Origin of the sequence: Nocardia pseudobrasiliensis NBRC 108224 (assembly GCF_001613105.1) — a bacterium.
Classification (GTDB): Bacteria; Actinomycetota; Actinomycetes; order Mycobacteriales; family Mycobacteriaceae; genus Nocardia; species Nocardia pseudobrasiliensis.
In genome coordinates, this window is sequence record NZ_BDBS01000032.1 from 57,672 (window position 1) to 165,928 (window position 108,257).

Genomic DNA, 108,257 nt, shown 5'->3' on the forward strand with positions numbered 1-108,257 from the left:
GCCTGGGTCAGGCCCACCGGGTCGTTCTGTCCCGTCGGCGAGATCGCGGCCAGCACGGTGATGAGCATCATGACGATGCCGCCCGATCCGATCATGGTCTTCATCGGCCCGAGCGCGGCATGCGATTCGATGGTCCGCACCAGCGAGTCGTAATCGACCCGGTCACTCGCCCAGGCTCGAAAGATCACACCGTTGTCGTTCATCGGTCGTCGCCTCACGTCCGTCACCGGGGTCCGCCGCAAAAGGCCAATAACCGAATATTAACTGTAACGATGAGTATCAGCTACTTGGACGAGTGATCGGTCAGGCCGGGCCGGAGGCGCTCAGCCGCTCGGCCGCCTCGTCCATCTCCGCCGAATTCGCGATCACCACGGCATTCCCCCCGAGCCGCTTGGCGCGATACATCGCGATATCCGAACACCGCAGCAGGCGGCGGATCGTCTTCTCCGCGCCCTGTTCGTGCAGTTGCTCGATATCGCAGACGCCGACGCCGACACTGGCCGTGATCCGCACCGGCAGATCGTGCATGGTCTCGATCCCGCGGCGCAGGCGCTCGGCGATCACCCGCACCTCGTCGCCGTGCACATGACCGACCACCACGAATTCCTCGCCGCCGTTGCGCGCGATGACCGAACCGGGCGGGGCGGCGACGCGCAACCGATCCGCCGTACCGGCAAGCACCTCGTCGCCGAACAGATGGCCGAAGGTGTCGTTGACGTTCTTGAAGCGATCCAGATCCAGTGTGATGACATATGCGCCACGGGAATTGCGCGTGGCCCCGGATCCCGCGAAGCGCGACAGGTAGTAGTCCAGCCCGCGCCGGTTCAACAGCATGGTCAGCGGATCCGACAGCGCGTCGCGGCGTAACAGCCAGTGACAGAAGTGCACCGGCGGCAGCACCACCACGGTCGCGGCCACCATGATGAGCACGACCGCGACGGCCAGCGGAATATCACCGGCCACCGCGGCGCTCTGCGGCGGACCGCCCAGCACCATCCGAATCGACAGCACCACGATCGCCAGCAGCGACCAGCACACATGCAGTGCCAGTACGCGCGGGCCGTGGAAGACGGTGACGTATCCCCCGATCACCACCAGCAGAATCGCCCCGAGCGCGCCGTAGAGCCGGTTCTGCTCGGGCAGGCAGTTGGCGGGCGAGGCCAGATCGGCCAGCGCCACCCAGATCAGCGATTCGGTCTGACTGGGCCAGGTGAAGAACCACCAGCGCACCGCCCACGCCGCGGCCAGCAGCGAGACCAGTCCGGTCACCACCGCGCCGACCACACCGGTCGAACCCGAGCGCGACATGGCGCTGAGGATCGTGATCACCAGCAGCACCGCCCCGCCCGCGCCGACCGCGAGCCGCATCGGCACGAGCGCGTGATGGGATTCGAAAGTGTCCAGCAGCCAGCGGTAGTCGACCCGGTCACGCCACCAGGCTCGGACTATCGAACGACTGCTGCTCATCTGGTACCGCCCTGTGTCGGGAAACAACGGGCAAGCTGGCGAACGAACGCTCGGAAATACCTGTGAAAGTCTAGCCGCAGCGACCGCGACCGAAACGAAGCGTGATGCATATACCGCATCGATCCAGAAAACGGGGCAGAATCAGCCTCGGCTCGAGTCACGGAAGGGGCATGAGAGTTATGAAACGATCGCTGTCCGCGCTTGCCGGAGCCTGTGCCGCAACCGCCCTGCTGGCGGCCGTGGCAACGCCCGCCGGGGCGGATCCCAACGCAGTCAATCCGATACCGGTGCTCAACGGGACCACCGGCCTGCCGCGCCTGCCGGGCGCCACCCAGGCGGTGTTCCAACTCACCGGCATGGCCAGCCCGAACCGGACCGACGGCAACAATGTCCTCGGCACCGATCTGGGCATCATGTGGGACGACGGCCGCGGCCAGATGCTGACCGCCTACGGCGATACCGCCGGGCTCGGCGCGCCGAATCTGCTCACCGGCAGCTTCTGGGCGTGGCGGTCGAATGTCCTGTACCGCAGCCCCGCCGGAATGCATCCCGGCGACGGCATCCGCTACACCAGCTTCGTCGACAATCCGTTGGCCAGCCCGAAGATCCCGGGTATCGAGATCAGCTTCATCCCCACCGCGGGCGTATCGGTGAACGGCGTGCAGTACATGAGCATGATGTCGGTGCGCGAATGGGGCGCGGACGGCCACTGGGACACCAACTACTCGACGCTGGCCGTCTCCGGCGACGACGGCCAGAGCTGGGCCCAGCTGCCCACCACCCGCCGCGGCAACGACGGTGGCTTCCAGAACTTCCAGCAGGCGGCCTTCGTCAAGGCGAACGGCTACGTCTACCGCTTCGGCACCCCGGCCGGGCGCGACAATCCGGGGTTCGTGGCGCGAGCCAAGGAGGCCGATGTGGCCAACTGGGACGCCTACGAGTTCTGGGACGGCGGGGCATGGAAACCCAAGGACGCCAACCTCGCCAAGCCGATCGTCGGCGGCGTCGGTGAGCTGTCGGTCGGGTGGAACGACTATCTGGGCCAGTATGTGATGCTCACCACCGACCCGTTCAATTCGGTCGTCATGCGCACAGCGCCCGCGCCCGAGGGTCCGTGGACTCCGCCGCGTGTCCTGGTCGACGCCCGCGACCTGCCCACCGCCTACGCCCCGATGGTCTATCCGTATCAGACCGGACGGGATCTGTATTTCGCACTGGGCGTGCACAACCAGTACAACGTCGTCCTGATGCGCTCGCCGCTCTAATCGGGCCGGGAACGCATGGGGCCCCGTGCGGTTGCCGGGTCGGGGGTCTGGCAACTGCACGGAGCCGATCTGATTATCGGCGGCCCGCTCGGGGCGTTACACGGGTTCGGGGAGAATCGAGTGCGGGCACAGCGACCTGAGAGCTCGGATCCACCGGAGCTCGGACGACTCGAGGAGATGAGTATGCAGCTGGGAATGATCGGGCTCGGCCGGATGGGCGCCAACATCGTGCGGCGTATCGTCCGCGACGGGCACACCGCGGTCGGATATTCGCGCCACGAGGAGCAGATCAAGGAGTTCGCAACCGAACTCGGCGACAACTTCACCGGCGCCACCGACTACAAGGAGTTCGTCGCCCTGCTGGAGGCGCCGCGCGTCGTGTGGGTGATGATCCCCGCGGGCGCGACCGGCGCCGTCATCGACGAGGTGGCCGAACTGCTCGAGCCCGGCGACATCATCATCGACGGCGGCAACAGCCGCTACCACGAGGACATCAAGCGCGCGAAGGCGCTGCAGCCCAAGGGCATTCACTACCTCGACATCGGCACCTCGGGCGGCGTGTGGGGTCTCGAGCGCGGCTACTGCCTGATGATCGGCGGCGAGGCCGAGCAGGTGGCGCATCTCGAGCCGCTGCTGAAGTCCATCGCGCCGGGCGTCGAGGCCGCCGAGCGCACCCCGGGCCGCACCGGCGAACCCTCCCCGTCGGAGCAGGGTTATCTGCACTGCGGTCCCGCGGGCGCCGGACACTTCGTGAAGATGGTGCACAACGGCATCGAGTACGGCGCGATGGCCGCCTACGCCGAGGGGATGAACATTCTCGCCAAGGCCAATATCGGCAAGGTGCTCGCGGAGTCGCATTCGGCCGAGGAGACGCCGATGGAGAATCCGGAGTACTACCAGTACGACATCAATGTGCCGGAGGTGACCGAGGTCTGGCGGCGCGGTTCGGTGGTCGCGTCGTGGCTGCTGGATCTGACCGCGGCCGCGCTGCACGCCGATCCGGAGCTGTCGACCTTCGGCGGCCGGGTCTCCGATTCCGGTGAGGGCCGCTGGACCATCCACGCCGCGGTCGACGAGGGCGTGCCCGCGCCGGTACTGTCCGCGGCGCTGTACCAGCGCTTCTCCTCGCGCGGCGAGGCGCTGTACGCCGACAAGGTGCTCTCGGCCATGCGCAAGGCGTTCGGCGGGCACAACGAGCTGCCGGGTAAGTAGGAAACGGCGAAGGGCGGTGGGATTTCCCGCCGCCCTTCGCTTTTCAGCGCGTCAGGCCAGATGCAGAGCCTGCAGGCCGAGTTTCAATACCGCCAGCGGACCGTAGAACAGCAGGTACGCGGCGCCGGTCAGGAAAGCCATATCTCTCTCTTCTCAGTCGAACGATCTATCGATCCAGTCGATGGTCTGCATGCCGAAAAGGTCTGTGCCCCAGCCGTACAGATCGGTCAGCATGCGTCCCATGCTGCAGTCGGTGGGCTGGTAACTCACCTCGGTCCCCTGCGATCGGTAGGTATCGGCCAGTTCGCGGGAGTCGCGGGCGGGCACCAGCGACATGAACGAGTCGTCGGCCGCGCAGGAGGTGATCATGACCTTCGCCTTGGGCGTACCCGACCTGCCGAGCACATTGTCCTCGAACACCGCCTGGAAGGCGGGCTCGTCGGCCGGGTTCAGTCCCGAACTGAACAGCAGGTTCAGCGGAATCATCGGCATACCGAAGTAGGCCGGGGTCTGGCACTGCGTGCGGAAGGCATTGGCGACGGCCAGTCCGGCCGGATTCAGCTTCTCGTCCAATTTCATTTCCGGATACCAGGGTTCGAGTCCCAGCAGCGTCGCGAAGACGAAACCGGAGCCGACCGATCCATCGGCCACCCGCATGAAGTTGCGCGGATTGACGACCATGCCCTCGAGCATCGCCGACTTCACATTCAGTTCGGGCGCGTACCGCGGCTGCAGTTCCGCCGACATGGCCGCGCCCACACCGCCGCCCGCGATGCCGAACAGGCCGATCTGCGCATTCGGATCCAGTCCCGCCTCACGATGATTCAGCGCCGCGCGCACACCGTCGAGCTGGGCGTGGGCGGCGAACTTCCCGGCGAATACGCCGTGCGGGCGGCGATCGCCGTCGTTGCCGACATCGGAGATCATCACCGCGTAGCCCTTGTCGAACATCAACGCCAGCGGGCCCAGCGCCGACCAGGACGAGCCGTCGAGCGGATCACCGCCGGTCCACTGGGTGCTCGGATGACACGACCAGCCGACGCTGTCGTTGGCCTCCTGATACGAGATGACCCGGCGATCGGAGTTGGCGCGACCGTCCTTGGGAATCATCAGGATTCCGGTGCTGATCACCGGGGTGACGCCGTCGAGTGCGGTGGTGACGTACATGAGTTTGTACGCCTCGACCGAATTCGGCTTCACGCCGAGGAACATCACGTCCACGGGTTTGGCCTTCAGTACCGTGCCGGGCTGTTCGGCCCCGGTCAGCGGCGGCTCCTGATAGAACGGATCGTCGAACATCAAGGCCCGGAAGGCTTCCTCCGGCGTGGCCGCGGGCGAGTCCTGGATCGTGCCGACCACGAAGCCGTTGAAAACTCGGTCCAGGCCGGGGGTGCTGTTCGGGATCTCGGGCGAATCCGGTTGGGCCACGGCGATTCCCGTGGCGCACAGGCTCAGTGCCAGGGCGGTGATCGCCGTGGCGAACAGGGTGCGAGGCAACGTCAGTCTCCTTGTCCGGCGGGCTCGACGCGCAGCTCACCGGCGGCCGAGGTCAGCAGCTGCGGAATGTTCATGAACGGGCGATGCGATTCCAGCTGGATCTCGTACGGCGTGCGCATCGTGGCTTCCACCGCGGGCCAGTTGTTCTCGACCTGGAACCGGTACTTGGGCAGCAGTTCGGTGGCGATGTAGTCCCAGCGCTCGTCGAAGACCGACCAATTCCAGCTCGGCAGCGGCAGGACCAGCCGCATGGGCTGACCGTTGTTCGCGATGAACGGGATTCGCACCGGCCGGAACTCACGCGGCGGCACCACACCCGCGATGGACGGCGATCCGGCCGCACCGCTGAGATAGGTGATCGCCTCGCCGATACTGCCCTTGTACGCGCGGGTCTCGTCCCACTGCGCGGCGACCGCCCAGAGCTGTTCGCGGCGCAGCAGCGTGGCATTGCCCTCGGCGATGCGGCCCTCGTCGCCGGAGGCGACATCGCGCCAGGCGGCCATGATGTCGCCGCCGAACAGTCCCGCCGCCTCGAATTCCTCGAGTGCGGGCAGACCGCCGGTGACGTAGGCGTCGTGCATGGGCATCAGATCCGAGAAGATGTTCTTCTGCATCACCAGGATCATCCCCAGGATCCACTGCAGATCCTCGGGCGCGATGCGCGGTCCGGCCTCGGCGAGGGCGCGCAATCCCTCGGGCAGCAGCGCGACCGCCTGCGGGCCCGCGGTCTGTTCCACCGCGCCGAGCACGGTGCGCGCGGCCTCGGAGATGCCCGGCAGATCGTAGATATTGCTCACCAGATCGAAATCGACCATACCGCCGCCGAAGTCGGCGCCGACCTGGCCACCCATTCCGGCCCACTGCAGTTCGCGATGGTCCAGCTGCAGATTCTCGTAGTAGCGGTAGGACTTGACGAGGTTCTCGCGATTGGCCTGTACGCCGGTGCGTGGGTTCCAGGAGGGCAGGTCGATTCCGGCCTTGTTGCTCACATCGACCAGCCAGTACTGATAGAGCAGGGCGGCGTACCGGGTGGGAGCGACGCCCCGGGCACGGGCCTGAGCCAGCAGGCCGCCGAGTTCGGCCTCGTCGTAGGGCAGCTCGGGATTCACCCCGCCCGGCCCCTGCGCCGCGTCGCGGTTGACCAGGGGCAGATCCAGATAGCGATCCACCTCGTCCGCGGCGAGGGCGGTGCCAGTGGTTCCGAGTCCGATGGTGACCAGTGCCGCGAGAGCCAGTCCCGCGCCACGCACAAGCGCGCCGATGCGCATGGTGTAGAGCCTTCCGCTTGGCGGTTGACGATCGAACAAGCCGGGCCGAGCCAATTAGCTATCCAATAGCTTCCTACGGACTCGAATAATATCCCTGAGATTGACCTTCGATCGACCTGTCGTTTACGAGGACATTACCAACCGCAGGTAGGTGGCAGTCCAATCCGATCATGAGCGGATCTGTCCGGCACGGCCGATCGGATCGAGCGAGCAAATAGCCTGGTGATAGCGGTGTTTGCTCATTCGTCGAAGATGACGCGGCATCGAACTTCATGTGTCATTCGATGATTCATTTCACAATCGGGTGACAAACAATGCCGGGATCTCTACTCACCGGCACAGGCGGTACGGTCGGGAGCCATGCGCATCGTTTCGGGGATCCTGCTCGCCGTCACCGCGGTCGCCCTGTCGGCCTGCTCGGGTAGCGGCGGCGGTGGCGGCAATTCCACCACCGTCGCGAACCCGTCCACGACGACGAGCGCCGGAGCGACCCCGGCGAGTACCACGACCGCCGGTCGAATCGACTGCGCGGCAGGCTATCTCGCCCAGTTCACGCCCCGCCAGAAGCTGGCGCAGCTGCTGACCGTCGGCATCACCGGCGCGACCGACGCCGAGAACGCGGTGCGCACCGAGCAGATCGGCGGCATCTTCGTGGGCAGCTGGACCGATCCGGGGCTGTTGGCGGACAAGCAGATCGACCGGGTCAAGGCCGCCGCGCGCACCCCGCTCATGGTGACCATCGACGAGGAGGGCGGCCGAGTCTCGCGGCTGCGCAATGTGATCGGGGCGGCCCCCTCGGCCCGGGTCGCCGCGCAGACCGTCTCCGACGACGAGTTCTACAAGCAGAGCGTGGCCCGCGGCACGGCCATGAAGGAGCTCGGCATCACCGTCGACTTCGCCCCGGACGCCGATGTGAGCGATCAGCCCGACGACAGTGTGATCGGCGACCGCTCCTTCTCCGATGATCCGGAGGTGGTCACCCGCTACGCGGGCGCGTTCATCCGCGGGATGCACGACGCGGGTCTGGGCGCGGTCATGAAGCATTTCCCCGGCCACGGTTCGGGTTCGGGCGATTCACATACCGGCGCGGTCCGCACGCCGCCGCTGGACCAGTTGCAGCAGAAGGATCTCGTACCGTTCCGCAATCTGATCGGATCGGGCGCGGGGGTGATGGTCGGACACCTCGACGTGCCCGGACTGACCACCCCCAACACCCCGGCCAGTATCAGCCCGCAGGTGATGGCCCTACTGCGACACGGCGACGGCTACGGCGCGGCCGCCTTCGACGGGCCGATCTTCACCGACGATCTGTCCGGCATGGCCGCCATCACCAACCGGATGGGTATCGAGGACGCGGTGGCCGCGGCGCTCGAGGCCGGGGCCGACAACGCCCTGTGGATTTCGAGCACCGCGGTCCCGCAGGTACTCGACCGGCTCGAGCAGGAGGTGCGCGAGGGGCGGTTGTCGATGCGGCAGGTCGACCAGTCGGTGTTGCGGATGGCTCGCTTCAAGGGCATCCCGCTGAACTGCTGAGCATCCGCGAATCACCGGCAATTACCCTCCGGAGAACTTACCTTGGAGTAAGATAGGGGTTTCGACATGGTCTAGGAGAGTGGATGGCAGGCGGAACGAAGCGGCTTCCCCGGGCGGTTCGTGAGCAGCAGATGCTGGACGCCGCCGTCGAGGTGTTCTCGCGCAAGGGTTATCACGACACCTCGATGGACGCCATCGCCGCCGAGGCCAAGATCTCCAAGCCGATGCTCTATCTGTACTACGGATCCAAGGACGAACTGTTCCGCGCGTGCATCGCGCGCGAGGCCGTCCGATTCATCGAGGCCGTCGCGGTAGCCGGCAACCCCAGCCTCACCCCGCACGAGCAGTTGCGGGCGGGCTTGGAGGCGTTCCTGTCCTATGTCGACAACAATCGGCTGTCCTGGCAGGTGCTCTATCGGCAGGCCCTCGGACAGCAGCCGTTCGCCTCGGAGATCAGCAACAGCCGCGAGCGGATCATCGAGCTGACCGCCAAACTGCTCGAGTCCAGCGCCAAATACGCCGAACCCGGAACGAATTTCGACATCGTCTCCGTCGCGGTGATCGGCGCGGGCGAGGCCATCGCCGACCGCATCGCCAGCGGTGAGGTGAATGTGGCCGAGGCCGTGGATCTGCTGGACAACCTGGCCTGGCGCGGTCTGGCGGGTAAGAAGAAGGCCGAGTAGCGAAACGCGAAAAGCCGCAGGTCATCCGGGTCGGCCGCGGATCGGATCCCCCATGCGATCCGATCCGCGGCCGCCGAAAGACGTGCGGCTCAGCGCAATGTGGCGGTCAGGTGCGGATAACCCTTCTTCGGGTTCTTGAGCGCCAGATCCCAGCCGCCCTGTACCTGATCGGCGTACACATTGACCGTCGACGGTAGCAGGATGGGCTTGCCGAACTTCACCGAGTAGGTGGTCCGTGCGGGCACCCGGCCCTCGATCACACCCAGAATCGTTGCGGCCGACCACATGCCGTGCGCGATCGAACGAGGGAAGCCGAAGGCCTTCGCGCTCAGCGCGGACATGTGGATCGGATTGCGATCGCCCGAGGCCGCGGCGTAGCGGTGGATCTGGGCCTGGCCGACCTTCAGCGTGCGCAGCGGCGGCGGGGGTACCTCGTCCGGTTTGGCCTCCGGCTTCGGACCGCCCGACAGCGACGTCTTCTGCTGATGCAGGAACGTCGTCACCTGCCGCCACACCAGTTCCCGGCCGACATTGATCTCACTGATCGCGTCGACCAGCAGACCCTTGGGATGTTCGCGCAGATTCTCCACATGCGCCTTGAAATCCAGCGGCTCGCTGATCGAGATCTCGCGGGTGCGCTCGATCACGTTCTCCGCGTGCACCGCGCCCACCGCGACGAACGGGAAGTCGCGCGCGACGACCAGTTGCATCACCAGCGGGAAGGTGAGGACGAACGGATAGGTCAGGGGCAGCGAATCACCGAAGCGCAGGCCGGTCGCGTGGCAGTAGGCGGCCAGATTGTCGGCATCGACCTTCAGACCGTTCAATTCGATCGCCCGGTCCGGGATCTGGGATTTACGCGCCGAAACCAGCGGCAGCGGAACGGCTCCCAGCGCGGCCTTCAGATAGAGATTGCCGGTCTTGGGCGGCTCGTGCAGCGAGATGGTCTGGGTCATCATGCTCCGATCAGGGCCTGGCCGCAGACGCGAATCACGTTGCCGCTCACCGCGTTCGAGGCCGGGCTGGCGAAGTAGGCGATGGTCTCGGCGACGTCCACGGTCTGCCCGCCCTGGTACAGCGAGCTGAGCAGCCGACCCGCCTCGCGGGTGCCGAGCGGGATGGCGGCGGTCATGGCCGTCTCGATGAAGCCGGGGGCCACCGCGTTGATGGTGATGCCCTTCTCGCCCAGTTTGGGAGCCTCGGCGTTGACCATGCCGATGACGCCGGCCTTGGAGGCGCCGTAGTTGGTCTGGCCGCGGTTGCCCGCGATGCCCGCGATCGAGGACACGTCGATGACGCGGCCGCCCTGCTTGAGCGCGCCCTTGGCGACCAGGCCCTCGGTAATCCGGTGCGGCGCGGCCAGATTCACGTTCAGCACCGAGTTCCAGCGCGCGTCGTCCATATTGGCGAGCAGCTTGTCGCGAGTGATACCGGCGTTGTGCACGATGATATCGATGCCGCCGAAGCGCTCGGTGGCGAATTCGGCCAGCTTGTCCGCGGCGTCGGGGGCGGTGACGTCGACCGCGAGGGCGACGCCGCCGACCTTGTTGGCGGTCGCGGCCAAAGCCTCACCGGCGGCGGGGATATCGGCCACGATGACCTTCGCGCCGTCGCGGGCGAAGACCTCGGCGATGGTCGCGCCGATACCGCGCGCGGCGCCGGTCACCACGGCGACCTTGCCGTCGAGCGGCTTGTCCCAGTTGATGTCGGCGGCGGCGTTGTCGTCCTTGCCGACCCGGAACACCTGGCCGTCGACGAACGCCGACTTACCCGACAGGATGAAGCGCAGGGTCGACTCCAGACCCGTTGCGGTCGAGGCGGCCTCGGGGTGCAGGTACACCAGATTCGAGGTGGCTCCGCGCAGCAGCTCCTTGCCGACGCTGCGGGTGAAGCCCTCGAGCGCGCGCTGCGCGATCTGGGCCTCGACGCTCGACGCCAGCTCGGGGGTGGTGCCGACGACGAGCACACGGCCGGAGGCGGCGATGCTGCGCATGGCGGGCTGGAAGAACTGGAACAGCTGCTCGAGTTCCTCGATCGAATTGAGACCGGTGGCGTCGAACACCAGTGCGCCGAATTTCACGCCCTGGCTGATGGAGTCGGCGAAGGTGTAGTCCGACAGCAGGTTTCGCGCGGCGTCGGCGACGCGGCCCTTACCGCCCAGCAGCACCGGGCCGGGCAGGGCGGGCTCACCCGGAGTGTACCGGCGCAGCGTCTCCGGTTTCGGCAGGCCCAACTTGCCGGCCAGGAAATTACCGGGGGCCGAGTGAACGAACGATCCGTAGAGGTTGGGAGCGCCCTTGCTCTTGCTGGCTGCCACTGTTCCTACCTTTTCCTTCGTGTCGAATGTGGTCGGCATGCAAATCCGGCTTGCCCCGAGCGTCTTTTCGCACATCTACGGGGTACGGTGTCGACAATGAACTTACTCCAGAGTAAGTTTAATGTAAACCGACGTCGAGACATGTGGAGACTCGAGTGACCAGCAAAGCCCGTTCGACGAAGGCCGCGTCCGCGAGCGGCGGGGCCAAGAACACCAAGCAGACCCGTCCCGTCGCTGTCATCGGCGGTAACCGGATTCCGTTCGCTCGCTCGGACGGCCGCTACGCCCACGCCTCCAACCAGGACATGTTCACCGCCGCGCTCAACGGTCTGGTGAGCCGGTTCGGCCTGCAGGGCGAGCGGCTCGGCATGGTCGTCGGCGGCGCGGTGCTAAAGCGCGTCGGCGAGCACGGCATGATCCGCGAGAGCGTGTTGGGCAGCGAGCTGTCGCCCTACACCCCCGCGCACGATCTGCAGCTGGCCTGCGGCACCGGCCTGCAGTCGCTGGTCACCGTCGGCGACGCGATCGCACTGGGCCGCATCGAGGCCGGCATCGGCGGCGGCACCGACACCACCTCCGACGCGCCCATCGGCGTGAGCGAGGCCGCCCGCGAGTGGATGCTCGACGCCAATCGCGCCAAGAAGAACAGCGATTACGTGAAGCTGGTCGGCAGGCTGCGCCCGAGCATGGTCGGCATCGAGATCCCGCGCAACGCCGAGCCGCGCACCGGACTGTCGATGGGTGAGCACGCCGCCATCACCGCCAAGGAGTTCGGGATCGCCCGCGAGGCGCAGGACGAGCTGGCCTACCTGTCGCACAAGAATATGGCCGCCGCCTACGATCGTGGCTTCTTCGACGATCTGATCACCCCGTTCCTCGGCCTGACCCGCGACGACAACCTGCGCCCGGGTTCCACGCTGGAGAAGTTGGCCACGCTCAAGCCGGTTTTCGGCGTCAAACTGGGCGACGCGACCATGACCGCGGGCAACTCGACCCCGCTCACCGACGGCGCGTCGGCGACGCTGCTGGCGAGTGAGGAGTGGGCGGCCTCGCGCAATCTGAAGCCGCTGGCCTACCTGGTCGACAGCGAGGTCGCCGCGGTCGATTACGTATGGGGTCCGGACGGGCTGCTGATGGCCCCGACCTACGCCGTGCCGCGGCTGCTGGCGCGCAACGGACTCACGCTGCAGGACTTCGACTTCTACGAGATCCACGAGGCCTTCGCCTCGGTGGTGCTCGCGACCCTGCAGTCGTGGGAGTCGGATCAGTACTGCAAGGAGCGCCTCGGCCTGGACGGCGCGCTCGGCTCGATCGATCGCGGCAAGCTCAATGTCAACGGCTCCTCGCTGGCGGCGGGTCACCCGTTCGCCGCGACCGGCGGGCGCATCGTCGCCCAGGCCGCGAAGCAGTTGGCGGAGAAGGGTTCCGGGCGCGCGCTGATCTCGATCTGCGCCGCCGGCGGCCAGGGCGTCGTGGCGATCCTGGAGCGCTGACCGCCTCGCGCGCCGCTATCCGGCCGGTCTCGGATAGCGGCGCGCGATCTGCCGACCGGCCAGATCGAAGGTGCGCCGGGCCAGGCCGGAGATGCTCGTCCCGTCATAGCCCGCGATGGCCGTGCGCAGCGTGTCGTGCAGCGGTTCGGTCCAATGTTCGGCGATACCGCCCGCCCCGGCCAGGACACCCGCCACCGATCCGGCCGTCGCGCCGTTGGAATCGGTATCCCAGCCGCCCTGCACCGTCAGGCCCACGGTCCGGGTGAAATCACCCGCGCCCCAGAGCAATCCGGCGGTGATCAGCGCGGCGTTGCCGACCGCGTGCGACCGGTCGTAATGCGCGTGGCGCGCGTGAATCGCCGTGATCGCCCGCTCCCAGCCGATACCGCGCCGATGATCGGCCCGCACCAGCGCGATGGCCTCGGCCAGGCGCGAGCCGGCCGGAATCGCCTGCTGCGCCTCGTGCAGCGCCGCGGCCGCGGAGTCGGCGATGAAGGCCGAGGCGATCAGCGCGGCCGCCCAGCGCGCGGCCCAGACGCCGTTTCCGGTATGCGAGACCTCGGCGTCGCGGGCCGCCAGATCGGCCGCCCGCAACGGATCACCCGGGCACACATAGCCATAGGCGTCGGCACGAATCAGCGCGCCGATCCATTCCCGATAGGGATTGCGATAGCGCGCGGTGACCGGCGGGGAGAAGCCGTCGATGAGATTGCGATAGGCCACCCGCTCGGCGGTGTAGGTCTGCAGGAACGGCAGTAGTTCCAGCCACTGCCCCGCCACATCGTCGGCGGTGAAACTCCAGCCCTGCTGTTCGAGTAGATGCAGGCCGAGCACGGTGTAGTCCAGATCGTCGCCACGCGGGCAGCCGTCCACGCGACCGAATGTGGATTCGGGCCAGTTGCCCTGTAATTCGCAGCCCTCCGGCATCGGGCTGAGCACCGGCACATAATCGGCCAGCGGGTAGGCGTCGGCGCGCTCGAGGTAGGCGCGGATGCGCGCGGGCGTCCACACCGGACCGTTCTCGAACGGTTTGCCCAGCGTGGCGCCGACACAGCGACCGAGCCAGCCGCCGAGGATGCGGTCGTAGAGGTGGTCCGGGACGGCGGCCGAATCGCCGCGGGCGGGCGGTTCGTCGACCTCGCCGCCCTCCTCGACATACGGCCAGGCCGGATCGTGGGGCGCGGCCTCCACGCGGTCGAGCATCCGCCAGCAGGCCGCGGGATTGGGGATCGGGGTGTGGGTGAGGTCGTGTATCTCCTCGGCGAATTCGTCGACGAGATACCCGGATTCGCGACGCTGCCGCCACTCGAAGTACAGCAGGGCGCGCGGATCCGCCTCGGGGTGGCCGAAGACGGCCGGCTCAATGGGTTCCATGATCTTCACAGGTGGGAATGAATACGTTCGCAAGATGGGATACCCAATGGGTCAGCGGACCGAACTCGTCGGGGACAGCCGCAGCGTGGACAGGGCCGCCGACACCACCTCCGACAGCAGCGGCAGCGATTCGTCGCGCTGCGGCGCGCGGGCCCACCACCGCCCCTCATGGGTGTGCCGGCCGAAGCCGGTGGGCAGGATGACATTGCTGCGATGCGAACCGATATCCACACCGTGTCTTTCCAACTGGACGGTATATTCCAGGGCCGGATAGCCGTCGAAGACCGCGATGAATGTGCGCCGCGGCGGGCGCTCTCGAACGAGTACCGGACCGGGAATTCCGCGTACGGTCAGCTCGCCCAACAGTAAGGCTCCCAACGGTTCCGGAGTGTTCACCGCGGCGATCGCGTCGACGAGAGGTAACACGACGAATCCGGGCGATGTGACATGGACCCTGGGCAATCCGAACACGCTACGATATGCGCATGCCCAATCCTGCGGTGTGACAAGTTCTTCCAACCGCACGATAAACCTCGCTCGGCATCTCTTGCGTACCGGCTCTGTGCCCCGACGCCGGTGTGGTCTAGACAGTCAATCCTGTAATCGCAAGCCATGACACCGATTTCGGTGAATCGTTAGCGAATTATCAAGGACCAGCTAGTGGAGTGCGCGCTTACCGACCGGCCGTCACTGTACTTGCATCGGCGTGGTGAACAAATAGCGAGAGCTATTTGCATGAAATCCGCGGAAATAACCGCGGCGCATCCGGTTGCCCGTTTTCGACGGGCGCGCCGGGTACGCTCGGATCGTAGCCGAACGGGATACCTGGGAGGTTCGTCATGGCGTGCGATCTGATGCTCATTGCCTACGACGGGTCCGAGAACGCGAAGCGCGCGGTCGAGTACGCCGGACGATTTCTGTCCGCGACCAAGGCGGTGGTGCTGACCGCGTGGGAGCCGATGGTGCGCCAGGCCGCGCGGGTCTCCGGATTGTCGGGGGTGATGCAACCGGAGTGGATCGCCGACGAGGAGATCGAGGACATCGCCTACGTCGACGCCAAGCACATCAATGCCGAGGGCGTGCGGCTGGCCAAGCTCGCGGGGCTCAATGCCGAGGCCCGGACCGCGGAATGCACCTCGACGATCTGGAACGCGATCGTGGATGTGGCCGACGAGCTCGATGTAGACATCATCGTGGCAGGAACCCGCGGCGCCACCGGAATTCGCGCGCTGCTGCACTCCAGCGTCGCCGAGGCGGTGCTCAAGCACTGTCATCGCCCGATCCTGCTGGTGCCGCCCGGGAAGAATCCCGTGGGCCACGAGCACTAACCGGCGGCCCGCAGCGCGCGCAGGGCGCTCAGCTCGGCCTCGGTCGGGGCGTCGGTGACGACCGGCTCCTCGGCCACGCGCAGCTCCCAGCCGGTGGCGGCCCGCACCTGCTCGACGGTGACGCCCGGATGCACCGCGGTCAGGATCAGTTCGCCGCGCTCATCGGGGCGCAGCAGTCCGAGATCGGTGACGACCAGGGTCGGGCCCTTGCCGCGCAGGCCGTAGCGTGCCCGCTCACCCTCTCCGGCGCCGTGTCCGAGCGAGGTCACGAATTCCACGCGTTCCACGAAGGCCCGCGCCGAATGCCGGACGACCACGAACACCTCACCGCACGAGGCGGCGATCTCCGGCGCGCCGCCCGCACCGGGCAGGCGCACCTTCGGATCGGCGTAGTCGCCGACCACGGTGGTGTTGATATTGCCGAACCTATCGATCTGCGCGGCGCCGAGGAAGCCGATATCGATACGCCCCGGCTGCAACCAGTAGTTGAAGATCTCGGGGACGCTCACCACCGCGTCGGCGGTTTCGGCGAGGATGCCGTCGCCGATCGAGGCGGGCAGGCGATCCGGTTTGGAGCCCAGCGTGCCGGATTCGTAGATCAGCACCAGCCCCGGCGCATGCGTGGTGCGGGCGAGATTGGCCGCGGTGGAAGGCAATCCGATGCCCACGAAGCAGCGCTGCCCGTCGCGCAGCGCCCGCGCGGCGGCGACGCTCATCATCTCGTCGGTGGTGTAGCTCATGGGTGGCTCCCGGTCGTCGAATCGTGCACGCGCTCAGCGAGCCAGCCGGTGAACGCGTCCCGGTCGCGGCTGATGGCGTCCCAGGCCGCGTAGTAGGCGTTGTCGCGATCGGAATAGCCCTGTGCGTAGGACGGATGCGCACCGCCGGGCACCTCGGCGACCGCGGTGACCACCCACGCGGGCAGCACGATCGCGCCCGGGAGCGGGGTCAGCTCGTCGACGATCTCCTCGACGGTCACCAGGCTGCGCCGCGCGGCGAGTACGGCCTCCTTCTGCACACCGAGCAGTCCCCACAGCTGCACATTGCCCGCCCGATCGGCCCGCTGGGCATGGACGATCGTGACATCGGGATTCAGCGCCGGGACCGCGGTCAGCCGCTCGCCGGTGAACGGGCACTCGATGGGTTTGATGGTGTCGGTGACCGCGGGCAGATCGGTGCCGGTGTAGCCGCGCAGCACCGCGAACGGCAGTCCCGACGCGCCCGCCACATAGCGGTTGGCCATCCCCGCGTGGCTGTGCTCCTCGATCTCGAGCGGTGCGGGCCAGGAGTTCTCGACCGCATCGCGGAAGCGGTGCAGGGATCCGACGCCGGGATTGCCACCCCACGAGAACACCAGTTTGCGCGCGCAACCCGCGCCGATCATCTGGTCGTAGACGATATCGGGCGTCATGCGCACCAGGGTCAGCTCGCGCCGCCGCTGCCGGATGATCTCCTGCCCGGCGGCCGTCGGGATCAGATGCGTGAAGCCCTCCAGCGCGACCGTATCCCCGTCGTGGACGAGCTGTTCCACCGCGGCGGCAAGGGAAACGATCTCGGTCATATTCGGCATCATAGAGAAGGAAACCGAATCCCGTTGCGGCTCAGCGTTGTTGCAGCCAACGCCAGGAATCGTCGGGATTCGCGCGGGCGGGGGCCAGATTCGGGCCGAGAACGTCGGGTTCGGGCGTGGACATCGCGAGGCGGCGGAAGGCGTCCGCGGGCGGGGACAGGGCGTCGCCGCGGCGGCTCAGCACGGCCGTCTCCACCACCGGGACGTAGCGGGCCAGCGGCAGTGTCGCCACCGCGGGGCCGCACAGCGAGCGCACCGACGCCGGGGCCAGAGTCAGGCCGTGCCCGGCCGCGGTCATCGCGACCGCGGTGGACATCTGGGCGACGATCCGGATCGCCGGGGCGATGCCGCCGAGACGGCAGGCCTCGGTCAGATGCTGATGCAGGCCGCCCCACGCGCCGGGCGCGGGGGCGAAGAACTGTTCATCGGCCAGATCCGCGAGATCGACGCGACCGTCCTGGCGGCGCGCCAGGGCCATCGGCAGTACCGCCACCAGTGGTTCGCGATGGATGACCGCGATATCGAGGCGGTGTTCGTGGCCCGGATCGACGGCGACCGGGGGGAGCTGGACGATGCCGATCTCGCTGCGGCGCAAGCGCACCGAATCGAGCACGCTCGCACCCAGCTCCTCGGTGTAGTCCAGTTCGACCTGCGGCCGCTCCCGGCGGTAGCGGGCGAGTAGTTCGGGCAGTACGCCCCAGCCGGTGCCCGCGTCGAACGACAGGGTCAGCCGCCCGGCCCGGCCCGCGCCGATATGTCGCACCGATTCGGTGACCTCGGCGATATCGGCCAGAATTCGCCGGGCCTTGACGAGCAGCTCGCGCCCGGCCTCGGTCGGATCCACGCCGCGGCGGTGCCGGACGAACAGCCGCACATCCAGTTCGGCCTCGAGCTTCCTGATCTGCGCGGTCAGCGGCGGCTGGGTGACATGCAACCGATCGGCGGCCCGCGTCACCGACCCCTCCTCGGCGACGGCGACGAAATAGACGAGCTGGCGCAGATCCATACCTGATCGTATGGCTGAGCCATATATTTCGTATTGGACATATACCTGGCAGTACGCGACTGTGAGACGGAACACAGATCGAAAGAGGTGAGCCGGTGCCCGAATTCACCTACGACGCACCCTGGCAGCGCATCGTCTTCGGCACGGGTTCGGTACGCCGTCAGCTGCGCTCGGAGATCGAACGCCTCGGCGTCGAACGGCTGCTCGTGCTGACAAGTCCGGCCCGGCAACGGATTTCGGCTGGGCTGCTGTGCTCGCTGTCGGATCTGGTCGCCGACGTCTTCACCGGCGTGCGCCCGCACATTCCGGTCGCGGTGGCCGAGGTGGCCGGTGATCGAGCCCGGGTCGCCCGCGCCGACGCCGTGCTGAGCCTCGGCGGCGGCTCCACCACCGGCACCGCGAAGGCCGTCGCGCTGGCCACCGGCCTGCCGATCATCGCCGTACCGACAACCTACGCCGGTTCGGAGGTGACGCCGGTGTGGGGACTGACCGAGAACGGCCACAAACGCACCGGGACCGATCCGGCCGTTCTGCCGCGCGTGGTCGTCTACGATCCGGACCTGCTGCGCTCGATGCCCGAAAGTATCGCCGCGGCAAGCGGTTTCAATGCCATGGCACATTGCGTCGAGGCCTTCTGGGCGCCGGGCCGGGGCAGCAGCGTCAGCGTGATCGCCGAGGAGAGCGTGCACGCGCTCGGCGCGGGCCTGCGCACCCTCGCCGAGGCCGGGGCCGATGCGGCCGCACCCGATCTGCTCTACGGCGCCTACCTGGCCGGATCGGCCTTCGCCACCGCGGGATCCGGCATGCACCACAAGCTCTGCCATGTGCTGGGCGGCGCGTACGATCTGCCGCACGCCCAGACCCACGCGGTCATGCTGCCGTATGTATTGGCATTCAACGCCCCGGGCGCGCCGGAGGCGGTCGATCGCATCGGCCGCGCCCTCGACAGCGCCGATCCCGTCGCGGCCCTGTGCGATCTGGCCAAGATCCTGGGCATCCCCACGAATCTGCGCGAAATCGGGCTCGCCGAAACCGATCTCGACGAGGCGGCCGCACTGACCGCGGCCGTGGTACCCGACGACAATCCCGTCCCCGCCGACCGCACCGCATTGCGCGCACTGCTCGCCGCGGCCTGGTCCGGCGCCGCCACCCCGGAGCACCCATGACCGACCGGCACACCCGCGAACGGCTCGTCACCGCCGAGGTCGAGGCGAGTTTCGCCGACGCGCCCCCGCGCCTGCGCGAGGTGATGAGCAGCCTGGTCCGGCATCTGCACGCCTTCGCCGGGGAGGTCCGCCTCACCGAGGAGGAATGGCAGCGCGGTATCGACTTCCTCACCCGCGCCGGACATATCACCACCGCCACGCGCCAGGAATTCATCCTGCTCTCCGATGTGCTCGGCCTGTCCATGCTGACCATCGGCATCAACGCGCCCGAGGACGAGAAGGCTACCGAGTCAACGGTTTTCGGCCCGTTCTTCGTCGACGACGCGCCGCGGATCCCGCAGGGCGGCGATATCGCGCAGGGGGCCAAGGGCGCGCCCTGCCATGTCAGCGGCACGGTCCGAAACACCTCCGGCGCGGCGGTTCCCGGCGCGCGCATCGATGTCTGGGAGGCCGACGAGGACGGCTTCTACGATGTGCAGTACGAGGGCGATCGGCGGGCCGGGCGCGGCTGGCTGACCGTGAACGACGACGGGTCCTATCACTTCTGGTCGGTGCTGCCCTCGCCGTATCCGATACCGCACGACGGTCCGGTCGGCGAACTGCTCGAGGCCGCACATCGCAGTCCGATGCGCCCGGCGCACTTGCACTTTCGCGTCACCGCGCCCGGCTACGCCACGCTGGTGACACACATCTTCGTATCCGGTGATCCACATCTGAGCAGCGATGCGGTCTTCGGCGTCAAGGACAGCCTGATCGTCGATGCGACCGAACATCCCGCCGGCCGCGCACCCGACGGCTCCGACCGCGACCGGCCCTACTACAGCATGACCTTCGATATCGTTCTCGCCCAGGAGATTCGGCCATGACCGCCCCTCGAGATATCGAGACCGACATCCTCATCATCGGCAGCGGACCCGCCGGCGGGGCGGCGGCGCTCGCCCTGGCCACACTGGGCGTCGACCATCTGGTGCTGACCAAATACCGCTATACGGCCAATACCCCGCGCGCGCACATCACCAATCAGCGCACCATGGAGATCTTCCGCGACCTCGGCATCGAGGACGATGTGCTGGCCCGCGCCACCCCGCACGAGCTGATGGGTCAGACCGTGTTCTGCACCAGTCTCACCGGCGACGAACTCGGCCGGGTGCGGGCGTGGGGCACCCATCCGGCCCGCGAGGCCGATTACACCCTGGCCAGCCCCAGCAGTAATTGCGATATTCCGCAGAACTACCTGGAGCCCATCGTCATTCAGCACGCGGCCTCGCGCGGCTCCCGAATCCGTTTCGACACCGAATATCTCGGCCTGACCCAGGACGACGACGGCGTCGAGGTGCGGGTGCGCGATCGGCTCGGCGGCAACGAATTCACCGTGCGGGCAAAGTATGTCATCGGCGCGGACGGCGGCCGCAGCGCCGTGGCCGCGGATATCGGGCTGCCGTTCGAGGGCGCGATGGATATCGCGGGCAGTATGAACATCGTCTTCCACGCCGACCTGTCGCATCTGGTCGAACATCGGCCCAGCGTGCTGTATTGGGTGCTGCGGCCGGGCGCGGATGTGGGTGGTATCGGCCTCGGACTGGTTCGCATGGTGCGGCCGTGGAACGAATGGCTCATCGTGTGGGGTTACGACATCAACGAACCGCCGCCCGATATCGACGACGAGGCGGCCACCCGGATCGCGCATCAGCTGATCGGCGACGACACCGTGCCGGTCACCATCCGCTCGACCTCGCTGTGGGGCAACAATCGGATGTATGCCACGGCCTATCGCGCCGGGCGGGTGTTCTGCGCGGGCGATGCGGTGCACCGGCATCCGCCGTCCAACGGGCTGGGCTCCAATACCTCCATCCAGGACTCCTACAACCTCGCGTGGAAACTCGCCTATGTGCTGAAAGGCGTTGCGGGCGAAGCACTGCTGGACACCTACAGCGCCGAGCGGATGCCGGTCGGGCGGCAGGTGGTGCTGCGGGCGAATCGGAGCATCGAGGAGTTCGGCGCGATCTTCGACGCCCTGGGCGTCGACGGCGGCAGCGATCCGGAGATCATGCGCGCGGCCATCGACGAGCGCCGCGACGATACCGAGGCCGGCGCCCGCAAACGCCGCGACCTGCGCGCCGCCCTCGAACTCAAGGATTACGAATTCAACGCCCACGGCGTGGAGCTCGGCCAGCGCTACCGCTCCGGGGCGGTACTCGGCGACGGCACCGACGAACCCGGCTATACCCGCGATCCGGAGCTGTATTACCACCCGACCACCTATCCGGGCGCACGGCTGCCGCATGCGTGGCTGGGTACCGGAACCGGCCATCGGGTCAGCACGCACGATCTGTGCGGGCACGGCCGCTTCGCGGTGCTCACCGGCATCTCCGGGCAGGCGTGGGCGGAGGCGGCGGTGGCCGTCGCCGACAAGTTGGGCATCGAGATCGCGGCCCACATCATCGGACCGGGTCGCGAGCACACCGATCTCTACGACGACTGGGCGCGGGTGCGCGAGATCGAGGAGGACGGCTGCGTGCTGGTCCGTCCCGATATGCATGTGGCCTGGCGCTCGCACGGCCTGGTCGCCGAGCCGGCCCGGAAATTGCTGGAGGCGCTGAGCGCGGTGCTGTCGGTCGAGGTGTGACCGCGAGAGCCGCCGACTATGGTCGGGGCATGGACGGCTTTCTGCTCGCACAGCCCGGCGGCGTGCTGCGGACCACGGGCGTCCGCGACACCTTCGATCAGCCGCGGGCCGCGGGCGCGGCGCTGCGGGCGGGGGCGGAGCTCGTGGTCGGCGCGCTGGCCTTCGATCCGCGCGATCCGGCCGCGCTGTGCGTACCGGAACACGCCGAGCACACCGCCGGAGCATGGCGGCCGGCCGCGGTGCCGCCGCTGCCGTCGGTCCGGGTGATCGCCGAGATCCCCAGTCCCGCCGAACATATCGCGCGGGTGACCAAACTGGTCGAACAGCTCTCGGATCCGGGGCAGCCGCTGCGCAAGGTGGTCGCCGCCCGATCGCTGCTGGCCGAGGCCGACGCCGAATTGGAACCGGATGTGGTGGCCGCGCATCTGCTGATCCGCCATCCGCGGGCCAATATCTTCGCCGTGGATCTGACCCCGGCCGGGCGCACCGGCGCGACGCTGGTCGGCGCGACGCCGGAGGTGCTGGTGGCCCGGCACGGCGACATCGTCACCCTGCGTCCGCTGGCCGGATCCATGCCGCGCCATCCCGATCCCGAGATCGATGCGCGGCGTTCGCGAGAGCTGTTGGCCAGCGGTAAGAATCGCGCCGAACACGCCTTCGTCATCGACTGGATCCGCGAGCGCCTGGCCACGGTGTGCGCCGAACTGTCGGTCCCGCCCGAACCGGAGCTGACCGATACCGCCGATGTGTGGCATCTGGCCACCCCCATCCGCGGTCGCCTGCGCGATCCGGCGGTCACCGCACTGGATCTCGCGGTCCTGCTGCATCCCACCCCCGCGGTCTGCGGCACCCCGACCGATCTGGCCCTCGAGACCATCACCGAACTCGAGGAGGAGCGCGGCTTCTACGGCGGCGCGGTCGGCTGGTGCGACGCGCGCGGCGACGGCGAATGGATGGTCGCGATCCGCTGCGCCGAACTGTCCGCCGACGGGCGCACCCTGCGGGCCTTCGGCGGGGGCGGCATCGTCGCGGCCTCGGATCCGCAGACCGAACTCGACGAGACGACCGCCAAGCTGCGCACCCTGCTGGGCGGGCTGCACTGCCCGGTGCCCGAGCGCATGTTGTAGGTTGGCTCGGAATACGACCCGTGTCGATGTATGGGAGTCCCGCGATGAAGTTTGCCGTTCCTGGGGTAGCGAGCGCCGTCGCCGGGGCTGTGTTGGGCGCCGTCGCGGTGTTCGTGATCACGATAGCGGCGCAGCAGAATTCGCGGCCCGAGGTGGATCGCAGCGGCAACGCCTCGTCGTCGCTGCTCAACAACGTTGAGTACGGCGCTCGCTGATCCGCCCGCACGCGCCGATCCCACCGCGCCCCTAGGCCGGCGCTGGCTCGTCGGGACGATCGGCGCGGCATTTCTGCTCACCTTTCTGCAGGCGCCCGGGCATACGGTTGCCGACACCAAATACGATCTGGCCCAGAACCCGCTGGGATTTCTCCAGCGTGCGGCCCATCTGTGGAGCAGTCAGGCGCCGATGGGCCAGGTGCAGAACCAGGCCTACGGCTACTTCTTTCCGCACGGCGCGTTCTTCTCCCTCGGACATGTTCTCGGCCTGCCCGCCTGGGTGACGCAGCGGATCTGGTGGGCGCTGCTGATCCTGGCCGGATTCTGGGGCATCGTCCGACTGTGTGAGGCGCTGGGCATCGGCTCGCGCGGCTCGCGGGTCGTGGCGGCCTTGGCGTTCGCGCTCTCGCCGCGCGTGCTGACCACACTCGGGTCGATCTCGTCGGAGACGCTGCCGATGATGCTCGCGCCCTGGGTGCTGCTGGCCCCGGCCGCGCTGGGCCGGATGCGATTGTGCAAGCGCGGGGCCGCCTCGCCCGCGGGCAGTGCGCTCGCGCTGGCGCTGATGGGCGCGGTGAACGCGGTGGCGACCGCGGCCGCGTTCCTGCCCGCGGCGCTGTGGTGGATCTCCTATCGGCCGAATCGCATGTGGTGGCGGTTCACCCGGGCGTGGATTCCGCTGCTGGTACTGGCCACCTTCTGGTGGGTGGTGCCGCTGCTGGTGCTGGGCAAGGTGAGCCCGCCGTTCCTGGACTACATCGAATCCTCCGGCGTGACCACGCAGTGGGCGTCGCTGGGCGAGGTGCTGCGCGGCACCGACAGTTGGACGCCGTTCGTCTCGCCCGAGCGGATCGCGGGCGCGGTCCTGGTCACCCAGCCCGCCGCGGTGCTGGCGACCGGATTGCTGGCCGCGGCCGGAATGGCCGGGCTGGCACTGCGATCGATGCCGTATCGGGGACGGTTCGCGCTGATCCTGATCGCCGGGCTGGTGGGAATCTGCGCGGGCTATGCCGGACAGCTGGGCGGGCCGTTCGCGGATTCGGTGCGGATCTTCCTGGATTCCGGCGGCGCGCCCCTGCGCAATGTGCACAAACTCGAGCCGCTGATCCGGCTGCCGCTGGTGGTCGGGCTCGCCCATCTGCTGCGCCGGGTCCCGCTGCCCGCCTCGGTGCGGATGCCGGTGTGGCGCAGCGCCTTCGCCCATCCCGAACGCAACCCGATGGTGGCCGTGACCGCGCTGATCCTGGCCGCGCTCACCCTGTCCACCTCGCTGGCCTGGACCAATCGCTTGGCCCCGCGCGGCGCGTACGACCATGTGCCCGGCTACTGGCAGCAGACCGCGGACTGGTTGGCGCACAATGCCGCCGACACCCGCGCGCTGGTCGTGCCCGGCGCACCCTTCGGCAGTCAGATCTGGGGACTGACCCGCGACGAACCGCTGCAGGCCCTGGCCACGACGCCGTGGGCGGTGCGCGACGCCGTCCCGCTCACCCCGCCCGGCGCGATCCGGGCCATGGATTCGGTGCAGCGGCTCATCGCCGATGGACGGCCCTCGACCGCGCTGGCCCCGACATTGATCGATCAGGGCATCGGAATTCTGGTGCTGCGCAATGATCTCGACCCGGACACCTCGCGCTCGACGCGGCCCATGCTCGCCCATCAGACCGTCGCGGGCTCGCCCGGATTGAGCAGGGTCGCCGAATTCGGCAACGAGATCGAAGTGGGTCACGGCGACGGACTGGTCACCGACGGCGATCTGCGCCCGGCCTATCCGGCGATCGAGATCTACCGCGTCACCGCGCCCCGGCCGGGCACACCGGCCGAGGTCCGCGGGGGTTCGGGCGCGCCCGATGCCTTCCCGGGCGCGTATACGACTCCGCTGAATTCGGTGCCGGTGGTGCGCGGCGGACCCGAGGTATTGGAACGGCTGCGACGCGACAACCCGAACAGGCCCGCGCTGCTGGCCGCCGACGCCGGGCGGGCCGGATTATCGGGCGAATCGGTGACGGTGACCGATACCCCGATGGACCGGGAGACCGATTTCGGCAAGGTGGACAATCACAATTCGGCCCTGCGTGCGCCGACCGACGCGCGACGCACCCACAATCTCGTACCCGACTACGCGGTACCGGGCGAGCGATCGGTGGAGGGCGAATGGTCGGGTGCGGTGGTGACCGCGTCCAGTTCGGCCGCCGACGCCACCCAGCTCGGCGGTTCGGCGCCGGGCAGTTCCACCGCGGCCATGGTGGACGGCGATCCCTCCACCGCCTGGCTGAGCAACAGCGCCGAAAGCGCCGTGGGCCAATGGGTTCGGCTCCAACTCGAGCGGCCGGTGCGCACCGGCGTACTGCATGTCACCACCAGTCCGGCCGCGATCGGAGATCCGGTGAAATGGCTCGAGGTGCGCACCGCCAATGGCACGGTCGCCGCGCGCATCTCCGAACCCGGTGCGCCGGTGTCGATTTCGCTGCCGCCCGGGCGTACCGACTGGCTCACCGTCACCGCCACCCGCACCGAGAACGGCACGGGCGGCGGGCAGTTCGGCATCAGCGAACTCTCGCTCGAGGACTATGCCGACCGCGAGGCCCCGGTATCGGTGGATATCCGCCACCGCACGGTACTGCCGCCGATCGCCGCGGGCACTCCGGTGCGCGGCTGGGATCTGGGACAGGAGTTCCCCGGGCGCAGTGGCTGTTTCGACTCCGAGGACCGGGTGCGCTGCAGTAAGGGTCTGGGACTTCCGCCCGAGGAGCCCGGTTCGTTCGAGCGCACGCTGCAGGTGCCCGAGCCGATGGCGGTCCAGCCACGACTGACCGTTCGCACCCGACAGGGCCCGGCGCTCGAGACGCTGCTCACCGATCACGACCGGCCGATCGCCCGGGGCAAGGCCGATGTCGGCGATCTGCGCGGTTCGGCCTTCGCGGCCACCGACGGCGACGATCGCACCAGTTGGATCGCGCCGGAGGATATGGTGCGAAATCCGGCCGGGCCCAAGCCGACTCTCACCATCGAGCTGCCGCGTCCGGAACTGGTGACCGGTGTGGAGGTGACCCCATCACGGGGCGCGCTGCCCGCCCGGCCCACCTCGGTCGCGGTGAATCTCGGCGACGGACCGCAGGTACACGAGATCGATCCCGACGCCGAACCTGGCACACCGGCGCGCCTGGAGTTGCAGCCGCGGGTCACCGATCGCATCGAGCTCAGTATCAACAGCTGGAAGACCGTATTGGACCGCACCGCACTGGGTTTCACCCTGGCGCAGCCGCCGGGCCTTGCGGAGATCACGGTGCTCGGTCCGGACTATCCGCCGCCCGCGCCGCTGGATCGACCGGTGACAGTCGACTGCGCGCACGGGCCAACACTGGCCGTGGCCGGTCGGATCGTGCACACCTCGATCACCGCGACGGCCGACCAATTGCGCTCCGGCGCACCGGTTCCCGCCCGGATCTGCGAGGAGGACGCGGACGCGGTGAGCCTTCCCGCGGGGCGGGTCGACGTCACTGCCACTCCCACCGAACTGTTCTCCGTCGACGAACTGCGTCTCGACCGTACCGACGCCGCGCCGCAAGCGATTTCGGCACCGCCGGGCACCCGCCTGCTGGTACTGCCGCTGAGCACCAATGTCGGTTGGCGCGCCCACACCGCCGACGGGCGCACCCTGGCCCCGATCGTGGTCGACGGCTGGGAGCAGGGCTGGCTCCTGCCCGCCGACGCCCACGGTCCGGTCACCGTCGAATTCCCGATCGATCGCTGGTACCGGCTGGCCATCTTCGGCGGACTGCTGCTGCTACTGCCCCTGATCGCTCTGGCCGTGCCCTGGCGGCGGCGCGCCGAAGTGCCGGTGCGACAACCCGATTCGCCGCCTGATCCCTGGCATGCCCGAATCGCGGGAATGGCCGGGCTGACCGCGGCCGCGCTGCTCATCTCCGGTCCGGTCGGGGCCGGGCTGGCCGTCGCGGGATTGCTCGCGAATCAGTTCCTGCCGCGGGTGATGCCCAGGGTGCTGGTGCTGCTCGCCGGGCTCGGTTCCGCCGTGGCGGCCGCGGCCCTGTCCACCGGACCGTGGCGTTCGCCGGACGGGTATATGGGCGGTTCGCTGTGGGTGCAGTTCCCGGCGCTGGTCGCGGTCGTCGCCGTGGGACTCGCGGCGCTCAGCCGAGACGACGCCGAACCCAGTGCCGCACCGGCTCCTCCACGAGCGCGTAACTGGCTGCGGCGAGCGGGACGGTGAAGGCGATCGTCAACAGCAGCACATGGACGAAATGTCCACTGAACGGGATGATTCCGAAGACCGGGAACACCATCCACAGCACCGCCAGATGCCAGATGAAGATGCCGTAGGACCAGCGACCCAGCGTCGCGGCGATCCGGCTCTCCAACAGGCGATGCCGTCCGTCGCCGAGCACCAGCGGCGCGAGCAGTCCGAAACCGATGAGCGCGCCCAGGCCCATTTTCAGCACATACTGCCAGGGCGCGCCGCGGACCAGCCCCGCCGGACCGGCCAGATCGGTTGCCGACAATCCGAAGGCGACCGCGGCGAGAATCCACATGGCCCAACGGTTTCCGGCGATGCGCCGCCAGCGCGGCGACTCGTCCTCCACCAGTTCGGCCAGCAGCATGCCCGCGGCGAACCACGGCAGATACCCCGGCAGCCAGTTGTCGGCGTGTATGGCGTCCGGGGTGGGTACGGGCAGCAGATTCCAGCCCAGGCTGAATACGCCCAGCGCCACCACGCTCGCGATCCGCCAGCGCGGCCGATGTATCCACATCAGTGCACAGGCGAGTGCGGGCAGCGCCAGATAGAAGGCCACCTCCACCGACAGACTCCACATCTGGGTGAGCCCGTCGGTCAGCGTCAGCGGCACGAATACCTGCAGCAGCGTCAGATTCGCCAGCCACACCCGCCGCCCGGCCGAATGCGCCGCCGAGGGAAGCAGTATCAGCACCGCGCACACCACCACCCAGTACGCGGGCAGAATGCGCGCGGCGCGATGCAGTAGATAACGCCGGGCGGGCGGGGCCGAACCGTGTCCGCGCGCGGCCGCCGCGTGCGGCCGCCACAGCAGGAATCCGGACAGGCCGAAGAAGACGGCCACGGCCATATCGAATCGTCCCCACACCCGGCCCAGCACCGGGACGCCGGACGCGCCGGTTTGAAAGGCCACGTGGGTGAGCACCACACCGAGCGCGGCCAGCGCGCGCATCCCCTCCAGCGCGGGGACGAACGCGCGCGACGGCACCCGCGCGGGTGCGATCTGCTCGGTCACGGTGGTGGTCATCGCGGTCCAGTGTGCCGGGTGCCGCGGTGTCGCGAATTACCGACCGGTTTGCCGAAGTTTCGGGCCTCAGCTCGGCATGGTCAGGTGCACGACTGTTAGTGTCGGGGCTCACGAACGCCGTGTGGTACGGAGTTCGAACCGGAACGGCCTGTTCGACGACGAGGAGAGTTGCATGGCACTCGGTGCCGGTACCAAGAGGACGGTTGCCTGCGTGCTCGTAGGGCTCGGCACGCTGCTGATCGTCGCGGCAGTGTTGACACCCACGTATGCGGTGAGTCAGCTGGCCAAGACTCCCCTCGATCTCGAGATCACCACGATCGCGACCAATAATCCGAACGCGCCGAGTGAGGTGCTGGATTCCAAGTCGCTGACCTCGGGAACCGGTCCGGCCAAGGTCGATCAGAACGTGTCGCTGATCTCGCAGCGCTTCCTTACGGTCGAGGATCCGTCCAACAAGACCGAGATGACCGTGCAGGCCGGTTCGACCCTGCGGCGCATCGATAAGCAGGGCGACACCGGCCTGCTCACCGCGACCATCGACCGGGTCACCATCGACCGCAAGACCGGTCAGCCGGTCGACACCGATCCGAACGGATCCATCGCGGCCGCGGTGAACAGCAAGGGTGAGAGCGTCGCGGATCCGGTGCAGCACACGGGCCTGCAGTACCGGTTCCCGATCGGGACCGAGAAGAAGGACTACCCGTACTTCGACATCAACGCGCGCAAGTCCTTCGATATGAAGTTCGTCGAGGAGACCGAGATCAACGATCTGAAGGTCTACCACTTCCAGCAGCAGGTCCCCCCGACCGATCTGGCCAAGGTCGTGAACGCGCCGACCAACAAGCTCACCTTCCCCGCCGCCAAATGGGGCGTCGAAGGTGAGGGCGATGTGACGATGGATCGCTTCTACACCGATATTCGCGATGTGTGGGTCGAGCCGGATACCGGCACGGTCATCAAGGGCGCGGAGCAGATTCATCTGTACTACGCGCGCGAGGCCGCCAAGCCCGAGGTGACCGCGCTGAAGTCGAACCTGGTCTTCGACCCGAAGACGGTCGACTCGCAGATCGCCGAGGCCAAGAAGTACACCGACGAGCTGTCGCTCTACAGCCGGATCCTGCCGATGGTGCTGGGCGTCATCGGCGCCGTCGCGCTGATCGTGGGTCTGGTGCTGGGCCTGTTCGGCGGGGGCGAGGACAAGCCGGGCCGGGTGGTGCGCAAGCGGACCCCCGCCGACGCGGGCGCCGACGATCAGCCCACTCAGCAGATCAATCTGGGCAAGCGGCCCTAGCGAATTCGCTGCCGAGGCTCCCCGGAGGTCGACTCCGGGGAGCCTTTGTTTTCACCACCGACGGCCAGCAGCACCAGCGCGATGATGGTCACGGTGACCGCCGCGGCCACGACGGTCGCGAGCGTGATCAGCGCGGGCAGCGTGCCGACCAGCGTCAGCGCGAGCGCGACCTCGACCGCGAGTCCGATCCAGGTGACGACCGCCGGTGCGGTGCGATCCACCGCGATCGCCGACAACAGCGCCCCCTGCAGCAGCGCCAGCAACGCCCCGTCGAGGGCGAACAACCACAGCAGTCCCTCGATCGGCGCGTAGTCCCGTCCCGCGAAAAGCGATGCCAGCGGCGCGAATACGGCCGCTCCCACCACGGCCACCACCCCCACGGCCGACAAAACCCCCAGCGCGTCACGCACGGCCCGCGCCGAATGCTGCGGCTGCGCCATCCGCGGATACAGCACCACCCCCACCGCCTGCGGCAACCAGAACGCGATCTTGGTGGCAATGGCCCCCAACGCATACCGACTGGCATCCGCATCCGCCAGAACCACCCGAGCCACCAGCAGATCCGCCGAAGACAACGCCATCAACGCCGCCTGCACCTGCGCCGCGCGCAACACCGCCCACACCCCACCGGCCTTGGCCGAGATGAACACCCGATCGGGGACAACAACTTCCGCCGCGGAAGCTTCCGATTCGGGGGCCGCACTTCCTGCCGAAAGAGTTTCCCATTCGGGGGCCGCACTTCCCGCCGAGGAAGTTTCCGATTCGGAGCGCTCGACTTTCGCCGAGGTCGGTCGCGGTTCGGGCGGTGCGCCCCACGCAGAGGTATTTCCCGTGCGGTTCGGCGGGATCGGTTCGGCGGAGGTGGCGTGGTAGGCGAAGGCTGTCGCGAGGGCCAGGCCCGCGGCGGCGGACCAGAGGGCGGGGGCCGCACCCGCACCCGCGGCGAGGGCGATCAAGGCGGGGGCGGCGCGTAGGACGCCATTGGCGCCGAGAATTGTTGCGAGGGCGCGGAAGCGGTGGGCGCCCTGGAGGATGCCCTGTTCGGTGGAGAGCACGACCAGGCCGGGGGCCGAGATCAGGGCGCCCGCCGCGGCGGCGACGCTGACGTGCAGGGTGGTGGCGACCAGCGGGATCAGCGCCGCGGCGGCCGAGGCGACGATCAGGGCGCAGCGCCGGCCGAGGGCGCGGGCCGCGGCGACCGAGGCGCCGTGCACGATCTGGCGGGCCACCACATTCTGCAGGGCCATGGCCGGGACCGCGCACAGGGTCTGCGCGGCGAGCAGGCTCGCGAATTCGCTGTAGCCCGCGACGCCCAGCCAGCGTCCGGCGAGCAGTTGCAGCAGGTATCCGGCCACATTGGCGATCATGGCCCCCGCCGTCACCAGGGTCAGATCCGCGACCACGGGTAGACGACGTAAGGCAGGCACCCCGCCATGCTGCCACCTCGGCGCCGGGGGCACGTAGGGTGGCTGAGCGTGACCGAGACTGGCCGGAACGTCGGCGGGCTGCGGGACCGGATCGTACCGGCCGCCTGGAGCCTCGCCCTGGCTCTGCTCGTGACCGGTCCGCTGCTCGGTCCGGGCTGTCTGCTGCTGCGCGATGCGGTCAGCACGCCGCGGTCCTATCCGACCGATGCGGCGCTGGGGCTCGGCGACGCCGCCCCGCGCGCGGTACCGCAGGACGGCCTGTTGGCCGCGATCTCGCCGCTGCTCGACGGCGGTATCGCCGTGAAAGTGATTCTGGTGGCGGCACTGTGGGCCGCCGGTTGGGGCGCGGCCGCCCTGGCCCGTCGCCTGCTGGGCGTATCCCTCGGCCCCCAATTGGTCGCCGCCACCCTGGCGATCTGGAATCCCTATGTGGCCGAACGTCTCCTACAGGGCCATTGGAGCCTGCTCACCGGCTACGCCGCCCTGCCGTGGACCGCCTTGGCGGCCCGGCGAATTCGATCGTCCGGGATGGCCCACGGCGCGGATCGGGACGCATCCGAGATCACGAGCCGACCCGAATCGTTGCGTGGCTGGGCGACCCTGGCGAGTCTGATGGCCGTGGCCGGGCTGACACCGACGGGAGCGCTGCTGGCCGGACTGGTCACCCTCGTACTCGTCGGGAAGCGCCATATTGTCTGGACGCTGCCACTCTGGTTCGCGGCCTCCGCGCCCTGGCTGATCGCCACGGTCTTGTCCGGCGGCGGGGCCGAACCGTCGGATCCGGCCGGGATCACGGCCTTCGCCGCCCGGGCCGAACCCGGACTCGGGACGCTCGGCAGCCTGGCCGGGCTCGGGGGAATCTGGAATGCCGATGCCGTACCAGGTTCGCGGACAACGCTTTTCGCACTCGCGGCGACGGTGGTCCTGCTGGCGATCGTGGCGACCGGAATTCGGGGCGTGGCCGCGCCGGGTGATCCGGCGACACGACGCGCGCGCCGGATGCTGCTGGTCATCGCCGTCGCGGCCATCGCACTGCCCGCACTGGGCGCCACCGGCTGGGGATTGCAGATCGGCGAATGGCTGGTGACCCGGGTCCCGGGTGCGGGACTGCTGCGCGATACCCAGAAATACGTGGCCCTGGCCGTACCCGCCTACACCCTCTGCGCGGCGGCGGGCTGCCGTGCCATTGCCGCGACGATCCGCACGCGCGCCGCCGAGGTCGACGCATTACCGCTGATCGCAACGCTTTTCGTCGCCCTGCCGGTGGTGACGCTGCCGGATCTGGCCTGGGGCGTCGGCGCTGCGCTGCGGCCGGTGCACTACCCGCCCGCCTGGCAGCGCGTCGCCGCCGCGGTCGACGGGCCCGGCGATATCGCCGTGCTCCCGGCGGGCATGTTCCGCAAATTCCCCTTCAGCGGCCGGGTTCCGGTTCTCGACCCCGCGCCGCGCATGCTACCGCGCGATGTCCTGCAGACCGGCGAACTTCCGGTACGCGGGCGCATCGTCGCGGGCGAGGGCAGCCGCGCCCGCGAAGTGGAACAAATCCTGCTGCACGGTGGCAAACCGGCCGACCTCGCCGCGCGCGGCGTCGGCTGGGTGCTGGTGGAACATACGACCCCGGGCCCGCTCGGCGATTCCGCGAATACCCTGGCACACCTGAGTTCCCGCTATACCGACGGCGATCTCACGCTGTATCGAGTATCCGATCCGGCCGACGTCCGCGCCCCCGGCCACGCCGTCCACCGATACCTCGCCATCGCGGCGCATCTGCTCTGGGCCCTGCTGCTGCTCGCCGGACCGCTGGCACGACTGCTGACCCGGCGCGCCGAAACCCGCTCCGCGGAGGTCGAATCCGCGACAGGATGACCGGTATGCCGATGACGCTGCGCTCGATCGTCCTGGACACCACCGATACCCGTGTATCGGCCGAGTTCTACCGCAACCTGCTCGGCTGGGACTACATCCCCGAGGACGAACCGATCACCGACGCGAATCCGGAATGGCTCGCGCTGCGTAATCCCTACGGCGGACCTCGCCTGTCGTTCCAGCGGGTCGACAGGCTGCCCCGTTCGACCTGGCCGAAAACCGAAGTACCGCAACAACTTCACCTGGATCTCATCGTCCCGGACCGCGCGGCACTGGCGAACGCGCACGAGCGCATCCTCACCCTGGGCGCACCCACGCTGCTCGACCGCACCGATCATCCCGACGAACCGCTGCGCGCCTACGCCGACCCCTCCGGACATCCGTTCTGCATCGTGGCCATCCGCGACTACCCGGCCGAACAGGCCGGTCCCGCGCTGCGAGCGGTCGTCCTCGACACCACCGACCCCCGCGGTCTGGCCGAGTTCTACCGGAAGCTCACCGGCTACGACTACGCCCCGGGCGACGAACCGCCCGCCGCCGACGAGCCCGATCCGCCGACGTGGCGACGCCTGCTCGGCCCCGGCGGAATCCGCCTGGCATTCCAGCCCGTTCCGGAACTCCAGCGCTCGACCTGGCCGGAACCCGAAGTGCCGCAACAGCTTCATCTGGACTTCCAACTGCCGGACGTCGAACAGCTACGCGCGCACGACGATCGGGTACTCGGCCTCGGCGCGATCCTGCTGCTCGACGAATTCGACGATCCGGTGGAACCGCTGTACGCCTACGCCGATCCGGCCGGACATCCGTTCTGCCTGTTCGTCATGCCACCCGATCGGTGACCGCGCGGCCGAGCACCAGGCCCGCGACGAATTCGCCGCGGCCGGCGGCGGCCAGTACCTCGTACACCCCGCCCGCCGTCTGCTCCCAGGAGAATTCGCGCGCCCGGATCCGGGCCTTCTCCCCCATCACCGCCCGCTCGCCGCCGTCGACGAGCAGTTCACCGACGGCCTCGGTGAGTTGGGCGACATCATCGACCAGCGTGCCGGTCACCCCGTCCACGATCGAATCGGTCAGCCCGCGCGAACTGCGATAGCCGACGGTCGGGACGCCGTGCTGGGCGGCCTCGATCACGGCCAGCCCCCATCCCTCCTTGCGGGACGGCAGCACATGCACCCAGGCGCGGGCGAGTAATTCGTGTTTGCGGCATTCGTCGACATGGCCGTGGAAGGTGACCGCGGCATCGATATCCAGTTCGCGCGCACGGGTTTTCAGATTGTCGGCCCACCAGCCGTCGCCGATCACATCCAGGCGGAGCCCGGGCGCTCGATGCCGCAGCCCGGCGACCACCGCCAGCGCGTCCTCGATCTGCTTGTGCGGCACCAGCCGCGACAGCACCACGATGCTGGGATGCGCGGTCCGGGTCGCCGCGGATCCGGTCGGGGCCTGCGCGGGAACGGGTTCGGCGCCGTTGCGCACCACGGCGATGCGCTGGCGGTCCACGCCGAGGGTCGCCAATTCCTCCGCCGAGGGCAGCGACACCGTCAGATATTGATTGCGCCGATGCACCCGCGGGGACAACCGCGATTCGATCCACCACCCGATCCGGCCCATCAATCGACCGGCCACCGGCCACTGTTCGCGATGTCCGTGATGGACCAGCACGATCGCCGGGGCCCGGGTGGCCGCGCGGGCGAAGAAGGGGATGCCGTTCTGGGTGTCGACGACCGCGTCGGGCCGGATACCGCGCAGCGGACCGAATCCGAGCCGCCCCAGCGCGATGGCCGCCAGCGCCCGCGGATAGACGGTGAAGCGCCCGCCCGCACGGCTGATGTCGATACCGTCGACGCGCTCGCGCCGCGGCGCACCCGGATAGTGCGCGGTCCGCAGGGTCACCTTGATGCCGCGCGCGGCCAACCGCGCGCCGACCTGTTCCAGATAGCGTTCCGAACCGCCCCCCTGCGGATGTCCGGTATCGCGCCAGCAGAGCAACAGCACCTCACGCACTCTGCCGGGTTCGGACACGGCACAACTCCAGATGATCTAGGGACAAGTGGGTCCACCCTACAGCTTGGGCCGACGGGCTCCCGACGGACCGCTGTGCGAGACTGATTCGCCATGCTTCGAGACCTTCCGCCGACAGTCTTCGCACGTCGGGCCACCCTGCGCCGATCACTGCGACTGCTGGGCAGTTTCCGTTTCGAGCAAACCGATCCGGGTCTGTTCTACGGCGGGATCGCCGCCGACACCCTGGATCTGGTCGCCGATTTCCATCGCGATCTGACCGGTCGCGATCTGTCGGGCACGACGGTGCTGGACGTGGGCGGCGGGCCCGGATACTTCGCCGATCGGTTCGCCGAGGCGGGCGCGCGCTACATTCCGGTCGAGCCGGATCCGACCGAAATGCACGCCGCGGGCCTCCGGGTGCCGGGCGCGGTGCGCGGCTCCGGGATGGCGCTGCCGTTTCGCGACGGCGCGGTCGATATCTGCCTCTCCTCCAATGTGGCCGAACATGTGCCGCGGCCGTGGCATATGGCCGAGGAGATGCTGCGGGTGACCAAACCCGGTGGGCTGATGGTGTTTTCCTACACCGTGTGGCTGGGTCCGTTCGGCGGACACGAAACCGGGCCGTGGCATTATCTGGGCGGCGAATACGCGGCGCGACGCTATCGCCGCCGCACCGGCCGGGAACCCAAGAATCGTTTCGGCACATCGCTGTTCGTGGTCACCGCGGCGGCGGGCCTGCGCTGGGCGGAACGCCTCGGATCACGCGGCCGGGTGCTGGCCGCCTTCCCCCGATATCACCCCCGCTGGGCGTGGTGGCTGGTGCGCGTGCCCGGACTTCGTGAATTGCTGGTCAGCAACCTCGTCGTAGTGGTCGCCAAGCGGTGACGCTAGCGCTCGAGTCGGCCGCGCCGCCAGGAGCGGCGGCCGCTGTGCGCGGGTTGTTCGCTCCAGGGTGGTTCCTGCATTGCCAGTCCGACTGTTTCGAGGGGGGTCAGCCCCACTCTGTCGGCCAGGGCACGCACCGCAGCAACCGCTTCCGCGGCCTGTAGCGCGGCCGCGGCCTGTTCGAGGGTGAGCGTGCGGCCGGGCAGGAAGGACACCACCCATCCACCCATGCCGACACATCTCGCCTGATGTGGGGTCTGATCGCTGGTCATCAAGGACCGGCCGACCACTTGCACCGCCATGACTCGGACTCCCCTGCGATTGCATTTGAAAAATCGAGCGGGCAAAGCAGATTGCTATAAGCATGCTCCGACGAGCCTCAGAACGCAATAGTGCGTTCTGCGAAAAGCGAACCGGGAGGTAGGATTTCGCGCTTTTCGAATGCCGTGAATTAGCCGGTTTGCCGGATGTGCTCAGTTCTCCGGCATACGCACACGCAGGATGGCCTGGCGACCACGTTCGGACAGCAGGGGAGGATCGACGATGTCGACCGACCAACCCGGGGGCAGGACCGCTTGCAGGCGGCAGGCCGCGCGATGCAGTGGCGTGCTCGCTCCGGCATCGGACAACGCGGGGACAAGGGGGGCGTCGAACTGCAGATCGGTCATCCCAACCACCCATCTCTGTTATTCGGCCCGACGGGTCGCGGACGGACCAGAATCCGCGAGCAACGGCGTGGCAATCAGTGCACTCGAATGGCCTAACTACCTGAAATCGAACTGGTCAGTCATGAGATGTAGAACACCCAGAATAGGGCACAGAATAAACGACCGCCCGCACCGCGCGTGCAGCGGTGCGGGCGGTCGGTGTCAACCCCTATCCCAGGCGCTGTTTCAACGCCTCGAATTCGTCGCGCACACCCGAGGGCAGCTTGTCGCCGACGAACTCGAACCACTCCTCGATCAGCGGGATCTCCCTACGCCATTCGGCGGCGTCGACGTGCAGCGCCTCGTCGACATCGGTCGGGTTCACATCGAGGTTGTCCAGGTCCAGATGCGCGGCCGTGGGCACATTGCCGATCACGGTCGGCTCGGCGTCGGCCTTGCCCTCGATGCGGTTGATGATCCACTCCAGCACGCGGGAGTTCTCACCGAAGCCGGGCCACAGGAAGCGGCCGTCGGCGCCGCGGCGGAACCAGTTGACGTAGTAGATCTTCGGCAGCTTCGCGGCATCGGCGTTCTTGCCGATATTGATCCAGTGGCCCAGGTAGTCGCCGACGTGGTAGCCCATGAACGGCAGCATGGCCATCGGGTCGCGGCGCACGGTGCCGACCTTGCCCTCGGCCGCGGCGGTCTGTTCGGAGGACAGGGTGGCGCCCATGAACACGCCGTGCTGCCAGTCGAAGGATTCGGTCACCAGCGGCACGGTGGTCTTGCGGCGGCCGCCGAACAGGATCGCCGAGATCGGCACGCCCTGCGGGTCGTCCCATTCCGGAGCCAGCGTCGGGCACTGCGACATCGGCGTGCAGTAGCGCGAGTTCGGGTGGGCGGCAAGGGTTTCGGTCTCGCGGAAGAACCAGTCGTTGCCCTTCCAGTCGATCAGGTGATCGGGCTCGCCCTCGAGACCCTCCCACCACACATCGTTGTCGTCGGTGTGCGCGACATTGGTGAAGACGGTGTTGCCGGCCTCGATGGTGGCCATCGCGTTCGGGTTGGACTTGTGGTTGGTGCCCGGCGCGACGCCGAAGAAACCGAACTCCGGATTCACCGCGTAGAGACGGCCGTCCTTGCCGAAACGCATCCAGGCGATGTCGTCGCCCAGGGTCTCCGCGCGCCAGCCCGGCACGGTCGGCTGGATCATCGCGAGGTTGGTCTTACCGCAGGCGCTCGGGAACGCGGCCGCGACGTAGTAGTTCTTGTTCTCCGGGGAGATCAGCTTGAGGATCAGCATGTGCTCGGCCAGCCAGCCCTCGTCATGGGCCATGGCCGAGGCGATGCGCAGCGAGTAACACTTCTTGCCCAGCAGCGCGTTGCCGCCGTAACCCGAACCGTAGCTCCAGATCTCGCGATCCTCGGGGAAGTGGGTGATGTACTTGGTGTCGTTGCACGGCCACGGCACATCGGCCTGACCCGGCTCGAGCGGGGCGCCGACCGAATGCAGGGCCTTGACGAACGGCTTGTCCGAGCCGAGCTTCTCGAGCGCCGCATTACCCATCCGGGTCATCACGCGCATCGACACGACCACATATTCGGAGTCGGTGAGCTCCACGCCCAGCTTCGGATCCTCGGCCCCGAGCGGGCCCATGCAGAACGGGACCACATACAGCGTGCGGCCCTTCATCGAGCCGCGGTACAGCTCGGTCATGGTCTTGCGCATCTCGTCGGGCGCGACCCAGTTGTTGGTCGGGCCGGCGTCGGCCTCCTCGCGCGAGCAGATGAAGGTGCGCGATTCGACACGGGCCACATCGGACGGATCCGAGAGCGCCAGGAAGGAGTTGGGCTTCTTGGCGGCATTGAGCTGTTTGAAGGTTCCGGCCTCGACCAGCTGCTTGGTCAGCCGATCCCATTCCTCGTCGGAACCATCCGCCCAGACCACCTGGTCCGGCTGGGTGAGTTCTGCTACCTCCTGCACCCAGGCGAGCAGCCCTGCGTGCTCTGTCGGGGCGGTGCCATCGGATCCGCGAAGACCAGGAATGGTCACTGAGGTCATGAAAACTCTCCTGAATGGGGCGGCACAGGGGCGGGTCGAGTGGGCGAAGGCACAGCTCGCGACGCTGGGAGCCACCGTTGGCGGAGGGTACCCGCTCCGGCTTGCCGTGAAGCACGCCCCGGCTGGACGGCGTACAAGGACGAAGCGGACGCCCAGGTTCCTGTGTAAAGAGGTTAACGCGATGTGACCGCCGGTACGGAATGGGGTTGCTCACTCGATATCCGGTCCAAACCTGCCCCGGTCAAGCCCCCGAATGTGTTACTACCCCCCGTCGAGTACGGAAAGGTCGCGTTCACATGCCGCCAATTGCGCCGGGCGATGTGAATTCGATTGGCGCAATTGCGCCTCGAGTTCGGCGATGCGGTGATCGGCCTCGATCACCCGCACGGTGCTGGCCCGCACCACCTGATCGGTGAGCTGAGCCTCGGCCTCGACCAGCGCGGTGGCCACCCGCTGCTCGAGTTGGGCCTTCACATTGACCAGCGCGTCGGAAACCCACTGCCGCAGATGGGCTCGATCGGCCAGATGACCGCGCGCTCGGACCACCCAGTAGGCCACGCCGCCGCCCAGCGCCAGCGTCACCGGTACGGTCGCGTAGTCCAGCGCGGGCACCAGCGACAGCGGCGCGACGACCAGTCGGCCCAGACCGAACCCGCCCGAAGCGCCCAGCGCGATCATCAGATGATCCTCGACGCCGCGGTGGCGCGGTTCGGGATCCGGGCCCACCCGCGGCGGCGGATCCGTGCGCGGGACCAGTTGGATCGCGGCGGGCGCCGGGCCGGTGACGGCCTCGAGTTGACGGGTCAGTTCGATCAGGCGACGGCCGACCATCGCGTCGAGTTCGGTGGTGAGCGCGTCGACGGCATGCTGCAGATGCCCCGGATAGGTCTCGGCGGCACGCCGGGCCAGGCGGTCCAATTCGGCGCGGGCCGTTGTATTCAGGGTTCGGATGCGCGCGCCGACCTCGTGCAGCAGATCCATCCGGGCCAGATGCAGGCGGTTGCGCAGGGTCGCCATGGCCTGGGCGCGCCCGCCGTCGCGATTGGCCGTGAGCGTGGCCCGCTCCTCGCGGATCTGACGTACGGCCGCGCCGGAGCGCAGCGCCTCGGCCTGATCGCGAATGCGCTGGCGGGTATCGGCGAGGACCCGCTCGATCACCTCGGGCCTGGTCCCGGCGCCGGGGCCGCCGAGCGCGGCGATCAGGCGGGCGTGCAGCGTGCCGATGCCGGAGCGATCCAGCAGGGCCGCATCGCCGTTCCCGCGCGCGGCCACGGCCAGGCGCGCGGAGACCGGCACGATCTCCGGCTCGCCGCCGAGGACCGGGGCCAGCAGCGCGGCATCGCGTTCGGCGACGATCCGCCAATCCGCGTGGGCGTGAAATCCGCTCAGCGCGAAGACGATTCGCGAGCCGTTGGCATGCAGGCGGATGATCAGCTCCAGCGTGGCCGCGCCGAGGGTCGCACCCGCGTCGAGCAGGATCAGCACCGCACCGGGCGGCAGCGTCGCGACGGCCGGATCGGCGATCGGATCCGACAGCGGCAGATGCGGTTCGAATCGGGCCAGTTCCACGCGCAACTGGGCGGTGGTGGCATCGTCGGGGCCGATCAGGGTGACCGTCGCGCCCGGGGCCGGATGTTGCGGCGATGTGGGGGCGGCGGCCTGTAACAGCGCGCTGCCCTGCGGATTCCAGCGCGCGACGACGGCGAGCACCTGCGGCGACAGCGAATCAGAGTCCGGCACCGCGCATCCGTTCCCAGCGGCGGACATAGCCGTTGTGCACGCGGATCGCGGCCCGGCGGGCCGCGGCGGACATATCGCTCGAGACGACCGCGCGCCAGCGTTCGGCGCGTGCGAGCGCGTCATCGGCATCGACCGGTTCCGGCGACGGATAGCCCGCGGCCAGGTGCCGGACCTGCGGACAGGCCAGGCCCGCCTGGATGCCCAGTCCCAGCGCCTCGTCACCGGCCAGATAGTCCTCGATCGAATCGCGGGCGCGCGAGCCGGAGTTCGGGACCGCGCGGGCGGCCAGGCGGGCCAGTTCGTCGAGCAGTTCACCGCCGCGCTGGGCGACGATCCGCTGATAGTCGGTGTGCACGAGGGCGTGCAACGCGTCGATGCCGCTCGCGGCGTGCAGCAGTTGCAGCAGCGGACCCGGCCCCAGCGTCGGATCGTGGCGCAGCGCCGTGAGCGCGCAGGCGACGCCGTAGAGACTCCAGCGATCCAACAGCGCTTGCCGATCCGCGGTGTCGAGCCCGGCGGCGGGCGCGGTGAACAGTTCGGGCGAGAGGGTGAAGGCCGGGTCGGCGCGGTCCAGATGTCGGCGCAGGGTGCGCAGATCGTCCTCGCCCGGCATACCCGCGCGGGTGTGCTCCGCGAGCGCGGCCACCACCGGCAGTACCGGCAGGCCCAGTTCCCGGGCGCAGCGGTCGGCCGCGGCGACAGCGTCGACCCAGCGCGATCCGATCGCATCGGCCTTGTTCAATACGACCAGGGTTCGATCCCGCGCCAGCCCGGCCAGGATGCGGCGATCGGCCGCCTGCGGCGCGGCGGCGAGTATGTACACCACCAGATCGCCGTCCAGAACCGGATCGGCCCGGCCCGGCTCGTCCACCGGATCGGTCTCCTCGGCCGAGATCAGCGCCAGCGCCCGCAGCAGGGTGCTCTTACCGGCCCGGGACCGGCCGGTGACCTGGATGCGCAGCGGCCGGCGTCGGCGGGCGATCGCCTCGGCGAGGTCCGGATCGTCGCCGAGGCGCAGGGTGGCCAGGAGTTGATCGAGTCCCGGTGTGCGCCCGCCGTAATCGCTGACCGGAACCGAGGACACGATGCCTGTCGACACGGTTTGGCACCCCCTTCCGGCGGAAAATTCTGTCAGAAGAGATCGCATTTGTCGGTACCGGCGCCGAATACATTGTGTCGTCGCTCACATCGAGGTATTCGAGTATTCGAGCCGCCCTGGGGAATTCGCACGGAGACGCATCGGGTTGCACTGTGGGACAGCATAATTCGAAACCAGTTGGGCTTCCGGACAGCTGTCCGATCGCTTACCCTGTCCCGACCGGCGCACGCCGCCGGGATCGCAGGGTTGTGAAGGAGGTTGCGATGACCGTCATCGAAGACGTCATCGAGCAGATCGACACGGCGCGTCCGGCGCCGCCGTCGCGGGATCCGTTCCTGCGGCCGCCCGCCGACCTGGCCGCCTACGCTCCCGGAACGATTCTGCGCAGCCGTCCGGTCCGCCTGGCCCTGCTCGGCCTCGTTCCGCAGCGGGTCTCGGCCTGGCAGCTGCTGTATCGCAGCAATGATCTGCACGACCGCCCCGAGGCCGCGGTCACCACCGTGCTGCTGCCTGCGGGGGCCGATCCGAACGAGGAACGTCCGCTGCTGGCCTTCCAATCCGCCATCGACGCCGTCTCCGAACGCTGCGCTCCCTCCTACGCCCTGCGCGCGGGCGCGTTCGCACCCGGTTCCATCACGCAGTTGGAATGGATGCTGGTCGCGGGCGCGCTGCGGCGCGGGTGGGCGGTGAGCATCGCCGATCACGAAGGCCCACACGGCAATTTCGGGGCCCCGCGCGAACCCGGCTATCGCGCCCTGGACGGTATCCGCGCGGCGCTGCGCTTCGAACCGCTCGGCCTGCACGCCGACACCCCGGTCGCGGTGTGGGGTTATTCCGGCGGCGGTATGGCCAGCTCATGGCTGGTGGAGATGGCCCCGACCTACGCACCCGAACTCGATCTCGTCGGCGCGGTACTCGGCGCGCCGGTCGGCGACCCGGGTCAGGTCTTCCTCCGGCTCAACGGCGGGCGCTACGCCGGTTTCCCCGCGATCGTGATCGCGGCGCTGCGCCACGTCTATCCGGCCCTGGGCCGGGTGCTCGACGAGGAGCTGAGCGCGCGCGGGCTGCGGCTGGTCGAACAGGCCGCCCGGCTCACCCCGCTCGTGGCGCTGCTGCGGCTGGCGCACAACAATGTGGCCGATCATCTGAACCGGACGCTCGAGGAGATCCTCGACGAGCCCGAACTGCGGGCGATGTTCGACGATATGCGCCTGGGCGGCAGCGCGCCGCGCTGCCCGATCCTGGTCATCCAGCCGGTCCACGATCAGATCATCCACATCGACGGCATCGACGGCCAGGTCGATCGGTACCGTCGCGCGGGCGCGGCGGTGTCCTATATCCGGGACCGCTGCAGCGATCACTTCACCCTGCTGCCGCTGAGCACGCCGCTGAGTCTGGACTGGCTCGCCGACCGCATCGCGGGCCGTCCCGTGACGGACACCACGACGCGCACGGTGTGGTCGGTGGCGACCGCCGCGGCGAGCCGACGTGGTCTACTCGAAATGATCGGCACCGCAACGCGAGTCGTCCTGGGCCTGCCGCTGCGGCAGGAGTCCGAGCCGACGCTCGCCCCCGCCCGCACCCTGGCCGCCTGACCCCGCGACCCCCCCGGATGGCGCGGTCGATTGCTGCGCTAATCATCGAATACTGGACAATGGACGCCGTGAACGACGCCGCGAACCGCATCGACACAGCCGAGTCGGTCCCCGGGCCGCGGTCCACAGCGACCGGCTCTCGCCTGTACCCCCGGGTGACCAGCTTCCGGTCCCGCCGTGGCGCACTCACCCCTACCCAGCAGCAGGCATGGGAACGGACCTGGCCCCGGATCGGCCGCGACGTCGGTGACGAACTGCTCGACACCGACGCGTGGTTCGGCCGCCGGGCACCGCTGATCGTGGAGATCGGCTGTGGCACGGGTACCGCGACCGCGGCCATGGCCCAGGCCGAACCGGAGTTCGACCTCATCGGCATCGAGGTCTATCAACCCGGCCTGGCTCAGCTGGTACAGCGCATCGAACGCGAGGGCATCGATAACATCCGGCTGCTGCGCGGCGATGCCGTCGATGTCCTCGAACACATGATTGCCAAAGATTCGCTGACGGGTGTCCGCGTCTTCTTCCCTGATCCGTGGCCGAAGGCGCGCCACCACAAGCGGCGGCTGCTGCAGCCCGCCACGATGTCGCTGATCGCGAGTCGGCTCATGCCCGGCGGCGTGTTGCACGTGGCCACCGACCATGCCGACTACGCCGAGCACATCGCCGAGGTAGGCGCGGGAGAACCGCAGTTCATCGGCATGAACGAGGCGACGGGCGGCGATCCGGAGGCCTTCCGCGCCGACGCGCCGATCGGCTTCGAAAGGCCCGTAACGAAGTTCGAAGGCAAGGCGCATCGGGCCGGTAGCGCTATTACCGAGCTTATTTGGGGGAAGATCACTTTATGAGCGTGCGCGAAATGACTGCGGGGGTCATGGATGTTGCCGAAATAATGCACGGCACCGCCGCAGAGGGTCCGGGAGCGGTATCGGCGTTACCGCCCGGGAGCGATCTGCGGCGAGTCCTGCTGGTGTGGGACGCGCCCAATCTCGATATGGGCCTAGGCGCGATTCTCGGCGGCAGACCAACGGCCGCGTATCGGCCGCGGTTCGACGCGCTCGGACGCTGGCTGCTCGCGCGCACGGCGGAACTGTCGGTCGGCAGTACGCATCGGGTGGACGCCGAGGCGACCGTCTTCACCAATATCGCCCCGGGCACGGCCGATGTGGTCCGCCCGTGGGTCGAGGCGCTGCGCAATGTCGGCTACGCCGTATTCGCCAAGCCGAAGATCGACGAGGATTCCGACGTCGACAACGACATGCTGGCCCATATCGAGTTACGCCGCCGCGGTGCGGGTTTGGCCGGCATCATGGTGGCCTCGGCCGATGGCCAGGCCTTCCGCGAACCGCTCGAGGAGATCGCGGCGAGCGGAGTTCCGGTGCAGGTGCTGGGATTCCGTGAGCATGCCAGCTGGGCGGTGACGTCCGATATCCTCGAGTTCATCGATCTCGAGGACATCCCGGGTGTGTTCCGTGAACCGCTGCCCCGGGTCAGCCTCGACTCGCTGCCCGAAGAGGGAGCCTGGCTGCAGCCCTTCCGACCGCTGTCGGCCCTGCTCACCTCCCGCCCCGCTCAAGGAGTCGCTTAGTGTTCACCCGCTGGGGCGACCTGGTCTACAGATTCCGCTTCGCCGTGCTCGGCGCGGTGGTCGCCGCGCTGCTCGGCCTGGGCGGCTACGGATTCGGAGTCGAAAAGCACCTCAGCTCCAGCGGGTGGTTCGATCCGAACGCCGAGTCGTCACAGGCCGCGGTGCTGGTGGACGACACCTATGGACGCGATCACACCGGTGACGTGATCCTGCTGTACACCGCCCCGGACGGGAAGACCGTCGACGATCCGCAGTTCAGCGGGCAGGTCGTCGATTCGCTCAACGGCCTGACGCAGAAGTATCCGAATCAGATCGGCGGCGTCAACGTCTCCTACTGGCGGCTGGCGAATCCGAAGACGCAGTCCTCGGCCATCTTCTCCAGTCCGGACAAGAAGGTCGCGTTCGCCACGGTCGCCATCAAGGGCGACAACGACACCGACACGATGAACAACTTCCGGGATGTGAAGGACGTCTTCAAGATTCCCGGCGTCGATGTTCAGGTCGCGGGTCTGCAGGCGGTGTCGGGCACCCTGCAGGACACCATCGCCTCCGATCAGAAACGCATGGAGATGCTGGCCATCCCGGCGGTCGGGGTGCTGCTGTTCTTCATCTTCGGCGGCATCGTCGCCGCGGCGCTGCCGCTGATCGTCGGTGGTCTGACGATCGTGGGCGCCAACGGCATCGTCCGATTCATCACCAACTTCACCGAGGTCAACTCCTTTGTCGGCGCGGTGGTGTCGATGATCGGCCTCGGCCTGGCGATCGACTACGGGCTGTTCATCGTGAGTCGCTTCCGCGAGGAACTCGCCGAGGGTTACGACACCAAGGCGGCGGTGCGGCGCTCGGTCATGACCGCGGGCCGCACGGTCATGTTCTCCGCCATCATGATCATCGCGGCCAGTGCGGGCATGCTGCTGTTCCCGCAGGGCTTCCTGAAATCGCTGGCCTACGGCACGATCGCGACGGTGCTGCTGGCGGCGGTCTCGTCGCTGACGATCCTGCCCGCCATTCTCAGCATCCTCGGCAAGCGCGTGGACGCGCTGGGCCTGAAGGGGATGCGCAAGACCAAGACCGCCGAAGAGGTGGAGAACGGTTTCTGGGGTCGCAGTACACAGTGGGTGATGAAGCATCCGCTCAAGGTGGCGATCCCGCTGTGCATCATCCTGCTGCTGCTGATCATTCCGGTGAAGAATCTGAAGTTCGGGGGTATCAGCGAAAGCTATCTGCCCCCGGACAATCCGACCCGCGTGGCGCAGGAGGAGTTCGACAAACTCTTCCCGGCCTTCCGCACCAACTCGATTCAGCTGGTGATCGTCGGCACCGATCGCAATGCCATCGGCGCGGCCATCAACAAGGCCAATCAGGCGCCCGGACTGCTGCAGAAGTTCGCGACTCCCGGCGCGCCGCCGAAGGATACGGACGTCTGGAAGACCACCACCCAGCTCAAGGATCCGGATCATCCGGATGAGACCGTCGACTACTTACGGTCGATGGACGTCTCCGACAGCATCCAGGTGCTCATCGGCGGTCAGCCGGTCATGCAGAAGGACAGTATCGACACGCTGATGCAGCGGATGCCGATCATGATCGCGCTGGTCGTCCTGGCCACCACGTTGCTGATGTTCCTGACCTTCGGCTCACTGGTGCTGCCGATCAAGGCGGCACTGATGAGCGCGCTCGGTCTCGGTTCGACGCTGGGCATTCTGACCTGGATCTTCGTCGACGGACACGGCGCCGGACTGCTGAATTTCACACCGCAGCCGATCATGTCGCCGGTACTGGTGTTGATCATCTCGATCATCTACGGCCTGTCCACCGACTACGAGGTCTTCCTGCTCTCGCGCATGGTCGAGGCCCGCGCGGTGGGCGCGAGCACCACCGAGGCGGTGCGCATCGGCACCGCCCAGACCGGGCGCATCATCACCGCGGCCGCGCTGATCCTGTTCGTGGTCGTCGGCGCGTTCGCATTCTCCGATCTGGTGATGATGCAGTACATCGCCTACGGCATGGTCGCGGCGCTGTTCATCGATGCGACCGTACTGCGCATGCTGCTGGTGCCCGCCACCATGAAGCTGCTCGGTGACGACTGCTGGTGGGCGCCCGCGTGGATGAAGCGCATCCAGCAGAAGATCGGCCTGGGCGAGCCCATTCTGCACAGCGAACATCCCGCCGGGACCGATGTGGTCGACCTGGTCAAGACCACGCCCGTCACCGATCCGGTGACCATGCAGATCCCGATGCTGCCCGACGGCACCCCCGCCAAACCGGCCCGTAAACCCAAGCGCGCCCGGTTCATTCGCGACGCCGACAGCGAGGCGCCCACCGAACGTCTGAACCAGACCCCCAAGGTCACCGATCGGCCCGCCGACGGTCCGAAGACGAGTCTGCTCGATATGCGCGGCGTCGACCAGATCTCGGGCCCCCCGGTGATCCCCCTGGTGCGCCAACCCGATCCGGCCGCCGCGCCCGAGCTCTCCACCCCACCGGACGCCCACGAACCCCCGCCGTCCCCCCAACTCCCGAGCATCTCCACCCCCCAGATCTCGCGCCCCGCCGCACCCCCGCGCCTGATCCCCCCCGACCAGGCCACCTCCTCCGCCGACCCCGCCGCACCCACGGCCCCCGTCGGCGCGACCCCGCGCATCCTGCCCCCACAACCCCAAATCCCCAGCGTCCCACCCCACCCCGCGAGCCGAGCCCAGGCCTACCACCCCGAGCCCGCGGAAGACCCCGCCCCCACCGAGGACACCCCACCCGAACCCCCGCACCCCGGCACCGACCCCACCCCCACCAACCGCAGCAGCATCGAGAAGTGGATGTCCGACCTACGCTCCTCCCGCCGCCGCACCAACACCCCCGACCCGAACGAGGGCAAACACACCGGCACCCCGGGCCGCACGGTCAGCGTCAACGAACTACTCCGCCGCCAGAACCGCGACTGAGCAACTCGAGGCAGTCCGTCCGCGAGGATTGGAGTGATCGTTCGTGACTGTCCCTGCCATGCACCCACGCCCAGGCAACCTCCGTACGGTCGCCGAGCAGATCGAGAGTGCAACGGGTTTGCGTGTCGAGATTCTGGGAGGAAATCTCGTGATTTCCCCAACACCTCGCGGCAAGCATGCGGGAACAATCCGACGGCTACAGCAACAGATCGAGGCCCGGATTCCCGATGGGCTGGCGACCTACGAGGTCACCTCCCTGGCCTTGGCCGGCGATCCCGACGACTACTGCACGCCGGACTTGGTGATCCTGCCCGATGCCTGGGATGAAGACGACGAGTGGCTGGCCGAGCCCACGGACGTCGAACTGGCGGTGGAAGTGATCTCTCAGTCCGAGAAGTCCCGGCAGATCACCGATAAGAACGGTTGGTACAGCGTGGCGGGCGTCCGCCTCCTACTGGTCGTCGACCCCAGGTTCGGCAAATGGACCCTCTATTCACATCCCCGAAACGACTCGTACCACGGCGAACTCGAAGGTGAATACGGCGTCGACATTCCGTTGCCGAAGCCGTTTGCCTTCTCGCTCGATACCGGTTGCCTTCCGCGATACGCCTGAATCCCCAGACTCACGCCCGGGAGGCGTGGCCGGAACGGGCTGTGGCCGTACGGATTTCGGTGGTTATGAGGGTGGGGGCCTCGAGCATGGGGACGTGGCCTACCGCGGGGAGGGTTCGGGTGTGGAGGGTCGGGTGGGTGGGGTGGTGGTTGTTGTCCTTGGGCGGGAGGAGGCGATCCTCGGCGCAGAACAGGAGGGTGGTGGGGGCGGTGATGTCGGGGAAGCGGGTGAAACCGGCTGGGATGCTGGGGTCTTCGGTCAGGTCGTCGACGACCGTGCAGTGGGCGGGGGCCAGGGCGTTGGCGGTGGCCAAGCGGTGCGGGACGAGGGCGGGGCGGTGTACGAGCAGCGGGGTGACCAGGCTGCGGACCATGGGATGGGCGCCCGCTCCCGCGCCGACGCCGATGACGGGAGCGAAGGCACGGTACTTGCGGATGAGGCGTTGGGACGCACCGGCATCCGAGGCCCACAGGCCGCCGGGGGAGATGGCGGTGACCGTGCGGGCGCGGCCGCGGGCGGCCAATTCCAAGACCAGCCAGGCGCCCAGCGAATTGCCTACCAGATGTGCTGTGGGCCAACCCGTTTCGTCGAGAACCGATTCCACGAAATCGGCCAGGGCGGCGATCGTCACGGGGCGGGGCGCGGGCGGGCCGCCCCAGTGGCCGGGCAGGGTGGGCGCGAGAACGTCGTAGTCGCTTGCCAATTCGTCCGCGACCACACCCCAGGACTGCCAGGTGAGCAGCAGGCCGTGGACCAGCAGCAGCGGCTCGCCTCGTCCGGCACGAAACTGCGGTTCCGGTTCGCTCACGACCTGCGCCATGCACCGAGGCTACCGGTCGGCCGCTACGTCGGCCCGGTCAGAGCCCGGACATCATCCGCCGCCACTGCGCCGCGAACGGCTGTTTGGCGGTGACCGAACCGAATCGAGTGCGCCCGTGCACCACCAGATGCAGCCGCCCGATCGGCGGGCCGGTGCGCACCTTGTTGTTGGCGCTGGAACCGATCAGCTCGATGCCGTTGAGATCGACGGTCGCCTCACCGGGCACGATCAGGGTCAGCGAACTGCAGAAATCATCGATCTGCACCTCGACCACCTGCGTGCTCATCACGGCCTGGGTGAAATCGAGGGTCACCCCGGACAGATAGCTGTTGAGATACAGCGTGGGCGGCACCTGCCACGGCCCCTTGCGGGTGACCCCGGACAGCCGCGCGCGGATCACATTGCCGCCCGCGGCGGGTACGGCCGAACTCGGCGGCACGAACGGCCGCGGCTGCTGCGGCGAATGTGGTTGTCCCGCCAGCCGAATCCCGGGCAGATCGATGAGTACCGCGTTCAACTCGCCGCGCGTCTTGGCCGCCAGCGCGGTATCCATGCGCTCGGTGAACTCACCCAGCGACAGCATCCCGAGCCCGACCGCGCGCTGCAGCAGCGCCCCGACATGTTCCCGTTCGATATCCGAGACCCGCAGTTCCCGATCGCCCACCGCGCCCCCGGTCTGCTGGGTGGCCGGGGCAGGAATCGTCTCACCCATGCGTTCGAGGCTACCCACGCGACGGTAACCGCACATCAGGGCAATCCCTGAGGTCCGCGATCAGGTTTCGGTCGCGGGCGGGTCGTAGCGTCCGGCGGTCGGCTCGTCGGGCTCGGCGTGGAACATCGGTTCACCGCCGGTATTGAGTTCCTGATACAGCTCCTCGGGACTGTCCGCGAGCAGCGATCGGATCGCGGTATTCAACATCGCCACGAACGGCACCGCCAGCAGACCACCCGGAATTCCGGCCAGCACCACGCCGGTGGTGATCGCCAGCACGACCGCGAGCGGATGGATGTCCACCGCGCGACCCAGTACGAGCGGTTGCAGCACATGGCCTTCCAGCTGCATGACCGCGATGGTGATGCCCAGCACGATCAGCGCGGTCACCCAGCCCTTGGTCATCAGCGCCAGGAATACCGCGATCGATCCGGCCAGCACCGAACCCACGATCGGAATGAACGCGCCGATGAACACCAGCGACGCCAGCGGCAGGGCCAGCGGCACATTGAGAATCGCCAGCCCGGCCCCGATGCCGATCGCGTCCACGGCCGCCACCATGACCGTGCCGCGGACGAAACTGATCAGCGTGCCGAAGGCCAGCCGTCCCGCGGTGCGGACCCGATCGCGTTGCGGGGTGGGCACGATCCGGGTGAGGAATTCCCAGATGTGGTCGCCGCCGTAGAGGAAGAAGATCAGGATGAACAGCGTCAGGAACGCGCCGGTGAAGAATTCGCCGATCGCGGCCGCGGTGGTCAGCGCCCCGTTGGTGAGCGAGTCCTGATTCGACTCGATAGCCTTGATGACCTTGTTGCCCGCATCGCGGATCTGATCGTTGCTCAGATGCAGCGGCCCGTTGATCAGCCAGTCCTGAATCTGATGGATGCTGGTCTTGAATTCGTCGGTCAGCTGCGGCACACCGGTGACGGCCTGCTCGATCACGAAGGTGAAGATTCCGGCGACCAGGCCGAGCGAGCCCATCAGCGCCACCACCACGCCGAGCCCGCGCGGCAGACCCACCCGCTGCATCCAATCCACCAGCGGCGAGAGCAGCGCGGCCGCCAGCAGTCCGATGGCCAGCGGAATCACGACCGTGGTGAGTTTATGCGCCAGATAGGCCACGGCCAGCACGGCGACGAGGATGATCAGCAGCCGCCAACACCATTCCGCGGCCTCGCGCACCAGCGGATGTACCGCCTCGGCGGCCGACCGCCCCGAGCGGGTGGCGCGCAGCCTGCGTTGCGAGCCGTCGACCGGCTGGGTACCCCTGCCCTCGTTCACGCCGCGAGCCTAACCGCCGCGGCCGCCGCGAGCACGTGTCCACGGTGCGGTGACGCTAGATTGGTGATCGTGTCAGCGCCCTTGGAAGCGGTCAAACAGACCATGCGAACGCGCTGGCCGCTATACCTCGCATCGATGCTGGCGGCCAACGCCTTCGGCGCGATTCTGGTCTACGCCTTCATTCAATACGGTCTGCCCGCACCGGAGGGCAGCCCCAACGGTATCCGCCGCGCGGGTCTGCTGGTCCCGGCGCTGGTGTTCTGCATCGGTGGCGCGCTCAGCCTGACCTCCTCGGCGCTGATGCTGCGTCCGGTCATGCGCTGGCAGGTCCGCGGCGGCCCGCCGAGTCGCCAGGAGCAGATGGCCGCCCTGCACGCGCCGCTGCGGCAGTCGATCGTGCATCTGGCGCTGTGGCTGGTCGGCGGCGCGGTGCTGGCCTGGTCGATCATCGCGGAGACGCCACAGCTGGCGGGTGCGGTCATCGTGACCGAATGTATGGCCGCCACCATCGTGTTCGGCTTCACCTACATGCTGGGCGAGCGGATCCTGCGGCCGGTCGCCGCGCACGCGCTGCAGACCGGCACCTTCGACCACACCCTCACCCCGGGCGTCGGCACCCGCATGGGGATGACCTGGGGCATGGGCACATTCGCGCCGACCATCGCGATCGTGCTGCTGTGTGTCACGCAGATCACCTCCCAGGTGCAGTTCTCCGCGCGTTCGCTGGCGGTGTCGATCCTGCTGCTGTGCGGGGTGGTGATCCTGCAGGCGCTGGCGCTGTCGATGCTGACCGGCTCGAGCATCTCCGATCCGGTGCGTCAGCTCTCGCGGGCCATCGACCGGGTGCAGGAGGGCGCGCGCGACGTTCAGGTCGAGGTCTTCGACGGCAGTGAGATCGGCCTGCTACAGGTCGGATTCAACCGAATGATGGAGGAGGCCGCGCAGCGGCGCGAACTGCAGGAGCTGTTCGGCCAGCACGTCGGCGAGGAGGTGGCCCGGCGCGCCCTCGAGTACGGCACCGAACTGGGCGGTGAGACCCGGTTCGTGGCGGTGCTGTTCGTCGATATGGTCGGTTCCACCGCCACCGCGGCCGAGCGCCCGCCGACCGAGGTGGTGAGCCTGCTCAACGAGTTCTTCCGGATCGTGGTGGATGTGGTGGACCGGCACAGCGGGCTGATCAACAAATTCGTCGGCGATGCCGCGCTGGCGATCTTCGGTGCGCCCCTGGATCGTCCCGACGCCCCGACCGCCGCGCTGGCGGCCGCGCGCGAACTGCGCGAGGCGCTGCGCGAGGTATCGGGATTGGATATCGGAATCGGTGTTTCCGCGGGTCTGGCCGTCGCCGGAAATATCGGCGCGGCCAATCGTTTCGAATATACGGTGATCGGCGATCCGGTCAACGAGGCTTCCCGGCTCACCGAACTGTCCAAGGAACATCCCGGGCGGGTGCTGGCCTCGGGCAGCGCACTGTATTTCGCCGACGGCTTCGAACAGCAATTCTGGGAAACGGGCGAAGAGGTCCAGCTGCGGGGACGCCGGCGCAAGACGAAACTGGCCTGGCCGAAAGAGGCTTCGGCGCTGTTAGGCTGACGTCGTGACGGCCCCTGGTGAACCGACCGGCGGCTCCGCCCCGGAAGGTCGGGGCCGGTTCCGCTGGGTGAAATGGGTGCTCGGCGTTGCCGTATCGGCTTTACTCGTCGCCGAGGGCGTATATCTGTGGCCCCGTTTGCACGAATCGTGGCGAAGCCTCACCGAAATCCATTGGGGCTGGGTCGCGGTCTGCATCGTCATGCAGGCGGTGTCCATGAGTGGATATGGTCGCATTCAGAAACAATTGCTGCATGCGGGCGGCGTGGATGTGAGCCAGCGCAAATCCGTGGCAGTGGTCTACGGCGCCACGGCGATATCGGTGACCCTGCCCGCCGGACAGGTGTTCTCCACCGCGTTCACCTATCGGCAGACCAGGCGCTGGGGTGCGAGCCCGGTGCTGGCCTCCTGGCAGCTGGCCATGTCGGGTGTGGTCGCCGCCGCGGGCATGGTGCTGCTCGGCGTGGGCGGCGCGGTGCTGGTGGGCAATCAGATCGGACCGTGGAAGGTGGTTCTGCCGCTGGCCGGCGTGGTCGCGCTCGTGTGGGCGGGAAACTACGTCTCCCGCCATCCCGGCGCCGTGCGCGCGCTGGCGCATCGGGTCCTGCACCTGGTCAACCGGATTCGCCGGCACCGGCCCGACGACGGCATCGATACGGTCGCGGAGATGCTCAATCAGCTCGAATCGGTGGACCTGGGTCGCCGCGACGGCGCGCTGGTCGCGTTCTGGGCGCTGGTGCATCGCCTCGGCGATGTCGCCTGCCTGGCCGCGGCCTGCTACGCGGTGGGCGCGGATCCCCGGCTGGCCGGTGTGCTGATCGTCTTCAGCGTCGGCAAGGCGGTCGGCACGATTCCGCTCGCGCCCGGCGGACTGGTCTATGTCGAACTCACCCTCGTGGCCAGCCTCTCGGCCGCCGCGGGTCTGCCCTTCGCGCAGGCGGTTTCGGCCGCCTTCGTCTACCGGTTGGTCAGCCTGATCCTGGTGGCCATCGTCGGCTGGATCGTCTTCGCGTTCCTGTTCCGCAAGCCGCAGGCCGAGGACGCGGAATTCGAGAAGGAGTTCGAGCAGCGCTCGACGATACTGTCCCGGCCGAACGACGACGCGCAGACCGGGTGACCGGACCGCCACGCCGGCCCTATTACCCTGTCGGCGTGAAGAAACTGGTGCCGTTCGTGCTCGACGCCCTGCTGGTGATCGTCTTCTGCGCGATCGGCCGGCGCAGCCACGGCGAGGGTGTGCTGTCCGGTCTGTTACGCACCCTATGGCCCTTCGGCGCCGGCCTGCTCATCGGCTGGGCACTGGCGCTGTGGCTGTTCGCGGGCAGCGAGTGGACCCGCGCGATAAGGCGTTTCGACGGTCGGCGGCTGTGGCCGACGGGGGTGGTGATCTGGCTGAGCACCCTGATCGGCGGGATGGCGCTGCGCGTACTCAGCGGTCAGGGCACCGCGATCAGCTTCATTCTGGTCGCGGGTTCGGTACTGGCCTTCTTCCTGCTCGGCTGGCGTGGCGCGTGGAAGGCGCTGAGCTAGCGGCTCATTTGTCGTCCGGCGCGGCCAGCGACTGCAGCATCCGCGCGGCCATGCGCGCGGTGGCGTCGCCGGAATCCACATCGTCGATATGGATCGCGAAGGCCAGATCGCCCATGGTCCCGATCAACCAGCCCGCGCCACCCGCGGTCGCGGAGAAGGCGCTGACATCGGCGTAGCGTCGCAGGCTCGTCAGTTCCGGACCGCCCGCGGCGTCGCGCAGCATGCCGCGCAACCGATCGACGACCTCACCGGGCAGCGGGGCCAGTTCGGCCTCGGTGGTGGCCGGGCGGCCGATTTCGATCATGGGCGGGGCGACCGAACCGCGCGCGACCGTGGCCGCCGCGATCGCCATCCCGAAGGGGCTGGCCAGAATCGGATCGTTACTGCCCTGCCGGACCTGTTCGACACCGCGCCCGCCGATCGGTAACCGGCCGGTGGTCTGATCCAGACCCGGCACCTTGAAGCCGATGCCGACGCCGAGCGTGGCGGCCGCCTCGGCCATGTCCTGGACCGAAACGTCCTGGGGCGCCTTCTTCTTCACGATCGCGGCGACCTGTTTGAACAGCTCGTTCATGCCGCCGGTCGGATACGCGCCGGTGAAGGCCACCGAACCCTGGGCGCTGGCGTAGGTGTTCTGGGCGGCGGCCACCACCGCGCCGGTGGACGGCTGGACGGCCACGATCGAGGCCGCGGTGCCCGCGCTGACCACGGCGTCCTCGACCGCGCGCTGTAACCGCTGATCCATCGTGGCGGCGATATTCGGTCCGGGCGGGCCCTGCTGCCCGGCCAGCTGGGTGACCAATTTGCCGTCGGGCTCGAACATCTGCACACCCCAACCGGCATGCTGATCCCGATTCTCCTGCCACACCTTGCGCAGCGCGTCCAGCAGTGGCGACCAGATCCGGCGATCCGCGGCGATCAGCTGTGGCTGCTTCTCCATCACCACACCGGGAATCGGGGCCATGCGCGGTTGCAGAATCGCGAAATCGTCCTCGCGCAGATTCACCGCGATGACCGGCTTGCCCTGCGCGGCGGCCAGCTGCTGCATCAGCGCAGGGCCGGTGATCAAAGGGGCCACCGGCGCAATCGCGTCGGCGAGGGCATTGGTGGACGCGACGGGGTCGGAGGTCTTGGTCGGATCCAGCTTGACGACGTTGATGGTCTGCTCGCTCATCAGCGTCGCGCCCGCGTTGTCGTCGACCTTCGGCGAGGGCACGGCATCGGTCTTGACCAGCTTGACCGAACGCTTGTAGTCCAGCTGCGGCATCACCACGGTCGGATCCCAGGAGATTCGCCAGCCGATGGCCAGTTTGCGAATGCTGCCCTGCAGATCGTAGGTCCAGTCCTTGCCCGGCCCGAAGTTCCAGTCGGCTTTCAGGTTGAACATGGCCGAATCGGCGTCCAGGCCGATGTACTGCACGACGCCGTAATCAGGTTTGCCGGGATTGAGCCCGCCGAACATCTGCTTCAGCGTCGCCTCGGCCCCACTGGGGTAGGAGGTCAGCTGCGCCGCACCGACGGCGTCCTGTTTGTCCAACAGTTCCACGAAGCGGTTGACGATGCCCTGCGGGTCGTTCGGTTTGTCGTGAAAACCGCATGATCCCATCGCAATAGCCAGGGCAGCCGTCGCCCCGACTGCCGCTGCGCCGCGAAGGCGAAAGCGGCGGGATCCCCACACATCCATATCGCCCACTCTTCACTCTTGTCACTTCTGCAACAAGACCAACGGTACCCGAAGGAGTCGCCAGCGACGCCACCACGACGCCGCCCGCATTCTCCATGCTCAGAGACCACAATAGTGCCCGTTTCAACACATCCGCGGGACCGGTCGCGCAATCGTTAGCCGTGTTCACTGAATTGCCATCTCGACGTCGTTCTCCCAGGGCGGAACCCGCGCGTCCGATTTCGACGTAATCTTGTAATCACTGAAACAGTTCTTGCACAAGCAAGTGAGGTAGCACGATGAGACACGGATATCGAGGACGCGGATTCGGCCGTCCGGGCGGCTGGCAGCAGGCCGATCTCCCCGACGCCGCGGAGGCGCCGGACTGGTTCGCGGGAAGATTGCCCGCCGACTGGTTCGCCGGGCCGCCGACCATCGAGATCGATCGGGACGAGATCGTGGTGATCGGCGAACTGCCCGCACCCGCGCCCGGACCGGTCGATGCCGAACAGCCCGCCGACGCCGAACCTCCGACGGGCGAGGTGCCCAAGGCCACCCGCGAGGGTCAGGTCGCGCGGTTCCGCGAGACCACCCGGCCCGCCCGCATGCAGATCGCTCAGGAGGCGCAGGCCCGCTACGGCCGCAGCGTCGCGTGGGGCGTCTCGGTCGACGGTGAGCGAACCATGTTCACCCATTTGGCCGTTCCGGTCATGACCCGACTGCGCCAGCCCGAGCGCAAGGTGCTCGACACGCTGGTCGACGCCGGAGTCGCCCGCTCCCGCGCCGACGCCCTGGCCTGGACGGTGAAGCTGGCAGGTAAGCACGCCGAGGAATGGCTCGGGGAACTGCGGGAGGCCATGCGCAAGGTCGACGATCTGCGCGCCGAGGGCCCACGCGGGCTCTGACCCGGCCGCAGACGGACTAGATTGGCCCCATGGCGCCGATCCTCGTGCTCAACGGACCGAATCTCAATATGCTCGGCACCCGCCAGCCCGAGGTGTACGGCTCGGAGACCCTCGACGACGTCGTCGAGCTGTGCCGTAAGACCGCCGCCCGCTTCGACCGGGAGATCGTCGCCTTCCAGTCGAATTCCGAAGGGGCCCTGATCGATCGCATCCACGCCGCCCGCGGAGCCGAATCGGCCATCGTGATCAACCCGGGCGGCCTGACCCACACCTCCGTGGCACTACGCGACGCCCTGGTGATCCCGGAGGTCCCGATCGTGGAGGTGCACATCTCGAATGTGCATGCACGCGAACAATTCCGACACCACTCCTACATCTCCCCCATCGCAACGGCCGTAATAGCCGGAATGGGCATCCAGGGCTACGCGGCCGCGGTCGAATACCTCTGCCTACGCGCCTGATCCCCGCCCTACATCCCCTTCCGCGTGTCCTGGAGGCCCGCGGGACTTCATGCTCCCGCGGGCCTCGATTCCCCGCGGGACTTCACGCCCTCACGGACCTGACTCCCTGCGGGACTTCACGCCCCGCGGACCCGTGATGTCCTGCCGGACTTCAAGTCTTCCGCGGGCCTTCACCTCCGCGGCTGCGCCTCATTTTCCCCGAGAGAGCCCCCCTAATTTCCCCCGAGGGAGAGCCCCTCGTTTCCCCCAGGGCCCCTTCATTTTCCCCGCCGAAGGCGGGGATCTTGTCCATCCCTGAATGTAGTAGATATGCTACATCCCATCCTCGGAATACTACGGAGGGGTGGGGATGACGATAGGGGACGACATCGTGCTCGACGTTCGCGGCCTGCGGATGCGCTACGGCACGCGAGATGTCCTGCACGATGTGACCTTTCAGGCACACAGCGGCGAGGTGCTGATCCTGCTCGGGCCCAATGGCGCGGGTAAGACGACCACCATCGAGGTGCTGGAGGGTTTCCGAATGCGTTCCGCCGGTGAGGTGTCGGTCCTCGGCGCCGATCCGGCGCACGGGCGCGAGGACTGGCGGGCGCGCGTGGGCGTGGTGCTGCAGTCCTGGCGCGATCACGGCCGCTGGCGGGTCCGCGAACTACTCGCCCACCTGGGCGCCTACTACGCGCCGTATTCCACATCCGCCATCCGAAGGCCTTGGGACACAGACGAACTCATCGCCACCGTCGGCCTGACCGAGCAGAGCGACAAGAAGATCGCCATGCTCTCCGGCGGCCAGCGCCGCCGCCTCGATGTCGCGATCGGCATCGTCGGCCGCCCCGAACTGCTGTTCTTGGACGAGCCGACCGCCGGATTCGATCCACAGGCCCGCCGCGAATTCCACGATCTGATCCACCGCCTCGCCGACGACCAGCAAACCACCATCATGCTCACCACCCACGATCTGGACGAGGCCGAGAAACTCGCCGACCGCATCCTGATCCTCGCGGGCGGGCGCATCATCGCCGACGGTTCGGCCGACGAGCTGTCGCGCCGCATCAAGGGCGAGGCCGAGATCCGCTGGACCCGCGACGGCCAGCGCTTCGTCCACACCACAACCGAATCCACGAAATTCGTCTACGAGCTGTTTCAGCAGTACGGCGAACAGATCGGCGAGCTCGAGGTGCGCCGCGCCTCCCTGGAGGACACCTACATGACCCTGGTGCACCGCTTCGAATCCGGACAGGGCGATACCGATATCCGCGCCCTCGAGGAGGTGTCGGCCCGATGACTCCGATCGTGACGGCGGTCCGCTCGGGTGTGCTGCGCGGACTGATCGAGACGCGCCAGATGCACAGCAACGGCATGGATCTGTTCACCCAGTACTTCTGGCCGATCATCCTGCTTGTGACACTGTTCTTCATGCGCAACGGGCACTTTCAGGCCACGGGCATCGGATTGGGCTCACTCGCGCTGCCCGGCGCGCTGGGCATGCTGCTCGCCTCCAGCGGCCTACTCGGCATCTCACAGTTCCTGGCCGTGGACCGCGAGGACGGAACGCTGTTGCGGGCCAAGGCGACTCCCAACGGAATGGTCGGCTATCTGATCGGCAAGATCGTCTCGATCTCGACCACGGTGCTGCTGCAGTTCGTGATCGTGCTCACGCTCGGCGGAATCATCGTCGGCGGACTGGATGTGGGCCGGGTGAGCTCCTGGGTCACCATGATCTGGGTGTTCTTATTGGGCATGCTGGCGACGCTGCCGCTGGGCGCGGTGCTGGGCTCGCTGTTCGAGAGCCCGCGGACCGTCGGGTTCGTATCGTTTCCGATCATGGGTCTGTTCGCCATCTCGGGGATCTTCTATCCGATCACCTCGCTGCCCGGCTGGGTGCAGGTGCTCGCCGAGGTCTTTCCGATCTACTGGCTGGGGCTGGGCATGCGCGCGGCGCTGCTGCCGGACGCGGCCGCGGTCGTGGAGATCGGGCACTCCTGGCGGCTGTGGGAGACGTTCGGGGTGCTGAGCGCGTGGACCGTCGCGGGTCTGCTCATCGCGCCGATCGTGTTGCGCCGTATGGCCCGCCGGGAGTCCGGCTCGAGTGTGGCCGCCCGGCGCGAGAGGGCGATGCATCGTGCCTACTGAGGTCATCTACAACCGCATCGCGATGCTGCGCGCCGAGCGCGGCATCTCGCGGCGACAGTTGGCCGAGGCGCTCGGGGTGCACTATCAGACCGTCGGCTATCTCGAGCGCGGCGAGTACAGCCCGAGCCTGCATCTGGCGCTTCGGATTTCGGAATACTTCGAGGTGCCGATCGAAGTGATCTTCTCGGTCCGGCCGTTCCCGCGTTTGGGGTCGGACAGCGAGAGCGCCTGAGGTTCTACTTGCGAATCCCACGGATCAGCTCATAGACGGTGGCCGAACCGTCGACCTCGCGATTGGCCTCCACACCTCTACGCCAAACCCGCTGTGCCGCATGCGCGATGGTCGCGTCCACGCCGACCTCCTCGGCGGCGTCGATGACGTGCTGCGCCCCGGCGTCCATCATCCTGTAGCTCGCCAGATCGCCCCAGCCTCCGGCCTTCGCGCCGGTCGCGTACTCGGTCATGAAGAACGGGAACGCCTCGTTGGAGCGCAGCGCGTAGGGCAGGAACTGCTCGATATCGCTGCCCGAGTTCTCGATCAGCGCCAGCGCCTGCTGATAGCCGAGCATCCACGGATGGAAGATCGTGAGCAGGGCCTGGTAGAAGACCTGGGACAGACCGTCGTCCGCGCCCAGGTACTCCTGCGGGCTCAGCGGCCGCAGCAGTTCGGTGTGGGCGTCGAAGACCTCCTTCGGACCGCTGTAGAACAGGTAGGACGCCGGATGGGTGATGTTGTCACCGGCCGACATGAAGCCGCCGGAGATGAACTCCGCCCCGTGTGAGCGCACCCAGGCCGCGCCCTTGCGGGCGTTCTCCGGCGAATCCGAGGACAGATTCGCGATCACCTTGCCGGGTAGCCGGTCCACGACCGGGCCGAGCACGTCGTACATCGCGTCGTAGTGGGTGAGGCTGAGCACGATCACCTCGTTGGCGTCGAGCGCCTCGGCGAGGGTGGCGGCGCGGGTCGCGCCCAATTCGGCCATGGCCTCGGCCTTACCGGCACTGCGGTTCCAAACCGTTACCGCGACACCGGCTTCCAGGAAGGCCCGCACCATCGACTGTCCCATCGGCCCGAGGCCGACGACGGTGACGGATCGATGTTCTGACATGGTGTTGCTCCTCCGCGATTCGATCGTTTCCCTGCTGCACAGATATTCACCGCAGCTCAGGAGGCCTGCAATAACGCACTTTCGGATGTGGTTGCTTACCCTGAGGTACGAAATACGGTCAGGAGGGTTGCGGTGACGACGGGTAGTGGCGTGGATCACGAGGACGTATGCGGCATGTCGGTGGCCATCGATGTGGTCGGCGGTAAGTGGAAGCTGCATCTGATGTGGGTGCTGGCCGGCGAGCCGCAGCGGTTCGGGCAGATTCGCGCGCTGCTGAGCGGGGTGAGCGAGAAGGTGCTCACCGAGAATCTGCGCCATCTCGAGGCCGCGGGCGTGGTGCGGCGGGAGATCTATCCCGAGGTGCCGCCGCGGGTGGAGTATTCGCTGACCCCGATCGGCCAGGAGCTCAGCCGGGCGCTGCGGCCGCTGGAGGAGTGGGGCGATCGGCACCGCGACCATGTGCTCGGGCGCACGCTGACCGTGGTCTGAGGTCAGCCCGGCAGTTGTTCGCGCGCGATGCGGGCGCCGAGTTGTTCCAGCAGCGCGGCGGCGTCGGCCATCGAGCGCTTCGGATCGGGTTCCAGTTCGGACAGGGTGTAGCAGGCCGAGAATCCGGCTGCGCGCCACTGCTTTTCATCGAGTGAGCAGCGTCCGGCGACCGCCACGACGGGAATTCCCGCGGCCCGCGCCGCCTCGCACACGCCCATCGGGGCCTTACCGTGCAGGGTCTGTTCGTCGAGGGAGCCCTCACCGGTGACGACGAGATCGGCGCCGGCGATCCGGGCGTCGAAGTCGATCAGCTCCAGAATCACCCCGATTCCCGGCCGCACCACCGCGCCGAGCAGGGCCATGGCCCCGAATCCGGTCCCACCGGCCGCACCGGCGCCCGGCCGCTCGGCGATCGTGGGATCCACCACGCGCGCCCAATTGATCAGCGCCGCTTCGAGAATCGCGCGCTGGCTCGCATCGGCTCCCTTCTGTTCACCGAAAACGGCTGCCGCACCACGTATTCCGAGCAACGGATTGTCCACATCACTGGCGATCGTGACGACCGTCTCCCGCAGCGCCGGATGCAACCCCGACCTATCGATCCGCGCAGCCCGCGCGAGAGCTGCCCCGCCCCAAGGCAATTCACATCCGTCACCATCCAGAATCCGCAACCCCAACGCCTGCAACATCCCCGCCCCACCATCGGTGGACGCACTCCCCCCGAGCCCGAGCACGATCTCCCGCACCCCCGATTCGAGCGCATGCGCGATCACCTGCCCCAACCCATAGGTACTCGCCCCCATCGGATCCAACCGCCCCCCAGGCAATTTCCCCAACCCCACCACCGCGGCCAACTCGACCACAGCGGTCTTCCCAGCCACCGCATAAACCCCCTCCACCTCCTCCCCCGTAGGCCCCACCACCCCCACCCCGACCCGCTCCCACCCCGCCGCCACAAACGCCCCCACAGTCCCGTCCCCACCATCCGCAACCGGCATCCCCACCACCTCAACCCCCACCCGCCCCCGCCGAAACCCCACCCCCAAAGCAGCCACAACCTCCCCCGCCCCCAACGACCCCTTGAACTTGTCCGGCGCCACCACAACCCGCATCCCGCCATTGTCCATCCCCGGCGCTGACGCGCCGGGGAACAGGAAGGATGCGCGCCCGGGGAACAGGAAGGGTGCGCGCCCGGGGAACAGGAAGGGTGCGCGCCCAGGGAACAGGGAGGATGCGCGCCCAGGGAACAGGGAGGATGCGCGCCCAGGGAACAGGAAGGGGTGCGCCGGGGGACACGGGTGGGTTCTGTGCTCGGGTGGTGGGTCGGAGTTCCCAGCCGTGGGGCGGCGAGCCCTCGCGGGCACGGAAATTCGTGCTTTTCAGAGAGATCATCACCGGCAGTGGAAATAGCGCAGGCGGCCATGATCTCGCGTGCAGGGCTGTGCGTCAGGAGGGCGCGGGCAGCGGGTTTGCCGCTACCGGCTTCGGACCCGTATCGACGTCACCGGCCCGGTGGGAGTCCGTGAAGTTCGCGGGACTACGCGGGCAGCGGGTGGTCGGGTCAGTTCAACGGGGCCTGGTCGGCGTGGTCGGTGGTGGGCGCGCCGGTTTTGAAGTAGGTGAGGACGGCCTGGTCCAGAGGTGTGTTGCCGCGGGCGAAGGTGCCGTGGTCGCCGCCCTCCACCGTGATGAGGTGGCCGTGTAGGGCGGTGGTCATGGCTGGGCCGCCCTCGAATTGGGTCAGGGCGTCGTGGCGGCTTTGGAGGATGAGGGGCGGGGTGCGTAGGCCGTTGTCGGCGATGGGGACGGGGGTGGTCGCGGCGGGCCAGTCGTCGCAGGACACGCCGGAGCGGACCAGGTTGGCGCGGGCGTCCAGGGCGTTGCCGCCGGAGGCTATGGCCGCGGCCGCGGCGCCGATCAGTTCGGGGTGCGGGGGGACGGCGTTCTCGTTGCAGGTGATGGCGGAGAAGACGTTGCGGCCGGTCGGGTCGGTCGTGGCGACGCCTTCCAGAGCACGCATCAGCCGGGTGTCGCCGGGGTTGGCGGCCACATCGGCCATGGACTGGGCGAAACTCGGCCAAAAGGTGCGGGTGTAGGTGGCCACCGAGGTCGCGGCCAGCAGCGGGACCTGGGCCGAGACGCCGCCGGAAGCCAAGGTGCGCACCATGTTCTGCAACTGGCCGATCTGGTCGCGGCCGCCGTTGAATCCGTCGCGGGCGATATCGGCCAGCGGCTGCGGCAGATTCGCGGACATATCGGCGGTGGTCGCGGGCGGCGGGGTCAGATTGGCGTACCAGCCGCCGCCCTGCGCGACCACCAGCCGCACCCAGCTCTGATACACCGCCAGCGGCGTCGCGCCCAGGTGATAGTCGCCGTCGTGGGCCGCGATCCACGCGAACAGATCGTCGAGCCGCTGTTTACCGGCCATCTGCTGCTGCGCGAACTGCTCGGTCCACACCCAGGCCGGATTCACATTGGAGTCAAGCACCATTCGATCCACCCGCTGCGGAAACAGCGAGGCGTACACCGCGCCCAGATAGGTGCCATAGGAGATACCGAGAAAGTCGATACGTTCCAGACCGAGCGCCGCCCGCACCGCGTCCAGATCGCGCGCGGTGTTCTCGGTGGTGATGGTCCGCAGGTATCCGGGCTGGGCATTCTCACAGGAAGCGCGAGTGACCCCGCGCCCCTTACGCTCGGCGGAATCGCAATCCAGCGGCGTGGACCAGCGCATTCCACGCGGCTGCACCGCGATCCGGTCGTAATGGGCATTCAGCTCATCCGGTAATTCCGAGACATGCCGCGCCCAATAGTCGAGCGCGTCGGCGCCCGGACCGCCCGGATTGGCGAATATCGTTCCCCAGCGCTCGCCGGTGGCGCGAATACGGCTGACCGTCAGCTCGATTCGCGGCCCCGTCGGCGAGGTGTACTCGCGCGGCGCCGCGATCACCGCGCATTCCGCGCCACGCCCGGCCGTCACCGCGCCATCGGGACAGGCGCCGAACTTCGGCGCGGCCTCGGCATCGGCCACTCCGGTGAGCAGGTGGGCCGTCAGCAGCGCCGCGAAAACCCCTGCCGCCGAGCGGCTCGTCCGTCGTGTCACCATCCTCGACCGCCTTACCTTCGACCTACTGCATTCTGTTCACCTCAACCTCCGCAGACAACTCGAACGCGACAACCCGGGCCACTTACCCACAATCGGCAACCTTCAGGTTCTAGGCTCAGCGAGTGCCACAAGGCCTGACAGTCAGCAATAACACGGACCTCGACCGCTTCGAGTTGCACGTGGACGGCAATCTCGCCGGTATCGCGGAATATCAGGACACCGCCGGCGAGCGCGCCTTCGTGCACACCGAGATCTATCCCCAGTACGAAGGCCAAGGCTACGGCCGCAAACTCGTACAGGCGGCGCTGGACACCACCCGCGCCGACGCGTACGGGATTCTGCCGCTGTGTCCGATGGTCCGACATTTCGTCGAATCCCGGCCGGAATATCTCGCACTCGTCCCGCATTGGGCGCGAGAACGTTTCGGCTTGCCGAAATGAGCGAGCTTGCGAGCGCAATCATTGACACAGCGCGCACCGCGCATGTCGGCGCCGAGCGCAGCGAGGTGACGGCATGAGCGGTAATTGGACATATCTTGAGCGGCATAGGGGTTGTTCCGATGCGATGATGGCGGGGTGGCACGCGCAGACGAACACGGCGATCGCTCGCGACGCGAATTCCGGCACGAGGACCAGGTTGTCCGGCCCGGCACCCTGCTGATCTCTGCGACCGATCTGGTCGAGCCATCGTTTCGACGCACGGTCGTCTACATCGTCGAACACAATGACGCGGGCAGTCTGGGCGTGGTACTGAACCGCCCCAGCGACACCGCGGTCCACGATGTACTACCGCGCTGGGCCGAACTGGCCGCCCCACCGCGAGCCCTCTATCTGGGCGGACCGGTCAAACGGGATGCGGCCCTGTGTCTGGCCACCGTCCGCGTCGGCACCCCCATCGACCGCGTCTCCGGCCTGCGCCGGGTGGACGGCCGGGTGGCGCTGCTGGATCTGGACTCCGATCCCGATCAGATCGCGCCGCTGGTCGAGGGCATCCGCATCTTCGCCGGATATGCGGGCTGGACCTTCGGACAGCTCGAGGGCGAGCTCGAACGCGGCGACTGGATCGTGCTGTCGGCCCTGCCCACCGATCCCATCGCCGGGCGCACCGACCTGTGGGCCCAGGTGCTGCGCCGCCAGCCGTTACCGCTGTCGCTACTGGCCACACATCCGATCGAACTCGAACGTAACTGAATCTCGTATATACCTAGTGTGGGCACTATCTGGACAAACCCGCGTCGACTGATGCGGTGAGCGTATGGCCGGCTCATCACGGACACCCAGCGACGGGGCTGATACACAACCGTCCCGCGTCGGCCCGCCGATCCCCGACGGCGCCGACCCCGACTCGACACAGGCGCACCTGTTGCGGGTGCTCTACGACCAGCACGCGACGGCGCTGTGGCGCTACACCTACAGCCTCGTCGGGGATTCGGGCCGCGCCGAGGACATCGTGCAGGAGACCCTGCTGCGGGCGTGGCAGCGCCCGCACGTCCTCGACCAGTCCACCGCATCCGCCCGAGCGTGGCTGTTCACCGTGGCCCGAAATATGGCCGTCGACGAGCATCGCAGCGCCCGCAGCCGACGCGAGTTCCGCACCGACACCCCGCCCGAACAGACCAGTCCCGATCAGGCGGACCGCGCGCTGGACGGCTGGTTGATCGCCGACGCGCTGGCCCGGCTGAGCATCGACCACCGCGAGGTGATCGTGCGGGCCTACTACCGTGGGTTGACGACCCAGCAGATCGCCGCGGAGCTGGCCATTCCGGAGGGCACGGTGAAATCCCGGATGCACTACGGAATGCGCGCGCTCCGCTCCGCACTACAGGAAATGGGGGTGACGAGGTGACCGACGACGAGTACGCGACGTGGGATGCGCCGTATGTACTCGGTGCACTCGAACGGGCCGAACGGCTCGAGTACGAACAACATCTGACCGCCTGCCCCCACTGCCGCGCCGCGGTGGCGGAGTTGGCCGGAATACCCGGACTGCTCGGTCGGGTGGAGGCCGAGGTCGCGCTGGCGCTGGTGGATCCGATCCCGCGCCAACCGCTTCCGGCCCGGCTGACCGTGCCCGACATCATCGGCGACCACACCGCGAAAACCGACGGCCACCGCGGCCTCCCGGAGTCGCGAGTGGACGAACCGGCCGAGCCACCGGTCGATCTGCTGCCCCGCTTGGCCGAACGCACCCGCGGACAACGCCGCCGCGGCCGATGGGCGGCCGTCGGCGCGGCGGTGGCGACCGCGGCGGCCGCGGTGGCGATCGCGATTCCGATCACCGCGACGGTGGCCCAGCGCGACGCCCCGCCCGCGGCGACCCAGGTGGTGGCGGAGCGACAGCTCGAACCCGTTGCGGCGACCCCGGTTTCGGCGAGTGTCAAGCTGCTCGACGCGGACGGGCGGGCGACGGTGGAGATGTCGTGCCGGTACCCGGCGGGCGAGCAGTCGTATCGGACCGAGTTCGAACTCTGGCTGACCTCGCGCACGGGCACCGCGGCGAAACTCATGGGCTGGTCGGCCGGACCGGGCGAGGCGCTGACCATGACACGGACCACCGATCTGCCGCCCGATCAGATCGCCTCGCTCGAGGTGCGCACCGGCGGGGCGACGGTGCTGCGGTCGGCGATCTGAGTCAGAGCAGCGCCAGCCCCACGCACAGCCCGGCGATCGCGGTGGCCTGCAGGCCGATCCGATAGCCCAGGATGCTGTCCCATTTGTCCTGCAGTGCACGGGCATTCGGCGGAATGACGCCGGTGCGGGCGGCCTCGGTCTGGGCGGTGTTGATCGGCTTGGCCACGCGCAGATAGAACGCCATCCAGGTGATCAGGGCGAGCACCGTGACTCCCAGGGCGACGGCCGCGCCCGCCTGTCCCGCGATCAGCGCGGCCACCAGTGCCAGCACCGCGGTGATCGCGCCACCCGCGCCGGCGAACGGCATCCGGCGGTCGCCGTAGTAATGCCCCCAACCGGCCGACACCGTCACGGTCGCGTCGTCGAGACGTTTGTAGACCGACCGCATGATCAATCCGGCGCAGGCGTCGGTGCCGTAGATGATGCCGTTGCCGAGGACGGCGAGGACAGCGAGAACCTGTGCGGCCGTGGTGAACATCTGCATTCTCCTACTCGAAATCTAGCATTGCTAGCTTGTAGAGCAAGACTAGCAGCGCTAGGCGAGTGTTGTCGAGACTGCTCAGTTCCGCGGTTCACGCACGGTCAGCGACCGCAGGCCGAGGGATTCGGGCATCGAATCGCCCAGGGCGGCGCGCACCGCGGCGTCGGCGGCCGGATCGCCCACCGCGATACGCGCACTGCCGTCGGGATAGCCCTTGGCGACGATGCCGGCGCGCGTCAGCGCGTCCACGATGCCGGGGCCCGGCAGGTAGAGAAAGTTGGCGCGACTGCGGGGCACGCGAAGGCCGTTGCGCCGCAGGGTGGTTCGCAGGATCTCCCGTCCGGCTGTGATGCGCAGGACACGCTCGGCCAGTTCGGCCTCGGCCGCGTAGGAGGCGGCCACGGCCGCGACCGACGCCTCCGGAATCCCGAACGGCAGCTGCAGACCGCGCACCCGCGCCACCAGCTCCGCCGCGCCGAAGGCATAGCCGATCCGCAGCCCCGCCAGGCCGTACGCCTTGGAAAAGGTGCGCAGCACCAACAGGTTCGGATAGCGATCGATGAGTTCGAGCTGATCGAGAGCGTCTGTCGCACCGAGGAATTCGACATACGCCTCGTCCAGGACCACCGGCACATGCCGCGGAATCCCGAACAGGAACGCCTTCAGCTCACTGGCCGCCACGACGGTGCCTGTGGGATTGTGGGGGCGGCACACCACGACCAGGCCGGTGCGCTCGTCCACCGCACGCGCCATCGCCCACAGATCCTGCCATCCCGACGAATCCAGCGGCACCGCAACGGCTTCCAGTCCGGCCATCCCAGCCATGATCGGATATCCGTCGAAGGTCGGCGCTGCGAATACCACACGCTGTCCCGGCGCGGTCAGCGCCTGCATGATCTGCAGTACGACGCCCGTCGCCCCGGAGCCGACCACCACCTGATCGGCCCGCGCCCCGAGATGCTCCGCGATCAGGTTCGGCAGCCGTCGCGGCAGAAATTCCGGATAGCGATTGGCGCGCCGCAGCGCGCTCTGCACCGCCTCGAGCACCGAAGGCAAAGGCGGAAAGGGATTCTCGCTCAGCGACAGGTCGTAGCGCACGGCCCCCGACGGCGACCACGGCATCGTATCGCGGCCCGGCCGGGTGGCCGATCGGCTCATACCGTCGCTCCCCAGCGCACGGCCGCGGCCCCCGCGAAATCACCGGCGTGGGCGAAGGCCGCCATCAGTACGACCGAACCGGGCCGCAGCCGTCCCGCTCGATTCTCGATGTCGAGGGTGACCGGAATGCCCGCGGCGAACAGATTTCCGCAGCGATCGAAGGTGTCGGGATGGCGTTCGGCGGGCAGTTCCAGTGCGTCGTGCCAGTTGCGCAGGAACAGCCGATTGGGCTGATTGGTGACGAAGGTGTCGATATCGCGGCCCTTCACCCCGATACGATCGCAGACCGCCAACGCCACCTCGGGCACCAGCCGATTGCCGCGCGCGAACACCTTGGTGATCTTCGATTCACTGAAACTCACACAACCCTGCCCCTCGCCGGGCTCCCAGTACTTGCGGTCGGATCCGGTCCCGAAATCCATATCACCCGCGAATTCCGGATAGGTCCGGCATTCGATATCGAGGATCGGGGCCCGATCGTCCTTCAGCAGCAGTCCGACACCGCAGCCGTCACCGGGCACCGGCGCCTGCGCCAGCCCGCGAATGTCGGTCTGGGTGAACACCGGACCGGCGGTGTTCTGGGTGACCGCGATCAGAGCGCTGCGAGCCTCGGTGGTCCGCAGGATCATTCTGGCCAGCTGCATCATGTGCACGAAGGCGGCGCAACCGCCGTTGTGCACGTCGAACACCCAATTCGGCCGCATCCCCAGCCGCCGCGCCACCTCGGGCCCGCAGCCCATCACCGGATTGGTGGGCAGCTGGGTATGGGTGAGCAATACGTCTATATTCGAAAGCAGTTCGACACCATGGCGTTCCACCAGCGGCGCGACCGCGCGCTCGACCATATCGACCGCCGTCTCGTCGCGGTCGACGTGATGGCGCGCCTTGGGCGCGCGGAACATCACGTTCTTGGCCATCCGCTCGGAGCGGGAGAATTGCGTGAAGTACTCGGTCCCCACCGGTTCGCCGGGCAGATAGCTGGCCACATCGACCAGGCTGACCGCAGCCCCGGAATCCTCGAAATCCATTGTCTTCTCACTTCATCCAGTCGGGCTTGATCGGCAGGCCGTGCGCGGCACGGTATTCGCAGATCGCCTTGAGATTGTCCATTTCCAATTGATGTCCCGCCGAGAACATCTCCCAGAAGTCCCCGACCCAGACCGGTCGCTTCGGCGGTGCGGCCTCCGGATAGGGATTCTCGTCGTAGAACGGGTGACGGCAATTGACCCACAGCACAACCGAACCCGGCTTGTTGAATACCAACTGCGCGTCGACGACTCGCAGCAGATAGATCATCCACAGGTGTTCGCCCTGGTCCCAGGCGCAGTGGTAATCCACGGTCAGGGCATCGGGATTGGCGACCGTGCGGGTGTAGATCTTGGTATCCGGGCCGAGGCGGTCCGCGGCCAGCCACAGTCCCGGCTCATCGGTCTCGACGAATCCGCGCAGGCTGTAGGTCCATTCCTCGAGGCTGCGGGTGTCGGCCAGGTATTCGTACACCGCACGCGGCGGCGCGGCGATATAGGACTGCACCGGGCAGAACTCGCCGAAGATCTGATCGTGTGGATACACCGATCGCAGCATGTCCATGATGATCGGCGTGGTCGTCTCCCGATCGGAATTCTCGATGCGCAGCACACCGGGTATCACGCTCTCCGGAATATCGCTGAGCGCGGGCAGGGCGCTGGTGGTCACGAAATGCCTCCTCTAGGCCGACAGAAACGGTGTGAACGGCGGAATCTCGTCCGGATCGCAGTCGATCGAAATGAACGAGGGCCCCGCGGCGCGGATGCAATGCCGGACGACGTCGGCCAGCTCGCCCGTCCCGGTGGGCGAATACGCGGGCAGTTCCGGGAACATCGCGGCCACCCCTTCGCCGGGCCGGGCGGGGTGAAAGCGATTGAAGCTGTAGCGATTTCCGTAGTAGAGCTGTTCGCGGGTGAGGCACATGGCGTGCGCGTTGTTGTTGAACACTACGAACGTCACCGGCAGTCCGTACTCGATCGCGGTGTGCACCTCCATGCCGTGCATGAAGAACGCGCCGTCACCGGCGATCACGAAGGTGCGCCGCGCACGCGCGAAACTCGAACCGATTCCCGCGCCGAACGCATAACCCATACCGCCCATCCCGAGCGCGACGGTGAAGCGCCCCTCGCGCGGTACGCGCAGATGATGCACCACGGCCGCGCCGGTATTACCCGCGTCGGCGAATACATCGGTGCCGGGTTCCATTGCCGCGCCGAGGGTTTCGACAATATCGCGATAGCGCAACCCCGGGCCGCTCGATACGGGGACCGGCAACGGGGTCGGGGCGGGTCGCGACACGGCGATCGGCGGCTCACCACCGCCCAGTTCCTCGGCAAGCGCACCGAGGGTGGCGGCCAGATCGGTGGTGGTGGCGTGGACGGATGGCGCATACGGCGGTTCGGCCCCGACACTGGCCAGCGTCGTACCGTCGAGCGCCTCGTCCAGGCCCGCACGGGCGGTGAGTGGCAGCCGCGTGCCGATCAGCAGGCACAGGGCCGCACCGCGCACCGCGTCGACGAGTTCGGGGTGGCCCATGGTTCCGGCCACCCCGCAGAATCCGGGTTCGTCCTGGTGGTAGACGTCCTTGGCGTCCGGGGCCACACCGACCGCGGCGTCCAGGGCAGCCGCCAAGCGCCGCAGTTCGATCCTGGCGTCGTCGCGGGCCACCTGGTCGCCCGCGATGATCGTGATCTTGCCGCGGATGCGCGCCGCGCGCAGTTCGGCGCGGATTCGGGCGAAACCCGTGGCGTCGAAACGCGATTCGCGAGGAGTGGGCCGGAACGCCGCGGCCGCCAGCGGGGCCTGCTGGACATCCTTGGGCAGCAGCAGCACCGCTGGCCCACCGCGCCGGGCCGCGCGCACCGCGCGCTCGAGATGTTCCGGCAGTTGCGTCGGGTCGCACACCCTGGCGCAATAGTGCGAGATCTGCTCGAAAACCCTTGCGGCGTCGAAGGTTCCGGCCATTCCGCTGGTGTCCTGAAATGCGCCCCGGCCCTCCAGCGCGGTCGGCGGCTGGCCGACCAGCGCCAGGACCGGAACCCGGGAGATGAACGATTCGGCAAGTCCCGCAACCAGATTCATTGCGCCGCCGCCCGACGTCGCGGCCACCACACCGAATCCGGCGGTGGAACGGGCGTATCCGTCGGCCATGGCCGCCGCCGCGAACTCGTGCTTGGCGACCACACCCGTCACATGCGGGGAGGCGAAGATCGCGTCGTAGAGGTCCTCGATATTGGCGCCGTCGACGCCGAAGATGTGCCGGACTCCGAGATCCGATACGGCCCGCACCAGATAATCCACCGCGCGTGCTGACATCCGCGCTCCTTCCTTGCCGGTCACGCGGGCGACGCGCATCCGGATGCCCCCGATATCAGGGGCGGATGTGGTCACTCGTACCTCGGAATACGAAGCAGCCGACCCCTTCGGTTCACCCGATTTCAACTACCCCTTGCCATGTACGTATACGTCTACATATAGTGGAGCCATGCCCAACAAGACCGTTTACGTATCCGACGACGACCTACCCCTCTTCCAGCGGGCGCAGGAGTTGGTCGGCGGCAATCTGTCCGGGGCGATCGTCACGGCCCTGCGCCGGTTCATCGAACTGGAGGAGGGACGGCAGGAGGGCTATGACGAGGTGGTCGTCCGGGTCGGCCGCAATGGCGCCCGGCAGGTCCGATTCTCCGGCGCGCTGCTCGGCGAGTGGCGCGACATCAACGACAAGGCCTGGCAGTACATCCGCGTGTACCGCAGTCGCAAGGGCAAATTCGTCCTGCACAGCCAGGTCTCCGATTGGTCGGAGTATCCGACGCAGACCCACAAGAACTGGATCAAGGAGCTCACCGACTGGCGGCGCATGCTCGGCGTCGGCGATCCGGACTGGGGTGATTTCAGCCTCGACCTGTTCGATTCGGTGACCGAACTACAGGGCCGCATTCCCGACAGCCTCTACGCCCGGGTGCTCGACCTCGCCGAACATCCGCAGATCGAGGATCTCGACATCTGATCGGAGGCCGCGCGTCGCGGCCCCCGCACAACCGAACAGCGCAGTACGACCTTGACCGCGGCCAGCCAGCGGTCACGGCTCAGATGACGCATGCATAAATAGCTATTCATTGATGAGAGGAACAACATGTCCACCCCCATCCCCGCAGCGGCCATATCGGTCACCGGCCTGCGAAAATCCTTCGGCGATCACGTCGTACTCGACGGCATCGACCTGTCCGTCCCGCGGGGGACGATCTTCTCGCTACTGGGCCCCAATGGCGCGGGCAAGACCACGACGGTGCAGATCCTGTCGACGCTGCTGCGTGCCGACGGCGGCGATATTCGGGTCGGCGGCCACGACGTCACCGCCGATCCGGACGCGGTCCGCGCGACGATCGGTGTCACCGGCCAGTTCTCGGCGGTCGACGAACTGCTCACCGGCCGCGAGAACCTGATTCTGATGGGCGATCTGCATCATCTGCCGCGCTCGGAGAGCCGTCGGCTCGCCGATGAGCTGCTCGGTCGATTCGATCTGCTCGAGGCCGCCGACAAGATCGCCAGCAGCTACTCCGGCGGTATGACCAGGCGACTGGACCTGGCCATGACCCTGGTCGGCAGCCCGCACATCATCTTCCTCGACGAGCCGACCGTCGGACTCGATCCGCGCAGCCGACGGGTGGTCTGGGATATCGTGCGCGGCTTGGCCGCCGCTGGCGTCACCATCTTCCTCACCACGCAGTACCTCGAGGAGGCCGACGAGCTCGCGCATCGCCTCGCCGTACTCGACCACGGTCGCCTCGTCGCCGAGGGCACGCCCGATCAGCTCAAACGTCTGGTGCCGGGCGGACATATCCGGCTCACGCTGGCCGATCGCCACGGCCTCGACATCGCGACCGATCTGCTCGGCGGCGTCGCGCAGACCGAGGACCTCACCCTCGCGGTACCCAGCGACGGATCCGTGAAATCGCTTCGCTCCCTACTTGATCGGCTCGACGCCGCCGGTATCGAGCCCGAGGGACTGGTGGTGCACACCCCCGACCTCGACGACGTCTTCCTCAGCCTCACCGGCCAATCCGTTCCCGAGAAGGAATCCACACGATGAGCGTCATGACCGACTCCCTGGTCGACACCCGGACCATGCTGCGCCGAAATCTGGTGCACGCCAAGCGCTATCCCGGTATGACCGGCTATCTGGTGATCATGCCGGTCGCCATGCTGCTGCTGTTCAACTACGTATTCGGCGGCGCGCTGAGCAAGAGCGTCGGCGGCAAGTACATCGACTACATCACTCCCGGTCTGCTGCTGATCGTTCCGGCCATGCTGGTCGTCACGGTCGCGGTCGCGATCGCCACCGATATGACGAAGGGTTTCGTCAACCGGTTCCGGGCCATGCCGGTGGCGCATTCGTCGTTTCTCAGCGGTCAGGTGTTCGGCACCATGATCCAGGGCCTGCTGGGTTTGATCCTGACCTTCGGTGTGGCGATGCTGATCGGGTTCCGGCCGCACGCGAACCTGCTCGAGTGGCTGGCCGCGTTCGGACTGATCGCACTGCTGCTGTTCGGCCTGTGCTGGTTGGGCGCGGGCTTCGGAATGGCGGCGGCCTCGCCCGAGGCCGCCAGCAATACGCCCTCGATCATCCTGTACCTGCCCATGCTCGGCAGCGGTCTGGTGCCGACCGACACCATGCCGACCGGGGTGCGGCAGTTCGCCGAATATCAGCCCTTCACACCGATCACCGAAACCCTGCGCGGTCTGCTGATGGGCACCGAGATCGGCAACAACGCGATCATCGCCGTCGCCTGGTGCGTCGCCTTCGCGGTGGTCGGTTACCTGTGGTCGACCAGGCAGTTCCGGCGCAAGGCCGACCAGTAATACGAAGCGGTTCTCGTTCGTTCCGCGACCTCCGAGGGGAAGCCCCCGCCCGATCCGCAATCTCCGAGGGGTATGCCCCGCCCGATCCGCCCAGCGGGTCGGGCGGGGCCTTCACGTGCGAGGGATGATGGCAGCCATGGACTTCCGGCCCAACGCGGCACCGGCCCTGCGCACGCGCAGCCGAATACTGGTCCGGCTGCGCATCGCTCGCTGGGAGGTGATGGTGCGGCAGACCATCATCGAACCCGGCGGCGACAGCGGCTGGCACTATCACGACGGCACGCTGTTCGTGCTGGTGACCGGTAGTGCGCTGGATCATCCGGGCACCGACTGCGCACCGGTGATCCATCGGCCCGGGCGGATCTTCCGCGAACCGCGCGGGCCGAGCAATGCGCATCTGGCACGCAACAGCAGTACGAAACCGCTGATGTTGACGGTCCTGTATCTGAATCCGGCGGGCAGTCCGCTGTCGCGGAGCATTCCGCCCCCGGACTGCGCTCAGCGCGATCGGTAGTCGCGCAGCCAATCGGGGAAGGCGGTCAGATCGCGCAGCACCACATCGGCCCCGGCCGCCCGCAATTCGTCGGCGTCACACGGGCCGGTCGTAACCGCGACCGAATACGCCTGCGCCGTGCGGGCTCCCAGGACATCGCCGGTGTGATCGCCCACATAGACGCTGGCCCGATGCTCGCGCAGGGCCTCGGCCTTGCCCTCGGCCCACAGATCGCCGATCACCGCGTCGGCGCCGATCTCGAGATGTTCCAGGTGTAGTCGGGCGTTCGGCTCGAATTTCGCGGTGACGACCACCGCCCGGCCGCCCGCGGCCTGTACGGCCGCGACCGCCTCGCGCGCGCCGGGCATCGCGATCGTGCCGGTGATGGCGTGGGTGGGATACATCTCGCGATACAGGTCGGTCATGGCCGTGATCTGATCGGCGGGAAACCAGTGGGCGAGTTCCAGTTCCAGCGGCGGGCCGAGGCGGGTGACCGTGAGATCGCAGTCGATGTAGACGCCGGTGCGTTCGGACAGGGCCTGGTAGCAGGCGCGGATGCCGGGACGTGAATCGATCAGCGTCATATCGAGGTCGAAGCCGACCGTGAAGGCCACCGGATTCATCTACTCGTACTCATCGGCTCAGTTCGCGGGCTGGCAGGCGTCGCGCAGGGAGCAGGCGCCACAGGCGTTTCCGCAACCGCCGACCTCCGGCGCGGGCGCGAGCCCGACGATCGAGCGCCCGGCGGCATTGGCCCCGGCGCCCAGGGTGAACAGCGCGATCACCGCGACCACGACGGCCACGACCATTCCGAGCACGCCCCCGGCCACCAGCGTGACCAGCCCACCGGCCGCAAGCAGCACACCCGCGCCGATCGAGGTGGGCGCGGCGACCCGATTGGCCACGCGGAAGGTCTCCTCGGTTCGCAGGGCCTCCTCGGTATGCACACCGACGAACCGATTGGGGGGAAGGGAGCCGGTCAGCCCGAGTACCCCGGTGACGACGGCCACAGCCGCCAGCACGAACAGGATCAGCGCCACCACGAACACCCCGATCACGCTACCCGGCGCGCCGACGCGGGCGGCATGCGCCCCTTTTTGGGCGCCGACGTGGGCACGCTTTACCCTGGTGAAGACCTTTGTCCGGGGACGAAACCCAAACAGAAGGCAGGACCGTGCAGGACAGCCGTGCAACCGATACGACCGGTGCCGCCGCGACCGGTGACAGCGACATGCCCGCACACCGCTACAACGCCTATCTGGCCGGACGCGTGGAGAGCAAGTGGCAGCGGAACTGGGACGAGCGCGGCACCTTCCACGCGCCCAATCCGGTCGGCCCGCTGGCGGGTGAGACCCCGGCCGACAAGCTGTTCATCCAGGACATGTTCCCCTACCCGTCGGGTGCGGGTCTGCATGTGGGACATCCGCTGGGCTATATCGCCACCGACGTCTTCGCCCGCTTCCACCGCATGCACGGTCGAAATGTGCTGCACGCCCTGGGATATGACGCCTTCGGCCTGCCCGCCGAGCAGTACGCCGTGCAGACCGGCGCCCATCCGCGGGTGACCACCGAGTCGAATATCGCCAATATGCGCCGTCAGCTGGATCGGCTGGGCTTGGGCCATGATCGCCGGCGCTCGTTCTCGACCACCGATCCCGAGTTCTACAAGTGGACGCAGTGGATCTTCCTGCGCATCTACAACGCCTGGTACGACACCTCGGCGAACAAGGCCCGGCCGATCGCGGAGCTGGCGGCCGAATTCGCCTCGGGCGCACGGCAGACCGCCGACGGACGGCCGTGGGCCGAGCTGTCCGCGGCCGAGCGCGGCGCGGTGCTGGACTCCTATCGCCTGGTCTACCAATCCGATTCGATGGTCAACTGGTGCCCCGGGCTGGGTACGGTCCTGGCCAACGAGGAGGTCACCGCCGACGGGCGCAGCGAGCGCGGCAACTTCCCGGTGTTCCGTAAGCGGTTGCGGCAGTGGATGATGCGCATCACCGCCTACGCCGACCGACTGGTCGACGATCTGGATCTGCTGGACTGGCCGGACAATGTGAAGGCCATGCAGCGCAACTGGATCGGGCGTTCGCGCGGCGCGCAGGTGCGGTTCGCGGCCGACGGGCAGACGATCGAGGTGTTCACCACCCGGCCAGATACGCTGTTCGGCGCGACGTATGTCGTGTTGGCGCCGGAGCACGAGCTGGTGGATCGTCTGTTGGCCGCGCAGTGGCCCGAGGGTATCGATCCGCATTGGACCTTCCAGTCCCCGAGTCCGGCGGAAGCCGTTGCGGCGTACCGCAAGTCGATCGCGGCGAAGTCGGATCTGGAGCGCCAGGAGAACAAGGACAAGACCGGCGTCTTCCTGGGCGCCTACGCGACCAATCCGGTCAACGGCGCGCAGGTGCCGATCTTCATCGCCGATTATGTGCTGAGCGGCTACGGCACCGGGGCCATCATGGCCGTGCCGGGCCACGATCAGCGCGACTGGGAGTTCGCCACCGCCTTCGGGCTGCCGATCGTGGAAGTCATTGCCGGTGGGGATATCTCGCAGGCCGCGTATTCGGGTGACGGTGCGCTGGTCAACTCCGAATATCTGAACGGCCTGGATGTCGAGGCGGCCAAGGCGAAGATCATCGAGCGGCTGGAGGCCGACGGGCACGGGCGCGGCACCATTCAGTACAAGTTGCGCGACTGGCTGTTCGCGCGGCAGCGCTACTGGGGTGAGCCGTTCCCGATCGTCTACGACGCCGACGGTCAGGCGCACGCGCTGCCGGAATCGATGCTGCCGGTGGAGTTGCCGGAGGTGAAGGACTTCGCGCCGGTCACCTTCGATCCCGACGACGCCGACTCCGAACCGTCGCCGCCGCTGGCCAAGGCCACCGAATGGGTGAACGTGGAACTGGATCTGGGCGACGGTCCCAAGACCTATCGCCGCGACACCAATGTGATGCCGCAGTGGGCGGGCAGCTCCTGGTATCAGCTGCGCTACACCGATCCGACCAATACCGAGGCGCTGGCCGCACCGGAGAACGAGCGCTACTGGTTGGGCCCCCGTCCGGCCGAGCACGGCGCGAACGATCCCGGCGGCGTCGATCTGTACGTCGGCGGCGTGGAACACGCTGTGCTGCATCTGCTGTACGCGCGGTTCTGGCAGAAGGTGCTGTTCGACTTCGGCGATGTGTCCAGCCCCGAGCCGTACCGCCGCCTGTTCAATCAGGGCTATATCCAGGCCTACGCCTACACCGACGAGCGCGGCACCTATGTGCCCGCGGCCGAGATCGTGGAGCGCGACGGAAAGTTCTTCTGGACCAACGAGTCCGGCGTCGAGATCGAGGTCTTCCAGGAGTACGGCAAGATCGGCAAATCGCTGAAGAACGCCGTGTCCCCCGATGAGATGTACGACCTGTACGGCGCGGACACCTTCCGCTTCTACGAGATGTCGATGGGCCCGCTGGACACCTCCCGCCCCTGGGCCACAAAGGATGTCGTCGGCGCGCACCGCTTCCTGCAGCGCGTCTGGCGCCTGGTCGTCGACGAGGAGTCCGGCGCGGTCCGCGTCACCGACACCACCCCCGCCGACGCCACCCTGCGCCTGCTGCATCGCACCATCGACGGCGTCGACGCCGACTACGCCGCCCTGCGCGACAACACCGCGGGCGCCAAGCTGATCGAGCTGACCAACCACCTGACCAAGGAATACCCCCAGGGCGCCCCCCGCCAGGTAGTCGAACCCCTGATCCTGATGCTGGCCCCCACCGCCCCCCACATAGCCGAAGAACTCTGGGAACGCCTGGGCCACACCACCTCCCTGGCCCACGGCCCCTTCCCCACCGCCGACCCCGCCCTCCTGGTAGAGGACTCCGTCGAATACCCCATCCAGGTAAACGGCAAGGTCCGCAGCCGAATAAGCGTCCCCGCCGACGCCGACGCGAAGGCAGTGGAAGCCGCAGCCCTCTCCGACGAAAAACTCCAGGAATTCCTCAACGGCAAACCCCCCCGCAAGGTAATCGTCGTCCCCGGCCGCCTGGTCAACGTCGTAGCCTGACCGAGGTGGGCGCTCGATGGCGACCGAGCGTGGCCCCACGATCGAGACCCGAAGGCAGACCCATGCGATCGGATATGCCTTCGGGTACTGGGAAGTTCGACTATATTTTGAAGGTATTATCCGAAAATTCGGATAGGTATGCGGATTTCCATTTATTTGAAAATCTGGAGAAATCTCTGTCGAGGGTCTCTTTTCGCCATCGAACCGACTCGTAGTCCGACTCTTTGCCGTAGTCGTGATCGTGGATCACAGAGGAGCCGGGTGCGTACATGACATCGAAATTTCCCTCGTATCGAAGCCTATAGCAGAAGATCTTGAAGTCCTCGTCCGGATCAAGGCCCGCCCGTCCCGCCGAGCGCAGCGAGGCTGGGGTCAGCGTGGGGGGAGGAGGACGTCGTTGAGGGTGACCATGGAGAGGTTTCGGGACTTGATTATTTCTACTAATTGGTTGTAGCAGTGGGTTACCGGGGGGTGGTTGGCGTGGCCAATGACTATGGATTGGGGGGTGAAGTACTGGTGGGCCATCTGGATGAGGTAGTCCTCGGTTACCAGTTGGGAGTCGGAGAGGCTGCCGTACCACATGGTGGGGACGGTGTAGCCGAGGTCGGCGGCTACTCGGTCGACGGTGGGGTCGTGGTAGCCGAAGGGTGGGCGGTAGTAGGGGGTGCCGTCTACGCCGAAGGTGTTGTGCAGGAAGGTTTTCGCTCGGGCCAGTTGGTCGGATACCTGGGTGGGGGTGAGTTTGGTCAGGGCGGGGTGGTTCCAGGTGTGGTTGCCCAGTTGGATCTGGCCGGAGTCGACGAGGGGGCGCAGGGCGTCTCGGTGGATGGTCCAGGAGTCGTAGTAGGCGGTGACGAAGAAGGTGAAGCGGGCGCCGGTGTCGCGGGCGAAGCGGATATAGGCGCCGACCACCTCGGGACTGGACCCGTCGTCGACGGTCAGGGCGAGATTCGTACCGGCGCCGGGCAATGCGGTGATGGTCCCGCGGGACAGCTGCGTCTTCGGCCCGCCGGGCGGGGGCGGCAGCAGCGGGGGACGCGGCGGGGGCGGCGGGACCGGATTCGGGAGGTCGCCGCCGGAACCACTGGGTAGCGGCGGATCACCCTCGGCCAGCGAGGATCCGGCCAGCGCGGCGGCCGCACCGGCGGTACCGGCGGCCAACATGGTCAGGAACCGCCGCCGGGACCAGTTCGAATTCATAACTCACCAAACATGTTCGAGGTCGGCCTGCTTCGCGACCCACGGTAGTCAAGGCCACGCTATGCAGCGGCCACCCACGCCGTATGAACGCCGGATGACCACCCGTCGAACTTCCGTCCGCAGCACGGGCCGAGCCTCACCGCGCGATCGGCCGCAGCACGATCTCGGTCGGATGTGCATCGCGCGGCGTCTCCACGGCATTACGCACCGCGCGCGCAACGGTTTCCGCGGTCAGGAACTCCTCGGGCCGATACTCCCGCCCCTCGCCGGCCACGATCGCCCGCTGCATATCGGTATCGATCCGCCCGGGATGGATGGAGGTGACCCGCAGCGCGGATTCCTCCAGCCGCAACGCATCCCCGAACGCCCGCAGCCCGAACTTACTCGCCGCATACACACCCCAACCCGGATTCGCCCGCAATCCGGCCCCCGAATTGATAAGCACCACATGCCCTTTCGCCGCCCGCAGCGCTGGCAGCAGCAGCCTGGTCAACTCCGCGACGGCAATCAGATTGGCCTCCAACGTCTCCCGCCACAGTCGCACCGGCGAATCCGCGATCGGCCCGAGATCCCCGGCCACTCCGGCATTGTGCACCAGCACATCCAGCCGCTCGATCGGCCCGGTCGCCAGTGCCACGGCCTCGTAATCGGTCAGCTCGACCGGCCAGCCGGTGGCCTGCGGCAGTTCGGCGAGGATCTCGGTCAGCGAATCCACCGACCGCGCGCCCAGCAGCAGTCGATGGGTCGGCGCCAGTTCGCGGGCTATCGCCGCCCCGAGCCCCCGGCTGGCCCCCGTGATCAGAGCGGTCGGCTTGCTGTCGGTCACCATGCCCTCACCGTAATGCCCGATTGGCGTAACCACCGGGTCGCATCGGACGATGGTCACGGCAGCCCGCCTGTTCGGGGGCGCACCGCGTACTCCCAGCCACGAACCGAGGCGAACAGGGTGACAACTGCCGATCGACGAGCCGCGCAGCGCGCGTACCTGCGGGTGACATCGCAGAATAGGGGTATGAACGGACCGGGTTTCACCCCGACGCAGCTGGCGGCCCGGGCCGCCTATCTGCTGCGCGGCAACGACCTGGGCACCATGACCAGCGCCGCGCCCAAGCTGTATCCGCACATGTGGAGCTGGGACGCGGCGTTCGTGGCGGTCGGCCTGGCCCCACTGAGCGTGGAGCGGGCGGTGGTCGAACTCGACACGCTGCTGTCGGCGCAGTGGAAGAACGGGATGATCCCGCACATAGTGTTCGCGGGCGGCCGGGACGGCTACTTCCCCGGCCCCGCCCGCTGGGAGTGCCGACGCCTCGCCGCCAATGCCCCCGACGGCCCGGACACCTCCGGCATCACCCAGCCGCCCGTGCACGCCATCGCCGTGCAGCGCATCCTCGACCATTCCCGTCGGCACGGCCGCAGCACTCGGGCCGTCGCCGAGGAATTCCTGGATCGTCGCTGGACCCAGCTCATGCGCTGGCATCGCTGGCTGGCCCACGCCCGCGACCCGAAGGGCAACGGCCGCATCACGCTGTACCACGGCTGGGAATCGGGTATGGACAATTCGCCGCGCTGGGATCGGGCCTACGACAATGTCGTACCCGGTCCCGATCTGCCGCCCTACGAACGCGCCGACATCCATCTGATCGATCCGTCCCAGCGCCCCACCGACCGCGAATACGACCGCTACCTGTGGCTGGTCGAGCAGATGCGCCGCTGCGGCTACGACGATTTCCAGATGGCCTCGACACTGAGCTTCGCGGTCGAGGACGTCTTCGTGACCGCGATCTTCGCCCTGGCCTGCGAGGTTCTGGCCGGGATCGGCGAGGACTACCGCATGCCCAATGCCGATGTGCGCGAACTCTACGAATGGGCCGACTACTTCCGCGCCGGGGTCATCGCCACCACCGACGAGCGCAGCGGTGCGGCCCGCGACTTCGATCTGCGCCTGGGCCGCTGGATCGATACCGAAACCCTGTCGATCTTCGCGCCGCTGCTGTGCGGCGGCCTGCCCCGCGATACCGAGCGCAGCCTGCTGCGGCTGTTCGAGGGCCCGCGGTTCTGCGGTCATCCGGACCTGCGCTACGCGCTACCGCCGTCCACCTCGCCGGTATCCAGGGACTTTCGACCGCGCGAATATTGGCGCGGCCCGGTCTGGCCGGTGATGAGTTGGCTGTTCTCCTGGGTCTTCGCCCGGCGCGGCTGGGCGGAACGCTCGTTCATGCTGCGCGCCGAGGGACTGCGCCAGGCCAGCGACGGCAGCTTCGCCGAGTACTACGACCCCTTCACCGGCGAACCGCTCGGCAGTATGCAGCAGTCCTGGACGGCCGCATCGGTTTTGGACTGGCTGGGCTAGCCTCGAGCAACCATTCACCGGCGATTCACAGCGCGGACTGTGGTCACAGTGGCATCGGCTGCTTACTCTCGTAACCATGTATCGACGCACAGTGGTTCGCTCCAAGGTTCGTCGCACGCTCCTCACCCTGCCGCTCGCGGCAGCGATGGGCATACTCTCGGCTACCGGCATGGCCACGGCCTCGCCGAGCGGGCCGGACGTCTCGTCGTGGCAGCACATCGACGGCCGGTTGATCAACTGGTTCGAGGTGCGCGCCTCCGGCAACAACTTCGCCATGGTGAAGGCGACCGAGGGACTGGGTTACATCAATCCGTACTTCGTGCCCGACAGTCTGCTCATGCGGGCCGCAGGCGTCGCCCGGGGCACCTATCACTACGCCCGCCCGCAGTCACCGCCCGAACCGCAGGCCGCGCTGTACGCGAGCGTGGTGCTCGGGCAGAACGGGCCGCTGGATCTGCCGCCGGTGCTCGATCTCGAGAGTTCGGGCGGACTGCCCCCGGCCGCGCTCATCGACTGGACCCATCGCTATCTGAATGCCGTACAGGCCATGACCGGTCGGGTGCCGATCATCTACACCTACCCGAATTTCTGGCGCACGGCGATGGCCGATTCGCACGAGTTCACCAATTACCCGCTGTGGATCGCGGATTACCGCGGTAATGCGCAGCCGGAGGTGCCGGGCGGCTGGCCGACCTGGACGTTCTGGCAGACCACCGATTCGGGCAGCATTCCGGGTATCGCCGGGAACACCGATCTGAACGTATACAGCGGCGCTCAGGGCGATTTCGCGCGCTTCGCCAATACGTGAACGTGCCGAGGCCGCCGCGCGGACTGCGCGGCGGCCTCGGACCGGTTCAGTTGTCGACGGCCAGGATCGATCGAGTACTCGCCGGTGTCGTGGGCGGCATTCACAACGATCGGTACCTCGGATTGATCAGCTCTCAGTGCTCGTCGTAGTGACCGTCGTGGGCGGCGTGGCGGCAGCCGTCGTGGATGTAGTCCACATGGTCACCGTGCGGGATCGCGACGTGGCCGCAGCCCTCGCCGTGCTTGTGATCGTGCCCGCTGTGCTCGCGGTGTCCGGCCGGTTCGCATTCGTCGAAATGCCCGTCGTGGGCGCGGTGCAGATGTCCGTCGTGCACGTAATCCACATGGTCACCGTGCGGAACGGAGACGTGTCCGCAGCCCGGACCGTGCTTGTGATCGTGCTCGGTATGCGGCGCATGTGCCGTTGTCATCGAACTCCCCTCTTTCCATAACGCGGATGGACAGGTGGTGCCGATCACATACAGTAATAGCCATACGTTTGCGCTTTACGCCGCGCCCCGCGATTCACAGCACCTGGGACAGGAATTGCCGCAGCCGCGGCGTCTCGGCCGCGTCGAAGATCCGATCCGGCGTACCGGACTCCACGATCCGTCCCTCGTCCATGAAGACGACATTGTCGGAGACCGAACGGGCGAAGCCCATCTCATGGGTCACCACGATCATCGTCATACCGCCCGAGGCGAGCTCGGCCATGAGCGACAGCACGCCCTTCACCAGCTCCGGATCCAGCGCCGAGGTGGCCTCGTCGAACAGCATGAGCTCCGGTTTCATCGCCAGCGCCCGAGCGATGGCGACCCGCTGCTGCTGACCACCGGACAGATTGGCCGGGCGGGTGTCCGCGCGACCGGCCAGGCCCACGGTCTCGAGCTGTTCCAGCGCCACCGCGCGGGCCTGTTCCTTGGACAGGCCGCGCAGCTTGCGCGGTCCGAGCGCGACATTATCGGCGACCGACATGTGCGGGAACAGATTGAAATGTTGGAAGACCATGCCGATGCGCTGGCGCAGCCGATCGGGATCCTCGGTGAGCACCGAGACATCATCGATCAGCACATCGCCGGAATCGGGTTCGTGCAGCCGGTTCAGCACCCGCAGCAGCGTCGACTTACCCGAACCGGACGGGCCGATGACCGTGGTCGTCTTACCGGCGTCGACATGCACATCGACCCCGCGCAGCACCTGATTGCCGCCGAGCGTCAAATGCAGTCCGGTACCGGTCAAAGAGGAACTGCGGAATTCCTTGTCACCGCTCATGCTCCACGCCCTTCCGTCACCACGGCCTGCTCGATCGGTTCGGCCGCATCCTCGCGCCGACCGGTGCGCAGGCGGCGGTCGATGTAGTTCACCAGATGGGTCAGCGGAATGGTCAGCAGCAGATACACCAGACCGGCCGCCACCAGCGGGGACAGATTTCCGGTCTGCGCGTTGAGATCTCGGCCGACGGCGAACAATTCGCGCTGCGTCGCGAGCAGACCCAGGAAGTAGATCAGCGAGGAATCCTTGATCAGCGCGATGAACTGATTCATCAGCGCGGGCAGCACCCGCCGCACACCCTGCGGAATCACCACCAGCGTCATGGCCTGCCGATACCCGAATCCGATGGCGCGCGCGGCCTCCAACTGCCCGGCCTCCACCGATTGGATGCCGGAGCGGAAGATCTCGCCGATATAGGCCGACGCCAACAGCGCGAGCGCGACCGCGCCCAGCCAGTACGGATTGTTGCCGGTGACATTCTTGACCACCGGGCCGATACCCAGCCCGATCAGAAGAATGATCACCACGGCTGGCAGTCCGCGGAAGATATCGGTGTAAATCCGTGCGGGCCAACGCAACCAGCGCGTCCGTGAAATACCGGCGACCGCCAGCAGCATGCCGAGCACCGTACCCAGCGCACCCGAAACCAGCGCCAGGATCAGCGTATTGGGCAGACCGGTCTTGAAAAGATCCGGAAAAGCCTTGCGGTACAGCGACCAATCGAAGAATGTGTCCTTCAGCTGTGCCAGCGTGGATTTCGGCGCGACCTGCGGCGCAGCACTCTTCTCATGTTCGGCGGCGATCTTCTCGAAGTCCGGGAGCTGCGGCATCGCAACGGCTTTCGAGCCCGGCTTCCACCCCGGCGGCAGCGGCCTCGGCTCCCAGTCCGCGTACAGCTTGGCGTAGGTGCCGTCGGCGACGACCGCGTCCAGGCCCGCGTTGAGCGCGTCGATGAGCGGCTGATTGTCCTTGCGCACCGCCCAGGCCGTGTAGTTGTCCAGGCTGAAGGTGTTCTGCACGATCGAGGTCGGATCGCCCGCTTTGATCGTGCCGGTGGCCTGGGCCGACGGCGCGACCCACGCATCGATCTGGCCGGTCTTCAGATTCGCGTAGGCGGTGTTGTAGTCCGGAAATTTCACCGGATCCAGATGCAGGGTGTTGACCACGTACTCGTCCTGCACCGTGCCCTGCACGACGCCGATCCGCACGCCCGGTTTCAGATCCGAGAAGCCCTTCAGCGCACTGCCGTTCGGCACGACCAGCGAGAAATAACCGAAGTCGTAGCCGTTGGTGAAGCCGACCAGCTGCCTGCGCGCATCGGTGGTGGTGATACTCGACGAGCCGAGGTCGAAGCGCCCGTTGGCAACCTGTGCCAGCAGGCCCGCGAATTCGGTGCCGGAGAACTGCACCTGCAGGCCCAGTTTGGCGCCGATCGCCTTCAGCAGTTCGTTGTCGAAGCCGGTGAACGCGCCGTGCGAATTCACGCAGATGCTCGGCGGCGCATCCGACAGCGTGCCCACGCTCAGCTTGCCCGGGGTCAGCAGACCGAGTTTGCTCGTATCGATCCGATCCAGCGGCACGGTGTTCGCCGTGGTGTAGCGGTCGGTCCCCGCCGAGGCTCCCGATGCGAGATTCGTGGGCGCCGAAGACGCCGACGCCTCGCCCGGAGGCGAACACAGATCTCGGCTTGCCGATGAGTTGCTGCTACTGGAACCGCAGGCCGTCAAGAACAGCAGGGTAACGGCCGACACCACCGCGAACAGCACACGGGATCGTGATACGGGCAAACGGGCCATAGCCGGAAACAGTAGCCGGAGTCGATGACGGTCAGCCGACCACGCCCCAGTGCAGTACTCGCACGCTGAACAGCACCAGACCGAGCGATACGGTCGCGACCACGACCAAACCGACGACGGCCACCACCAGCGGCCGCCAGCCGGTGCGACCGAGCTCACGGAAATCGGTGTTGAGTCCGACGCCCGCGAAGGTCAGCAGGAACGCCCATTTCGAGACGTTGCCGAGATTGGCGATCTGGGACTTGTCCAGCCAGTGCACCGTCGCCAGCGCCGAGACGGCCAGGAAGCCGAGCACGAATTTGGGGAACTTCTCCCAGACGAACACCGCCTTGGCCCGCAGGCCGGGCGCGACCGCATCGGCCTCGCCGCGGGCGGCCCAGTACAGCGCGAAGCCGAGGACGACGAATCCGATCAGTGCGTTGCGGGTGGATTTCACCAGCACCGCGAGCTTGCCCGCGGCATCGGAGTACGCGTAACCGGTGGCGGTGGTCTCGGCGGTGTTGTCCACGGCCAAACCCGCCCACAGTCCGAATTCGTGATCGGACAGGCCCAGGCCGTGGCCGATCGCGGGCAGGGTGAACAGCGCGACCGCGCCCAGGGTGAGGATCGCGGCGATGGCATAGCCCACATCCGAATTGCGCGCCCGGATCGCGCCGCGGGTCGCCACGATCGCCGAGACGCCGCAGATCGAGGTGCCCACGGCCAGCAGCGAGCCGAGTTTGCCGGACAGGCCGAGCAATCGGGCCGCGGTCAGGATGATCGCGCCCGCGACGGTCATATCGATCAGGATCAGCACGAAGCTGGCGCCGCCGAGTTTCGCGATATCGCCGAGTACGAAGCGTGAGCCCAGCGCGACGATGCCGATCTTCAGCCAGAACTCGTAGGTGCCGATTCCCGGGCGGAAAATCTTCGGCACGCCAACAGTATTGGCGATGATCAGACCGAAAACGATTGCCCAGAGCACATATTCGATATCCGGGAAGCGCCAGTGGTGATCCTTGACGAAGGAGTTCACCCAGATCTGGGTGTATTTGCCGAGCAGGCCGATCGCGATCAGCAGCAGAATACCGGGCAGATAGGCGGCAAGCTCCCGCCCGACGGGCGGCCGCGACGACGGCGCGACCTCGGAAGCGGCCGTGGGATTTTCGGTGACCATCGCGATCACCACGGAATCTTCGGCAGCACGCCCGCGACCGCGGCGAGCGTAATGACACCGGCGACGATGACCGCCCACCAGTCGACGCCGATCCGCGCGAGCGCCGACCGTTCCTCGGTGGGCGCGGGACCCGGTTCACTCATGATTGCTCCCTCGATACTGCCGATCGCGGGGGCTGTCGCCCGCGATCAGCAGCAATGGTGAGGGACCTCACACGAGTGCGGAAGCAATGAACTCGAGGTGATTCGAGGAGACGCTCAGACCTGCTTGTCGCGCCAGCGAATCGCGGCCTCGACCGTGGACAGATCGTAGTCGGGGCCGCCGGAGCCGACGGTGAACAGCGTCGCGCCCGCGGCGACGAGGGCGTCGGCCTTGTCCTCGCCCGGCCAGTCCACCGAGCGCTCGATGGTGGCCGGATCGGTGCCGACATCGCCACAGTGCTCGGCCAGGATCTTCGACTTGCGTTGCAGCACATCGATATCGGCGAAGGTGTGCCAGATCTGCGCGTACTCGGCCACCAGGCGCAGGGTCTTCTTCTCGCCGCCGCCGCCGATCAGGATCGGAATATCGCGCAGCGGTTGGGGATTGAGCTTCTTCAGGCGGGCGTCGATGCGGACCAGATATTCCTTCAGCAGCGCCAGACGCGTTCCGGGCGTGCCGAATTCGTAGCCGTATTCGTCGTAGTCGCGCTGGAACCAGCCCGCGCCGATGCCCAGGATCAGGCGGCCACCCGAGATGTGATCGACCGTGCGGGCCATATCGGCGAGCAGATCGGGATTGCGGTAGCCGCCGCCGGTGACCAGCGCGCCGATCTGTACGCGTTCGGTCTGCTCGGCGATCGCGGCGAGCATGGTCCAGCACTCGAAGTGCTCACCGGCCGGATCGCCGGACAGCGGATAGAAATGGTCCCAGTTGAACACCACGTCGACGCCCGCGTCCTCGGCGCGGCGCACGGCGTCGCGAATGAGGTCGTAGCGGGGGGCGTGCTGGGGCTGGAGCTGGACTCCGATGCGGATGGGTCGACTCATCTGGGCACTCCTGGTCCGGGTGGTGGGCCGTTACGTCCGGGTTGTGGGTCGTTGCCGAGGCTACCCGCGTTGCCGGAACGCCCGTATTTGGAGCGGATGACCAGTTAGTATTCGAGCCGCGGCCACTGGCCGCACCACCCTCTACTCGGATCGTCCGGCACGTTCCTGCCGGTGAAGGGATTGATTTCGCATGGCCACGGTCACCTTCGACCGCGCGACCCGGTTGTACCCGGGAGCCGCCAAACCCGCTGTGGACGCACTGAATCTGGAGATCGCCGACGGTGAATTCCTGGTTCTGGTCGGGCCGTCCGGCTGCGGTAAGTCCACCTCGCTGCGCATGCTCGCCGGACTCGAGGATGTCGACGGCGGTCGCATTCTGATCGGCGACAACGACGTCACGCACGCCGAGCCCAAACAACGCGATATCGCGATGGTGTTTCAGAACTACGCGCTCTACCCGCATATGACCGTGGCCGAGAACATGGGCTTCGCGTTGAAGATGGCGAAGGTGCCCAAGGCCGAGAAGGAGCAGCGCGTCCGCGAGGCGGCGAAACTGCTGGATCTCGAGCAGTATCTGGACCGCAAACCCAAGGCGCTGTCGGGCGGTCAGCGTCAGCGCGTGGCGATGGGCCGGGCGATCGTGCGTCAGCCGCAGGTGTTCCTGATGGACGAGCCGCTGTCCAACCTCGACGCGAAACTGCGCGTGCAGACCCGCACCCAGATCGCGCAGCTGCAGCGCCGCCTCGGCACCACCACCGTCTACGTGACCCACGACCAGGTCGAGGCGATGACCATGGGTGACCGGGTCGCGGTGCTGAAAGACGGTCTGCTGCAACAGTGTGCGGCCCCCCGAGACCTGTACCGCGACCCCGCGAACCTGTTCGTGGCCGGTTTCATGGGCTCCCCGGCGATGAACCTGTTCACCCTGCCCCTGTCCAACGGTTCGGTCACCCTCGGCGGCCACGCCGTGCCGGTCCCGCGCACCGTCGCCGACGCCACCGACGGCTCGGTCGTGGTCGGTATCCGCCCCGAACATTTCGAACTCGGCGAATCCGGCTCCGGCATCGCCATGGAGGTGGACGTGGTCGAGGAACTCGGCTCCGACGCCTACATCTACGGCCGCAGCCTCGGCGAGAACGGCTCGGGCACAGGCGAAACCATCGTTGCCCGAGCGGATTGGCGCAAGCCCCCGGTCAAGGGTGAGAAGCTGTCGCTGACGTCCACGGCCGAGCACATCTATTTCTTCGAGCCTTCGACGGGTAAGCGGCTCAACTGAATTCGGCTCCCCGCGCCGCCCGCTGGGCGGACGGCGCGGGGAACAAATGGGGGCCGCAAGCGGACAGCGCGGGGACCAATGGGGCCACAAGTGGACGGCCGGTGGGTGGGGTCAGGCTTCTTGTGAAGTGGGGGGTTTCGGGGTGGGGTTGTTCCAGGATGGGTTCAGGCGGATGCGGATGTCTTCCAGGGTTAGTTCCGTGCCTGAGCTGCTGCGGATTTCGACCTGGACCGGGTCGCCGGTGGCGTCTTCCACTCGCTGGAGGGGTGGGGTGCCGTTCTGGAGGTATTTGTCGCCCCACTGCCAGAGCGAGAGGATGACCGGTAGCAGGTCTCGGCCCATGTCGGTGAGGACGTATTCGTTGCGGGTGCGTTTGCCCTCGTCCTGATAGGGCTGTTTGCGGAGGAGGCCGGCCGCGGTCAGTTTGCGGAGGGCGGCGGCCGCGGCGGCGTCGGTGATGCCCACTCGGGCGGCGAAGCCGTCGAAGCGGGTGACGCCGTAGATGGTCTCGCGCAGGATCAGCAGGGCCGAGCGGGTGCCGACGAGGTCGAGAGCCTTGGCGATCGAGCATTCGGTGGGCTTCCAGCGGTCGACGTCCCGGAGCGGTCCTTCCAGTACAGCGGACATGGCGCTCATCATAACTCCTCTGACTTGTGGCGACTATGGTCAGGGAATATTCTGACTATAGTTCGACTTAGTTAGACATATCGCATCGTCGCGATCCCGGAAGGACACAGCCATGAGAGACGCAGTCATCGTCGAGGCCGTACGCACCCCGATCGGCAAGGGCAAGCCGAACGGCGCCCTGCACGAGGTGCATCCGGTGGATCTGCTCGCACACAGCCTGCGCGAAGTCGTTCGACGCAGTGGGATCGATCCGGTGCTGATCGACGACGTGATCGGCGGCGTGGTCACCCAGGTCGGTGAGCAGGCCGCGAATGTGACGCGCCGGGCCGCCCTGGCCGCGGGCTATCCGGAATCGGTGCCCGCCACCACGGTCGACCGGCAGTGCGGCAGCAGCCAGCAGGCCGTCCACTTCGCCGCGCAGGGCGTGATCTCCGGCGCATACGACGTGGTGGTGGCCGCCGGACTGGAGTCGATGAGCCGAATCCCGATGGGCTCCAATCTGATCGGCGCCACCGACCTCGAGGGCGTGGCCTTCCGGGAGCGCTACCCTGAAGACCTCGTCCCGCAGGGCATCAGCGCCGAATTGATCGCCGCCCGCTGGGGCATCGGCCGCACGGCCATGGACGAATTCGCCCTCGCCAGCCACGAGAAGGCCGCGGCCGCGACGAAGAACGGCTCGTTCGAATCCCAGCTGGCGCCCATCGCCGGACTCACCACCGACGAGGGCATCCGCATCGGCAGCACCCTGGACACCCTGGCGGGTCTGCGCCCGGCCTACTACAGCAGGGAATACGCCGAGCGCTTCCCGGAGATCGGCTGGAACATCACCGCCGCCAATGCCAGTCAGATCAACGACGGCAGCGCCGCCCTGCTGATCATGACCGGTGAGAAGGCTCGCGAACTCGGCCTGAAGCCGCTGGCCCGGCTGCACAGTTTCGCCGTCGCGGGCGACGATCCGCTGCTGATGCTGACCGCCGTCATCCCGGCGACCCGAAAAGTCCTGCAGCGCGCCGGACTTCAGCTCGCCGATCTGGACCTGATCGAGATCAACGAGGCCTTCGCCTCGGTGGTGCTGGCCTGGCAGCAGGATACGGGCGCGGATCTGTCGCGCGTCAATGTCAACGGCGGGGCGATCGCACTGGGCCATCCGCTCGGCGCGTCGGGCGCGCGCCTGGCGACCACGCTGGTGCACGCCATGCAGGAGCGGGGTGCGCGCTACGGTTTGCAGACCATGTGCGAGGCAGGCGGGTTGGCGAACGCCACCATCTACGAACGGCTGTGAAACGGCAGGGCGCTCAGTCCTTTTCGGACGGATCGAGTCGACGGCGCGCCAGCTGCGTGACGCCGTTGTAACCGTAACTCTCCCCGTCGAGTTCATACAGCGCCACGTAGGCAGCGGCGGGCAGCGGACCGAACAAATCGGCCAGCAGCTGATAAGCGTGCGCGATGAACGCCGACTTCTCCTGCGCGGTATTGGTTCCCGCGGTGATGCTGACCTCCAGATGCACTCCGGTCGACCGCTCCGGGTGCTCACCCATGATGAACCAGTTCTCCGGCAGAACGGGATTGACCTGCACCACGGTCACTTCCGGCTCTTTGAGCAGGTCCTTTTCGAGCAGCGCCGTGATCTCGGCGGCGAATCGCGTTCGAACATCGGCGGAGACACCGGGATCGGCGAGGGTGAGGCGAGCGAACGGCATGGCGACCAGCTCCAATCGTGCGTAATGATTCGATCCATTACTACGCCTCGATCGTGTAATGTGTCAATCCATTACATAGGAGGTGGTCGCATGCCGACCGAGCGAATCGGACTGGCCCTGGTGGCCACCGTGCGCCGCAGGGCCACCCGGGAGCCGATCGAGCGGCTGTCCGATCCGGCGGCCCTGCGCGCCTGGCTCGCCGAACACGGACTCGCGGTCGACGGTTGTTCCGAACGCGATCTCGCGGATACCCGATCGCTGCGCGAGGCGATCTACGCGCTCGCCGAGGCCGCGGCCTTCTCCGGGGCACCCGAACCCGCGGCGCTGCGGCTGGTCGACGAGATCGCCGCACGCCCCGAACCACGCCGGAAGCTGCTCTGGAACAACGGCTTCCGTATCGAACTCGCACCGCTGACCACCCGCGACGCGCTGACCGTCATCGCCCGTGACACCGTCGATCTGCTCACCGGTCCCGAGGGCGCGCGCCTGCATCAGTGCGAGGCCGACACCTGCGGCACCGTTTTCGTCGTTCCCGCGGCGGGCCGACCACGCCGCTGGTGCTCCTCGGCGTCCTGCGGCAATCGGGAGCGCGTGCGCGCCTACCGCGCGGCCCGTCAGTAGCGCTCGGGCGGCGATAGGCTGGGCCGGGTGAGCGACCAGCCGAATTGGGAAGCCGCCGTTGTCTACGCCATCCCGCTGCGCACCCGCTTTCGCGGCATCACCGTGCGCGAGGGCGTCCTGATCGAGGGGCCGCTCGGCTGGGGCGAATTCTGCCCGTTCCCCGAATACGACGACCGCGAGGCCGCGGGCTGGCTGGCCACCGCCGTCGAACAGGTCACCGTGGGCCGGCCGGAGCCGCTGCGTGATCGCATTCCGGTCAACTGCACGGTTCCGGCCGTGACCGCCGACCGGGCCCATGCCATCGTCGCCGGGTCGGGTTGCCGCACCGCCAAGGTCAAGATCGCCGACCACCCCGACTCGCTGCCCGAGGATCTGGCGCGGGTGGCCGCGGTCCGCGACGCCCTGGGCCCGGACGGCGCGATCCGCGTGGACGCCAATGCCGTCTGGGATGTGGCGACGGCCGTGGACAGCATCACCCGGATCGACCAGGCCGCAGGCGGTTTGGAATATGTCGAACAGCCCTGCCGCACAATCGAGGAACTGGCCGCCGTGCGCCGCCGCGTCGAGGTCCGCATCGCCGCCGACGAATCCATCCGCCGCGCCGAGGATCCCCTGCGCGTCGCCGTGGCCGGGGCCGCCGATATCGCGGTCCTGAAATGCACGCCCCTGGGCGGCGTGCGGCGCGCCCTGCGCGTGGCCGAGGCCGCGGGCCTGCCCTGTGTGGTCTCCTCGGCCCTGGAAACCAGTATCGGCCTGACCGCCCAGATCGCCCTGGCGGCCTCGCTACCGACTCTCGAATTCGCCTGCGGCCTGGGCACACTCGCTCTTTTCGAGGGCGATGTGGTGACCGAATCCCTGCGCCCGACCGACGGCTACCTCCCGGTACCGGCCGAACTGCCTCGACCGGATCCCGAACTGCTGCACCGCTTCCGGCATCCCGATCCCGAACGGGAGAAGTGGTGGCTCCAACGTCTGCAACGGGTGCGCTCGCTCATCTGAGGAGCTGACCCGCGGGCATGATGATGTAGGAGAAGCATCTGACCCGGGGCAGCCAGGTTTGCAGATCCGCCAGATCCACGAAGGTGATCGACCTACTGACGGTCGCCAGTCCGCGATGCAGCCGATCCCAGTGCGCCACATGATGTTCGGGCAGCGAGCCGACGATCCCGTTCGCACTGCCGTCACCCGACCAGCGCGGCGCGATATCGGCGACGAATTCGTACCACATCAGTCCGGCGTCGCGATGCGCCAGACCGCCACGGATTCCGGCGGCCGTATTCGGCGCGGCATCGAACAGCGAACCCAGCACACACGATTGCGCGGCCAGTACGCCGAGCAGCACCGCCACCGCCTCGAATTCGCCCGGCTGCCCGTCGAGTCCGAGAAAACGCGACGAGGAGGACAGGTCCCGGGTCGCCCGGATCATTCGATACAGATTGAGCATGCGCTTGGCCTCGCGAGGAGTCTCCACGAACAGGCCGAACGCGCCCAGCACCGCCAATTCCTGATCGGTGAGCGGATGCGGCGCCAGGCTCGCGAGCGGTTTCAGATGCTGGGTCGCGACCTCCGAACCGGGTTCGATCGGGATCGATGCCACGTCGTCGCTCCCGAGCCGTCCGAATCGAACCGCCGGATTACCGGACGGCCCGCCCAGCACCGGAACCGTTGTGCCCGCAAAGGATTGCAGCAATCGGCCGAGGCTGCCGGTCGACATTCGGGGCAGGATCAGCGGCACGTTGAGGATCTTCTCCAGATAGTCCTCGGGCGAATGCCAGCGCGCGTCCACGTCGGCGGTATCGTCGCCCAGCAGCAGATCGCTGTATCGACTGCGCAGTGAGCGCAGCAGCCAGCGCGGGTCGACGCCCACCACCACGATGAACAGCTCGAAGGCCAGCAGCAGATGCACCGCCTGCAGCACATCGACCACCTGCGTCGGTGAACAGCGATCGAGATCGTCGATATAGAGCACCACCCGGTCGATCGGACGCCGGGAGTCCGAGGGTTCCGGATCGGCCCGCCATTCGTTCATCAGCGTGACGAGCTGCTCGAAATCCTTGCGGATCGTAGAGACCAGGCCGAGATTGCGGGCATAGGAGTCGCCCTGGGCCCGCTCGGCGAGAAATGTGTACAGCCGCTGTCCGGGCGCGAGTTGGGCCAGTTGGCGGCCGAGTTCGCCGACGTGGGCGATGACATCGTCGAGCTGGGCCTGGGCCACGCGCTGATCGGCCTCCGCCGCATGCAGTTTCGCCAGCGTCGCCGACATCCGGTCGCTGATGGCGTGTTCGGCGGTACTGCGCATCTCGCGCTGTAGATCCTCACGCAATCGCCGCAGGCTCCGCAGCCCGGCGTGGCCGCGGCTGACCAGATACGCGATGCCGCCGAGTCCGGTCATCAGCGCCGACAGTCCCGAACCCAGGGCGAGGTAGTTCCGCATCTCGGCGGCCAGTACCGGAATCACCAGGACCAGCCCCAGCAGCGTCACGGCTCCCGCGAGCGACAGCAACCCGAGCCGCGAGGTGGACGCCTGCCGCAACATCTCGGCCTCGTCGAGTGAACCCTCGAGCTGCTGGACCAGAACCTCGGCCTGCTCCTTCTCGTCGGCGATGCCGAGCTGACGCCACAGCCGGTCGGCGCCGCGCCGGAAGGTGGCCGAATGCCGCAGCGCGTCGAGCAGATTCAGCGCGGAGCTCTCCCGGCGCTCGACCGCCTCGTCCACCTTGGCCTGCAATCGCGTGGCCGTGGCGCGGGCGTGCTCGGTGACCAGCTCGAGCTGTCGGCGCTGGTCCAGTCGCTCGGCGAGTTCGATCCGGAGCCGTTCGGCGCGATCCGGCGCCACCGCGCCGGAGCCCGCCAGCTGGCGGAAGATCTCGTCACCGAGGCTGGCCCACAGGTTGGTATCGGTGTAATGCCATGCGTTGAAACCGATTTGGACGATCTCGCGGCAGTAGCGCGGATTGGGCGATGCGGCCAGCCCCTCGACCCGCTCGCGGAGCATCCCCATGAAAAAGCTCTTACCGGAACCCCATTCGCCGAATACGCCGACCGACAGGGGCAGCGGCGTCGAATGATCGGCGATCACGGTGGCCAGCATCGAGACACAGGGCGCGAAGTCGAGCCGATCCTCGGCCAGCGGAATGCCGCGATTCGGATCGACCAGATCGCTGGACACCCCGCCCGCGAGTTCGGCCGGTTCGGCGGGCTGCTGCTCCAACGCGGCCTCGAACTCGGTCTCGATGGCCGCGGCGAAAGTGGCGTCCTCACAGACGAAGACCAGTTCGCGCACGGTTCTGGTGTGCCTGCTCCACAGCGTCTCCACGGCCGCGGGGACCAAGATCTGCGCGACGAGTTGCGCCGGTTGACCCAAGGCTCCGGTGGCCAGCAGCGGCAGCCCGACCACGAGCGCACCGGCCTCACCCGCGACCTCGAGCGAACGTCTGGTGGCGGTGCGCAGCGAACCCTCGCTCACCACACCCCGGCCGAGTTCGGCGTCTTCCACATTGACCAGCACCGCTCGACTGAGCGTCGTAGTGGAATCGGGCGGCGCGGGCAGCGGGAGAGCATAGGGCTTGTCGGCCGAGATGGCGTCGAAGGGAATCGTCTCCCAGGCGCCGCCCTCGAATTGGGTTCGCACCGCCCATCCCAGGGTGCCCAGGTCGGTGCCGACCGACACAACGAGCGTATCGATGTTCCCTGTCCACGGCTCACTCGTCACCGCGATGGAACAGCGAACGCCGACGATCGTCCCCAGCTCGACCGCACGAGACGTGCTTGTCATACTCCCCCTCCCCGACGAATGCCCAGCAGTCTAATTCCGCTGTCCCCCAGACTCATCGTTTACCTGGAAGCCTCCAGATCCGCGATGATGCGGTCGGCACGGTCGCGCACGGCCGCCGCGTAGCTGGGATGCGTCGTGACGTAGAGCTGGTCGGATTCGACCGCGGTGAGGATCATTTCGGCCGCCCGCGTCGGGGGCATGGCGGTTTTGCGCAGTTGGCTGAACATTTCGAAGATCGGCATGACCTGCTCCCACTGACGCTCGGTCAGCCCGCCCATCCATTCGGCGCCTGGGAGTTCGCGCACGCGTTCGGGGGTGAATTCGTCGATATCGTCGAGCACCCCGCGCAACAGCCGGGTATCGACCGGGCCCGGGCACACCACCGTGACGCCGATTCCCGGTGCCAGAATGGACAATTCGTCCCGCAGGGATTCCGACAGCGCGACGACCGCGTGTTTGCTCGCGGTATACGGCACGTTGAAGGGGCCGGAGGTCAGACCCGCCACCGAGGCGGTATTCACGATATGCCCGCGCCCCGCGGCCACCATGGCCGGGACGAACGCGCGGATGCCGTTGACGACGCCGCCCAGGTTCACCGCCAGTACGCGTTGCCAATCCTCGGCGCTGACCTGCCAACTCGGCCCGCCCACGCCCATACCCGCGTTGTTGAACAGCAGATCGACCGTCCCGTACCGCTCCAGCGCGGTCGCGGCCAGCCGCCCCACCTGGTCCGCGTCGGCGACATCGGTGGGCACGGCCACCGCGTCCAGCTCGCCCGCGACCTCGTTCACCCGCTCGGCCTCCAGATCCGCCAGGACCACCCGCAATCCGCGCCCGCTCAACGTGCGCGCCAGGGCCTCCCCGATTCCGTTGGCCGCCCCGGTGATCACCGCCACCTGTCCGGTCTCCAGTTTCATCGCCGCTCCCTTCGACTCACCGTCCCAACCCGTTCCCCTCGACGGTGCCATGTCGGCGGCGGTGATGACATCACCCCAGGTGAACGCCGCAGCCGAGCAGGGTGGTGCGTAGGACGAGGGCGGCCTCGGGGCCGATGACGCCGTCGACGAGTTCGACGTAGCGGGTGCAGAATTCGGGGCCGTGCGGCGCGAGCTCGGCGAGGGGTTCGAGGTGGTGGGCCAGTTCGTGCAGGACGACCAATTCCCGGAGGGCCCAGGCGGTTCCGCGGGTGTGCAGGGGGACGGCCAGGACGGCGCGTTCGGATTCGTAGTGGGCGGCGGTCGTACCGGCGCGGGATCGGATGGTGACCGGCGCGGTGGACCGGTCCCATTGGGCGCGTACCCAATTCAGGGCCAGGACGCGGTCGGCGTAGTTCTGCACCGATTCCACCGACGCGAAGCGTCGCTCGATCGGCAGGGTGATCTGCGAACCGTGCAGTTCGACCGTGCGTATTCCGGTCTCGTCGGCGCGGTCGAACATGCGCCGCACCAAACCTTCGGCGTCGTAGACGCGGGCGCGCTGGGTATCGCGCGGACTCACGAGTCCAGCTGCCCGCGGGCCGCGCCCAGTTCGGGGGACGTACCCAGGCGCGCGGCGCGACCGGCCTTGTCCCCCGCGCGGCGCGCCGCGGCGGAGTAGCTCGCCGATTCCTGTGGCCCTCGCCATGTTCCGCGCGCCTCGGAGGTGCGGCTGTAGAAGTCGTGCAGTTCGAGTTCCTTGTCGCGCAATGCCAGCGCGGTACCCGCCGCGGCCGATGGCTCGGCCTTCGCCTCGGCCTCCACGTCCGCCTTGACCTCGGCCAGGCGTTTACCGATCCGCGCGGCGAAGGCCATCTGGAAATTCAATCGCGCAGTCACAGCTGCGACAGGGGCCTGTATGCGACGTTGAACCTTTCGGCCCCAGCGGCTTTCGACGACGACCTTCTCCACCGTCGCCGAGCGATACCGACCGGATTTTATGTACTGATCCGACGCGCGCACCATCTGCACCAGCAGGCTCGTGTACAGCGCCTCGCAGGTGTCGATATCGGTATCGAAGCCGTAGGCGTAGATCTGGGTGGACGAGCGCGCCACATCGCAGCGCACATCGTTGGCGGCCGCGATCGCCACGAACAGCTGCACATAGGTGCGCAGGCCCCGCTTACCGGCCTCGCCGATCGGAATGATCCGCTGCATCGGCACGGCCCGGCGCTCACGCCCGGCGATATGGGCGCGCGCCACCGCGAGGTCGATCGACGAACGGGTCGCGAGCCGTTGCGCGGCAGCCAGAAACGCCTCGGCCTCGTGTTCGTTGTCGGTCGACTCGGCCTGGCGCAGCAGCCCGCCGATGCGGGTGAGCAGTTTGTCCTGAGTCAGCTGGGTCGACATCGGCCCCAGGATACGAGAACCGAACGACACAATTCCGCTCGAACAATGTATCTTGCCTTGTGCAACCGGGTGAGTGTGCCGGCGCTCACGGCTTACGCCTGTACTCGTTTTCGACTCTGGAGTATCGATGGCTTTGAACACGTCCCTCCTGTCCCGTGCCGCGCTGACCGTCGCCTCGGCCGCGCTGCTGACCGCGACGTTCACGAGCGCGTGTTCGAGCGGTGGCGGTACCAACCCAACCGCCGAGAACCTCGGCGGCCGCGGCCCGATCACCTATGTGGAGGGCAAGGACACCACCGAGACCGGAGCGGTCAAGCAGCTCATCGACCGGTGGAACGCCGCGCATCCCGATGAGAAGGTCACCTTCAAGGAGCAGTCCAACGACGCCTCCCAGCAGTACGACGACCTGGCCCAGCATCTGAAGGCCAAGCAGTCCGACTACGACGTGATGGCGCTGGATGTTCCGTGGACGGCCGAATTCGCCGCCAAGGGCTGGATTCAGCCGCTGAAGGATTCCTTCGCGATCGATACCTCGACGCTGCTGTCCCCGACCGTGGCCAGCGCCACTTACAAGGGCAACCTCTACGCCGCGCCGCGCAACACCAACGGCGGCCTGCTGTACTACCGCAAGGATCTGGTGCCCAACCCGCCCAAGACCTGGTCGGAGCTGCTCGGCGACTGCAATATCGCCAAGGACAAGGGCATCGGTTGCTACGCCGGGCAATTCGCGCCCTATGAGGGTCTGACCGTGAACTCCGCCGAGGTGATCAACGCCTACGGCGGCACTTTCGTCGGCCCGGACGGCAAGGCCCCGACCGTGGACAGCCCGCAGTCGCGCGCCGGTCTGCAGGTACTCGTCGACGCGTACAAGAACGGCGACATCCCCAAGGAGGCCATCTCCTTCAAGGAGCCGGAGAGCCAGAACGCCTTCGCCCAGGGCAAATTGCTGTTCCTGCGCACCTGGCCGAACTTCTTCGGGGTGGCCAACGCGGATTCGTCGGTGGTCAAGGGCGATACGGCCGTGGCGCCGCTGCCCGGTAAGGACGGCATCGGCGCGTCGACCCTCGGCGGGTACAACGCGGCCATCAGCTCCTACTCCAAGCACAAGGCCACCGCGCTGGACTTCCTGCGCTATCTGATCAGCGAGGATGCCCAGCGCATCGTCGCCGAGGGCGCCTTCCCGCCCGTGCGCGCCTCGCTCTACGACGATCCGGCCCTGATCGCGAAGTTCCCGTATCTGCCCGCGCTGAAGGATTCGATCGCCAGCGCCGTGCCGCGTCCGGTGACCCCGTACTACAACGCCGTGTCGAAGGCCATCCAGGACAACGCCTATGCTGCCCTGACCGGTAGCAAGTCGGTCGACGACGCGATCACCGGCATGAAGAAGGGCATCGAGGCCGCCGGCGCCTGAGGCGACGGTAACGCCCCCTGTCGAGTCAGCCCCGTAGGAGAGTTGAACGTGTCGGATCCTTCGGGAGCGATCGACCTCGCGCCGCCCGCCGACCCGCCGTCGCCCCGGCCCGCCCGGGGTGGACTGCGGTCCGCCCTGGACGGACCCGGCCGCGCCTGGTTGTTCGTCACCCCCGTCCTGCTGGCCCTGGCCGTGGTCATCGGATATCCGGTGGTGCGGGCGGTGTGGATGTCGTTCCAGAAGGACGCCGGAATCGACGAGGCCACCGGCATGTTCGTCGAGGGCGGCGGCGCCGGGTTCAGCAATTACACGCACTGGTTGCTGCAGCAGTGCCAGCTGCCCGACGGGACGATGGAGTCCTGTCCGACAGGTAATCTCGGCTCCCAGTTCTGGGGCGCGATCGCGATCACCCTGCTGTTCACGGTCGTGACCGTGCTGCTGGAGGCCTCGATCGGGCTGGGTATGGCCATGATCATGGGCAAGACCTTCCGTGGTCGCGCGGTACTGCGCGCCGCGGTGCTGATCCCGTGGGCCATTCCGACCGCGGTGACGGCGCGGCTGTGGGAGTTCATGTTCCAGTACGACGGGGTGATCAATCGGGTGCTCGGCACCCACATCCTGTGGCAGACCGATCCGACCTGGTCGCGGGTCGCGGTGATCGTGGCCGATGTCTGGAAGACCACCCCGTTCATGGCGCTGCTGATTCTGGCGGGGCTGCAGGTCATTCCGGGCGATGTGTACGAGGCCGCGCGGGTCGACGGCGCCTCGGCCTGGCAGCGCTTCACCCAGATCACGCTGCCGCTGCTGCGGCCCGCGCTGCTGGTGGCGGTGCTGTTCCGCACGATGGACGCGCTGCGGCTCTACGATCTGCCCGCGATCATGACGCAGGGCAATCCGAATACCCGGACCATTTCGATTCTCGTCGTCGATCAGGTGCGTCAGGGCGCCAACAGCGCCTCGGCGCTGTCCGTGATCACCTTCCTCATGATCTTCGCGGTGGCCTTCGTGCTGGTGAAGGTGTTGGGCGCCAACGCCGTCGCGACCCAGGAAGAACAGCGGAAGGCGCACTGATCATGGTGAGTACGACCCAGGCCGCGCGTATCCCGCTGACCAAACGACTCGGCTCGGCGCGGGTGTATCTCGGCGCGCTGATCATTCTGGTGTGGGGGCTCGGCCCGTTCTACTGGATGGTCGTCACGGCCTTCCGCGATCCGGCCTACGTCTTCGACAACACGCCGTGGCCGTCGCATCTGACGCTGACCAACTTCCAGAACGCCTTCGACACCAGCCGCGGCAACAACTTCGGCCGGGCGGTGGCCAACAGCGTCATCATCGGCCTGTCCACCACGGTGATCGCACTGGTGATCGGCATGATGGCGGCCTACTCGCTGGCCCGAATCCAGTTCCGCGGCAAGCGGATCGTGGCCGCGCTGGTGCTGAGCGCCTCGATGTTCCCCGTGGTGGTGCTGGTGACGCCGCTGTTCCAGCTGTTCACCGATACCGGCTGGATCGGGCACTACCAGGCGATGATCATCCCGAACATCTCCTTCGCGCTGCCGCTGACGGTGTACACGCTGTCGTCGTTCTTCTCCGAATTGCCGTGGGAGCTCGAGGAGGCCGCGCGCATCGACGGCGCCAGCCGGTTCCAGGCCTTCCGGCTGGTGATGCTGCCGCTGGCCGCACCGGCCGTATTCACCACGGCCATCCTGGCGTTCATCGCCGCGGTGAACGAATACCTGCTGTCGCGACTGCTGTCGGCCGACGCCACCGAACCGGTGACCGTCGCCATCGCCCGCTTCTCCGGTAACGATCCGCTGGTACCGCCCTATTCGGCGATCATGGCCGCGGGCACGATCGTGACCGTTCCGCTGGTGATCATGGTGCTGCTGTTCCAGCGCCGCATCATCTCCGGCCTCACCGCGGGCGGCGTCAAGAGCTGACTGTGGGTTAGGCTCTCCTGGAGCCGTTACGCAACGCAACAGCTGGTTTCGCGAGTACATGGGTAACTCGCCGGGTACGCCCAGAACTGGCGCGGCACCCAACGCAGGACCTGTGCGGACAGTCGAGGCACTTACTCGTATGGCCTGAATACGCGGGGAGGCGGGACAGTGGGCTTACGCAGGCGGCGCGATGAAGCTTCGAGTGCGCCTTATGCCTCGGTCGCCGGTTGGAACGAGCTCCCCAGTGTCACCGCCAGGCGCGAACGCGCCAAGCGCGGACGGCCGCGTCGGCGTGAGCGGCCGCCGAATCCCGAAGGTGCGCAATCCCGCCCGCCACGTACCCGCGCCCAGCGCGTTCGACGCTTGGCGCTCGCGCTGTTCCTGATCTTCGTCGCGGTGCCGTCGCTGCTGGTGGCGCTGGCGTACTGGAGTGCCGACATACCCGATCCGGCATCTGTGCAGACCGAGCAGACCGCCACCATCACCGCCGCCGACGGCGTCACCGAACTCGCCAAAGTCGTTCCGCCGGAGGGTAATCGGATCCCCGTTCCGCTGTCGGAAGTACCGCAGTGGATGCGCGATGCCATGCTCTCGGCCGAGGACCGCGACTTCTATCGCAATCCGGGCTTCTCACTCGAGGCGTTCCTGCGCGCGACCCGCGACAATGTCACCGGACGCGAGGATGCGGGCGGCGGCTCGACCATTACCCAGCAGTATGTGAAGAACGCCTTCCTCAGCTCCGAGCGCACGCTGTCGCGCAAGATGCGGGAGCTGATCATCTCGGCGAAGATGGCGCGACAGTGGAGTAAGGACGACATTCTCGCCGCCTATCTCAACACCATCTACTACGGTCGCGGCGCGTACGGCATCGCCGCGGCAGCCCAGGCGTATTTCGCCAAGCCGGTACCGCAGCTGACCCTCGCCGAGAGCGCCGTGCTGGCCGCGGTGGTGCGCACCCCGTCGATCCTGGATCCGGAAACCCATCCGGATCAGCTGAAGGCGCGCTGGAACTACGTACTCGACGGCATGGTGTCGATGGGAACCCTGCCGCCCGATCAGCGCGCGAGGGTCGAATTCCCGATCATCGCTCCGGTTGTCGTACTCGCCGACGATTCCGCGCGCAGCCCGGCCGGACTGCTCCGCACCCAGGTGCTGCGCGAATTGCGGGCATCGGGGGTCAGCGAACGCGATATCGATACCGGGGCGCTGAACATCATCACCACCATCGATCCGCGCGCCCAGCAGGCAGCGGTGGACGCGGTGCACAACACGCTGTCGAACCAGCCGCCCGAACTGCGTAGCGCCGTGGTGTCGATCGATCCGCGATCGGGTGCGGTGCGGGCCTACTACGGCGGCGAGGACGGAGTCGGCTTCGATTTCGCGCAGGCGCCGCTGCAGACCGGTTCGGCGTTCAAGACCTTCGCGGTGCTCGCCGCGCTGCAGCAGGGCATCACCATGTCGTATCCGCTCGACAGCTCCCCGGTCACGGTGAACGGGGTGAAGGTGACCAATGTGGAGGGCGAATCCTGCGGAACCTGTTCGCTGGCCGAGGCTTTCAAACGTTCGCTCAACACCAGCTTCTATCGCCTCGCCCAGGGCGTGGGCGCGCAGTCGATCGCCGACGCCGCCCATCAGGCCGGAATTCCGGAGCAGATCCCCGGCGTGCCCGGACGTTCGCTGACCGACAACGACACAGCGCCGCAGCCGTCGATCGTGCTGGGCGTGTATTCGGTGCGACCGATCGATATGGCCTCGGCCTACGCGACCATCGCCGCCTCCGGGGCCTATCACCAGCCTTATTTCGTCCAGCGCGTGGTCGCCGGGGACGGGCGGGTGCTGCTCGATCGCGGCGCGCCCGAGCAGCGTCCGTCGCAACAGCGGATCTCGGCGCGCGTCGCGGACACCACCGCACAGGCGATGCTGCCGATTGCGGCCTATTCCAACGGCCATGCGCTGGCCGGGCGTCCGTCGGCGGCGAAGACCGGGACCACGCAGCTCGGCGATACCGGCGCCAACAAGGACGCGTGGATGATCGGCTTCACGCCCTCGCTGTCGACGGCCGTGTGGATCGGCACCGAACAACCCCAGCCGATCCACACCGCGCGCGGCGCGGCCATCTACGGCGCGGGACTGCCCGCCGATATCTGGAAGCGGACCATGGACGGCGCGCTGGCGGGTACGCCGGTCGAACAGTTCGCGGCCTCGAATCAGCCCAAGGCCGATCCGGTCGGCGTCGGCCCGTTCGGGATCGCGCCCGCGCCCACGCCCCAGTCCGGCCAGGGCCCCTTCGATGTGCTGGCGCCGCCCGCGAGCCCAGCGCAACAGCCCCCGCCGCAGCCCGCCCCGATGATTGCTCCACCGCCGCCCCCGACCCGACAGGTCGAGATCTTCCCGGGTCTGAGCGTCCCGGTGCCGGGCTGACGGCGCGGTTGGGCCGACGGCGTCGTTGTGACCAACCGAATCGGCGTTCGGCGACCAACGCCCGAGACACGCCGATAGGGTGGAGCCCGGCGAGTACTAGGTGCATACCGGACCGCGGTGACGGCGGCCCACAAGGCTGAGCGGCGCGGTTGGTGCGAATTCGGGAACTTTTCAGGTGGCGTGGCCCGGACTTGTTCGATCGGGCCGATCGGCGACGACAGTGGCAGGATGCGGGAGGATGTTCGCAGAGAAAGACCAGCGAAGGGTGCGGTTACGCTGGGCGCAGAAGCGAGCGGCGGGCAGGGATCGGGCACGGCTGAGAGCAGAGTGGTTCGGCGCGCCGACGTCAGTCGCGCGACACATCACACAGCACGAGACATAGGGGCGACACCGGTGGATTTCAATGTCGTTGAGCGCCACGAGACCCTGGTGGCAGGGACGGTGCTACGCAGCCCGGCGCTGGCGGTCGAGGGGCCGCGCCGGTTGAAGGTGGAGGAGGCCTGGAAACACAATCTGGCGCGCGAGCTGCCCGGACCTCCGGCCAGCGCCTACGTCGATCACGCGCCGGAGATCGGGTCGTATCTGACCCATATCGTCGGCTATCACCTGCGGAGCCTGGACGATCTGCTGCCCGGTGATGTGCTGGCCAGGGTGCCGGCGGGCCGGTTCGCGCGGATCATCCGCAGCGGTGACAACCTGGGCGACACCATCGTGTCGGTCTGGCGCGCGGTCTGGGATCTCGAGGCGGCCGGCGCCTTGACCCGGGCTTATACGGGCGATTTCGAGCACTATCCGGACCGCAACACGGTCGAGGTGTTCGTGGCGCTCGAGGACGAGAGCGCCTCCGAGGGCAACAGGTAGGGGCTGAGAGTGGACTTCGAAATCGTCACCCTGGGCGAAGGTCTGGTCGGCGGCCTGACCGTGCCGCTGGCCGGTCGCGAGGTCACCGCGCGTGACCTGGATCTGGTGAATTTCACCTGGGACCGTTATCTGTCCCGGGAGAAGAACGTCCCCCGCGCGGCGGCCTATATCGGCCAGAACGACCACGCCGTCGCGGTGCTGGGCTACGAACTGAGCTCACTGGACGACCTCGACACCGGCGACGTGCTCACCCGGATCCCGGCGGGCCGCTACGCCAAATTCGTCGTCTCCGACAAGCCCTACGATCTGCTGCGCACCGCCTGGGCCAAGGTGGCCAAGGCCGAGAACGCGGGCACGATCACGCGGTCGCACACCGCGGAACTCGAGCGCTACACCGGGCCGACCTCGGTCGAGGTCTACGTCTCACTCGACTAGCCTCCGCGTGCCGGTGCCTCTGCAATCTCGGCTCAACGCCGAGATTGCAGAGGCACCAACTGGTTTCGCGAGGACATGGGTAACTCACCGGGTACGGGAGAGCTCAGCCACCTCTTCGCCGCCGGCCGCCGACGCCACGTGCGTGATGCCTGAGTCCGGCCAAAAAACGCGGAGAGGCGGTCAAGCCCCGATGATGAACTCCTCGAGCTGCGTGCGAGCGATATCGTCCGCGAGCTGCTTGGGCGGGGACTTCATCAGGTAGGCCGAGGCGGGCAGGATCGGGCCGCCCAGACCGCGGTCCTTGGCGATCTTGGCGGCGCGGACGGCGTCGATGATGATGCCGGCCGAGTTCGGCGAATCCCAGACCTCGAGCTTGTACTCCAGGTTCAGCGGCACATCGCCGAAGGCACGGCCCTCGAGCCGGACGTAGGCCCACTTGCGGTCGTCGAGCCAGCCGACGTGGTCGGACGGACCGATGTGCACGTCGTTGGCGCCCAGCTCCTTCTTCAGGTTGCTGGTGACAGCCTGGGTCTTGGAGATCTTCTTCGACTCCAGGCGCTCACGCTCGAGCATGTTCTTGAAGTCCATATTGCCGCCGACGTTGAGCTGCATGGTGCGATCGAGCTGCACGCCGCGGTCCTCGAACAGCTTGGCCATCACGCGGTGGGTGATGGTCGCGCCCACCTGGCTCTTGATGTCGTCGCCGACGATCGGGACGCCCGCGTCGACGAACTTCTGAGCCCACTCCGGGTCGGAGGCGATGAACACCGGCAGCGCGTTGACGAAGGCAACGCCCGCATCGATGGCGCACTGGGCGTAGAACTTGTCGGCCTCCTCCGAGCCCACCGGCAGGTAGGACACCAGAACGTCGACCTTGGCGTCCTTCAGCGCCTTGACCACGTCGACGGCCTCGGCGTCGGACAGCTCGATGGTCTGCGCGTAGTACTTGCCGATACCGTCCAGCGTCGGGCCGCGCAGCACGGTCACATCGCTCGGCGGCACGTCGGAGATCTTGATGGTGTTGTTCTCGCTGGCGAAGATCGCGTCCGACAGGTCGAATCCGACCTTCTTGGCGTCGACGTCGAACGCGGCGACGAACTTCACATCGCGGACGTGGTACGGGCCGAACTTGACGTGCATGAGGCCGGGCACGGTCGCGTTCTCGTCCGCGTCCTTGTAGTACTGCACGCCCTGGACCAGCGAGGAGGCGCAGTTGCCCACACCCACGATGGCCACGCGTATCTCGGTGGCGTTTTCAGCCGTGTTGACATCACTCATGGCCGATATTTCCCTCTTTCTGTGGTGCCGCCTTCAGTGATTGCTCCGCTGCAATCAACTCGTTGAGCCAGCGCACTTCGCGCTCGCTGGATTCCAGACCGAGCTGGTGGAGCTGGCGGGTGTAGCGATCGAGGGTCCCGCTGGCCCGTTTGATCGCCTCCCGCAGTCCTTCTCGGCGTTCCTCGACCTGCCGCCGCCTGCCTTCGAGAATCCGCATCCGGGCCTCGGCCGGGGTGCGGCTGAAGAAGGCGAGGTGAACGCCGAAACCGTCGTCGGTGTAGTTCTGCGGACCGGTGTCGGCGAGCAGTTCACCGAACCGCACCCGCCCGGTCTCGGTCAGTTGATAGACCCGCCGTGCGCGCCGCGTGACCGCTCCCAGTGGACTCTCCTCGGCGATCAGGCCGTCGGCCTGCATGCGCCGCAGGGTCGGATACAGCGACCCGTAGGAGAAGGCCCGAAATGGTCCGAGCAGACCCGTCAGCCGCTTGCGCAGCTCGTAACCGTGCATCGGAGATTCCAGGAGCAGCCCGAGAATCGCCAGCTCGAGCACGGGCCACACCTCCTGACTGTGCTCTGCAGATCTAACTTGTGGATGCAGTTCCAAACTATATCGCGCCGATATATTTGTCGATAGCCCCACAGGTTCCTCACATGTCCAGCACGAAGACGCCACAGCGATGGTCAGAGGGGGCCGCTACTCTGGTTCTCGTGCGAATTCAGCGGCAGGTAGTGGACTATGCGCTTCGGCGCCGGTCGCTGCTGGCCGACGTGTACGCGGGACGGGTGAATGTCGCGGAGGTGTGCGACGCGAATCCGTATCTGCTGCGGGCGGCCAAATTTCATGGGCGCGGGAGTGAGGTCACATGCCCTATCTGCCGGAAGGAGCAGCTCACTCTCGTATCGTGGGTCTACGGCGAGGGGCTGGGACCTGTCGCGGGTTCGGCCCGCGCGCCCGAGGAGCTGATCCGGCTGGCCGAGTCCCGCGAGGAATTCACGGTGCACGTCGTGGAGGTGTGCCGTACCTGCAGCTGGAATCATCTGGTGCAGTCCTATGTGCTGGGTCGCGCTCCGACGCCGTCGCGACGCCGTACCGGCACGCGACGGACCGCCGCCGAATGACGGGCCTCGTCCGCTGACATGCGGAGTACAGACGCGCCCGCGCGGTCGACAGACCGCGACCAGGACCGTATCGAGTTATGGAGATCCAGGCTGTGACTTCGCCCTACGACGATGGACCGAACGGCGACCGCCGACCGCGCGGCTCGCGACCGGGGCCCGGCGGCTATCCGCCGCCCCGCCCGGGCGGCCCAC

Annotated in this window: 101 protein-coding genes (1 of these 101 only partly in view); 52 read left to right on the forward strand and 49 right to left on the reverse strand. The window is 67.6% G+C overall.

The window, feature by feature from the left end; translation table 11 throughout:
* Together NP4_RS24630 and NP4_RS24635 are read right to left on the reverse strand one after the other, a co-directional pair.
* On the reverse strand, positions 1–203 hold the 5' end (the start) of the coding sequence (locus NP4_RS24630; protein WP_068002280.1) for a GGDEF domain-containing protein. It extends 952 nt beyond the left edge of the window; only the first 203 of its 1,155 coding nucleotides appear in the window; the start codon lies at positions 201–203; the stop codon falls past the left edge of the window.
* Between the two features lie 100 nt (positions 204–303).
* Positions 304–1,467 carry a GGDEF domain-containing protein gene (locus NP4_RS24635; RefSeq protein WP_068002283.1) on the reverse strand — a complete coding sequence of 388 codons (1,164 nt, stop codon included), beginning with the start codon at positions 1,465–1,467 and terminating at the stop codon, positions 304–306.
* A gap of 179 nt (positions 1,468–1,646) precedes the next feature.
* Here NP4_RS24635 and NP4_RS24640 point away from each other — a divergent pair, with 179 nt between their 5' ends.
* Together NP4_RS24640 and gnd are read left to right on the forward strand one after the other, a co-directional pair.
* Positions 1,647–2,732, forward strand: a complete 1,086-nt coding sequence (locus tag NP4_RS24640; RefSeq protein WP_068002285.1) for a glycoside hydrolase family 183 protein — start codon at positions 1,647–1,649, stop codon at positions 2,730–2,732.
* Between the two features lie 183 nt (positions 2,733–2,915).
* Entirely contained in the window at positions 2,916–3,944 is a 1,029-nt protein-coding gene (gnd, locus tag NP4_RS24645; protein WP_062508152.1) for a phosphogluconate dehydrogenase (NAD(+)-dependent, decarboxylating), read from the forward strand.
* A gap of 153 nt (positions 3,945–4,097) precedes the next feature.
* On the opposite strand, the gene NP4_RS24650 is transcribed toward gnd, so the two are convergent.
* Together NP4_RS24650 and NP4_RS24655 are read right to left on the reverse strand one after the other, a co-directional pair.
* Positions 4,098–5,441 carry a lipase family protein gene (locus NP4_RS24650; RefSeq protein ID WP_068002287.1) on the reverse strand — a complete coding sequence of 448 codons (1,344 nt, stop codon included), beginning with the start codon at positions 5,439–5,441 and terminating at the stop codon, positions 4,098–4,100.
* 2 nt (positions 5,442–5,443) lie between these two features.
* Positions 5,444–6,709, reverse strand: coding sequence for a hypothetical protein (locus NP4_RS24655; RefSeq protein WP_068002290.1), 1,266 nt, complete (start codon positions 6,707–6,709; stop codon positions 5,444–5,446).
* A gap of 360 nt (positions 6,710–7,069) precedes the next feature.
* On the opposite strand from NP4_RS24655, the gene NP4_RS24660 reads away from it, so the two are divergent.
* Together NP4_RS24660 and NP4_RS24665 are read left to right on the forward strand one after the other, a co-directional pair.
* Positions 7,070–8,242: a glycoside hydrolase family 3 N-terminal domain-containing protein gene (locus NP4_RS24660; protein ID WP_068002294.1), complete on the forward strand. Its 1,173-nt coding sequence runs from the start codon at positions 7,070–7,072 to the stop codon at positions 8,240–8,242.
* An 83-nt stretch (positions 8,243–8,325) separates the two neighbouring features.
* Positions 8,326–8,925: a TetR/AcrR family transcriptional regulator gene (locus tag NP4_RS24665; RefSeq protein WP_062508144.1), complete on the forward strand. Its 600-nt coding sequence runs from the start codon at positions 8,326–8,328 to the stop codon at positions 8,923–8,925.
* An 89-nt stretch (positions 8,926–9,014) separates the two neighbouring features.
* On the opposite strand, the gene NP4_RS24670 is transcribed toward NP4_RS24665, so the two are convergent.
* Entirely contained in the window at positions 9,015–9,884 is an 870-nt protein-coding gene (locus NP4_RS24670) for a MaoC family dehydratase (RefSeq protein WP_068002296.1), read from the reverse strand.
* Positions 9,881–11,281 carry a 3-oxoacyl-ACP reductase gene (locus tag NP4_RS24675; RefSeq protein ID WP_068002299.1) on the reverse strand — a complete coding sequence of 467 codons (1,401 nt, stop codon included), beginning with the start codon at positions 11,279–11,281 and terminating at the stop codon, positions 9,881–9,883. Before NP4_RS24675 ends, NP4_RS24670 begins: the two co-directional genes overlap by 4 nt.
* Before the next feature lie 116 nt (positions 11,282–11,397).
* On the opposite strand from NP4_RS24675, the gene NP4_RS24680 reads away from it, so the two are divergent.
* On the forward strand, positions 11,398–12,735 hold the full coding sequence (locus NP4_RS24680) for an acetyl-CoA C-acetyltransferase (protein WP_068002302.1): 1,338 nt from the start codon (positions 11,398–11,400) through the stop codon (positions 12,733–12,735).
* Between the two features lie 15 nt (positions 12,736–12,750).
* Here the strand turns inward: NP4_RS24680 and NP4_RS24685 are convergent, their stop codons facing one another.
* Together NP4_RS24685 and NP4_RS24690 are read right to left on the reverse strand one after the other, a co-directional pair.
* Positions 12,751–14,109, reverse strand: a complete 1,359-nt coding sequence (locus tag NP4_RS24685; RefSeq protein WP_211335951.1) for an ADP-ribosylglycohydrolase family protein — start codon at positions 14,107–14,109, stop codon at positions 12,751–12,753.
* A 51-nt stretch (positions 14,110–14,160) separates the two neighbouring features.
* Positions 14,161–14,535: a hypothetical protein gene (locus NP4_RS24690; RefSeq protein ID WP_147288068.1), complete on the reverse strand. Its 375-nt coding sequence runs from the start codon at positions 14,533–14,535 to the stop codon at positions 14,161–14,163.
* A gap of 413 nt (positions 14,536–14,948) precedes the next feature.
* On the opposite strand from NP4_RS24690, the gene NP4_RS24695 reads away from it, so the two are divergent.
* Positions 14,949–15,437: a universal stress protein gene (locus NP4_RS24695; protein WP_068002308.1), complete on the forward strand. Its 489-nt coding sequence runs from the start codon at positions 14,949–14,951 to the stop codon at positions 15,435–15,437.
* Here the strand turns inward: NP4_RS24695 and NP4_RS24700 are convergent.
* From NP4_RS24700 to NP4_RS24710, 3 genes are read right to left on the reverse strand one after another with little or no spacing between them, the layout of a single operon-like run.
* Entirely contained in the window at positions 15,434–16,177 is a 744-nt protein-coding gene (locus NP4_RS24700; protein WP_068002311.1) for a CoA-transferase subunit beta, read from the reverse strand. The genes NP4_RS24695 and NP4_RS24700 overlap by 4 nt on opposite strands.
* The gene (locus NP4_RS24705) at positions 16,174–16,998 is read right to left on the reverse strand and encodes a CoA transferase subunit A (RefSeq protein WP_068002501.1); all 825 of its coding nucleotides are present in this window, start codon (positions 16,996–16,998) and stop codon (positions 16,174–16,176) included. The genes NP4_RS24700 and NP4_RS24705 overlap by 4 nt, the downstream gene beginning before the upstream one ends.
* A gap of 40 nt (positions 16,999–17,038) precedes the next feature.
* A complete protein-coding gene (locus NP4_RS24710; protein WP_068002314.1) occupies positions 17,039–18,013 on the reverse strand; it encodes a LysR family transcriptional regulator in 975 nt (324 codons plus the stop codon).
* 95 nt (positions 18,014–18,108) lie between these two features.
* On the opposite strand from NP4_RS24710, the gene NP4_RS24715 reads away from it, so the two are divergent.
* Genes NP4_RS24715 through NP4_RS24735 form a run of 6 tightly spaced genes read left to right on the forward strand, consistent with a single transcriptional unit; the run spans position 18,109 to position 27,378 of the window.
* Positions 18,109–19,179: a maleylacetate reductase gene (locus tag NP4_RS24715; protein ID WP_068002318.1), complete on the forward strand. Its 1,071-nt coding sequence runs from the start codon at positions 18,109–18,111 to the stop codon at positions 19,177–19,179.
* Positions 19,176–20,045 (forward strand): intradiol ring-cleavage dioxygenase, encoded by an 870-nt coding sequence (locus tag NP4_RS24720; RefSeq protein ID WP_068002321.1) that lies wholly within the window; start codon positions 19,176–19,178, stop codon positions 20,043–20,045. Before NP4_RS24715 ends, NP4_RS24720 begins: the two co-directional genes overlap by 4 nt.
* The gene (locus tag NP4_RS24725; protein WP_068002323.1) at positions 20,042–21,805 is read left to right on the forward strand and encodes an FAD-dependent oxidoreductase; all 1,764 of its coding nucleotides are present in this window, start codon (positions 20,042–20,044) and stop codon (positions 21,803–21,805) included. Before NP4_RS24720 ends, NP4_RS24725 begins: the two co-directional genes overlap by 4 nt.
* Positions 21,806–21,834: 29 nt before the next feature.
* Complete coding sequence (locus tag NP4_RS24730; RefSeq protein ID WP_068002505.1) at positions 21,835–22,932, forward strand: isochorismate synthase; 1,098 nt, start codon at positions 21,835–21,837, stop codon at positions 22,930–22,932.
* Positions 22,933–22,976: 44 nt separating this feature from the next.
* On the forward strand, positions 22,977–23,147 hold the full coding sequence (locus NP4_RS40190; protein WP_082876198.1) for a DUF2613 domain-containing protein: 171 nt from the start codon (positions 22,977–22,979) through the stop codon (positions 23,145–23,147).
* Positions 23,128–27,378: an alpha-(1->3)-arabinofuranosyltransferase gene (locus tag NP4_RS24735; protein ID WP_068002327.1), complete on the forward strand. Its 4,251-nt coding sequence runs from the start codon at positions 23,128–23,130 to the stop codon at positions 27,376–27,378. The genes NP4_RS40190 and NP4_RS24735 overlap by 20 nt, the downstream gene beginning before the upstream one ends.
* Here the strand turns inward: NP4_RS24735 and NP4_RS24740 are convergent.
* Entirely contained in the window at positions 27,299–28,426 is a 1,128-nt protein-coding gene (locus NP4_RS24740) for an acyltransferase family protein (protein WP_068002330.1), read from the reverse strand. The genes NP4_RS24735 and NP4_RS24740 overlap by 80 nt on opposite strands.
* A gap of 172 nt (positions 28,427–28,598) precedes the next feature.
* Between NP4_RS24740 and pgfA the strand changes: the two genes are divergently transcribed.
* A complete protein-coding gene (pgfA, locus tag NP4_RS24745; RefSeq protein ID WP_068002507.1) occupies positions 28,599–29,717 on the forward strand; it encodes a cell envelope lipid trafficking protein PgfA in 1,119 nt (372 codons plus the stop codon).
* Here the strand turns inward: pgfA and NP4_RS24750 are convergent.
* Positions 29,714–31,144 (reverse strand): polysaccharide biosynthesis protein, encoded by a 1,431-nt coding sequence (locus NP4_RS24750; protein WP_174556172.1) that lies wholly within the window; start codon positions 31,142–31,144, stop codon positions 29,714–29,716. The genes pgfA and NP4_RS24750 overlap by 4 nt on opposite strands.
* Positions 31,145–31,192: 48 nt before the next feature.
* Between NP4_RS24750 and NP4_RS24755 the strand changes: the two genes are divergently transcribed.
* Together NP4_RS24755 and NP4_RS42165 are read left to right on the forward strand one after the other, a co-directional pair.
* Positions 31,193–33,010: an MmpA family trehalose lipid delivery protein gene (locus tag NP4_RS24755; protein WP_245998452.1), complete on the forward strand. Its 1,818-nt coding sequence runs from the start codon at positions 31,193–31,195 to the stop codon at positions 33,008–33,010.
* Positions 33,011–33,015: 5 nt separating this feature from the next.
* Positions 33,016–33,849, forward strand: coding sequence for a VOC family protein (locus NP4_RS42165; RefSeq protein WP_211335950.1), 834 nt, complete (start codon positions 33,016–33,018; stop codon positions 33,847–33,849).
* On the opposite strand, the gene NP4_RS24765 is transcribed toward NP4_RS42165, so the two are convergent.
* Complete coding sequence (locus NP4_RS24765) at positions 33,830–35,014, reverse strand: glycosyltransferase family 4 protein (RefSeq protein ID WP_068002333.1); 1,185 nt, start codon at positions 35,012–35,014, stop codon at positions 33,830–33,832. The two genes, NP4_RS42165 and NP4_RS24765, sit on opposite strands and share 20 nt — an antisense overlap.
* A 111-nt stretch (positions 35,015–35,125) precedes the next feature.
* Here NP4_RS24765 and NP4_RS24770 point away from each other — a divergent pair, with 111 nt between their 5' ends.
* Complete coding sequence (locus tag NP4_RS24770; RefSeq protein WP_068002336.1) at positions 35,126–35,899, forward strand: class I SAM-dependent methyltransferase; 774 nt, start codon at positions 35,126–35,128, stop codon at positions 35,897–35,899.
* 2 nt (positions 35,900–35,901) lie between these two features.
* Here the strand turns inward: NP4_RS24770 and NP4_RS24775 are convergent, their stop codons facing one another.
* From NP4_RS24775 to NP4_RS24795, 5 genes are all read right to left on the reverse strand, one after another.
* The gene (locus tag NP4_RS24775; protein ID WP_062508113.1) at positions 35,902–36,201 is read right to left on the reverse strand and encodes a hypothetical protein; all 300 of its coding nucleotides are present in this window, start codon (positions 36,199–36,201) and stop codon (positions 35,902–35,904) included.
* A 171-nt stretch (positions 36,202–36,372) separates the two neighbouring features.
* A complete protein-coding gene (locus tag NP4_RS24780; RefSeq protein ID WP_068002338.1) occupies positions 36,373–36,567 on the reverse strand; it encodes a hypothetical protein in 195 nt (64 codons plus the stop codon).
* A gap of 208 nt (positions 36,568–36,775) precedes the next feature.
* Positions 36,776–38,608, reverse strand: a complete 1,833-nt coding sequence (locus NP4_RS24785; protein ID WP_068002340.1) for a phosphoenolpyruvate carboxykinase (GTP) — start codon at positions 38,606–38,608, stop codon at positions 36,776–36,778.
* Between the two features lie 261 nt (positions 38,609–38,869).
* Entirely contained in the window at positions 38,870–40,348 is a 1,479-nt protein-coding gene (locus NP4_RS24790) for a P-loop NTPase family protein (protein ID WP_114755845.1), read from the reverse strand.
* Positions 40,335–41,447, reverse strand: a complete 1,113-nt coding sequence (locus tag NP4_RS24795; RefSeq protein ID WP_245998450.1) for a hypothetical protein — start codon at positions 41,445–41,447, stop codon at positions 40,335–40,337. Before NP4_RS24795 ends, NP4_RS24790 begins: the two co-directional genes overlap by 14 nt.
* Before the next feature lie 263 nt (positions 41,448–41,710).
* Between NP4_RS24795 and NP4_RS24800 the strand changes: the two genes are divergently transcribed.
* The 5 genes from NP4_RS24800 to NP4_RS24820 are packed head-to-tail and all read left to right on the forward strand — an operon-like array spanning position 41,711 to position 48,182.
* Positions 41,711–43,042: a lipase family protein gene (locus NP4_RS24800; RefSeq protein WP_068002349.1), complete on the forward strand. Its 1,332-nt coding sequence runs from the start codon at positions 41,711–41,713 to the stop codon at positions 43,040–43,042.
* Positions 43,043–43,101: 59 nt separating this feature from the next.
* Positions 43,102–43,887, forward strand: coding sequence for a tRNA (guanosine(46)-N7)-methyltransferase TrmB (gene trmB, locus NP4_RS24805; protein WP_068002353.1), 786 nt, complete (start codon positions 43,102–43,104; stop codon positions 43,885–43,887).
* A 44-nt stretch (positions 43,888–43,931) separates the two neighbouring features.
* Entirely contained in the window at positions 43,932–44,627 is a 696-nt protein-coding gene (locus NP4_RS24810; protein WP_062508099.1) for an NYN domain-containing protein, read from the forward strand.
* Positions 44,627–47,569 carry an MMPL family transporter gene (locus NP4_RS24815; RefSeq protein ID WP_068002356.1) on the forward strand — a complete coding sequence of 981 codons (2,943 nt, stop codon included), beginning with the start codon at positions 44,627–44,629 and terminating at the stop codon, positions 47,567–47,569. Before NP4_RS24810 ends, NP4_RS24815 begins: the two co-directional genes overlap by 1 nt.
* Positions 47,570–47,612: 43 nt before the next feature.
* Entirely contained in the window at positions 47,613–48,182 is a 570-nt protein-coding gene (locus NP4_RS24820; RefSeq protein WP_211335949.1) for a Uma2 family endonuclease, read from the forward strand.
* A 10-nt stretch (positions 48,183–48,192) separates the two neighbouring features.
* Here the strand turns inward: NP4_RS24820 and NP4_RS24825 are convergent, their stop codons facing one another.
* The 3 genes from NP4_RS24825 to NP4_RS24835 all read right to left on the reverse strand — a co-directional run bounded on the left by NP4_RS24825 (position 48,193) and on the right by NP4_RS24835 (position 50,947).
* A complete protein-coding gene (locus NP4_RS24825) occupies positions 48,193–49,002 on the reverse strand; it encodes an alpha/beta fold hydrolase (RefSeq protein WP_068002361.1) in 810 nt (269 codons plus the stop codon).
* A gap of 37 nt (positions 49,003–49,039) precedes the next feature.
* On the reverse strand, positions 49,040–49,666 hold the full coding sequence (locus NP4_RS24830; protein ID WP_114755853.1) for a DUF1707 SHOCT-like domain-containing protein: 627 nt from the start codon (positions 49,664–49,666) through the stop codon (positions 49,040–49,042).
* A 108-nt stretch (positions 49,667–49,774) separates the two neighbouring features.
* Positions 49,775–50,947 carry an AI-2E family transporter gene (locus NP4_RS24835; RefSeq protein ID WP_068002522.1) on the reverse strand — a complete coding sequence of 391 codons (1,173 nt, stop codon included), beginning with the start codon at positions 50,945–50,947 and terminating at the stop codon, positions 49,775–49,777.
* Positions 50,948–51,097: 150 nt separating this feature from the next.
* Between NP4_RS24835 and NP4_RS24840 the strand changes: the two genes are divergently transcribed.
* From NP4_RS24840 to NP4_RS24850, 3 genes are read left to right on the forward strand one after another with little or no spacing between them, the layout of a single operon-like run.
* Positions 51,098–52,585, forward strand: coding sequence for an adenylate/guanylate cyclase domain-containing protein (locus NP4_RS24840; protein ID WP_068002525.1), 1,488 nt, complete (start codon positions 51,098–51,100; stop codon positions 52,583–52,585).
* Between the two features lie 4 nt (positions 52,586–52,589).
* Positions 52,590–53,699 carry a lysylphosphatidylglycerol synthase transmembrane domain-containing protein gene (locus NP4_RS24845; RefSeq protein WP_068002366.1) on the forward strand — a complete coding sequence of 370 codons (1,110 nt, stop codon included), beginning with the start codon at positions 52,590–52,592 and terminating at the stop codon, positions 53,697–53,699.
* A gap of 35 nt (positions 53,700–53,734) precedes the next feature.
* Positions 53,735–54,112 carry a DUF3054 domain-containing protein gene (locus tag NP4_RS24850; RefSeq protein WP_068002369.1) on the forward strand — a complete coding sequence of 126 codons (378 nt, stop codon included), beginning with the start codon at positions 53,735–53,737 and terminating at the stop codon, positions 54,110–54,112.
* Between the two features lie 4 nt (positions 54,113–54,116).
* Here NP4_RS24850 and NP4_RS24855 read toward each other — a convergent pair whose 3' ends face one another.
* Entirely contained in the window at positions 54,117–55,718 is a 1,602-nt protein-coding gene (locus tag NP4_RS24855; protein WP_245998442.1) for an NTF2-like N-terminal transpeptidase domain-containing protein, read from the reverse strand.
* Between the two features lie 356 nt (positions 55,719–56,074).
* On the opposite strand from NP4_RS24855, the gene abmR reads away from it, so the two are divergent.
* The 5 genes from abmR to NP4_RS24880 all read left to right on the forward strand — a co-directional run bounded on the left by abmR (position 56,075) and on the right by NP4_RS24880 (position 59,503).
* Positions 56,075–56,680, forward strand: a complete 606-nt coding sequence (abmR, locus tag NP4_RS24860) for an ATP-binding transcription factor AbmR (RefSeq protein ID WP_068002372.1) — start codon at positions 56,075–56,077, stop codon at positions 56,678–56,680.
* A 29-nt stretch (positions 56,681–56,709) separates the two neighbouring features.
* On the forward strand, positions 56,710–57,141 hold the full coding sequence (gene aroQ, locus NP4_RS24865; RefSeq protein ID WP_068002375.1) for a type II 3-dehydroquinate dehydratase: 432 nt from the start codon (positions 56,710–56,712) through the stop codon (positions 57,139–57,141).
* Between the two features lie 349 nt (positions 57,142–57,490).
* Complete coding sequence (locus NP4_RS24870) at positions 57,491–58,423, forward strand: ABC transporter ATP-binding protein (RefSeq protein ID WP_068002379.1); 933 nt, start codon at positions 57,491–57,493, stop codon at positions 58,421–58,423.
* A complete protein-coding gene (locus tag NP4_RS24875) occupies positions 58,420–59,271 on the forward strand; it encodes an ABC transporter permease (protein ID WP_068002383.1) in 852 nt (283 codons plus the stop codon). Before NP4_RS24870 ends, NP4_RS24875 begins: the two co-directional genes overlap by 4 nt.
* Positions 59,261–59,503, forward strand: a complete 243-nt coding sequence (locus NP4_RS24880) for a helix-turn-helix transcriptional regulator (RefSeq protein WP_245998441.1) — start codon at positions 59,261–59,263, stop codon at positions 59,501–59,503. The genes NP4_RS24875 and NP4_RS24880 overlap by 11 nt, the downstream gene beginning before the upstream one ends.
* Positions 59,504–59,507: 4 nt before the next feature.
* On the opposite strand, the gene NP4_RS24885 is transcribed toward NP4_RS24880, so the two are convergent.
* Positions 59,508–60,380 (reverse strand): NAD(P)-dependent oxidoreductase, encoded by an 873-nt coding sequence (locus tag NP4_RS24885; protein WP_068002385.1) that lies wholly within the window; start codon positions 60,378–60,380, stop codon positions 59,508–59,510.
* A gap of 132 nt (positions 60,381–60,512) precedes the next feature.
* Here NP4_RS24885 and NP4_RS24890 point away from each other — a divergent pair, with 132 nt between their 5' ends.
* Positions 60,513–60,869, forward strand: coding sequence for a winged helix-turn-helix transcriptional regulator (locus tag NP4_RS24890; protein ID WP_068002388.1), 357 nt, complete (start codon positions 60,513–60,515; stop codon positions 60,867–60,869).
* Between the two features lie 2 nt (positions 60,870–60,871).
* Here NP4_RS24890 and NP4_RS24895 read toward each other — a convergent pair whose 3' ends face one another.
* Both NP4_RS24895 and NP4_RS24900 read right to left on the reverse strand, forming a co-directional pair.
* Positions 60,872–61,981 (reverse strand): glycerate kinase, encoded by a 1,110-nt coding sequence (locus NP4_RS24895; protein ID WP_068002532.1) that lies wholly within the window; start codon positions 61,979–61,981, stop codon positions 60,872–60,874.
* A gap of 449 nt (positions 61,982–62,430) precedes the next feature.
* Positions 62,431–63,975: an alpha/beta fold hydrolase gene (locus NP4_RS24900; protein WP_068002391.1), complete on the reverse strand. Its 1,545-nt coding sequence runs from the start codon at positions 63,973–63,975 to the stop codon at positions 62,431–62,433.
* Positions 63,976–64,097: 122 nt separating this feature from the next.
* Here NP4_RS24900 and NP4_RS24905 point away from each other — a divergent pair, with 122 nt between their 5' ends.
* From NP4_RS24905 to NP4_RS24920, 4 genes are all read left to right on the forward strand, one after another.
* Positions 64,098–64,415, forward strand: a complete 318-nt coding sequence (locus tag NP4_RS24905) for a GNAT family N-acetyltransferase (RefSeq protein ID WP_068002394.1) — start codon at positions 64,098–64,100, stop codon at positions 64,413–64,415.
* Positions 64,416–64,550: 135 nt separating this feature from the next.
* Entirely contained in the window at positions 64,551–65,165 is a 615-nt protein-coding gene (locus tag NP4_RS24910) for a YqgE/AlgH family protein (RefSeq protein WP_068002396.1), read from the forward strand.
* 64 nt (positions 65,166–65,229) lie between these two features.
* Positions 65,230–65,820, forward strand: a complete 591-nt coding sequence (locus NP4_RS24915) for a sigma-70 family RNA polymerase sigma factor (RefSeq protein ID WP_082876201.1) — start codon at positions 65,230–65,232, stop codon at positions 65,818–65,820.
* A complete protein-coding gene (locus NP4_RS24920) occupies positions 65,817–66,605 on the forward strand; it encodes an anti-sigma factor family protein (protein ID WP_068002399.1) in 789 nt (262 codons plus the stop codon). Before NP4_RS24915 ends, NP4_RS24920 begins: the two co-directional genes overlap by 4 nt.
* Before the next feature lies 1 nt (position 66,606).
* On the opposite strand, the gene NP4_RS24925 is transcribed toward NP4_RS24920, so the two are convergent.
* The 5 genes from NP4_RS24925 to NP4_RS24945 form a co-directional block, all read right to left on the reverse strand.
* Positions 66,607–67,083, reverse strand: a complete 477-nt coding sequence (locus tag NP4_RS24925; protein WP_068002537.1) for a DUF1772 domain-containing protein — start codon at positions 67,081–67,083, stop codon at positions 66,607–66,609.
* Between the two features lie 81 nt (positions 67,084–67,164).
* Complete coding sequence (locus tag NP4_RS24930; RefSeq protein ID WP_245998434.1) at positions 67,165–68,244, reverse strand: aminotransferase class I/II-fold pyridoxal phosphate-dependent enzyme; 1,080 nt, start codon at positions 68,242–68,244, stop codon at positions 67,165–67,167.
* Positions 68,241–69,272, reverse strand: a complete 1,032-nt coding sequence (locus tag NP4_RS24935) for a 3-oxoacyl-ACP synthase III family protein (RefSeq protein ID WP_068002402.1) — start codon at positions 69,270–69,272, stop codon at positions 68,241–68,243. Before NP4_RS24935 ends, NP4_RS24930 begins: the two co-directional genes overlap by 4 nt.
* A 7-nt stretch (positions 69,273–69,279) precedes the next feature.
* Complete coding sequence (locus NP4_RS24940; RefSeq protein WP_068002405.1) at positions 69,280–69,939, reverse strand: hypothetical protein; 660 nt, start codon at positions 69,937–69,939, stop codon at positions 69,280–69,282.
* 12 nt (positions 69,940–69,951) lie between these two features.
* Entirely contained in the window at positions 69,952–71,586 is a 1,635-nt protein-coding gene (locus NP4_RS24945) for a thiamine pyrophosphate-binding protein (protein WP_068002543.1), read from the reverse strand.
* Positions 71,587–71,755: 169 nt separating this feature from the next.
* Between NP4_RS24945 and NP4_RS24950 the strand changes: the two genes are divergently transcribed.
* The 4 genes from NP4_RS24950 (at position 71,756) to NP4_RS24965 (ending at position 74,644) form a co-directional block, all read left to right on the forward strand.
* Entirely contained in the window at positions 71,756–72,277 is a 522-nt protein-coding gene (locus NP4_RS24950) for an EXLDI protein (protein WP_068002408.1), read from the forward strand.
* Between the two features lie 126 nt (positions 72,278–72,403).
* A complete protein-coding gene (locus tag NP4_RS24955; RefSeq protein ID WP_068002411.1) occupies positions 72,404–73,360 on the forward strand; it encodes an ATP-binding cassette domain-containing protein in 957 nt (318 codons plus the stop codon).
* A gap of 5 nt (positions 73,361–73,365) precedes the next feature.
* A complete protein-coding gene (locus NP4_RS24960) occupies positions 73,366–74,130 on the forward strand; it encodes an ABC transporter permease (RefSeq protein ID WP_307597754.1) in 765 nt (254 codons plus the stop codon).
* 124 nt (positions 74,131–74,254) lie between these two features.
* The gene (locus NP4_RS24965) at positions 74,255–74,644 is read left to right on the forward strand and encodes a cupin domain-containing protein (protein ID WP_068002419.1); all 390 of its coding nucleotides are present in this window, start codon (positions 74,255–74,257) and stop codon (positions 74,642–74,644) included.
* Here NP4_RS24965 and NP4_RS24970 read toward each other — a convergent pair.
* Positions 74,629–75,246, reverse strand: coding sequence for an HAD family hydrolase (locus NP4_RS24970; RefSeq protein ID WP_068002421.1), 618 nt, complete (start codon positions 75,244–75,246; stop codon positions 74,629–74,631). The genes NP4_RS24965 and NP4_RS24970 overlap by 16 nt on opposite strands.
* An 18-nt stretch (positions 75,247–75,264) precedes the next feature.
* On the reverse strand, positions 75,265–75,672 hold the full coding sequence (locus NP4_RS24975; protein WP_068002546.1) for an SdpI family protein: 408 nt from the start codon (positions 75,670–75,672) through the stop codon (positions 75,265–75,267).
* A 182-nt stretch (positions 75,673–75,854) separates the two neighbouring features.
* Between NP4_RS24975 and leuS the strand changes: the two genes are divergently transcribed.
* Positions 75,855–78,668, forward strand: coding sequence for a leucine--tRNA ligase (gene leuS, locus NP4_RS24980; protein WP_068002549.1), 2,814 nt, complete (start codon positions 75,855–75,857; stop codon positions 78,666–78,668).
* Positions 78,669–79,040: 372 nt separating this feature from the next.
* Here the strand turns inward: leuS and NP4_RS24985 are convergent, their stop codons facing one another.
* Together NP4_RS24985 and NP4_RS24990 are read right to left on the reverse strand one after the other, a co-directional pair.
* A complete protein-coding gene (locus tag NP4_RS24985; RefSeq protein ID WP_068002424.1) occupies positions 79,041–79,868 on the reverse strand; it encodes a polysaccharide deacetylase family protein in 828 nt (275 codons plus the stop codon).
* A gap of 136 nt (positions 79,869–80,004) precedes the next feature.
* A complete protein-coding gene (locus NP4_RS24990; RefSeq protein ID WP_068002427.1) occupies positions 80,005–80,697 on the reverse strand; it encodes an SDR family oxidoreductase in 693 nt (230 codons plus the stop codon).
* A gap of 183 nt (positions 80,698–80,880) precedes the next feature.
* Here NP4_RS24990 and ggh point away from each other — a divergent pair, with 183 nt between their 5' ends.
* Both ggh and NP4_RS25000 read left to right on the forward strand, forming a co-directional pair.
* On the forward strand, positions 80,881–82,218 hold the full coding sequence (ggh, locus tag NP4_RS24995; protein ID WP_068002430.1) for a glucosylglycerate hydrolase: 1,338 nt from the start codon (positions 80,881–80,883) through the stop codon (positions 82,216–82,218).
* 76 nt (positions 82,219–82,294) lie between these two features.
* Positions 82,295–83,026, forward strand: a complete 732-nt coding sequence (locus tag NP4_RS25000) for a glycoside hydrolase family 25 protein (protein WP_068002431.1) — start codon at positions 82,295–82,297, stop codon at positions 83,024–83,026.
* 133 nt (positions 83,027–83,159) lie between these two features.
* Here the strand turns inward: NP4_RS25000 and NP4_RS25005 are convergent, their stop codons facing one another.
* The 6 genes from NP4_RS25005 to NP4_RS25025 form a co-directional block, all read right to left on the reverse strand.
* Positions 83,160–83,456, reverse strand: coding sequence for a hypothetical protein (locus tag NP4_RS25005; protein WP_068002434.1), 297 nt, complete (start codon positions 83,454–83,456; stop codon positions 83,160–83,162).
* A 94-nt stretch (positions 83,457–83,550) separates the two neighbouring features.
* A complete protein-coding gene (locus NP4_RS25010) occupies positions 83,551–84,297 on the reverse strand; it encodes an amino acid ABC transporter ATP-binding protein (RefSeq protein WP_068002437.1) in 747 nt (248 codons plus the stop codon).
* On the reverse strand, positions 84,294–86,093 hold the full coding sequence (locus tag NP4_RS25015) for an ABC transporter substrate-binding protein/permease (RefSeq protein ID WP_068002438.1): 1,800 nt from the start codon (positions 86,091–86,093) through the stop codon (positions 84,294–84,296). The genes NP4_RS25010 and NP4_RS25015 overlap by 4 nt, the downstream gene beginning before the upstream one ends.
* Positions 86,094–86,124: 31 nt before the next feature.
* On the reverse strand, positions 86,125–87,249 hold the full coding sequence (locus NP4_RS25020) for a YeiH family protein (RefSeq protein ID WP_068002552.1): 1,125 nt from the start codon (positions 87,247–87,249) through the stop codon (positions 86,125–86,127).
* A gap of 5 nt (positions 87,250–87,254) precedes the next feature.
* A complete protein-coding gene (locus NP4_RS41735; RefSeq protein ID WP_169813802.1) occupies positions 87,255–87,392 on the reverse strand; it encodes a hypothetical protein in 138 nt (45 codons plus the stop codon).
* Between the two features lie 114 nt (positions 87,393–87,506).
* Complete coding sequence (locus tag NP4_RS25025) at positions 87,507–88,277, reverse strand: LLM class F420-dependent oxidoreductase (protein ID WP_068002443.1); 771 nt, start codon at positions 88,275–88,277, stop codon at positions 87,507–87,509.
* Positions 88,278–88,467: 190 nt separating this feature from the next.
* On the opposite strand from NP4_RS25025, the gene NP4_RS25030 reads away from it, so the two are divergent.
* Positions 88,468–89,553, forward strand: a complete 1,086-nt coding sequence (locus NP4_RS25030) for an ABC transporter ATP-binding protein (RefSeq protein ID WP_068002446.1) — start codon at positions 88,468–88,470, stop codon at positions 89,551–89,553.
* A gap of 111 nt (positions 89,554–89,664) precedes the next feature.
* On the opposite strand, the gene NP4_RS25035 is transcribed toward NP4_RS25030, so the two are convergent.
* A complete protein-coding gene (locus NP4_RS25035) occupies positions 89,665–90,180 on the reverse strand; it encodes a winged helix-turn-helix transcriptional regulator (RefSeq protein WP_068002555.1) in 516 nt (171 codons plus the stop codon).
* A 112-nt stretch (positions 90,181–90,292) separates the two neighbouring features.
* Here NP4_RS25035 and NP4_RS25040 point away from each other — a divergent pair, with 112 nt between their 5' ends.
* Entirely contained in the window at positions 90,293–91,462 is a 1,170-nt protein-coding gene (locus NP4_RS25040) for a thiolase family protein (RefSeq protein ID WP_068002449.1), read from the forward strand.
* A 13-nt stretch (positions 91,463–91,475) separates the two neighbouring features.
* On the opposite strand, the gene NP4_RS41740 is transcribed toward NP4_RS25040, so the two are convergent.
* Positions 91,476–91,880, reverse strand: coding sequence for a tautomerase family protein (locus NP4_RS41740; protein WP_068002559.1), 405 nt, complete (start codon positions 91,878–91,880; stop codon positions 91,476–91,478).
* A 90-nt stretch (positions 91,881–91,970) separates the two neighbouring features.
* On the opposite strand from NP4_RS41740, the gene NP4_RS41745 reads away from it, so the two are divergent.
* The gene (locus NP4_RS41745; RefSeq protein WP_068002453.1) at positions 91,971–92,501 is read left to right on the forward strand and encodes a CGNR zinc finger domain-containing protein; all 531 of its coding nucleotides are present in this window, start codon (positions 91,971–91,973) and stop codon (positions 92,499–92,501) included.
* A gap of 27 nt (positions 92,502–92,528) precedes the next feature.
* On the forward strand, positions 92,529–93,500 hold the full coding sequence (locus NP4_RS25055; protein ID WP_068002456.1) for an o-succinylbenzoate synthase: 972 nt from the start codon (positions 92,529–92,531) through the stop codon (positions 93,498–93,500).
* On the opposite strand, the gene NP4_RS25060 is transcribed toward NP4_RS25055, so the two are convergent.
* The 4 genes from NP4_RS25060 to NP4_RS25075 form a co-directional block, all read right to left on the reverse strand.
* Positions 93,493–96,276, reverse strand: coding sequence for a P-loop NTPase fold protein (locus NP4_RS25060; protein ID WP_082876204.1), 2,784 nt, complete (start codon positions 96,274–96,276; stop codon positions 93,493–93,495). The two genes, NP4_RS25055 and NP4_RS25060, sit on opposite strands and share 8 nt — an antisense overlap.
* Positions 96,277–96,335: 59 nt before the next feature.
* Positions 96,336–97,193 (reverse strand): SDR family oxidoreductase, encoded by an 858-nt coding sequence (locus NP4_RS25065; RefSeq protein ID WP_068002460.1) that lies wholly within the window; start codon positions 97,191–97,193, stop codon positions 96,336–96,338.
* Between the two features lie 70 nt (positions 97,194–97,263).
* Positions 97,264–97,773: a TIGR04338 family metallohydrolase gene (locus NP4_RS25070; RefSeq protein ID WP_068002465.1), complete on the reverse strand. Its 510-nt coding sequence runs from the start codon at positions 97,771–97,773 to the stop codon at positions 97,264–97,266.
* Entirely contained in the window at positions 97,770–98,588 is an 819-nt protein-coding gene (locus NP4_RS25075) for a DUF2786 domain-containing protein (protein WP_068002562.1), read from the reverse strand. The genes NP4_RS25070 and NP4_RS25075 overlap by 4 nt, the downstream gene beginning before the upstream one ends.
* A gap of 139 nt (positions 98,589–98,727) precedes the next feature.
* Between NP4_RS25075 and NP4_RS25080 the strand changes: the two genes are divergently transcribed.
* The 6 genes from NP4_RS25080 to NP4_RS25105 all read left to right on the forward strand — a co-directional run bounded on the left by NP4_RS25080 (position 98,728) and on the right by NP4_RS25105 (position 105,668).
* Positions 98,728–100,011 (forward strand): ABC transporter substrate-binding protein, encoded by a 1,284-nt coding sequence (locus tag NP4_RS25080; protein ID WP_068002468.1) that lies wholly within the window; start codon positions 98,728–98,730, stop codon positions 100,009–100,011.
* A gap of 48 nt (positions 100,012–100,059) precedes the next feature.
* Positions 100,060–101,082: a carbohydrate ABC transporter permease gene (locus tag NP4_RS25085; RefSeq protein WP_082876210.1), complete on the forward strand. Its 1,023-nt coding sequence runs from the start codon at positions 100,060–100,062 to the stop codon at positions 101,080–101,082.
* A gap of 2 nt (positions 101,083–101,084) precedes the next feature.
* Positions 101,085–101,951, forward strand: a complete 867-nt coding sequence (locus NP4_RS25090; protein ID WP_068002472.1) for a carbohydrate ABC transporter permease — start codon at positions 101,085–101,087, stop codon at positions 101,949–101,951.
* Between the two features lie 168 nt (positions 101,952–102,119).
* Positions 102,120–104,372 carry a transglycosylase domain-containing protein gene (locus tag NP4_RS25095; RefSeq protein WP_068002474.1) on the forward strand — a complete coding sequence of 751 codons (2,253 nt, stop codon included), beginning with the start codon at positions 102,120–102,122 and terminating at the stop codon, positions 104,370–104,372.
* Between the two features lie 393 nt (positions 104,373–104,765).
* Positions 104,766–105,233: a GyrI-like domain-containing protein gene (locus NP4_RS25100; RefSeq protein WP_068002477.1), complete on the forward strand. Its 468-nt coding sequence runs from the start codon at positions 104,766–104,768 to the stop codon at positions 105,231–105,233.
* Between the two features lie 9 nt (positions 105,234–105,242).
* The gene (locus NP4_RS25105) at positions 105,243–105,668 is read left to right on the forward strand and encodes a GyrI-like domain-containing protein (protein ID WP_068002479.1); all 426 of its coding nucleotides are present in this window, start codon (positions 105,243–105,245) and stop codon (positions 105,666–105,668) included.
* Between the two features lie 180 nt (positions 105,669–105,848).
* Here the strand turns inward: NP4_RS25105 and NP4_RS25110 are convergent, their stop codons facing one another.
* Complete coding sequence (locus NP4_RS25110; RefSeq protein ID WP_068002482.1) at positions 105,849–106,946, reverse strand: inositol-3-phosphate synthase; 1,098 nt, start codon at positions 106,944–106,946, stop codon at positions 105,849–105,851.
* Complete coding sequence (locus tag NP4_RS25115; protein WP_062510931.1) at positions 106,939–107,496, reverse strand: PadR family transcriptional regulator; 558 nt, start codon at positions 107,494–107,496, stop codon at positions 106,939–106,941. Before NP4_RS25115 ends, NP4_RS25110 begins: the two co-directional genes overlap by 8 nt.
* A gap of 101 nt (positions 107,497–107,597) precedes the next feature.
* Here NP4_RS25115 and NP4_RS25120 point away from each other — a divergent pair, with 101 nt between their 5' ends.
* Complete coding sequence (locus NP4_RS25120; RefSeq protein WP_169813803.1) at positions 107,598–108,065, forward strand: DUF5318 domain-containing protein; 468 nt, start codon at positions 107,598–107,600, stop codon at positions 108,063–108,065.
* The last annotated feature ends 192 nt before the right edge of the window (positions 108,066–108,257 follow it).

Bases quoted from the DNA above. Each gene is read 5' to 3' on its own strand.
- NP4_RS25120 (WP_169813803.1), top strand. From the start codon at position 107,598: ATGTCCAGCACGAAGACGCCACAGCGATGGTCAGAGGGGGCCGCTACT.
- leuS (WP_068002549.1), top strand. From the start codon at position 75,855: ATGCCCGCACACCGCTACAACGCCTATCTGGCCGGACGCGTGGAGAGC.
- NP4_RS24675 (WP_068002299.1), bottom strand. From the start codon at position 11,281: ATGCCGACCACATTCGACACGAAGGAAAAGGTAGGAACAGTGGCAGCC.
- NP4_RS25010 (WP_068002437.1), bottom strand. From the start codon at position 84,297: ATGAGCGGTGACAAGGAATTCCGCAGTTCCTCTTTGACCGGTACCGGA.
- NP4_RS24870 (WP_068002379.1), top strand. From the start codon at position 57,491: ATGACGATAGGGGACGACATCGTGCTCGACGTTCGCGGCCTGCGGATG.
- NP4_RS24985 (WP_068002424.1), bottom strand. From the start codon at position 79,868: ATGAATTCGAACTGGTCCCGGCGGCGGTTCCTGACCATGTTGGCCGCC.
- NP4_RS25025 (WP_068002443.1), bottom strand. From the start codon at position 88,277: ATGAGTCGACCCATCCGCATCGGAGTCCAGCTCCAGCCCCAGCACGCC.
- NP4_RS25000 (WP_068002431.1), top strand. From the start codon at position 82,295: ATGTATCGACGCACAGTGGTTCGCTCCAAGGTTCGTCGCACGCTCCTC.
- aroQ (WP_068002375.1), top strand. From the start codon at position 56,710: ATGGCGCCGATCCTCGTGCTCAACGGACCGAATCTCAATATGCTCGGC.
- NP4_RS24810 (WP_062508099.1), top strand. From the start codon at position 43,932: ATGCACGGCACCGCCGCAGAGGGTCCGGGAGCGGTATCGGCGTTACCG.
- NP4_RS24930 (WP_245998434.1), bottom strand. From the start codon at position 68,244: ATGAGCCGATCGGCCACCCGGCCGGGCCGCGATACGATGCCGTGGTCG.
- NP4_RS25060 (WP_082876204.1), bottom strand. From the start codon at position 96,276: ATGACAAGCACGTCTCGTGCGGTCGAGCTGGGGACGATCGTCGGCGTT.
- NP4_RS24895 (WP_068002532.1), bottom strand. From the start codon at position 61,981: ATGCGGGTTGTGGTGGCGCCGGACAAGTTCAAGGGGTCGTTGGGGGCG.
- NP4_RS25035 (WP_068002555.1), bottom strand. From the start codon at position 90,180: ATGTCCGCTGTACTGGAAGGACCGCTCCGGGACGTCGACCGCTGGAAG.
- pgfA (WP_068002507.1), top strand. From the start codon at position 28,599: ATGGCACTCGGTGCCGGTACCAAGAGGACGGTTGCCTGCGTGCTCGTA.
- NP4_RS24660 (WP_068002294.1), top strand. From the start codon at position 7,070: ATGCGCATCGTTTCGGGGATCCTGCTCGCCGTCACCGCGGTCGCCCTG.
- NP4_RS24915 (WP_082876201.1), top strand. From the start codon at position 65,230: ATGGCCGGCTCATCACGGACACCCAGCGACGGGGCTGATACACAACCG.
- NP4_RS24775 (WP_062508113.1), bottom strand. From the start codon at position 36,201: ATGGCGGTGCAAGTGGTCGGCCGGTCCTTGATGACCAGCGATCAGACC.
- NP4_RS24685 (WP_211335951.1), bottom strand. From the start codon at position 14,109: ATGGAACCCATTGAGCCGGCCGTCTTCGGCCACCCCGAGGCGGATCCG.
- gnd (WP_062508152.1), top strand. From the start codon at position 2,916: ATGCAGCTGGGAATGATCGGGCTCGGCCGGATGGGCGCCAACATCGTG.
- NP4_RS25065 (WP_068002460.1), bottom strand. From the start codon at position 97,193: ATGAAACTGGAGACCGGACAGGTGGCGGTGATCACCGGGGCGGCCAAC.
- NP4_RS24725 (WP_068002323.1), top strand. From the start codon at position 20,042: ATGACCGCCCCTCGAGATATCGAGACCGACATCCTCATCATCGGCAGC.
- NP4_RS24640 (WP_068002285.1), top strand. From the start codon at position 1,647: ATGAAACGATCGCTGTCCGCGCTTGCCGGAGCCTGTGCCGCAACCGCC.
- NP4_RS24770 (WP_068002336.1), top strand. From the start codon at position 35,126: ATGCTTCGAGACCTTCCGCCGACAGTCTTCGCACGTCGGGCCACCCTG.
- NP4_RS25005 (WP_068002434.1), bottom strand. From the start codon at position 83,456: ATGACAACGGCACATGCGCCGCATACCGAGCACGATCACAAGCACGGT.
- NP4_RS40190 (WP_082876198.1), top strand. From the start codon at position 22,977: ATGAAGTTTGCCGTTCCTGGGGTAGCGAGCGCCGTCGCCGGGGCTGTG.
- NP4_RS25110 (WP_068002482.1), bottom strand. From the start codon at position 106,946: ATGAGTGATGTCAACACGGCTGAAAACGCCACCGAGATACGCGTGGCC.
- NP4_RS24965 (WP_068002419.1), top strand. From the start codon at position 74,255: ATGATGGCAGCCATGGACTTCCGGCCCAACGCGGCACCGGCCCTGCGC.
- abmR (WP_068002372.1), top strand. From the start codon at position 56,075: ATGAGACACGGATATCGAGGACGCGGATTCGGCCGTCCGGGCGGCTGG.
- NP4_RS24730 (WP_068002505.1), top strand. From the start codon at position 21,835: ATGGACGGCTTTCTGCTCGCACAGCCCGGCGGCGTGCTGCGGACCACG.
- NP4_RS24855 (WP_245998442.1), bottom strand. From the start codon at position 55,718: ATGGGATCATGCGGTTTTCACGACAAACCGAACGACCCGCAGGGCATC.
- NP4_RS24655 (WP_068002290.1), bottom strand. From the start codon at position 6,709: ATGCGCATCGGCGCGCTTGTGCGTGGCGCGGGACTGGCTCTCGCGGCA.
- NP4_RS25015 (WP_068002438.1), bottom strand. From the start codon at position 86,093: ATGGCCCGTTTGCCCGTATCACGATCCCGTGTGCTGTTCGCGGTGGTG.
- NP4_RS24780 (WP_068002338.1), bottom strand. From the start codon at position 36,567: ATGACCGATCTGCAGTTCGACGCCCCCCTTGTCCCCGCGTTGTCCGAT.
- NP4_RS24665 (WP_062508144.1), top strand. From the start codon at position 8,326: ATGGCAGGCGGAACGAAGCGGCTTCCCCGGGCGGTTCGTGAGCAGCAG.
- NP4_RS24950 (WP_068002408.1), top strand. From the start codon at position 71,756: ATGCCCAACAAGACCGTTTACGTATCCGACGACGACCTACCCCTCTTC.
- NP4_RS41735 (WP_169813802.1), bottom strand. From the start codon at position 87,392: ATGAGTGAACCGGGTCCCGCGCCCACCGAGGAACGGTCGGCGCTCGCG.
- NP4_RS42165 (WP_211335950.1), top strand. From the start codon at position 33,016: ATGCCGATGACGCTGCGCTCGATCGTCCTGGACACCACCGATACCCGT.
- NP4_RS41745 (WP_068002453.1), top strand. From the start codon at position 91,971: ATGCCGACCGAGCGAATCGGACTGGCCCTGGTGGCCACCGTGCGCCGC.
- NP4_RS41740 (WP_068002559.1), bottom strand. From the start codon at position 91,880: ATGCCGTTCGCTCGCCTCACCCTCGCCGATCCCGGTGTCTCCGCCGAT.
- NP4_RS24885 (WP_068002385.1), bottom strand. From the start codon at position 60,380: ATGTCAGAACATCGATCCGTCACCGTCGTCGGCCTCGGGCCGATGGGA.
- trmB (WP_068002353.1), top strand. From the start codon at position 43,102: ATGGACGCCGTGAACGACGCCGCGAACCGCATCGACACAGCCGAGTCG.
- NP4_RS24925 (WP_068002537.1), bottom strand. From the start codon at position 67,083: ATGTTCACCACGGCCGCACAGGTTCTCGCTGTCCTCGCCGTCCTCGGC.
- NP4_RS24785 (WP_068002340.1), bottom strand. From the start codon at position 38,608: ATGACCTCAGTGACCATTCCTGGTCTTCGCGGATCCGATGGCACCGCC.
- NP4_RS24740 (WP_068002330.1), bottom strand. From the start codon at position 28,426: ATGACCACCACCGTGACCGAGCAGATCGCACCCGCGCGGGTGCCGTCG.
- NP4_RS24900 (WP_068002391.1), bottom strand. From the start codon at position 63,975: ATGGTGACACGACGGACGAGCCGCTCGGCGGCAGGGGTTTTCGCGGCG.
- NP4_RS25040 (WP_068002449.1), top strand. From the start codon at position 90,293: ATGAGAGACGCAGTCATCGTCGAGGCCGTACGCACCCCGATCGGCAAG.
- NP4_RS24990 (WP_068002427.1), bottom strand. From the start codon at position 80,697: ATGGTGACCGACAGCAAGCCGACCGCTCTGATCACGGGGGCCAGCCGG.
- NP4_RS24840 (WP_068002525.1), top strand. From the start codon at position 51,098: ATGCGAACGCGCTGGCCGCTATACCTCGCATCGATGCTGGCGGCCAAC.
- NP4_RS24635 (WP_068002283.1), bottom strand. From the start codon at position 1,467: ATGAGCAGCAGTCGTTCGATAGTCCGAGCCTGGTGGCGTGACCGGGTC.
- NP4_RS24935 (WP_068002402.1), bottom strand. From the start codon at position 69,272: ATGGATTTCGAGGATTCCGGGGCTGCGGTCAGCCTGGTCGATGTGGCC.
- NP4_RS24710 (WP_068002314.1), bottom strand. From the start codon at position 18,013: ATGGATCTGCGCCAGCTCGTCTATTTCGTCGCCGTCGCCGAGGAGGGG.
- NP4_RS24695 (WP_068002308.1), top strand. From the start codon at position 14,949: ATGGCGTGCGATCTGATGCTCATTGCCTACGACGGGTCCGAGAACGCG.
- NP4_RS24875 (WP_068002383.1), top strand. From the start codon at position 58,420: ATGACTCCGATCGTGACGGCGGTCCGCTCGGGTGTGCTGCGCGGACTG.
- NP4_RS24955 (WP_068002411.1), top strand. From the start codon at position 72,404: ATGTCCACCCCCATCCCCGCAGCGGCCATATCGGTCACCGGCCTGCGA.
- NP4_RS24705 (WP_068002501.1), bottom strand. From the start codon at position 16,998: ATGACCGAGATCGTTTCCCTTGCCGCCGCGGTGGAACAGCTCGTCCAC.
- NP4_RS24700 (WP_068002311.1), bottom strand. From the start codon at position 16,177: ATGAGCTACACCACCGACGAGATGATGAGCGTCGCCGCCGCGCGGGCG.
- NP4_RS24825 (WP_068002361.1), bottom strand. From the start codon at position 49,002: ATGGCGCAGGTCGTGAGCGAACCGGAACCGCAGTTTCGTGCCGGACGA.
- ggh (WP_068002430.1), top strand. From the start codon at position 80,881: ATGAACGGACCGGGTTTCACCCCGACGCAGCTGGCGGCCCGGGCCGCC.
- NP4_RS24970 (WP_068002421.1), bottom strand. From the start codon at position 75,246: ATGAATCCGGTGGCCTTCACGGTCGGCTTCGACCTCGATATGACGCTG.
- NP4_RS25020 (WP_068002552.1), bottom strand. From the start codon at position 87,249: ATGGTCACCGAAAATCCCACGGCCGCTTCCGAGGTCGCGCCGTCGTCG.
- NP4_RS24960 (WP_307597754.1), top strand. From the start codon at position 73,366: ATGACCGACTCCCTGGTCGACACCCGGACCATGCTGCGCCGAAATCTG.
- NP4_RS25090 (WP_068002472.1), top strand. From the start codon at position 101,085: ATGGTGAGTACGACCCAGGCCGCGCGTATCCCGCTGACCAAACGACTC.
- NP4_RS25030 (WP_068002446.1), top strand. From the start codon at position 88,468: ATGGCCACGGTCACCTTCGACCGCGCGACCCGGTTGTACCCGGGAGCC.
- NP4_RS24670 (WP_068002296.1), bottom strand. From the start codon at position 9,884: ATGATGACCCAGACCATCTCGCTGCACGAGCCGCCCAAGACCGGCAAT.
- NP4_RS24945 (WP_068002543.1), bottom strand. From the start codon at position 71,586: ATGTCAGCACGCGCGGTGGATTATCTGGTGCGGGCCGTATCGGATCTC.
- NP4_RS24800 (WP_068002349.1), top strand. From the start codon at position 41,711: ATGACCGTCATCGAAGACGTCATCGAGCAGATCGACACGGCGCGTCCG.
- NP4_RS25080 (WP_068002468.1), top strand. From the start codon at position 98,728: ATGGCTTTGAACACGTCCCTCCTGTCCCGTGCCGCGCTGACCGTCGCC.
- NP4_RS24720 (WP_068002321.1), top strand. From the start codon at position 19,176: ATGACCGACCGGCACACCCGCGAACGGCTCGTCACCGCCGAGGTCGAG.